The following is a 113303-nucleotide window of genomic DNA, read 5'->3' on the forward strand; positions in this document are numbered from 1 at the left end:
AGTGAAGGACGGCAGGGACTGATCCGCCCCGAGGTGCTCCACGATGGCCTGCAGCGTCACCGGCTGGGCCGGGCACTCGGGCGTGGTGTAGGCGGCGATGGAGGAGATTTCATACCAGGACAAGGGGGTGGACCCCACGTTCCACGCCGCGCGCGCGGGCTCCAGGGACGAGGCGTCGGCGGCGGTGAGCGAGAACGGCAGGGGCGACACCTCGCAGGCGCTCGCGTACGTGCAGCGCAGGACCTGGCGGTAGGTGCCGCACTGGCCGAAGTCCGTCGTGCCCGCGGGCTGTGAGTGGTAGCAGTTGTAGACGGCGGGGTCGCAGCCCGGGCTGGGCCAGACGTCGTAGGCGTCGCCATCGGTGACCGCGAGCTCCGTCACGCGCGCGACGAGGCGCGCCGTCTTCTGCATGGCCACGCCGTCATCGGCGCCCGCGCTGAAGGTGAGCGGGACGGTGTGCGGGTCGATGGCCTGGTGCAGCGTCGGGTACGACCAGTCGAGGCGGTAGCTGGGCCGGCCGTAGACCTGAGGGATGCCGTCGGGCGCCGTGACGGAGAGCCAGTCCACGTACCCGGACACCGAGGCGCGGCCGCGATAGAGGAGGTTGGTGTTGCCCTGGACGACGTAGATGGGGTTCACCGCCTCGTCGATCCAGATGCCGCTGTCACCGCGGAAGTCAAAGAACCGCGGGGCAATCACGATGCGCGCGGTGTACGAGCTCGGCGTGCCCGTGAAGGTGTCGACGCGGACGAAGAGCGGCAGGCCGGAGAGCACGGTGTTGAGCTCGTGGCCCTCGTGGAGGACGATCTCGAACCGGCGCTCGCTGATGATGCTCGCGTCCCCGAAGGCGTCGTCGGGGACGAAGCTCAGGACGTTCGAGAGGTAGCGGTTCGCGGTGGCGCGGATGATGAGGGCGCGGACGCCATCACGCTCCTCGAAGGTGCCGAGCGTCTCGAAGCTGAGCTCGTTGTCGCCCACCGAAGCGTAGAGGCGGGCGGCCGTCGCCGCGGCGGTGCTGACACCGGTCTCCTCCGCGGTCTCGGGAGTGGCATTGGTACAGGCCGCGAGCGCGGCGAGGCTGGCGAGGGCGAGGGTGCGTAGTTGCATGGGGGTCTCCAGGTGAGCCCCCCGAGTACCACACGCCGGTGACACGCCGCAGGCGGGGACTGTGTCAGTCCCGTGACATGCGTATAGGACGGATAGGGGCCGTGTTGGCACGCCGGTAGGCGCGAGGTGGCGTGACCAGCTGGGGCCACTCAGGGGTCGTGCAGCAGGCGGATATCCACCGCATTCGCCATGGCCTCGGCGCCCTTGTCACTCGGGTGCAGGCGGTCGCCGCTATCATAGGCTGGCAGCAGGGCCAGGGGGTCGACTGGATCGCGCAAGGCCTGCTCAAAATCAATCACCCCGTCGACTGTCTTGTTGGCGCGTACCCAGGAATTGTAGGCCTGACGCTTGGCTTCGCCAGCCTCCGAATAGTAGGGCACACCGCCTGCATTCGCCCCTTTCCAGGGCAGCAGCGTGCCCAGCAGCACCTTGATCCCCCTGGCCTTGGCCTTGTCGATCAGCGACTGCGTGCCCGCGGTCATCTGCTCGACCGACACCTCCTGCTCCGGCACGAATGCCGACAGGCCGATGTCATTGATGCCCAGCAGGAAGATCACATGGGTGACCCCGGTCTGGCTCAGCACGTCCCGCTCGAAGCGGTTGACGCCACTGGGGCCTATCACGTCCGTGAGTATCCGGCCGCCTGAAATGCCCGCATTCAATACGCTGACGGTGCCCGCACTCCCATCCGCTCGCAGGCGGCGCGACAGGTAGTCGGGCCACCGGCGGGAGGTGTCCGGGGTGGTGCCCACCCCATCCGTGATGGAATCGCCGAAGGCCACCACCACGTTGGCCTTGGCGCTGCTCCGCACATCAACACCCGAGATGAAATAGTACGAGCCGCGTGTTTCAGCACCCGAGAGGGTTTCGGTGGACAGGGCATTGCCGGTGACCACGTAGTGGGTCCGCAGGGCAATCGCGTGCACAGTGGACACGGCGGTTTCAGTCGCGAGGAACAGGCTCACCGCCAGGTCTTCCTCGGCCCCCACTTCGAGCTCCACGGCATCGCTCCACAGCTCGCCGCCAGCCGGAATCGTAGCGGAAGCGTTCCCATTGAAACGCAGCTCCTTGTCAGAAGCCGGTTTGACACTGGAGCCGCCCGCGCTGAGCGCAATGCGTGCCCCAGCGATCTCGAGCGGGCTCGTACCGAACAGGTTGGAGAAGCGCACGCGTACCTGATCGCCACCAACCGAGGTTCGCAGAACCTGCCGGATCGTCTGGTTGTTGAAGAAGCTGGGAGGTGGAGCGACGGGGAACGGCTCGTTGTAGTCCTGCGGTGAAGCGCTCCAGCTTCCGTACCAGTGGGTGACCTTGTCATCATTGTCGCATGCGGTGAGCACGCTTGCCGCCAAGGTTGCCGCGAGAGCGCCTCTCAGGAGATTGCGGCGCGTGATGGCGAACCAGGTTGGACGTGGATCCACCAAGGCATGTTTCATGGTCGTCTCCCAGGGGTTGTCGTGAGGGCAGGATGTTTAGCGCGCCACTCGAGAAAACGCCTCAACGGCCGTCGGCGTCATGCCGGGGCTCTCGACGCGGCGGGGGCGGATGTCCAGGTCAGCCGCACCCGCGTGCCACGGGGCTCCAGGGTGGCGATGGAGATTCCCCACGAGAACCGCCGGGCCAGCCGCTCCACCAGCGACAGCCCGATGCCGAAGCCCTCCCTGCCGGGCTCGACACGGCCGAAGCCGACGCCGGTGTCCGAGAGGGTCCACGCCGTGGGCTCGATGTCGATGACGATGCGCCCCTCGCTCGTGTAGGCCAGGGCGTTCTTGAGGAGGTTTCCCAGCATCACCAGGGCCACCGGAGCGGGAATGGGGGCAAGGACCTTCCCGGAGGACTGGATGGTGACTTCCACGGCGGCGTCCTGCCGCAGGTGCGCGTACCGCGCGACCAGTTGATGCGAGATGTGGAGCAGGTCGCAGCGCTCCTCCGCGCCGCCCTCCCGTGCCAACCAGAGGATGCCCTCCGTCAGCAGGCCCATCTGGTCCACCGCCTGGCGCAGCCGGCCGAAGGTCTCTGCGTCTCGCGGCGGGTCGAGCTCCAGGATTTCCACCGCCCCCAGAGCCACGGCCAGAGGCGTGCGCAGCTCGTGGCTGGCGTCGCGGTTGAACCGCCGCTCACGCTCCAGGAGTTCCTGGATGCGCGCGTCCCGGGCGCGCAGCGCGTCGAGCAGCGCGCGCACCTCCGCCACGCCTCCATCGTCGTCGGGAAGCGCCGCGCCTTCAAGCCGCAGCCGCGCCACCAGCTGCTCCAGCGGCCGGCCCAGGCGGCGGGCCACGAGGAGGCCGAGCAGCGCGGCGGCCAGCAGCGCCAGCAGCGCGCTGGTGAGCATCAGGCCGGAGGTCCGCCGCAGCTGGGCGGTGGTGCTCGTCAGCGCGGTCACGTCGAGCACGACGTACCGGGAGCCCCCGTCCGCCGCGCCGGGGCGGACCGCGACGTGGAAGTGTCCATGGCCGTCGGTGGCCACCTCGTATTCGCCGCGGGGAAGCGTCTCCGCCAGCCGCGCCCCCAACCAGGGCGGCAACGAGGCATGGCCCACATGCGCGGTGAGGCCGGGGAGGGGCCCCGGCGCGGGCCGGTCCGCCTCGGCGGCGACGAGCCGGTTGAAGAGGGTGTCCTCGAGGTCGTAGCTGAAGAGCGTGAAGAACGCCCCCATCAGTGCCAGCGCGAACGCCGCGGACACCGTCATGGCGCGCAGCAGGATGTCACGGACCGGTCTGGCACCTGCTCGCATCCAGGCTGTACCCCTCGTTGCGTCGCGTGGTGATGGCATGGTCGAGTCCCAGTGTGGCGAGCGCCTTGCGCAGGGCGTAGATGTGGGTCCGCAGCGCGCTCGACTCCGGTGCGTCCTCCCCCCAGAGCCGCAGCGCCAGTGTCTCCGCCGAGAGCGCGGCGGGCGCGGCCTCCATCAGGAGCCGGAGGAGGAGGACCTCGGTGCGGTGAAGCCGGACGGTGCGCTCGCCGCAGCGCACCTGGCCGCTCTCCGGCGCCAGCGTGAGGCCGCCCACCTGGAGCCGCCGTCCGCTCGGAGGCACGGGCCGGCGCGCGAGGGCTTCCAGCCGCCAGCGCAGCTCCCGCAGTGAGAAGGGCTTGACGAGGTAGTCATCCGCGCCCGCCTGGAAGCCCTCCTGCTTGTCCTCCAGCGTGTCCCGGGCGGTCAGCATGAGGATGGGGACGAGCCGTGGCGCGAGCTGCCGGATGCGCTCGCACACCTCGATGCCGCTCATGCCAGGCAGCATCAGGTCCAGCACGATGACGTCGTAGGTGTGGGCCAGCGCGAGCGCGAGCCCCTGCGGGCCGGTGGACGCGAAGTCGAGGACGAAGTCCGGCTCCAGGAACCTCGCGATGTTGGCCTGGAGGTCACGATGGTCCTCGACGACGAGCACGCGCATGGCGGGAAGGATAACCGCGGCCGCGTCAGCTGAACGTCAACCGGGAATTGACGCGTGGCTGACCCGCGCGCCGGCAGTGTCGGTGCCCCTTCTTCCGCAAGGAGTATCACGATGATGCGCTCGCTGTTGCTGGGACTCTGGCTGCTGTCCACCTCCGCGGCCCACGCCGCCCGCCCCGCCATGCCCATGGAGGTCCAGGCAGGGGATGGGGAACGGATTCCCGTGCAGGTGCTGGAGCCGGAAGGGGACGCGGCGAATCCGCCCGTGGCCGTCCTGCTGCACGGCCTCACCCGGAGCAAGGAGGACTGGCTGGCGGATGCGCCTCCCACCCATGGCGGGGCCTTGACGGAGCACCTGCTGAAGTCCGGCTACCGGGTCTACATCCTGGACGCGAGGCGGCATGGGGAACGGGCGACACCCGAGGCGCGTCCCGGCCAGCTCGCGAAGCGCGCGCATGCGGGCGATACCGCGCCGTACCAGGCGATGATCGTGGACACCGTGCGGGATGCGCAGGCGCTCCTCGCGAAGGTGCTCGCCGGGAGCAAGCCGCCGCGGGTGCTCGTCGCCGGCTACAGCATGGGCGCCCAGGTGGGGCTGCTGCTGGCCTCACGCGAGCCGCGCGTCACGCACCTGGTGACCATGGTGCCACCGCACGTGGACCCCGTGCTGGGAGACGCCGCGCCCGTGAATCGGATGGGCGGCATCCACCAATCCTGGCTGCTGTTGACGGCGGCGCGCGACACGTTCTCCACGGCGGAGAACAACCAGGCGCTGTTCGACGCCGCACCCAGCAAGCACAAGGCCCGCAAGGCCTTCGACAGCGGGCACGCGCTGCCACGCGAGTACGTCGACGAGGTCCGCCGCTGGCTGGCCGAGGCGCGGTAGCGCTCCTGCTCGGCTGGCCGCACGAGAACAGTGCCCCCATCCCTCTCATGCGCTATGCCCATGGCCATGGCACGCTGGAACACCCTCGCCCTGCTCTGCGCCCTCGCGGGCTGCGCTCCGACCGTCCGTATGCCGCCGTCCGCGCCGCCGACCCCGTCATCATCCCCGACACCGGACATCGAGGCGGCCGATGCCCGCGTGCGGGCCGCCGTCGCCTCGGGCGAGCTCGAGGGGCTGGCGCTGGCCTTCATCGAGGACGGCCAGGTGAAGACGGTCCGCAGCTACGGCCAGCGCAACGCCGCCGGCCAGCCGCTGCAGACCGAGACCGTGATGTACGGCGCCTCGCTGACCAAGGCGGTCTTCGCCTACACCGTGATGCAGCTCGTGGACGAGGGCCGCATCGACCTGGACACCTCCATCGCGCGATACCTGGACCGCCCGCTGCCGGACCATCCACGCGACCCGCGCTCCGGCCCCTGGCCCGACCTGCGGGATGATCCGCGCTGGAAGGACCTGACGCCGCGCATCCTGCTGACCCACCGGTCCGGCTTCGCCAACTTCGCCTTCCTGGAGCCGGACGGCAAGCTGCGCTTCCACTTCGATCCGGGCAGCCGCTACGCCTATTCCGGCGAGGGCCTCATCCTGCTGCAGTTCGTGCTGGAGAAGGGCCTCGGCCTGGACCTTGGCAGCGAGATGCAGCGACGCGTGTTCGACCGCTTCGACATGCGCAACACCAGCATGATGTGGCGGCCGGATTTCGCGGCCAATCTCGCCGACGGCATCACCGAGGACCGCCAGTGGCTGCCGCACGACGAGCGCAGCAAGGTGCGCGCCGCCGGCTCGATGGACACCACCATCGAGGACTTCGCCCGCTTCGCCGCCGGCTTCATGCGCGGGGAGGGCCTGTCGGCGCGCAGCCGCGCGGAGATGGTTCGCGCCCAATGGCCCATCACCACCGCGACCCAGTTCCCCACCCTCCAGCCGGAACTGGCGCCGGCACAACGGCGCCCGGACCTCGCCGCCGGCCTGGGCGTGATCGTCTTCGACGGCCCGCAGGGCCGCGGCTTCTTCAAGGGCGGCCATGACGACGCCACCGGCAACACCTGGGTCTGCGTCGAGCGCCGCCGCGCCTGCGTCGTGCTGCTGGCCAACGATGTGAAGGCCGAGGCACTGTTTCCAGGGCTGGTGAGGCAGTTGCTCGGCGAGACCGGCGTGCCGTGGTCCTGGGAGTATGGTGAGATGTCGATGCGCTGAGCCGATACGACGTCACAGCCTGCCACCGCTCGCGGTGTTATCTCCAGTCACCCGGATGACCACCGGAGACGGAGCAGGGTATGCAAAAGCTGGAACAGCAAGAGACATCACCGCAGGGCGCGATGCTGCAGATGATCACAGCCTTCTGGTTGCCCCAGGCCATCCACACGGCGGCGAAATGGCGCGTCCCTGATTTCTTGAAGGACGGGCCCAAGACGGCGGCCGAGCTGGCCCGTGACACGCAGACGCATGAGGACGCCCTTCGCCGGTTGCTGCGGACGCTCTCGAGTGTTGGCGTCTTCGCTGAAACGGAGGACGGACGCTTCGAGCTGACGCCGCTGTCCCAGACGCTGCGCTCGGATGTGCCAGACTCGCTACGGGGCTACCTGATGCTGGTGGACTCCGAGTGGTTCTGGCGGGGTTGGGCGCAGCTCCCTCATGCCGTCAAGACGGGTCAGCCCGGGTTCGAGCAAGCCCACGGACAGCCCTTCTTCGAGTACCTGTCCAGGCACGCGGAACACGGGGCGGTCTTCAACACGGCGATGACGTCGTTCTCCGCGATGAGCGGCACCGAGGTCGTACCGGAGCGGTATGACTTCTCGAAGGTGAAGACAGTCGTCGACGTCGCGGGTGGTCAGGGCTCATTCCTCGTTCACGTGTTGAACGCACACCCGCATCTGCGCGGCGTGCTGTTCGAGCTGCCGCCCGTCATCGAGGAGGCCAGGGCGACGCTCGAGAAGAGTGGCGTGGCCGACCGCTGCACGTGGCTCGGCGGCAGCTTCTTCGAGTCGGTGCCCACAGGTCATGACCTGTACATGATGAAGATGATCATCCACGACTGGGCGGACGATCAGGCCGTGCGCATCCTGAAGAGCTGTCGCCAGGCGATGCGGGACGACTCCAAGCTGCTGCTGATCGAACAGCTCCTTCCGGAGCGGAGGTTGTCGGGTCTGCAGATGTTCATCGACCTGACGATGATGACGATGTTCGGCAGCAAGGAGCGCACCGCGAAGGAGTTCCAGGCCTTGTTCGCACAGGCCGGGCTCGAGCTGACGCGAACCATCGAGCTGGTCAATGGCTTCGCGATCATCGAGGCGCGGCCGAGCGTCTGACCCTCTTCCAGGTCTTCGCCGCGGCGAGCGCCTCGTCGAAATCCAGGCTGGCGGCCGCGGAGGTGCGCTGGTCAAGGAACCCGGGGAAATCGTAATCTCCGGGTGTGAGCTCCCCCAGCGCCTCCGCCCCCCGCTTCCAGACCCTCTCGCGCCAGGACTTCGAGAGGGACTTCCTCGCGCGAACCCCCGTCGTCCTCACCGAGGCCCTGACGCACTGGGCCGCCTTCCGCTCCTGGACCTGGGACTCGCTGCGGGAGCGCTGTGGCCAGCGCGAGGTCGAGGTCGAGGTCTACCCGGACGGTAACCGCGCCGCGATGTGGGCCTTCACTCCGATGACGCTCGGACAGTACCTGGAGCGGATGAACGGCGAGGAGCACCGCAAGTACTACCTCGCCGAGTCCCCCGTGCGGACGGTCTTCCCCGAGCTGCTCGGGGACCTGGGCGAGCTCGGGCTGGTGGCGCCCGAGCGCATCATCAAGCAGGTGGCCTTCGTGGGGCGGGACTCCTTCTCCACGCTGCACTACCACCCCCGCAACGAGGCGGTGGCCGTGCAGGTGCTGGGCACCAAGAGGTTGCTCCTCTACCCACCGTCTCAGACGGAGCGCATCTACCCGCATCCCTGGTACTCGCCCCGGTTCAACTTCAGCACCCTCCCATTGGATGGGGCGTCCCGGGAGGAGCTGTACCCGAGGTACCCGAAGTTCAAGGAGGCCACCCCCCTCGAAGTCGTCCTGCGTCCGGGGGAGCTGCTCTACATCCCGGTCGGCTGGTGGCACTCGGCGGAAGGGGAAGGGCGAAACCTGACGATCACCTCGTTCTGGAGCTCGGAGCCGCGGCACTGGCTCGCCGCACCCACCGGGTGGCGGGATGCCTGCAACTACCCCATCTTCCAGACGCTGCGCTGGATGGACCGGAGCGCCCGGCGGCTGGGTCTCCAGGAGTCCGCCTGGCGCCTCGCCGAGAAGCTGGGGTTGATCGACGACGCCTCGAAGATGTCGACCTACGCGTCCTGGTGAGCTCGCTTCCAGGGCCTCCCGGGTCCCAGCCTGGCTCGTGATTCAGGCTCACGGAGAGTCCTGAGACAGTGATACAACGCGAGAAGCCGTCCATGCCCCAGACAGGAGGCCCGATGAGGCTGCTGTGCATCGACATGAGAACGGCCCTGGCTGCTGTTGTCCTCATGGGGGGGCCGGTGTGGGCGGCGGAGCCCATCGACGTCAGCGATAAGACCCAGGAGACGGCTCCGCGCAACTACGGAAACGTGCGCATCGGTGCCTCCACCTCGAGCCGGCGCCCCTCCCTGTGCTTGGAGCTCTCTCCCCTGGAGATGCTCTCCTTCGAGGGGTGCGGGACGGGCTCGGGCTTCCTGCATCACGACCCGGAGCCGGAGATTGCCCACTTCCGCTCGTGGCTGAAGCTCACGTCCTGGAAGACGGCCATCGGTTGGCTGCAGCCGCGTCTAGGCCTCGGCTTCGCGGAGCTGCAGGTGGGTGAAGACGGCAGCGGCTTCCAATTCTCCGGGGTGGGCGCCACGGGCGTGGAGACGGCCGGACCCGAGGTGGGAGCCTCGCTGCGCTTGCTCTTCCCCACCGCGAGCGGTGTCGAATTCGTGAGCGAAATCGGGGTGAGCGGGGCGTATTTCCACTACGCACCGCGGCTCACCGTGCCGCAGTTCCGCTTCCAGCCAAGCGCGAGCCTCTCGCTGGGTGTTGGTTTCTGAAGGGGAGAACGGTGGTGCACGAGGACACGACTCGCGCTTCCCACGGAACTCCCCGGAGCGCGGTCAAGGGGTGGGTGATGTTCTGCGGCCTGTTGCTGGCCGCCATCCTGGTGCCCTTCGCCTTGCTGGGTGACGGACTGGAAGCGGCCACCCGCGGGCTGCTGGGAAGTCCCTGGCCCGCGTGGCAGTGGTCGCTCCTGCTGGGAGGACTGCTCGCGAGCGATATCCTGCTCCCGGTGCCCTCCAGCCTCGTCAGCACCGCCGCGGGTGCCGGGCTGGGCTTCTGGTGGGGCCTGCTCACCTCATGGGCCGGGACGATGGTGGGCTGCGGACTGGGCTATCTGCTCGGGGCACGGGCCGGCACGGCGATGCTGCGGCGGTTGGCGGGCGAGACCGAGCTGGCGCGCGTGGCGCGGGCCTCCGAGCGCTATGGCCACTGGTACCTGCTGCTCTTTCGTGGGGTCCCCGTGCTGGCGGAGGCGTCGGTGGTCTTCGCGGGAGTGAGCCGGATGCCGTTGCGCCGCTTCCTCGCACTCGCGGCCCTCTCCAACCTGGGCGTCTGCGCCAGCTATGCGGCGGTGGGGGCCGCGGCGATGAAAGCAGCAGCGTTCCTGTTGCTCTTCGCGGGGATGGTGCTGCTTCCCGCCCTCGCGCTATGGCTCGCGCGCGGGCTGAAGGTTTGACTCGATGAGCACGGCTCCTGGCTCATGGCGTCCCCCTCCGCGAGGGACCAGCCGTGCAGCTCACGCCCCGGTCTTCGAGGGCGCTCGCAGGAGCGCATCCAGGAGACCGGGGAATCGCCGGTCCAGCTCCGCCCGGCGCAGGGCGTTCATGTGTACGACGCCTTCGGTGCGCGTCCACACCAGGCCGGCTTCGCGGAGCACCTTGAAGTGATGCGACATGGTGGACTTCGGCCGACCGCCATCCAAGGCGCCACAGCTGGCCTCCCCCTCTGCCGCGAGCTGGCGCACGATCCCGAGCCGCACGGGGTCGCTCAGGGCGTGAAGGAGCTGCTCAACCGTGACCTCCTCGATGGCCGGGTGCTTGTAGGCTTTCACCGTGCGCTTTTCGCACGATTCGCGACCGGACGCATAGTTCGATGGATTTCGAACCAATGCGGTGTTAGGGAAGACTCCTCATCTAGGGATGGAGTCGCCAATGCCAGCGTTGTTCGAGCCGTTCACCCTCAAAGGCGTCACCCTGCGTAATCGCATCGCGGTCTCGCCCATGTGCCAGTACTCCGCGGAGGACGGGCTCGTCACCCAGTGGCACGGGCCGCACTACACCTCGCTCGCCCGCGGCGGCGCGGGGCTCGTGGTGGTGGAGGCCACCAGCGTCTCGCCCGAGGGGCGCATCACCCCGGCCGATCTCGGCATCTGGACCGACGCGCACGCCGAGGCGCTGCGCCCCATCGTCCGGTCGATCAAGGCCGCCGGCGCCGTCCCCGGCATCCAGATCGCCCACGCCGGCCGCAAGGCCAGCGCCAACCGCCCCTGGGAAGGCGATGACCACATGGCGCCTGGCGACCCGCGGGGCTGGGAAACCATCGCCCCCTCGCCCATCGCCTTCGGCGGCAACCTGCCCCAGGCTCCCCGTGAGATGACGCGCGAGGACATCGCGCGGGTGCGCGCCGACTTCGTCCGGGCCGCCGAGCGGGCCCGGGACGCCGGGTTCGAGTGGCTGATGCTCCACTTCGCCCACGGCTACCTGGCCCAGAGCTTCTTCTCCATTCATTCCAACCAGCGCACGGACGAGTACGGCGGCAGCGCCGAAAACCGTGGCCGATTCCTGGTGGAGACACTGGCCGCCGTGCGCGAGGTCTGGCCAGAGGACCGTCCGCTCTCGGCCCGCTTCGGAGTGCTCGAGTTCGACGGCCGGGACGAAGAGACGCTGGCGGAGTCCATCGACCTGGTCTCGAGGTTCAAGGCCGCCGGCCTGGACTTCATCGACGTGAGCATGGGCTTCTCCACGCCCGCGGCGAAGATCCCCTGGGCCCCGAGCTTCATGGCCGACATCGCCCGGCGCGTGCGCGCCGAGACCGGCCTGCCCAACGCCACCAGCTGGTACATCAGCGACCCGGAGGCCGCGAACGCATTGGTGGCGGAGGGAAAGATCGACCTCGTGATGCTCGGCCGACCCCTGCTCGCCGATCCGCACTGGCCCTATGCCGCGGCGAAGAAGCTTGGGGTGGATAAGCCCTCCTGGGCGCTGCCAGCGCCCTACGCCCACTGGCTGGAGCGCTATCGCGCCGGCTAGTGCGCTTGCATGGCCTCTCCACCGGCCTGGCGCACAGCCCGGGTGGGTTCCGTTCGCGTCCCTCCTCCGCCCCTCTTCACCAGCTCTCCACCCTCCACAGGGCCCCCATCCGTCTTGTGCTCGACCGGCTTGCCCTCGTAGATGGCCTTGAGCCTCGCCGGAACGAGCCGGGCCGACACGACATGAATCAACCCGTCCGCCAGCTTGACGGCTCCGAAACCGAAAGCCATACCGGCCAGCACATCCACGACCCAGTGAATCTGTAGATACAACGTGGAGAAGATGATGGAGACGCAGTAGGCGACCATCGTCGTCTTGAAGACCCCATCCTTCTCCCGTCGGGCCAGCAGCAGCATCGCGAACGCGATGGACGTATGCATGCTCGGGAAGCAGTTCATCACGTTGACGAGCAGCGCGTTTTCATCCGTGAACTGGCGCTGAAGCAGATCCGGCTGATTGTTCACATACCAGACCTCGCGCAGGAGAATCAGATTGTAGAAAGGCAATATCAGAGGGAACTGCAGCAGGTGACCGGACAGCGCGTAGGACAGCATCTTCTTGACGCTCTTCGTCCAGAAGCTCCGCACGATGCAGATCCACAGGGACACCACGAAGCTGTAGCTGTAGACCCACACCATGAACTCATCCAGAGCCTTGCTGCTGAGCGTCCTGGCCCAGGCGCCGGTATTCAGCGGAATCGCCTGCATGAGCTCATCCCAATGCAAGGGATGTTTGTTGTTCTGGAACATCCAGTTCGCCAACTCCCACCACAAGGCGTTTCCGGCTCCGTAGAAGTAGTAGAACACGCCCAGGAGCGGAATCCCGAAGGCGAAGAACCGCGTCCAGTCGATGTCGCTCTGGTCCTTGCGCACTCCCACCAGACAGACGGCCAGCAGGATCCAACACCCCTTGCTCCAGCCCCCAATCGCGCCGATTCGCCATATGAGAAATACGGAAAAGACCATGCCGTACATGGTCCAATCCTGCGATCCGACCCATTTTTCCAATTTCATCCTGAGCAAGGCAGCCCCCCACACCTCCATCCCTAAATGCCCCAACACTTCCACCGAGGCCACCCCCCCATCCCCCATACGGCAAATACTTAAAACGAATTCCATCAAGATGATGCCAATTTTGAATCAGCCAACAGACCTACCTCCCCGCCGGCCATTCCCATCCGAGGCATGAGGGCCTCGAGCCAGTCCGCTCAGCCCATCCTGTGTTCGTGCCTCACGTCTCGAAGGCTCGGGTCAACCGGGCCATCGCCCCTGGGAGCGCTCGGAGCTTGAGCCGCCGGCCGCTCTCGTCGAAGGACTCGGAGAGGACCCGGGCATTCTCGTATACCTCGCCGATGCGCGCCTGGCGGGCGTAGGGAATCACCAGGTCCGCCTCGACCATGGAGCGCTCGAAGAACTCGATCACGGTCTGGCGGAGCGCCGCGACGTCATCCGGCGAGTGTGCCGAGAGGACAATCGCCTCGGGATGCCGCTGGAGCAGGGCCTCCCGAGCCTCGGGGGAGAGCCGGTCCGCCTTGTTGAACAACAGCCTGCTCGGGACGCCCTGCGCTCCGATCTCTCGGAGCACTCCGCGGGTGACCTCGAGCTGGGCCTCCCAGGTCGGGTCGGAGGCATCCACCACGTAGAGCAACAGAGAGGCTTCCAGTGCCTCATCCAGTGTCGAACGGAAGGAGGCCACGAGGTCATGTGGCAGCTTCTGGATGAAGCCCACGGTGTCCGAGACCAGCACCCTTGGACGGGTCTCCGGTTGCAGTGCCCGCACCGTGGTGTCGAGGGTGGCGAAGAGCTGATCGGCGACCAGCACCTCGCTGCCCGTCAGGGCGCGCATGAGCGAGGACTTGCCCGCGTTGGTGTACCCGACCAGCGCCACCCGCAGCTGCTCCCTCCGGGCGTAGCGCCGGTGCTCCTGGTCCTGCTGGATGGCCGCGAGCCCCTCGCGCAGTTCGGCGAGCCGGTCGCGAATCTTGCGACGATCGAGCTCCACCGCCGAATCACCGGAACCCCGACCTTGTTGGCGCTCACGGCTCCCCGTCGACTCGCGCAGGCGCGGGGCGAGGTAGTTGAGCCGTGCGAGCTCGACCTGCATCTTCGCTTCACGGCTCCGCGCGTGGCGGTGGAAGATGTCCACGATGACACCGGTGCGGTCGAGCACCTGTGCGCCGGTGGCCCGCTCGAGGTTGCGCAGCTGGCTGGGCGAGAGCTCATGGTCGACCACCACCACCGTGGGCAGTGCCGCGGCTTGCGCTTCGTCGGCCTCGGCTGCCGGTTCCTCCACGGAGCCCTCCTCTCCCGTCTCCTCCTCTCCCGCCTCCCCTTCCCCCGTCTCCTCTTCTCCCGCCTCCCAGCGCTCGCGAGCCTTCGACTTTCGCTCCTGCGCCCCCGAAGGCACGGTGCCACGCCCCCCGGTGAGACTGGCCAGCTCCTTGAGCTTTCCGGTACCGAGGACCGTCCCCGACGCAACGCTTTCGCGACGCTGGGTCACGGTCCCGGCGACCTCGTAGCCGAGGGTGTGCACCAACCGCCCGAGCTCGGCGAGGTCGGCGGCGTGTTCGGTATCCGAGACGCCGGGCAGCTGGACACCCACCAGCACGGCGAGAGGGCGCATGGAAGAGGATTTCGACATGACCCCTTCGTAACATACCCCCCCAGGACCTGCCGTCCTGACCCTCTATTTGACGGCGGCTTTCTTCCTGACGATGAGCGAGGCCGCCTTGTCGTTCCAGCCCGCGCCTACCAGACAACTGTTGGTGCCGGTCGTGTAGGAGGCCTGGTCGAAATAACCGCCGTCGTACAGAACGGCTTCGTACCCGTCCGCCACTTGCAGCGATGAAATGACATCAGGGCTCAGACCCAGGGAACGCATGGCTTCTTCGTTGTAGCTACCCACTGGGAGATTGATCCCCGGGCTGGTGAAGTTGCAATCGAGGTCGCTCAGCTTGTAGCGACCCATCCAGAAGCCCGCGCCCCAGACCCCGGAGTAATTACAATCCTTGAAGACAGCAACAGGATCCCTTGGCTTGGCGGTGCCCCCGCGGGTACCCAGGACAAGACCGTGTTGCCCGGTTGCGCATCAGCGCTGACAACGGCGGCTTGGACCGCGGTGGCCTCGGCTCCATGGACCTTGGAGCGCATGGCGCTGTTGCTCGCCGTGTCCACATTAGATGGAGCCGGGTGAGGACTTGATGGCCATCAACCCGAAGGTGGGCAGCGTGTGTGACTCCGGCCTGCTGCTGCTGGGCCGCGGGAACTACACCCCCGCGAGCTGTATGGTGGATGGGATGACAACGGTACGGACAGGACGCTGGCCTCGCGGGTTCGCTCTTGGCGTCATGCTGCTCGTGCTGGGCGGGGTTCCTTCCGCTCGGGCGCAGACGTGGAGCGAGTGGAGGATGGACTCGGCGGGCCCCGAGGGACCCGTCCTGTTTCCCGTCAATGTCTCCTTGTGGCCGGCTCTCTCCACCAACCAGCGATTCGTGGGCCCCTACGTCCACAACCTCCTGTCGCTCGGACTGGTCATCGACCATCCCTACCTGCTCTCGGGCGTGCAGGCCGCCCTGGGCGGAGCCCTGGTGGAAACCTCCATGAGGGGGGGGCAGGTCGCGCTCGGACTCGCGGCGGCGGGCAGTGACGTCACGGGTCTCCAGGTGGGCGGTTTTGGCGCAATGGCGCAGCACTCGCTCTTCGGGCTGCAGGTGTCTCCGGGGCTCGCGATCCTCGGGGAGTCGGACACGAGTCTCTTCTCCCGGGTGAAGGACTTCCGGTATCGGAGGAGGTCACCCGGAAGCGTGGGCCTCCAGCTGGGCGGACTTGGAGCGCTCATGACGAATGACGGCACGCTCGAGGGAATCCAGCTCGCGGGGGGCGCCGCCTACATCCGGAATCTCCAGGGAATGCAGGCCGCGGGTCTCCTCGCCTGGTCGGAGACGGAGCACACCGGCCTGCAAGTGGCTTCCTTCACGAAGGCCCGGAAGATGCGAGGCCTCCAGTTGGGGCTCGTCAACGTCGTGGACGAGTTGGCCGGAGTGCAACTGGGCCTCGTCAATGTGTCGAGAACACCGCGGGGTCTCCGCCTGGGACTGGTGAACTGGGTGGCGGGCTTCCCCTCCTCCTGGGAGATAGGGGCGAACGACACCGTGCCGCTCCAGGTCGCCTGGCGCACGGGGACTCCCGGGCTGTACTCCCTGGTGGGTGTGGGCTTGATGGGGCTGGAGGGGCCACGTCCCTCGGCCCTGGCGGGGTTGGGCACGAGCGTGGCCGTGGGAGCGCGCGTCTCCTTCTCGCCCGAGCTCGTCTACACCCACGCCTGGCGGCTGGCTCCGGCCAGCACGGTGGCGCGGGTGCTTCAGGTGCGGCTCCCCGTGCGCTGGGAGGTGCGGGAGGGGCTGTGGTTGCACGTGGGCCCCACCTTGAACGCGGGCAGGTTCGACAGCTCGGCCCCCGGCTACCTGCCGCTCCTGAAACGCCTGGACGTGGGAGGGCGCCCCGTGCATCTCTGGCCCGGGCTCTTCGCGGGTGTGGGCTTCCGGCTGCCCTGGCCACGCGTGGAGCAGCCGAGCTTCCAGGCGCGGTCTTCCTGTCCTCCCTGGCCGTGCTTAGCGTGAGCGCATGCTCGGCAATCGCACGTCGGCGGAGTGGGTGGCTGAGTACTCGAAGAGCCACACCCATACGGTCAACCGCTTCTGCCACACCCTCGGCATCCCGATGATTGCCGCCTCGGTGCCGTTCGCGGTCGCCTCGCCCTTCGTCCCGGGACTGTGGAAGCTCCCCGTCGGTCTCTTCGTGGTGGGCTGGACCTTCCAGTTCGTGGGCCACGCCTTCGAGCGCAAGCCTCCCGAGTTCCTGAAGGACTGGCGCTTCCTCTTCGTGGGGCTGCGGTGGTGGGTGGCCAAGGTGGCCGGCCCAGGCCCCTGACTCTCCAGGGTGAGTCTACCCGCCGGTCACCTGGATGTTGTAGGCGACGTCCTTCGACTCGGCCTCGCGGATCCACGCGATCAACCCCTCCGCCAGCGCTCCGGGGTGGAGGATGAGCTTGCCCAGGTCGGCCACGACCTGGTCATGCGTTTCGATGAGGGGCCCCCATTTCTCCTGGGGCAGCGGCGCGAGGATCTCGGCCAGCAACCAGGCTCCCTCGCGCGCGGCATCCATCGCGAAGTTGAACACCGCGTTCTCCCCATCGGGGCTGATGGCCTCGAGGCGCTTCAAGCGGGGAGAGACCTCGCCGAGCTCCACTTCAATCACGGCGACGAGCCGCGACAGGAGGGCGTTGATCCGGTGGAAGTCCTCCTTCAACGCGGCCAGCTGCGGACCAGGCGCCACGGTCGCCGCGGCGATGCCGAGGTCCAGATTGATGTGGGCGTTCATCCCCAGCAGCAGGTGCTGAAGGACCAACGGGGAGTCCTGATCCAGGGCGTCGAAGGCCATCTTCCACGACTTCGTCGGAGTGCCACCGGAGGACCAGGTATTCCAGGCGGCCAGGAAGCGGCTGGCGAAGACCACGTCCAGCCGCGCCATGCGGGCGTTGTCCTGGAAGACATTGCCCGCGATGAGCGCTCGCCTCACGTTGACGGTGACCCGCTCGTAGAGCGCGGTGAAGTAACCGATGCGCGAAGGATTCCGCAGCGACTGGTCGATGATGTCATTGGCCTGCTGGATGACCTCGTCGATGGTCGTGGGCGGAGCGGGAGACGGAGATGGGGCGGGAGCAAGGGACGGAGAGGAGGACGGAGCCATGGGTCCCGATAGCACGGAATCGAAGAAGAGCACTTCAGCCGGCGGAGCCTGGAGGACGCCCGGCGAGTGGCTATTCGAGCTCCGCGGCCAAAGCGACGAGCCGAGCGGGCGCTCGTCTGTCTCGGCAGCCGCTCCATCCATCCGGAGCCGAGTGGGTTCGACTCAAGGCGGCGGGCAACCTCTATTGGAGGCGGCGGGAATCGAACCCGCCGCCGGATGCCACCGGCGAGAGCGCTCCAGCCGCGGAGTCGTCTGGTCCGCGACCCGGCCCCATCCACTCGCGGCGTGCGCTCCTGCCAGTGGATCCTGCATGTCCTCTGATGAGGGACGCATGAAGGACACCCTCCTCTCCGGACCCATCACGCCGTGAGCCCTATGCCTCTCGGCGTAGTGGGGGGAAGACGATGGGCTCCAACTGGTACGTCGTGTACCGGTCGAGCATGGGGGGAGGCTCCCCGGGCTGGAGTGGGGGCAGCTCGAGGGCGTGTTGTCCGGGGTTCTCCGGGTCGTACCACACGCGCACGTCCTCGGCCCCCGCGAGCGCCTGGAGGGCCTGGTCCTGCCGTCGCACCCCCGACAGGTGGGCCCGGCGCTCCGCTCGCGATCTACCGGGCTCATGGCCACTCGGGTCATCCGCGAGAACGAATGCATGAGCTTCACCGCGAACACGAACCGGGTCGAGTCCACCTCGAACCCATAGGAGATGTACGAGGCGTCTCCTGTCCCCACGATATGACCGAACCGGGCCAGGGCGGGGAGCCAGCCCGACGCCTCCTGTCGGGCCGCGGTGGTGAGGTACCGGCGGCGCCGCAGGAAGGGGAGCCGCTCATCCCAGCGGTCGATGTGGGCGAGGACCTCCTCCGCGCTCGCGGTGAACGGGCGCACGACGGCGGGGCGTGTCCCGAGCCGGTGCAGTGGCCGCTTCATCATCTCTCCGAGGAGCGGATCGAGGATCTCGTGCTGGTGGGGCTGGGCGACGCTGTAGCGCACCCGGAAAGGGCGGGGCATGGCGAGCCCGTCGTACCACTCGGAGGGGTGTCCTTTGCCCAGGACCCGGCCCCGCTCGTCCCAGGGCGTGTCGTAGAAGAAGCAGTGCTCGAGCGCTCCCACGGTGTAGCCGTAGAGGAACAGCGTCTCGTCGTAGTACTCCAGCCAGCCATGGAGGATCGCGTCGGCCTCCCGCGTGGGCCCGGTGAGTGGCCTGGCGTGCTGGTCGGGCAGCTTGCTGTACCAGGTGTTGATGTCCGCCAGAATCGTCCGCGTCTCGGGCAGGGAAGGAGGGTTCATGGGCAAGGTCCGTTCACGCAGTCTAGCGTCGGGCGGTTTCCTGGCACGTCCTCGCGCCTCGCCCCGTGTTGAGTTGCCGCAGCAGGCAGTCCGCCGAGCGATATCCAACCCCGCCCTGGACGGCGTGGCATGCCCCCAGTACGCGCGCGCGGCTTCTGCCACGGTCTCCAGCACCTCTGCGGCTGCCGCAATGGCCTCTGGCGTCAAAGGCAGCCTTCCATGCACTTCAAGCTGGCGGAGGACGTCCAGCAACTGCTCGACGCATGTACACTCCGAGGTTGTCGCCACCATTCGCAACCGTCACGCCCGCGACGGCCAGCACCTGGGAGTGAGTCCGACGCTCCATTTGCTGCTCCACAGTCTTTGCCTGCCCTTCCTCCGTTGGGCCAGCCCCTCGGGCCCGCATCTGCGCGCTGAGCTTGCTCACGCCAAGAATGAGCGGCACGACGCCCAAGAGCGCGATGTACCCCTCTGGGCAGGTGCATGCTGCCAGCCCGCGCGATCTCACACCAGACTGCCCTGCATGCGGGTCCGCTCCTGGATGGGGAGAGGCAAGCCCAGTGAGAGGTCTGGACAGGAGGGCGGCAGGGGCGTGGGCTTCTGGGGCACCCCTGAAGCCAACCTCGCACACTGAGCGGGTCGTCCCAGAACCGCGCGCCGGGCTTCTCGGCCCGCACGGAATAGTGGAAGGGTCGGCCGGGCTCCGGCCGATGCTTCAGGAGGAGACCGGGATGCCGCCGCTTCATCTCCTCGAAGAGCGGCTCCGCCACCGTCCCGTCCGGAACCGAGAAAAAGAAGATGTAGGTCGAGTCATCCATCGCGCGAGCATGGGACCCCCGCTGAAACTCCGGAGCGTGGAGGGGCGGCCACGAGATTCATGAACCCAGAGTATGAATGGGTTCACAGCTGTTCCAAGTAGGACTAGAAGGGAGCCGCCACCCGCCATCCCACCAGGGAGCTGTCCATGAGCCTGTTCACCCCTCCCACCCTGCCGCAGAACGATACCCCGGAAAACCGCGCGAGCCGGGCGCGGACGCTGGCCCAGAAGCAGACCCAGTACGTGTACGACTACCCGGCCATCGTCGCCGGGCTGCCCATGGCGGCGGCGCCCATCCCCGTGGACATCTCGCTCGACTGGGCCCTCCAGCTCGCCGAGACCGTCATCCTGCTGGGAGAGAACTTCGTGGATGCGCTGTTGCCCAACCTCTTCAGCTTCGACGTGCAGATCCCCGTCAAGCTCGGCCAGGCGAACTCGGGCGCGACCACGACCGCCGTCTACACCCAGACCGCGCCCCCGGAGGCGAGCGTGTTCGACGCCTCGCTGAAGAACCAGGAAGTCGACAAGCGCGACGTCCTGGCCTTCCAGTCCCTGCTGAGCGATGCGCGCAAGGACCTGGCGGGGCTCGCCCAGAACGCGCATGCGCGCAAGGTCACGCGTCCGCCGCCGGGCTCGCCGGGCGGCCACGGGGTGCTCGACACGCTCGCGAACCAGGGGCAGTCGCTGCTCGACAAGGCCATCGGGCAGGACGCCAAGAGCATCGAGTCCTGGCTGTCCCAGCTGGTCAGGACCGTGCTCGACTTCGTGCTGACGAAGGCGGGCCTCTACGGGCGCGCCACGGATCTTCAGGACTACGACGCGCAGTTCCGCAAGGTGGTGCTGCCGTGGACCGCGGGCGTGTACCTCACGGACGAGGCGTTCGCCGCGCTGCGTGTCGCCGGCCCCAACGCGGGCATCCTTCAGCGGGCGACCCTCGAGGAGGTCTCGCGCCTGCTGCCCTCGGATGAGCAGTTCCAGCGCATCACGGGCGAGACGGGGTTGACGCGCCAGCAGGCCGTGGAAGCCGGGCACTTCTACCTCGTGGACTACAAGGCGCTCGCGCAGCTGGTGCCGGGCACGACGCCCCAGCAGAAGTACGTGTTCGCCCCCAAGGCCCTCTTCTACGTGCCGCGCCTGGGCGAGGGCCGGGGTTCGCTGAGCCCCGTGTCCATCCAGATCGGGCAGGACGCGAGCAGCTCCATCTTCTACCCGGACGGGGGGCTCGCGTGGATGCTCGCCAAGACGTGCGTCAACATCGCGGATGGCAACTACCACGAGCTCATCAGCCACCTGGGGCTCACGCACCTGCTCACCGAGCCGTTCGTGCTCGCCACCGAGCGGCAGCTCGACCCGCAGCATCCGCTCTACGTGCTGCTCACCCCGCACTTCGCGGGCACGCTGTTCATCAACTACAGCGCGCAGACCTCGCTCATCACCCAGGGGGGACCGGTGGACATGCTCCTGTCGGGCACCATCGATTCGTCCAACCAGGTGGCGGCCACCGCCGTGAAGGCGGTGCGCTACAACGAGTCGTTCTTCCCCGAGAAGCTCGCCCGCCAGGGCATCGACTCGCCGGAGCAACTGCCCGACTACCCCTACCGCGATGACGCGCTGACCCTCTGGAAGGCCATCCACGGTTGGGTGTCCGATTACACCGCGCTCTACTACTCCGGGGACGCGGACGTGGTGGGCGACTACGAGCTGCAGGCCTGGGTACAGGAGCTGGTGAGCGCCGGGCACCTGCAGCACATCGGCGAGGCGGCTCCCGGCAAGACGCCGTGCATCTCCACGCTCGACTACCTGTGCAAGCTGCTCACCCAGGTCATCTTCACCGCGAGCGTGGAGCACGCGGCGGTGAACTTCCCGCAGCGCACCGCGATGAGCTATACGCCGGCCATCCCGCTCGCCGGCTTCGCGGCCTTCCCGGGCCCGGTCACCTCGGGGGCCGAGGCGACGCAGTTGTTGGATCTGCTGCCCCCGCTCAACCAGTCCATCCTCCAGCAGGCGGTGTTGGCGGGCCTGGGCAACGTCTACTACACGGTGCTGGGCCAGTACGGGGGCCAGCTGTCCGACCCCCGGGCGCTCCTGGTGCTGGGCAAGTTCCAGCGCACGCTGCAGTCCATCGAGAAGCACATCCAGGCGGCCAACTCCGTGGGGGGGCGCACGCTCTACACGACGCTCCTGCCCTCGGCCATCCCCCAGAGCATCAACATCTGAGCCCACGGGGAGCCCTACGGGCCAGGCTCGTTGCCGGGCAGGCGAGCTAATGGAGTGGGGCGAGAAGAGCGCCGTGATTAGCCATCGGGTGGAACCACTGGAGGGGACACCCGATGACCGATGCCGTGAAGAAGACCGTGTTGCTGGTGGGAGCCTCGGGAGCACTCGGGGGGATGATTGCCCGGGCCCTGCTGGAGAAGCCCGGGGTCATCCCGCGCTGTCTGGTGCGGCCCGGGAGCCGCGCGAAGCTCGCGGACCTGGAGGCCGCGGGGGTTCGGCTCGTCGAAGGGGACCTGGGCGCCGATTCCGAGGCGGCCCTGGCGGCGGCCTGCTCGGGTGTGTGGAGTGTGGTCTCCGCCGTCCAGGGCGGCCCGGACGTCATCATCGATGGCCAACTCCGCCTGCTGCGCGCCGCCATCGCCGCCCGCGCCCGTCGCTTCATTCCCTCGGACTACGCCCTCGACTACTTCAACCTCGCCGAGGGCGAGAACATCAGCACCGACTGGCGGCGGCAATTCGCCCGGGCCGCGGACGAGCAAACCGCCGGCACGGGCCTCGAGGTGGTCCATGTGCTCAACGGCTGCTTCCTCGATCGGAGGGTGCTGTTCGGATTCCTCGGGATGATCGACCTCGACAAGGGGACGGCGCGCTACTGGGGTGACGGCGACAGGCCCATGGACTTCACCACGTACGCGGACACGGCCCGCTACACCGCCGAGGCAGCCGTGGACCCCGAACCGCTGCCCTCCCGCTTCAACGTCGCGGGCGAGACACTCGACTTCCACCAACTGGTGCGCGCCTACCAGGAGGCCTCTGGCAGGACACTGAAGCTCGAGCGGCTCGGCTCGCTGGAGGAGCTGGACAAGGAGCTCGCCCGGCGCTGGCAGGCCGAGCCGGGCAACATGTCCTCCTGGCTGCCCCTCATGTTTTCGCGCGCCATGCTCAACGGAAAGGGACGACTCGGGAAGCTCGTCAACGCGCGCTATCCGCACATCCACCCGGCCACCGTGCGTGAGTACGTCCGGCGGGAGAAGCTGTAGCAGGCCATGAGCGCTTCGGGTCCCCGACGCGCTTCTTCGCCTACCGGCCCCACTTCCCTTCCTCCAGACACTCCCGGAGTACCCAACTCATGTGCTCGTCGAAGTCGAAGGTGCAGCCAGAGACGTCAGGGGCCTCGGCCAGCAGCCACGGCGCAAGGTCGTAGTCGTCGTGGTAGGCCTGCATGATGAGCGGCCCGGTGGCCCGGCGCAGCCCCGTGTCGAAGCTGTAGAAGTCGCTCACGTTCGAGTTGGAGATGTACTGAAATGGAACCAGCCGCCTCCTCACCTCGGCCTCGCGGCGGGCGGCTTCCATCTCCTCCTCCTCATCACCGAATGAGTCCTCCTCCACGAATTCCTTGTACCATTCGTGCCGCTCCAGCACCTCGGAAGGGCTCAGCATCCGGGCCCTCTCATGGCCATACCCATCCGTCGCACGGAACAAACCGTGCTGGGTGATGAACTGGAGGTACGTCTCGGGAAGCACCTTGCCCAGCGTACGCTCCAGCTGGCTCAGCTCCTTCCCACCAACCGGCGTCACATGCACCGCTTTGAGGGGAAGCTCCTTCTCGCGCTCCAAGCGTTCCTTCAGGGCTGCAATGAGGTCAAAGGCACGAGGCACGCTTCAGGCTCCTCTGTTTCCGATAGTTGAAAGTACTCCCACTGCTACGCCAGGCCAACTTCGGCTCCGCCGTCAAGAGGGGAGTTGACGCCTGGGGTTACCTCCTGGCAGACCACCTCCCAAGAAACATCGGGAAGGCGAGGAGCACGCATGCACGAGGAGAAGAAGTCCGAGACGAGCGGGGAGGCGGTGAAGCAGGTGGGGCCGTATCAACTCCACGAGCAGGTGCCTCAGGACAACTACAGCCGGGGGGAGCTCTACCGGGACACGCACGAGACGAGCGGGGAGACGACCCTGGTGTTCAAGCCCGCTGCCACGGACGAGAAGGGCTCGGGGCCGCTGACCGACTGGCAGGTACGCCTCACTTCCTCGGCCTCGGATGGCTACGTATCCATGAAGGCAGAGAATCCCCCGAGGTCCGTGGCCACCGACGAGCACTCGGTGGAGTCCCTGGTGTGCACCTTCGAGGAGGTGCGCGAGGCAGTGGGGCGCATGGACCACGCCCTCCACGCGGCCAACAAGCCTCGCCCGTGGTGGCGCCTGGGATTGGCGCTGTCGGGTGGTGCCGCCGTGCTCGTGGTGGCGCTGTTGTCGGCGACGTTGGCACCTGTTGACGAGATGCGGGTGCAACAGCAGGTCACGGTGAAGGCCTGGACCACGGACGTTCATGTGGACCCTGTACCTGTCCGCTCGGGAGAGGCACCGCGTCCGGTGCCAAACCAGAAGCATGCGCCGTGCGCCGCGGGTCTGGAGCGCGAAGTCTCGGGCGTGTGCTGGATAGCCACCGAGCACGCGCCGCCGAACTGCCCACCCCAGACCGTCTCCTACGACGGGAAGTGTCTGCTGCCGGTGGCGAAGCCCCGCCCGGTTCCGACGAGCGTGGATGGAGGAGGAGAGGCTCGCTGAGGGCTCGCGTGCCGCGCCGAACCAGGGTGTCACTACGCCGGCCAGTTGAATGTTCCGGTCAAAATTGCTCTATCAGGGCTGGAGGAGGAAGCATGCCACGGCCCTATTCGATGGACCTACGTGAGCGAGCCGTTGCAGCATACAAGCGTGGTGGCAGAACACTGGAGGAGGTGGCCGCCGAGTTCAGTGTCAGCGAAAAGACACACTCTCTCATTGGCTGAAACTCGAGGCGGAGACGGGAAGCCTCAAGCCTCGACCGAGGGGCGGGGGCCACTTCTCGCCCATCCAAGGAGAAGTCCTGGAGACGCTCCAGCACCAGGTACGCATGCGGCCCGATGCTACGGTGCAGGAGCACTTCGAGGCGCTGGTAGCTCGCAAGCATGACGCGCACTCACGCACGAGCCCCTCCGGGGGTGCGAGTGGTGGAACATGTCCCCAGAAACCGGGGTGTCGTCACCACCGTGCTGGGCGCCATGGCCCTGGACGGCATCCGGGCGCTGATGACCATCGAAGGAGCCACCACAGCCGATGTCTTCGAGGCGTTTGTCGAGTCCATGCTCGTGCCCAGGCTCAACCCGGGCGATATCGTCGTGATGGACAATGTGGGCGCGCACAAGCCCGCACGCATCCTGGAACGTATTCGCGCCGCCGGCGCCCACGTTCTCTTCCTTCCCCCGTATTCGCCGGACCTCAACCCCATTGAACTGTTTTGGAACAAGTTCAAAGAACTGCTCAGGAGCATGGCCGCGCGTACCCCGCAGGAACTTGATCATGCCATCGCTGAGGCCATGACTCTCACCACCCTCGAGAACATCGCTGGCTGGTTCAAGCATTGTGGATATAAAATATAGGAACATTCAACTGGCCGACGTAGTCAGTCCTTCTCCCGTGAAGGGATTTTCCGTCCACGAACAGGTCCGCCCACCAGAGATGAAGGCGCACAGCCGAACTCCTCCTGGAAGGCCTGCGTGAAATGACTGTGGGATGAAAAACCCATGGAAAGGGCAAGCTCGGTCAAACGTCCGGCAGAGCCCTGGAGCTCGAAGAGGGCAGCGCGAAGCCTCACTCGGGTGAGGTGTCGGTGTAAGGTCTCACCCGTCACGGCCCGGAAGACACGGCTCGCATGAAAGGGAGATGTGCTGCACGCTGAGGCCATGACCTCCAAGGACAAACGTTCCTTGAAGCGAGTGGCCACCACGTGTTGCAGCTCCTCGCTCAAGCGGCGCCATGCGCGGGAGACGCTCCGCGCCCGCTCCGGCTGAGCCCGCGCATTCGACAGCACACAATGTACCAGTGACAACGCCGTCTCTTCCCGGGCCAGTGGATCCACGGCGTGCAAGAGCTGGGCATGAAGGCGCGCGGCTTGCGGTGAAATGGAACAACTTCGAGTGGGCAGACGAGGAATCAGCTCCTCGGCCAGTGCGCCCCGGAGCAGGAGCAGCGTGCCCCGCTGAGGGCGTTCCGTGGGAGAGGCCATCCAATACTCATCCGATGGCGCATGGAGCGCGGCCGTCGTCGGATCCACCACGTTGCGTTGATGCCCCAGGTCACGCACGTGCGTTCCCGTCTGGAGGAGATCCACCTCGTAATAGAGGGCTCGCTCCCGCCAGCAGGGAGGACGTGGCGAGCCGCCGGCGCAATGCCATTCACCCACGAAGAGCTCACGCCCATGGAGCAGCGTGCGCATTGGAAAAGCGAGTTCCCAGTTCATTCGAGCAAGATTCTGACAGCGGCCGTGTCGGCCAGGTTCCATATTGGCGGCCATGCGAACCGTTCTTGTCAACGTACTTCTGCTCGTGGCCGCATGCGCCCATGCCCCAGAGACAACCACTCCTTCCGTCCATGTCGAGACGGTGCCCGCCAATCCGGAAGATGTCAGCACCATTGACGGGGTGATGCGCGCCTTCTACGAGGTCGTGAATGTAGCCCCGGACGCACCGCGGCAGTGGGCCAGGGACAGGACGCTCTACGCTCCGTGGATCCACTTCGTCGCCATTGGGAGCAAGCTGACGGTGTTCGATCATCCGTCCTTCGTGGCACAAGCGGAGCCGCTGATGCGCGAGGGGTTCCGTGAGCCGGAGCTCCGCCGCGTCGTGTACCGCTATGGCAACATTGCCCATGTGGCTTCCAGCTATGAGCTGCTCAGGCGCTCGGATGGCAGCCGGTACGCCCGAGGCGTCAATTACATCCAGCTCTATTTCGACGGTCAGCGCTGGTGGATCGCAAGCGTGGTCTGGCAGGACGAGGATGCGGAGCACCCCATCCCACCGGAGCTCCTGCCACCCTCGTCGTAAGCCCGAGGGTCGAATGACCTGGCGGAGCCCTCGAGACATCCAGGGCTCCGGTCATGCATGGGGAGGGCGAGAATCTGGGCGCGCGCGGAGCTGTCCCCTCTGTATGGTTGTCCGTCCCGCATCCTATCCTTCGCGGCAAGGGGCGCGAGACGCTCCAGTCCTCCGTGACCGTGTCTCCGCGGCGGCGGCCCCGGGCGAGGAGGAGGCACCAGCTTCAGATGCGGCAGCTCGGGCCATGTGCCGGAAGCGTCAGCGCGCCCGGAGGCTGGATTGGGCGGGGTTGCTGCGCAAGACGTTCGCAGTGGACGTCTTCTCCTGGCGCAGCATGCTGAAGAGGAGCGGCTGGGCGAACGGGAAGCGCAACTGGAGGCCTTTGCCGCGGCTGTGCGTGAGGGGCTCGACGCGCTCGACTTCGAGGGCAGGCAGCGGCTGGTGCGCCTGCTCATCAAGCGCGTCGTGGTGACGGGTGAGCACGTCACCATCGAGCACGCCGTTCCCCTCTCCGGCCGGTTTTGTCGTTTGCGGAAAAACGACGCTGGATGTCTTCGCCTGCTCTCGGTGTGGAGGCCGCAGGAGGGTGCTGGCATACCTGACGGCCCCCGGTGGTGACGGCGTGATGTACTGGCTGGGATACAGCCCCGAGGCCATCTTCGACGTGTCCTTCCGGTTGTACGGCCCGTAATCGCGGGCCATGCCCGCGGCATGACAGGCGGACCGGCACGCGCTCCCCTTGGACGACGTGCCGGGCCGCGCATGAGCCCGCGAGGCTAACGGAGCGGAGAAACGAGCGTCCCCTCCTCCGCGGAGGCATACAGCGCCTCCACATCGAGCACCTCGTCCAGCGGAATGAGCACATCCTCGTCCTCTTCCTCCAGGTCGATGTCGTGGAATACCGCTGCCGGGAGCAATGCCCTCAACTTCAAGACTTGTGACGGCGTGACTTCCTCCTCCACCACGAGTCCGTCCGCGGACCTCACGTCGAGAGAGCGCCCGAGCTGAAGGAGCGTCAACGGCGCGCGCAGACCTTCCCTCGCCATGAGGGGCTCCGGGTCATTGTTCGCGAAGACGAGCTGGGCCGCATCGAGCACACCGCCCACCCGGAGCACGCCCTGGACATTGGCGAGCCGGCAACGGAGCGACCCGGCGACGACCGCCGCGCTGCCGACGTCTCCGTCACCAAACTCGCCACCCACGTCCACGTCCCCCGCCACGACGAGGATGCCGCGGTTCAACACGCCATTCGCCACCTGGAGCCCGCCCGGGAACAGGCGCACCTCGCCCTCCGCCACGTCGAGCATGTCGACCCGCGCCGCTGAGGCAGGCGCACGGAGCGTCCTCGCCCACAGCCAGGCCAGCGCCTCCAGCAACGCGCCCTCGGTTCGGTTCGCGCGAGAGAAGAGCGCCTCCAATGAAGCCCCCTCTGATTCAGCGAGGAGGTCTTGGAGGTGCGGCGCCATGTCCGTGAGGAACATCGGCATGGCGTTGATATCGCGGCGCAAGGCGGACCGCAGTTCGTCCAGAGTCGACATGGTGAAGGGCAGACTACCACAGTCGCTCCGCATGGGTCCGCATGCGCGCATACGAACCCGCGAGGCGGGGCGCATCACCGGACCGGGTGACGAAACTGCGCCTCGCGATAGGTTAAGGGAAGGTGACGTTTCCTAGCGTGACGGTGCGGCGCCCATCCGAATCCCAGAGCTTGAGCGTGAAGGGGCCATGAGGGGACTCCGATGTGAACTCGGCCTCCACCACCACTCGCCGAGAGGGTGTCCGCCGAGAGGGTGTCTCCGAGAGGGTGTCAAAGAATTTGCCGAGAGGGTGTCAAAGAATTTGAGCCGCACGACCCGGCCGAGAGGGCGAGAGGGTGTCAAAGAATTTGAGCCGCACGACCCGGCACGACACGCGGTGGGAAGGAGAAGAGAGGAAAGCGCGCCGAGAAATCCCCCCGCCTCCACCGCTCCGCCGCCTCTCGGAACACCGCGACAAAGGCCCGGTACTGCTCGCGTAGCTCCTTCAACGCCTGACGCGTGGAGGCATGCCCCACTGGCCGCGGGCTGCGCTTGAGGTGCTCGGGCCGGGTATGCGGGTGCTGTGCTCGCACAGCCCGTTCCCCCAACGCAGGCGTACCCCGTCCTCGGGCCTCGGCTTCCACCTCCTCCAGAAGATTTCGCACCGCCCGCTGCCTCTCCTCCTCTCCCAGTCCTTTCCAACACGGCAGGGGCGCCACCTCCAACTCCACTGGCTCGGCCCACTCCTCGGCGAAGCGCCCCTCCCCCGCCGTCATGTCCTCGCTGCCCCGTTTGCTCCAGCGCTTCGTCCAGTTGAACCACCGGAACAGCCGCCGCGCCGGTCCCAACAACTGCGGCAGACACGTGAGGCCCGGCCACTCGGTGCACTTCTCCACCAACCCCTCCTTCACCCCATGGGCCAACACGTAGCGCAGCCGTCCCACCAGTGCCTCGTCGTCCAGCACCGGCTCCGCCGAGTAGCGCCTCTCCCAGAAGCCTCCATTCCAGTCCACCAGCTGCCCCACCTTCCTGGAGAGGTTGGCGCGCAGGTACTGCATGAAGCTGGCGAGCGCCGCTCCCCGAGCCCACACCAACAGGTGGAAGTGGTTGGAGGCGAAGGTGAAGGCGTGCAGCCTCACGCAGCCGGCGCTCTGCCGCACGGCTCTCGCCAGCACGCCCCCCACCACCTCGTTCATCTCCGCGCCAGGTCGCAGCAGCAGCCTCCCCTGGAAGCACCTGGACGTGACGAAGTAGTAGCCCTCCTCCTGGAACATCCTCAGCGGCCAGCCCATCCCTCTCCCTCCATACCGTACCGGCCGCGAGGTCGATGCACTCCGCAGGCCATCCGCAAGTCCTTGGAAAGACTTGGAGACCGCGAGATTCACCCGTCCACGCCGAGTCGCGTTCGCGTCCCGCTTATCGAGTTCTTTGACACCACCTCGGGCTGTACGCCCATCGTATCCTCGACATATCAGCCGGCCCCCCTGATTCGTTCGTCCGGCGCCCGGGCTGTCGTGTTAAAATGAAACCAGGGCCGGCGATGCAGTGGAGTCTGTATGCGCAAGGCAGTGCTGACGTGAAGACGTACAACGTCTCCGGGAGCATCTGGAAGAAGGGGAGCCGCGTCTTCGGCTCTTGCGCGGGCCACAGACTACGTCGTTGGCCCATGTAACCGATGGAAGGGTCTGGCCGGAGGCCCTCGTGGGGAGAATCCAAGATGAAGCTGCTTCGCGGAAGCCTCGTGGGGTTCCTGGCGCTGCTGTTCCCGCTGCCGAGCCCCGGTGACACTGCATCGCCGTACCAGGGGCGGAGGCTCGCGGACATCAACTCCGATCCGTTGTCCTCGACCCCGACCGCGACCGCGGTGGTCGATGGGACGCTCTACTTCTCGTCACCGAGCCAGCGGGTCATCACGTCGGCGTACGGAGGCGACTACACCTCCGAGGCCCTGACGCCTCAGCTCTGGAAGAGTGATGGCACCCTGGAGGGCACCGCGCTCGTCAGGGACAATACCCAGACATCGCTCATGATCGGGCTCGATGGGTACCTCTACTTCCATGCATCAGGCGGGTGGAAGAAACTCCTCGGCTCCGCGGCCTTGGACCTCTTCCCTCCCGGCGGGGAGATGCCACCCTCGAGCGTTGCGAGCCAGGATGTCGAGACATTGAATGGGGCGTTGTTCTTCACCTACACGTGGGGCCTCTCATACGGGCCCGCCATCAGCGACCTGGAGCCGTACAAGCTCGTCCCGGACAAGCTCGTCCCGACGGCGGATAGAATCTTGAAGGTCAAGGACATCATGCCGGGAGACAGCTCGTCGGAGCCCTCCGGATTCAAGAACGTGGGCGGTACCCTCTTCTTCGCCGCCTATGCTCAAAACCTCGGCCGTTCCGGCAGAGAGCTCTGGAAGAGCGACGGGACGGAGGCCGGCACCGTCCTGGTGCGGGACATCCGCCCAGGAACAGGCAGCTCGCTTCCCTCGATGCCGACGCGCGTGGGGACGACGCTCTTCTTCCTGGCCAATGATGGAACCCATGGCGAGGAGTTGTGGAAGAGCGATGGGACGGAGGCCGGCACCGTCCTCGTCAAGGACCTCACTCCCGGCGGTTTCGGCGGGAGCGTCAAGGCGATGGAGGCCGTGGGGACGAGTCTCTTCCTGGTGCGCTCTGGCGAGAGCGGCCTGGAGCTGTGGAAGAGTGATGGGACGGAGAGCGGCACCGTTCTCCTCGGGAACTTCCACCCCGGAACTGGAAGTGCGAGCACCGGTTCACTGACCGCGGTGGGGACGACGCTCTTCTTCGTGGCCGATGATGGCACGCATGGCGCGGAGCTGTGGAAGAGCGACGGCACGATAGGCGGCACCGTCCTGGTGCGGGACATCCGCCCAGGTCCGGACGGAGCCGGGCTCCGGGACTCGAGGAATGTGAATGGGATGCTCTTCTTCGTGGCCGATGATGGCGCGCATGGCGCGGAGCTGTGGAAGAGCGACGGCACGGTAGGCGGCACCGTCCTGGTGCGGGACATCCGCCCGGGGCAGCCCGCATCGGCTCCCGTCAAACTGGTGGCCTCGGGCGACACGCTCCTCTTCTGGGCCGATGATGGCGTACATGGCTCGGAGCCGTGGAAGAGCGACGGCACGGAGGCCGGTACCACCCTCGTCCGCGACGTGGAGGCGCGGCCCGCGAGCTCGGTGCCCGGTGGCCTGGCCCGGGTGGGCCAGACGGTCTTCTTCCGGGCCAGGACGGAGACGCACGGCGAGGAGCTCTGGAAGACCGACGGAACGGAGTCCGGCACCGCCCTGGTGAAGGACATCTGCCCGGGCAGTGGGGCCTCCATTCCCAGGAATCTGGAGAACGTCGGTGGAACGCTCTTCTTCCTGGCCAGTGACTGCAGGAGTGGCTCGCGGCTGTGGAAGAGCGACGGAACGGAGGCGGGCACCGTCCCGCTCCTGGACATCCCCGGGAACATCGGACCCATGCGCGCCCTCAATGGGGTGCTCTATCTGGTCGCTGGTGGTTACTTGTGTAAGAGCGATGTGACGAGGGAGGAAACCATCCTCGTCAAGGACATCTCCCCTGGTGGGCCGAGCGACTCGACGTCCACGTTCCTGGGAGAGCTGGACGGGAAGCTCTTCTTCCCCGTCCGCAGATCCACCGGGGCCGGATTCTCGCTGGAGCTGTGGAAGACCGATGGGACGACGCTGGGCACCACCTCCGTCAAGACACTGGGGGCCGCTCTGGGCACTGTCACGGAGGGGTCGACCCTGAATGGGCTCCTGGTGTTCCCGGGCCCCGAGGGCCAACTCTGGAAGAGTGATGGGACAGAGGCCGGGACGCTCCTGCTCAAGGATCTCTCCCCGGGAATGGGGGTCCGGGAGATGGTGAAGGTGGGCGACAGGATTTTCTTCAGCGCCAAGGGGACCTATTTCGACGCGCAGCTCTGGGTCACGGATGGGACGGAATCCGGGACGGTGCTGCTGAAGGCCATGTCTGAGATCAGCGACCTGATGGAGCTGGGTGGGGAGGCTTACTTCCACGTGGGCTCGGAGCTCTGGGTCTCGGACGGCACGGTCGCGGGAACGGTCCCCGTGGTGAAGGGCGGTTTCGCGGGCCAGGTCATCCTGTCGATGTCGCGTGCCGGTGGCCGGCTCCTCATCGCGACGCGGAGCGTCGGAGGCAGCTGGCAGAGCAGCGGCCACTGCTGGATGAGTGATGGGACGGCCGCGGGGACGTTTCCCGTCGAGGGCCATTCCTCGTCCTTCGGGTACGACTGCGGCGTCCGGCTTGGCAACCAGCTCCTTCTTTCCGGCTGGGACCCGGCCCAGGGGCAGGAGCTCTGGACGGTGCCCCTGCCCGACTTCATTCGCTGCCCCGGCCCCTACATCGTGGAGGCGACATCCGCGATGGGGGCGAGCGTGGCCTTCAGCCCCGCGCGGGTGGACGAGGAGCGTGAGCCACGTCCCTCGGTGCAGTACAGCGCTGCTCCAGGCTCCATCTTCCCGCTGGGAGTCACGGATGTCTCCGCTACCGCGGGTCCGGGCTTGAGTTGCACGTTCCCCATCACGGTGCGGGATACCACGGCGCCCACGGTGACCTGCCCGGCGGAGCAGACGGTGCTGGCGGCGCAGGCCCAGGGCGTGGCGGTGGAGTATCCCGCGGCGACGGTGTGGGACGCGGTCTCCACCCCGGAGGTGTCCTATAGCCAGCCTTCGGGCAGCACCTTCCCGGTGGGGAGGACCCTGGTCACGGTCTCGGCCAGGGACGCGGCGGGCAATACTTCCTCCTGTGAGTTCCACGTCCAGGTGACGGCTTCGGGAAGCTCCCAGCAGCCCTCTACCTCCATGAGCTGTGGAGGCTGCGGGTCGACCGGGCCTGGTGCGCTCGCCTGGCAGGTGCTGACCCTCGTAGCGCTCCTGGGTCGGGGTATGGGGATGGGACGGAGGAGAGGGTGAGCGCGTTTTCGATGGAGCACGCTCAACCTCGCCGAGGGCGAGAACATCAGCACCGACACCCGGCCACCGTGCGTGAGTACGTCCGGAGCCTGGGCTATCGTGTAAAATGAAACCAGGGCCGGCGATGCAGTGGAGTCTGTATGCGCAAGGCAGTGCTTCTGGCGATGGCCGTGCTGTTGGCGACGTTGGGTTGCAAACCGCATGACTCATGCCCGAGCAGTCAGGTCTGCGATGGCGATGGCGATGGCGATGGCGATGGCGGAGTAGGCGATCCCGTCTGGGTGGATGAGCACATCTGGTTGAACGTGCAGCTGTACAACCTCACCGGGACCCTCCGGGGGGAGCTCCCCGTCACCCAACCCCTGGAGTGCTGGGAGGCAGGCCTGCGGGTCATCAACAAGACGACCGGATACGTTTTTGAACTCCCCATCACGTGTCAGACGTCCGGCAGTCACGAGTACAGGTGGGCGTTCCAGGCGAAGCTCCCCCCAGGAACCTACCGGGTGGAGCTGGAGCTCGACCACGTACCGTTTCTGCCCACTGGGCGCATCGAGCTCATCCCCTCCCTGGAGGTGAGCGCCGATCTCGCTCTCCAGTGGGTCGTCCCGACGAGCCATACGGTCTCCACGAACCTCCTGCACAACGGGGCGCCCCTGGTGGATGGGGCGTACAGGCTGCGCTTCTTCGACGTCTCGAGTGGAAGGCTGGTGCATGACGGCTCATCCTCGAAGCCCCCGGTCATCGCGTACGTCTTCCCGGGTACCTACCAGGTGACGCTCTCCTCGGACTGCACGTCCTCGCTGCCCTGTGGGGATCGGGTCGTCTTCCCCTCGCTCCTGGTGGACAAGGGCCTCGCTCTCACGGTGGAGCTCCAGAGCCACGCCGTATCCGGGCTCGTCCTGCACAATGGCGCGCCCTTCTCCGGCTCCACCTGCGATGCCCCACGCTCGACCGTCATCTTCCGGGACACCTCGACTCGCAAGGAGCTCTCCATCCCCGTCACGTGCACACCCACCGGCGGGTGGCTCTTCAACGGGCGGGTGTACCCGGGCACGTACGAGGTCTGGCTCGACACGCGGGGAGGCTCCCGCCTGCCCGAGGGCCGGACTCTCCTCCTGCCGTCGTTCCAGGTGACGTCGGACCTCTCCGACCTCACCCTGGACGTCAAGACCCATGCCCTCTCCGCCCGCTTCCACCCCAGCGGCTCCACCACCGATACGAGCTGCACCGAGGTCAGACCGCACCCATCCCCTGATCAGAGCCCCATCTACACCTTCTCCTATCTGGACCTCGAGGAGACGACGACGGGCGGGAAGGTGCGGCTGCCTTTTACCTGCCCGTCAGGCGTCGGCTGGTTCGTCTCCGGGCGGGTCTACCCGGGGACGTATCGCGCGGTGATGAACGCGCGGTGGGGCTCGAACCTGCCCTCCACGCCCTACACGGTGATTCCTTCGGTCCAGATCGGCTCGGATACCTCGCTCCCACCCCAGGACGTCAGGGCCTTCTTCGTGGGGGGCAGCATCCTGAAGCATGGCGCACGTATTGCCGACACGACCTGCGACACCTCGGGGGGCTCCTCGGCGCTCTCCTCCTACGTCGATTTCGTCGATGAGGCCCGAGGCACCACCGAGTCCATCAAGATCCAATGCGCTGCGGGCTGGAATTTCGGCGGCAGGCTCTACCCGGGGACCTACAAGGTCCGCATCCGCGCCCACAGGCAGACCCGCCTTCACGACGGGACCCTGACCGTCCTCCCCTCGCTCGAGGTGGCCGCGGACAACCCAAGCATGGTGTTCGACCTGCGGCCTTCCACCCGCCTTGGGAACATCCGTTACCAGGGCGCTCCCTACAGCTGTGCCAGTACCTTGACCCTGCGAGAGCTCTCGACCGGCGATGAGCTGAACCTGGACATCCAGTGCTTGGGCAACAATCCCTCACAATTCTACGGCACGGTGTACCCAGGGACCTACGAGATGACCTTGTGGAGCCTGAGCATGGGTCCGAACGTCGTGTTCCCACGGATACGGATCGAGTAGGCCCACCGGCAGCCGCCTGGTGCTGGCCGCACCCGAGGCCGGTGCTGAATTCCTCACATCTCTTCCGCGCACTCGCTCGGGCTGGAGCCGGCCGCCTGGGCTGTCGTGTCAAAATGAAACCAGGGCCGGCGATGCAGTGGAGTCCCTATGAGCAAGGCAGTGCTTCTGGCGATGGCCGTGCTGTTGACGACGTTGGGTTGCAAACCGCATGACTCGTGCCCGAACGGTCAGGTCTGCGATGGCAATGGCAATGACGATGGCGATGGCGGAGTGAGCGATCCCGTCTGGGAGGGTGGGCACACCTGGTTGGACGTGAAGCTGTACAACCTCACCGGGACCTTCTGGAACGATGGGAAGCACTTCTCCGGGTTTTGCGCGGGCTCCGAATTGTGGTTCATCGACCAGACGACCGGACACGAGTTGCCCGGCTCCATCAGCTGCAAGAGCGATACGGGTGGTCGTCCCCTCGGGTCGTGGTACTTCTCGACGAGGCTCCCCCCGGGAGCCTACCGGGTGGAGCTGTATGTACGATCTCCGCTGACTCTGCCCGCTGGGCGCATCGTACTCATACCGTCCCTGGAGGTGAGCTCCGACATGGAGTTCCGGCTGGACATCCCGCTCCATACGGTCTCCACGAACCTCCTGTACAACGGGGCGCCCCTGGTGGATGGGGCGTACAGGCTGCGCTTCTTCGACGTCTCGAGTGGAAGGCTGGTGCATGACGGCTCATCCTCGAAGTCCCCGGTCACCTCGAGCATCCTCCCGGGCACCTACCAGGTGGCGCTCTCCTCGGACTGCACGCCCTCGCTGCCCTGTGGGGATCGGGTCGTCTTCCCCTCGCTCCTGGTGGACAAGGGCCTCGCTCTCACGGTGGAGCTCCAGAGCCACGCCGTGTCCGGGCTCGTCCTGCACAATGGCGCGCCCTTCTCCGGCTCCACCTGCGATGCCCCACGCTCGACCGTCATCTTCCGGGACACCTCGACTCGCAAGGAGCTCTCCATCCCCGTCACGTGCACACCCACCGGCGGGTGGCTCTTCAACGGGCGGGTGTACCCGGGCACGTACGAGGTCTGGCTCGACACGCGGGGAGGCTCCCGCCTGCCCGAGGGCCGGACTCTCCTCCTGCCGTCGTTCCAGGTGACGTCGGACCTCTCCGACCTCACCCTGGACGTCAAGACCCATGCCCTCTCCGCCCGCTTCCACCCCAGCGGCTCCACCACCGATACGAGCTGCACCGAGGTCAGACCGCACCCATCCCCTGATCAGAGCCCCATCTACACCTTCTCCTATCTGGACCTCGAGGAGACGACGACGGGCGGGAAGGTGCGGCTGCCTTTTACCTGCCCGTCAGGCCTCGGCTGGTTCGTCTCCGGGCGGGTCTACCCGGGGACGTATCGCGCGGTGATGAACGCGCGGCGGGGCTCGAACCTGCCCCCCACGCCCTACACGGTGATTCCTTCGGTCCAGATCGGCTCGGATACCTCGCTCCCACCGCAGGACGTCACGACCTTCTTCGTGGGGGGCAGCATCCTGAGCCATGGCGAGCAACTGGGAAAGACCTGCGACAACCGATGGGGCGGCACCGACGTGCCTCACTCCTACATCGATTTCGTCGACGAGGCCCGGGGCACCACCGAGACCACCATCATCCAATGTGACACGAGTTGGGAGTTCGGCAGCCGGCTCTACCCGGGGACCTACAAGGTCCGCCTCCGCCCTCAGGAGTCCCTCCACTACGGGACCCTGACCCTCATCCCCTCGCTCGAGGTGACGGCGGACCATCCAGACATGGTCACCGATCTGCGGCCTGCCATCCGCTATGGGAACATCCGTTACAACGGCGAGCCCCTCATCGGCAACAACTGCGCCAGTACCGTGAACCTGCGAGAGCTCTCGACCGGCAGCGAGCTCAAACTGCGCATCACCTGTTCGAGCACCCAGCCCGCGCAATTCAGTGGCGTGGTGTACCCAGGGACCTACGAGGTGACCGTGACGGAGGGAGTATTCCGGCCGAGTCAGTACGTCGTGTTCCCTCGGATACGGATTGAAGAGGGGAGTTGACGCCTGGAGTCACCTCCTGGCAGACCACTTCCCAAGAAACATCGGGAAGGCGAGGAGCACGCATGCGCGAGGAGAAGAAGTCCGAGTCGAGCGGGGAGGCGGTGAAGCAGGTGGGGCCGTATCAACTCCACGAGCAGGTGCCGCAGGACAACTACAGCCGGGGGGAGCTCTACCGGGCCACGCACGAGACGAGCGGGGAGACGACCCTGGTGTTCAAGCCCGCCGCCACGGACGAGAAGGGCGCGGGGCCGCTGACCGACTGGCAGATACGCCTTACGTCCTCGGCCTCGGATGGCTACGTCTCAATGAAGGCAGAGGAGCCCCCGAGGTCCGTGGCCACCGACGAGCACTCGGTGGAGTCACTGGTGTGCACCTTCGAGGAGGTGCGTGAGGCAGTGGGGCGCATGGACCACGCCCTCCACGCGGCCAACAAGCCTCGCCCGTGGTGGCGCCTGGGACTGGCGCTGTCGGGTGCCACCGTGCTCTTGGTGGCGCGTTCGATTCCCGCCGCCTCCAATCGAGGTTGCCCGCCGCCTTGAGTCGAACCCACTCCTAAAAAGGAGGCACGGCTCGCATCAGGGGAGCAAATCGGTTCTTGTCGGTCCAAATTTGGACCAAATCCGGAGGCGTATAGGCGGGATGGGGCCGTGTTGAGGGAGAGAGCTGGAGCCGAGGGGGCGATGAGGGCTGCTGACGGGTGCCACGAGGGCTGAGCGCCGGGCCGGTGGAGACGAGGTGCAGCCCCATTGGGCACACGCCGGCCCAGGAGGCCCCCCAGGGGGAGGCAGCAGGGGCGTGGGCGTCTGGGCACCGTGACTGCTCGAGGCGCAACACCACGCCTGCTGGGGTGGCCCCTGCGCTACAGCAAGCTGAGCAGGCCGCGTAGGCAGTGCCAGGTGCCGCGGAATGGCGCGCACGGCGTTGGGGCCGTCAGGTACGCCAACACCCGGCGCCCGCCTCCACACCAACGACGGCCGCCTCAGTCACTGCGACGACGCTCTGTTCGCCGTGTTTTGGCAGAGGTGGCCACTCCTGCCGAAAGGACACAACCAGCCAGCAGGCAGACCTACCCGCTGTAGGCGTTCTCGATCGAACGCGGAGTCGCACCATTGTGGGATGGCTCAGTGGCGCTGCGCCTCCGGAAGCAAACCCGCTTCAGCCGTCTCCAGCTCCAGAAGGAGCAACATGGCGCGCTGGGAGATCTTCACCGAGGCATCTGGCAACGTCCGCGTCCAGTACGTGGTCCTCCGGTCCAGGCAGCAGGTGTTCGTGTGCGGGGTCGTCCGGCCTGACACCCCAGTCGAGCTGCTCATCGACTTCGTTGGTCCTGCATGGCAATGCCCAGCCCCTGGACCTAATCTGCTTTGCTAACACCGGCGTTGTGGTGCCGGTGCTGCCGCCGGCGTCGGCAACTGCCAGACCGGAACCTACGCTTCACGTATGGCACACTTCTGATCAGACTTCGTCGAATCGCCCACCCACCATGCCAGTTCGCTCCAGCGCTTCCTTGATCTCGCCTTCGACAATGATCGGTGGATGCCAGCCCCAAAGCCGGAAGACGCGGGCATCGCCAACCTTCGACTTGTCGATACGTAATCCGGAAACGGAACGGTACTCACCAGCTCGATGAGCCTGCACCCCCTCTGCGGTGTAAAACTGAACTTCTTCACACGCCGCGTCGTTGATGCAACGGATCTGCCGCGCCACGTTGAGCAGATAATAGGTCTCGGCCTCTCCTTCTACCTCGACAGGAAAGAGCTGAGCATCAGTCGGCGCCAGCGCACGAAACACGGATGCGGCCCGTGCGCTGAGAATCGGAGTTAGCGCTGCTCCCGCAGTAGTGAAGTCCAGCGGCTTCCCAAGACGATATATTGGGATGCGCAGCCTCTCGCGAAGCTCTACTGGCCGACCGTTGGAAAACTGCCAGATATCGTCGATCTCGATTCCAGCGAGGTTGGTCGGATCCGCGAGATACCAACGCCCCGGAACGTAGACGTCGATACTTAGATCAAAGAATCGTCGTTCCATGGCATTACCCCTATGGACTCATCGTGATGAGCCTACGCAGCTTGGTACCCTCTGTCATGAGATCTTGAGCAATCTTTCCCAGTTCTTCAACCAACGCAGCTCGGCACTGCGCAGGGCCTCGACATCCCTGCGTGGCTTGTTCGATACGTCGGTGCCCCGTGTCCCGTGTCCAGGTTCACAACTCGCGTCGTCGCACATCCTGACGCGAGCAGCAGCAGCGCGACGATTCCGCAGATCTTCATGGCGCTCCCCGAAGTCAACGTCACTGCGCATCCGATACACCGTACCTTCTTAGCAGGATGGGGTGTTACCGAGCACACTGGATGAGGGAGAAGTGGGCCAGAATGAGCGAGCTGGTTGATGGGCATGCTCCCAGCGAGTAGGGGTAGCCCATCACCGAGACTGGAAAGGCGAGGCACGTCGACTGATGGGATGGCCACACGCCCGTGGGTTGGGCGAGCCGCTCCCGTCCTGGCCGGTCCGTGTCAACGCGCAGGAGCAGGAGTAGAGCGGTTGCACGAGGAGAGCGGAGCTGCATGGCAATGACGCGCCTGGACTCGCCCGGACAGAAGGGCGCCCCATCTTCTGACCGCCGAGGATCGGGCCCGCGTGGAGGCCCACCTGCGTGAGGCGTTCTCCGCCCTGCCCCCCTGCCCTCCGGGCGCCCGGCTCTTGGGCATGTCCGGCACGCGTCCAATCGGTGCGCGCTCGAACGTCGGCAACGGCCCCGTGGGCCACTCAAGGCGGGACAGGGAAGACAGGTTCAAAAATCCTGTCGCCCTGTCCGGTGATGTTCTTCGAGTCAACACCCCCCACCTCGTGGGGAGTCGACGCGGGCATGCCGGAGCCCCAGCTTGTTGGGCCTTGAGAATCATCCCTCCCACAAGGGCTGGCGCACCTGCGCGGACATGCATCGCCTGCACATCCACTCCAAGCTGCTGGTCGCGTTCATCATCGTCCTCCTGCCGGTGATGGGACTGCTGCTCGTGGACTTCCTCTCGGACCTGCGGAGGACCCGGCGGAGCATCCTCGACGCCCAGTTCCTGACGGCCCAGGCAGTCGCCCTGCAAGCATCCGAAACGTTCGATACCGCCATCGGTTTCGGCTGGGCCGTGTCCAGGGATCCGCTGCTCCAGACCCTGGAACCCCGCCGGTTGGATCCGCACCTCCAAGAGCTGGTCGCGCGCAGCCCCCTCTATGACTCCATCGGGGTCTTCGACGCCACCGGCCTCAACCGCGGCTGGAGCAACCCCACCCACCCGGACGAGCCCCGCGTCTGGATTGGCGACCGCCCGTATTTCAAGAAGGTGCTGGCCACCAACGCCCCGGTCATCTCCGAGGTGCTGGAGTTGCGGCGCCCCATCCGCACGGGGCTGCTCGTCAGTGTGCCGCTCCACGGCCCCGAGGCGCGTCTGCTCGGCGTCCTCAACGTGGTGATGCGGACCGACCTGCTGGAGCAGCGGTACGCGGGCGCCCGGCTCCAACCCGGGCAGGCCCTCTTGCTGGCCGACATGAACGGACGGCTGGCCTTCCATACCGGCGAGCCCGAGCTCTCATTCGAGCGGAGCAACGCCTTCGCCCACTTCGAGCCCCTCCAGGCGGCGCTGACCGGGACGCCCTCCCGGGTCGCCCGGTTCACCCACCCCCTCCAAGGCGATGAGCGGCTGGGTGCCTTCGTCCCCGTCCCCCATCATCCGTGGGCCGTGGGGGTGACCGTCCCGCTCGACGTCGCCATGGCGCCTCTCTACAAGCGGATGCGCACGATGCTCGTGGCCTTCACGGGGATCCTGCTGCTGAACATCCTCCTGGCGGCCCTGCTGGCCCGCTTCTACGCCCGCCCTGTGCGACAGCTTCAAAAGGCCACCCAGGCGCTGGGACGTGGAGAGATGGAATGGCGCGTCCACATCGCCACGGGGGATGAGTTGGAGGAGCTCGGCACCGCCTTCAACGAGATGGCGGCCCAGATCGCGCGGCGACAGGTGGAGGTGGATGCCCTGCGCGAACACGCCGAGCAGCAGGCCCAGCAGCTCGCCGCGGCGCTGCGGCTGCGCGAGGAGTTCATGTCGGCGGCGGCCCACGAGCTGAAAACCCCGGTGACCACCATCCAGACATGGGCGGAGCTGTTGCTCAGCCTGGAGACGGGGACTCCCCGCCAGCGCAAGGGGCTCGCCACCATCACCCGGAACACGCGGCGGATCGCCCGGCTGGTGGAACACCTCTTCGCGGCCATGCGGATGGCGCCCAGCCCCACGCAGCTGGAACGCCAACGCTTCGATCTCCACATGGTGGTGAGGGAGCAGGGGCAGAAGCTCGCACGGAGTACGGAGAGGCCCATCCACATCGACGCCACCGGTCCGCTCTTCATCCACGCCGATCGCCAGCTGCTGGGAGAGGCGGTGGCCCACCTCCTGGACAATGCGCTGCTGTACTCACCTCCCGGCGAGCCCATCGAGCTCCGGGCATGGCGCACGGACCACGAGGCCAGGGTCTCGGTGCATGACCAGGGGCCAGGGATTCCGCCGGAGCGCCAGCCCCACGTCTTCGAGCCCTTCTATGAACCCCTGCCACCGGGAGCGCCGGGGTACACGGGCGTGGTGAGGCTGGGACTGCACCTGAGCCGGCAGATCATCGAGGCGCATGGAGGCCGTATCTGGGTGGAGAGCCTCCCGGGCCAGGGCTCGACGTTCTGTTTCAGTCTCCCGCTGAGCGAGGCTCGGACCGAGCTGGATTCCCACGCGTACGGCCAGGACGGAAGCTCCACTCCCCACCACTGAGGGGGGCTCGGCCGCCCCGCGCGAGCAGCACAACGGGCGGAGGCGCCCTCAGAAACCGCACTCGAGGTCGTCGTAGCTGTTGAGCGGGGTGTTGGCCGGCACCAGGTCGCCTCGCTCGGCGCCACAGGTCCCCGAGACGCGGACATCCTCGGTGGCGATGTACCAGGTGTCCACGTCTTGCAGATCCTCGTCGAGCTGACTGACCGCGAAGGCGCTGATGTTGCAGCCCGGGCAGGGGCCCGAGATGCCCGGATCGTCAGAGGCATCCCCCGGGCCCAGGTGGGTGACCCTGAAGCGCATCGGGACAGGCAGGTCCGGCTGATCCATGCCGTGCGCGTAGCGATCCACGGCGATGCAATCCACCGGTTGCGTGTTGGGCGGGAGGGTGGCCGTATCCCGGTGCTCGCAGAAGAACGGCCCGGAGCTGAAGTAGTAGGCGTAGCGGTTTCCGCGCTCGACCGTGAAGCCGATGGCGCGGATGTTCTCTTCATAGCTACGGGTCTCCTTGTAGTAGGCATGCTGGGCCTGGGCCCACGACTTGAGGGTGTGCCGAGCCTCGGCCTGGAGGGCGCGGGACCGGGCCGCCAGGAACCGGGGCACGGCGATGGTGGCCAGCAGTCCGAGCATCACCAGGACGATCGCCACCTCGATGAGGGTCGAGCCCCGGCTGCGGCGGGGCGGATGGGGGGAAGGTACATGGGGTCCTCTCCTACGATTGGGGAATGGGAAAACGGCATCTGCCTGTCAGGGCAGCGAGCCCTCAGCAGGGTCCAGCCAGCCAGTCCCTGGCCCAACACTTTGAACTTCCGTCGGTCCCCTGGACCCGCGGTGCATATGGGCTGACCATTTTGGGCAAGCCCGTGACCAGATTCGTCAGATCGCGCTTCCTCTGCCCGTGCAGGGAAGGACGCGGAGGATCTTGATTCTGGTCGCGCTGCTGCCCGGTGCGGCGAAGGCCACGCTCCCATCCGGGAAGGCCACGAAGTCCTGATAGCGGTTGCCCTTCACATCCACCTGCAGGGCCGGACCGTTCGCGGCACCGGTCGCGCGATCCAGCGCCTGGACGTAGAGCTTGCGGCTGGTGTCGCTCCGGAGCAGCTCTCCCGTCCGCGTCGAGGTCTCCCAGGCCGCCAGGAGCTGGTTCTGCCGTCGGTGACGGACACCTCGAAGGTGATTTGCGCGGGCGGACACCTTGGGCATTGAGGCGCCTGGCTATCTGGCGCGCACTGAGTCCTCAAGAAAGAATCAACATCCGAGAAGACTTTCACCTGGAGTAGATACCCTGTAGAAACCTTCTCAGCCCGTCGATCATACCCTTGCGAACATTCGCGTGGTAAAAAGAATCCTTCTCAAAGTGAGGAGACAAACGTCTTCTCGCTTCCGGAAGATGATGAAAAGGAATCGAGGGGAACATGTGATGGGTCATATGGTACTGAGTTCCCACCGGACAAAAAAGAAAAGTGCTCAGACCTCTTTTTTCAATCTCGATACATTCTTCAATGTGCTCACTCCAAGGAATGGGAGCGTCCCCCATGCTAAAATACTTGTGGGTCACCGCGAGGGCCCTGATACCGTTAATCACGCCCACGAATGTAATGATCGATGCCCAGACGACGATTGCGCTCCAGTGAAGCTTGCCCGATAGAACGAAGATCACCAAGGCCCAGAGATAAGCAAAAGTGACCATCTCTTGGATCGACCAGGACTTCAGCACAGACGCATCTTCGCTGATCCGACGAGCAAACCGAGACTTCATCCCCATAAAGGAAGCCTCTCTCAGCACCAGCTGCCGGAGTTTGGAGTGAAGATGGCTTACGGGAGTCAGGATACAGAAACGGAGAATTCCTAGATAAGGGAGGAATAGATTCATACCCAAGAATTCAATGAGACCTGATGTCGGGGCCTTTTTGAAATTGATGTACTCCGGGTCAAGGATCGTTCCGTACTTCTTCGTGTGATGGTCAAGGTGGTTATCACCGTAAATAAAAGCTGGAATAGCAAACAGGCATCCTACGAGGATGTTCCAGGCCCAGAAAAACGAACCAAACTTCCCTTGATCAAGGTGAGCAAGCTCATGGGTGAACGTTACGGCATGGTAGACACAAATGACGGAAACAAAAAAAACGCAGAAGAACACGAGGTCGAACTGAAGATTGTTTGCTTTGTAGATTAGAAAACCCAGAGAAGCCCAGGCCGAAAGGGTTGCCAAGAGGAAATAGCTCCAGAACACCTTCATGTCAGGTTCCATGAGATCGCTCAAAAGTGGTCTTAATTCCTTGCGTCTGAGCTCGATTCTCTCTTCTTCCATGATCATCTCACTTCCTGATGCTATTTCAACGCAAACCACAGGTTCGTCCAACAACCATTTTCCAGTCAGGATCGTCACTGCCATCCATGTACTTCAATAAAAACAAATCATATTTCACGAGCTCTCGATGTTGGCACTTTCAGTCAGATGTTAGAGTACTTCACCCCTGGCCCTGGGCACCCGCGCCACCCCGCGCACCCACTGGTAGGACGCGTCCACGGACTCACCCAGGCTGTCGTCGCCGTCAGGAAGGTGTCGAGCGCCTCCAGCTTGCGCAGCTCCGCCGGCTCGAGGAAGCGCTCGGGCTCCGCGGCGCGTATCGACACGATGAGCTGCGTGGTGCCTCCGAGGTGGTTCTCCACGAAGGTGGTGTGCTGGCGCAGGGGCGTCTCCTCCCCGAACTGCTCCAGATTGTTCTCGTCCACCTCCAGGCGCGTCAGGCCCGCCCCCGCGACCAGGATCATGGCCACCGCCGCGGCCGCGAGCCAGCGCGGATGCCGAAACATCCAGCGGACGTACGCCGCCATCCACGTGTCGAGCCGGCCCGGGCCCCGGGCGGGCTCGCGCCGGATGTACCAGGACGGCCGGCCGCAGCCGCGCCGCCAGCGGCAGCAGCAGGAAGGAGACCCTCATGGACAGATGGATTTCGGGGGAACCGACATCAGGAGTAGGCCAGGGCAGGCACGGAACGGGACGGCCTGGAGGGGGCCATCGGGTGCGGGAGCGCGAAGGGCAGCACCGAGCTCAGGTGTGCCCGCTCCTCCGGACTGAGGGCGGCAATGACATCCGGGCGCAGCCGGGCCAGGTGCGCCACCGCACGTGCCCGAGGGCCCTGGAATCGCTCCAGGAAGTCCGGCTCCGCCGGGAACTGGAAGCCGGGTTCCTCCCGGACGCAATAGAATTGATAGGGATTGGCGTTGGAGGGACGGGAGCCAAAGCGTTGCAGAAGCTCGCGCGGGGCGTCCTTGACGCGCAACCGCAGGCAGATGGCCAGGGCCTTCTCCGACAGCCCCTGGTACCTGCGCCGCTCCCCCACGCGCTCGAGCGGGAGAAAGCTGCGATACAGCACCTCCACGTCCGGGTGAACGGTCATCACCATGTCGTCCACGCCCAGCAGGGCCGCGGTCCGGTACACCATCTTGTTGAGCAGGTGCACCACGCCCACGCTCCGGTGGCGGCGGGCAATGCACAGCGCCCCCACCTCCGCCAGCCGCCGCCCCTGGGCCCGCAGTTCCCCCAGCACGTCCGCGAATGTCTTGTCCGAGGGGATACCCAGCGGGGAGTCCACATGCAGCGACACCGTCCCCACCACCTCGTCGGCGACCTTGGCCACGAGGATCACCGTCGAGGGGAGCAGCAGGTGCGGCGTCACCTGCACGCCCTCGGGGCGCGGGGAGATCAGCCCGCGGTGCACGTAGCCTTCGTGGAGTACCCGCGCGGCAGCCTCCAGCTCCGCGGGGCTCTCCGCCACCTTGATGCTCACGCATGCCAGGCTTGCGGAGTCGATGCGAGAAATCGAGCGGACCAGCCGCTCCTGCATTTCCTGGGGAAGCCACCGCAGACAGTGTCGGACGAGATGTCTCATGCCGACCAGCAGAGCAATTCCTGGACCAACCCCGGGGCACGCGCGCATTCCCTGTGGAGACTCACATCGCGTGTCGGGCGCGACAGCCCTCGAGCCGTAGACAGTTCCCCACAGTCTGTTGGGTGATGCCCACGAAAAGCCGGCTCCGAGAGGCGGCGCGGCCGCCGGCCCTGGGGATGACGTCACATTTTCTCATTGCACCCGGCGCGCTTTAATGCATCTCTAGACAGACACATCCACAGCGTGCCTCCGCAAGTGATTGCGACCCTGCCGCGTCCCTCCCTCTCTGCCAGATCACGGGTCCACTGCCATGTCTCTCCCTTCTTCCACCGAGTTGTCCACGCAGACCCTGGAAGCTCTGGCCGGAATTGTCGGCCCGCAGTGGCTCCGCACCGGAGAGGAGGCTTGGAAGCGGGGCACGAGCACCACGTCCGTGAGCAGGCGTGTCCCGGCGGTGGTCTTCCCCGCGTCGACGCGTGAGATCGTGGCCCTGGTGGAGCTGGCCAACGCGCAAGGGCTAGCCCTGTACCCGGTGAGCACCGGCCGTAACTGGGGCTACGGCTGCGGGGCGCCCGTGCGGGATGACTGCGTGGTGGTGGACCTGTCGCGGATGGACCGCATCGTGTCGCTCGACGCGGAACTGGGCCTCGTCACCGTCCAACCAGGGGTGACGCAGAGGATGCTGAGTCAGTACCTCCGAGAGCACCAGCTTCCCTTCCTGGTGCCCGTCACGGGGGCCGGCCCGGATTGCAGCCTGCTGGGCAACGCCCTGGAGCGCGGCTACGGCATCACCCCGCATGCGGACCACTTCGGCGCCATCACCCGGCTGGAGGCGGTGCTACCGGACGGCTCGCTGTACCGGTCCGCGCACGGGGACCTTGGGGGACAGCGGGTGGACCAGGCCTTCAAGTGGGGCGTCGGCCCGTACCTGGACGGGCTCTTCTCCCAGAGCAACCTGGGCATCGTCACCGAGCTCACCTTCGTGCTCGCCCGGAGGCCCGAGCACCTGGAGGCCTTCTTCTTCTGGGTGCCCGAGGACACGGGGCTGGAGGACGCGGTGGGTGCCATCCGCGAGACGCTGCGGGAGCTGGGCGGGGTGGTGGGCGCCATCAACCTCCTCAACCCCCAGCGCGTGCTGTCCATGGTCGCGCCCTACCCGCGCAACCGGGTGCCGCGCGGTGAGGTGCTCTCCGCGGAGCTTCTGGCCGAGCTGTCCTCCCGGCATGGCGTGGCGGCGTGGACGGGCACCGGAGGCCTGTACGGCACGCGCGAGGTGGTGCGCGCCGCGCGGAGCACCATCCGGCGGAGGCTGGGGCGGGTGGCGCGGCGCCTCGTGTTCCTGGGTGCGGATCAGGCCCGCATGCTGGGCCAGTGGCTCCCCCGGCTGCCACTGGGACTAGGCGCGAAGCTGTCCCCGCAGGCGCGCATCCTGTCCAACGTGGTGAGCGTCCTGGAGGGGGTCCCCACACAGATGGCCTTGCCACTGGCCTACTGGAAGTCAGGCCGACGCCCGCCGGAAGGGGCTCCCCTGAACCCACACGCGGATGGCTGCGGTCTGCTGTGGACCTCTCCGCTCGTACCCATGGTGCCGGAGTTGGTGCGCACCTACGTGCGGACCGTGCGGGAGGTCACCGCGCGGCACCGCATGGAGCCGCTCATCACCCTCACCTCGCTGTCCGACCGCTGCTTCGACAGCTCCATCCCGCTGCTGTTCGACCGGGAGGATCCGGACGAGGCCGCCCGCGCGCTCGCCTGCCAGCAGGCATTGCTGGACACCTGCCGCCGCGAGGGATTCCTGCCCTACCGCGTGGGGACCCACACCATGCGCTGGCTCGCCGAGCAGGCTCCCCAGGCCTGGCGGCTCACCGAGCACCTCAAGCGCGCCCTGGACCCGCGCCAGGTGCTCGCGCCTGACCGGTATTCCGGCCTGTGATGAACCGATACACTGGAACCTGCACTTCCTTGAGGGGGTGTACTGGCAGCGTGATGGTCACGCGCTCACTTAAGGGTGGCGGACCTGTGGCAGTATGTGGGTGCCGTCCTGACGGCCGCAGGTGCTCACAGGCCCAGCCCCTCTGCCATCCCCTCCTGCGAGGACAGCCTGGCCAGGGGGGTGCCCCAAGGGGGCTGCACCGCCTCTGCACCGGCCTGGCGCACTGCCCAGCAGCCACCCCACCAACAAGCCCGAGGCGATGACGAGGGGTCGTGGGAGTGCGGCCCCTCCCATTCCAGAGGAAGGCCGGAGGGGCCCCACCGCTCACCACGGTCCACCGTGGGCGAGTTCCAGGCCATGGGGCCGCAGCAGACGGCCAGACCTCCGAGCAGGGCGAAGCTCAACAAGCGCGTGCGCCTGCTCTCGGTCCCGTGAGCCGCGCTGAGGACTCATTCACGGCCAGAGGTGGGCTCCGGGCACGTCATCCTCTGACGCGGCGTCATGAACGGACACAGTTCGGCTGGCGCTCTACCGGATGTGAGTGTTCACCTGAATCAAGAACCCACACCCCTCTTTCCTCATCCCGTGCAGGGAAGGATGCGGAGGATCTTGATTCTGGTCGCGCCGCTGCCCGGTGCGGCGAAGGCCACGCTCCCATCCGGGAAGGCCACGAAGTCCTGATAGCGGTTGCCCTTCACATCCACCTGCAGGGCCGGGCCGTTCGCGGCACCGGTCGCGCGATCCAGTGCCTGGACGTAGAGCTTGCGGCTGGTGTCGCTCCGGAGCAGCTCTCCCGTCCGCGTCGAGGTCTCCCAGGCCGCCAGGAGCTGGTTCTGGCCATAGGCGGCCAGGTGGGGCGCCCGGTCGTTGAGGCCCGCATCACTCGCCAGGACGATGTCCTTGTCGGCGGCACCGTCCACGAAGTGCAGGAGGTGCACGTCCGCGAGCCCGTTGGCGTTGGGGGTCTGCCCCGAGCGGATGTTGCTCGTCGTGAGCCAGTCCCCCCCACCCGTGGCCGTCACCAGGTTGCCCAGGTTCGAGTAGGAGAGGTCAACGGGCTGGATGGTCTTGTAGGTGGGGGCGAAGGCGATCCGGTTGTTGTTGTCGGTCTTGCAGATGGAGACGAACTTGCGGGCCGTCGGATCCCAGATGAGCCGCTCATAACCGCTGTGGCTGCAACCCCAATCGAAGCCGCCGGCCTGGAGCTTTCCGTCGGTGCCGACGACCTTCATCCGGTCGCCCTGGTGGATGTTGATGCAGCCGTTCTGCGAGACACTGATGGCGGCGCCGAAGTAGCCCGCGTAGCGCGTGCCGTCGAACGCGATGCGCCCGTGGTGGGCGTACCACCAGATCATGTAGACGCTGGGGCCCGTGGGTCCGGTGGAATAGGGCGGCAGGGTCTCGCTGGAGCTCGTCAGGACGGTGGCCCACGTCTCGGTGCCGCCGTCGAAGCGCACCATGTACATGTCGTAACAGGGCACGGGCGGGTTGGGAGGGCTCCCGCAGAGGTTGGTCGGTGCACCGCAATTGAGCGTGCCCCCGCCCTTCGCATTCCGTGTCAACAACAGCGTGCCCCCTGTGTTGTCGGCGTACAGGTCGGCGAAATCATTCGCTGGCAAGCCGAAGGACGTCCCCACCGGCAGATCGCTCGCATCGAGCTGGGTGATGTGCACCTTGCCGTCATTGCCCATCCAGGCCAGGCGCGAGCCTCCGGACGGAATGGGGGAGATGACGAGGGGCTTGAGCGCCACTTCGTCCTCGTTGGTCACGACCGTCGCGCCGACATCGATTTCGGTGATGCGCACGCGCTCCCGGGTGATGTCGCAGCTGGCGTCGGCGGCGGGAGCGTTTGGAGCCGGAGCCTCCGATGGTGGGGCGTCGCCGCCGGTGGCGGCCGGAGCAGGCGCGTCGCCAGTACAGGCCATGGATACGAACCAACCGCAAACCAGGACCAACGAACCCATGAGTTTATTCTTCATGTCTATCATCCGGGGGGTACGTGTTGCCGACACGTTGATAGCATCATCTTGGATGGAGGGTCTGATTCCTGTCTTCTTGGAAGTCGGAACGCTGGAGATTCAGCGCAACCCTTTCCGATCATCGTTTCCATTGAATTACTGTTTTGGCATGTTACACAGAAACGATTTGTCGAGCAGGCAAGAGAGTGTGAGACCATGAGAATCCATAAGACACTGCGAATTCCAGCCCTTCTGCTCTTGATGGGCGCCTTCGGAACCGGGTGTGCCCAGGACGAAGGGATGACGCAAGGAGAGGACTTCTCCAGCGAATGCACCGGTGACGAATGCACCGGCGGCAGCGGTGAGTCCGCGACATTGGCCGCGTGCGATCCCGGAACCACGACGACGGCCTGGGCGACGAGCTGCCCGACCTCACCACCAGCCTGCACCGCGGGCACCTGGACCGCGGGCGGACCGGATCCGGATCACACCAACTTCAAACTGATCCGGGAGTCCGCGCACTTCGCAATCTATTCGGACGAGGCCATCTCCAGCACCACGGCTCAAGCCGCGCTCGACACGCTCGAGAACACGATCTGGAAGACCTACTTCGGAGCGCCGATCTTCTTCAAGGAACCGCTCTGCAACCTGTCGAACAAGACCAAGGTCAGCATCCACGTCCACTCCAACTGGGGTCTCACCGGTGGCGCCTGGAGCTCGACACGGATGGGAATGTGGATCGGAACCGGCGCGCTCAATGATCACTGGGGGCTCGCGCACGAGTTCATGCACGCCGTGCAGAGCGTGAGCGGCGGCATGACCTGCAACCAGTCGAACACCTGCGGCTGGATCTACGAGAGCCACGCCAACTTCATGCCGCACCAGCTCCCCGAGTACCGCAATGAGGTGCACTGCTCGGAGATGTCCGTGAACGCGCCGCACGTCTATCTGGGCTCGACGCGTGATCGCTACTGCAACTGGCAGTTCATGGAGTTCTTGAAGGACAAGCACTGCTACAGCGCGGTCAATGAAATCTGGACGAGCAGCCCGAGCAATGACCCGTTCTCGCAAATCATGAAGACGCGCGGCTGGAACATCAGCCAGATGAACGACTTCTTCGGCGAGTGGGCGATGCACAACGTGACCTGGGATTACAAGGATCCGCCCCCGACCAGCGGCGCCAACCAGGGTCCGACCTATCGCGCGAGGTACGGCTCGATCATGAGCAAGTCGAGGCCGGAGCAGCGCCTCCGGCTGACCCAGCTCGAGCCGCTGGATGGGAACTACGCGACGAACCGGCGCTTCGTGACGCCGACCGGCTGGGCTCCGCAGCGCTGGGGCTACAACATCGTGCGGCTCTACCCGGAGGCGGGCGCCACGAGCGTGACCGTGACCTTCCGCGGCGTGACGCAGAGCGGGGCGGACTCCGATTGGCGCTGGGGCCTGGTCGCCACGGACAGCGCCATCACCACGCCACGCTATAGCGCTCTGCAGCGCGGCGCGAATGGGGAGATCAACTTCTGCGTCAATTCCGGCGAAGCGCTCTTCCTGGTCGTGGTTGGAACGCCCTCGGTGCAGAAGCAGATCGTCTGGGATCAGCAGTACAACACCATCCATCGCTACCCGTGGATGGTGCAGCTCACGAATGCCTGGCCCGAGGGGTTCAAGACCGGCACGCGGGACGCCTGTCCTTCGGGAACGCAGCGTCACTCGAACGGCGGCGGCTGTGTCATCAGCAGCGTTCCGGCGAGCGTGTATGTCGGGCCCTATGCTCAGGTGCTCGGCGGGAGCGTGAGCGGCTCGGCGCGCATCGAGGATCACGCCGTCGTCCTGTCGGGCAACGTCTCCGGGGGCACCGTCACCGGCCTGTCCGTGCTGACGAACGGCTTCAGCGTGAGCGGCTCGGCCAGGGTCGCCTCCACCTTCTACCCACTCGGCTTCTACGAGGGCCAGCAAGCGGTGTCCGGAACGGCGCAACTCATCGGCGACCTCGAATACCGGGGCGTGGGCCTGAACAAGTCGAGCGGCACGTACTTCGGTTTCGTCGATTCGAGCACTCCGGCCGCCTCGAACACGACGGACGTCACGATCGCACCGCCCTACGCCTGGCGGCCGTAGTGTAGAGGTGGAGGCCGCTCGTCTTGACGGAGAAGGGTATGCGAACGCTGGAACAGCAAGAGACATCAATGTTGGCGTCTTCGCTGAAACGGAGGACGGACGCTTCGAGCTGACTCCGCTGTCCCAGACGCTGGGTGCCGACGAGCATGGATGGAGGAGGAAAAGCTCGCTGAGGGCTCGCGTGCCGCGCCGGACCTCCCGCGGTGGCCAGAAGCCGTCGAAAGATGGCCTTCTGGCCACTCGCCAGATGGGGCGCGTTCTTCATAATGGCAGACATCGAACACGGGCCCCGATGCACGGGATGGCTCCGTTCGTTCGCTGAAAGCCATGGTCCCCAGATGTCTCAACAGTCGAAGAAGCTTCAGGTGGGAATCCTCGTGTGTCCGGGCTTCGCCATCGTGGATACCATTGGAATCCACTCGGTGTTTGGCTTCATCCCCGATACCGAGGTGCACCTGCTGTGGAAGGACAAGGAATTGATCGAGGCCATTCCACGCTTCCCCGTGCACGCCACCACCACTTTCAGGGAGAGCCCCAAGGACTTCGACGTCCTGTGCGTCGGGGCCTGCCCCAACGAGATCCTGCGCGATGAAGAGACGCTCGCGTTCTTGAAGGATCGGGGCAGCCGCGCGGGCTACCTCGTCGGTGTCTGCAGTGGCTCGCTCGTCCTGGGTGCCGCGGGCCTGCTCGAGGGATACCGGGCCACGAGCAATTTCCACGTCATGGATCTCCTGCCTCACTTCGGGGCGATTCCCACGAGGGAGAACGTGGTGATCGACAGGAACCGCTACACCTCGGGACCGGCCACTGGCGGATTCGATTGTGGCCTGCGAGTGCTGGAGAAGCTACGTGGGGAGGAGGTCGCGAAGCTCAGCGAGCTGAGCATGGAGTACACCGCCCAGCCTCCTTTCGGCACCGGAAGCCCGGAGCTCGCCGGACCCGAATTGACGAGGAAGGCGCTCCAGCTCTTCGCTCACTTCACCGAGGAGACCCGCCGGACGGTGCGGGATTTGCCCTTGCGCCGGGCTGGTGCAGGGGGGAGCGAGAAGGGCCGCTGACAAGGGCTCCTGCTTCACCCTGCATCTGCCTCGCGTCCCGCCCCCACCTGAGAGCGCCCGCTCCTCGCCGGCGGCTCCCATGCAGCCCCCTCGGCCGTCGCCCTGAACGCTGGTGCCGGACGGCGTTCAGGAGCGGGTGGCTTGCCTGGCTTCGAACGCCGATGGGTTGAAGCCTTTTGCCAACAGCCATATCGGCATCAGGATGATCTCGAAAACCATGACCGGAATGGCGAGAATCGCTCCTCGACCGCTCGGCGAGGTATCGATAACACCCAACAAAGGAAGTATGGCCATTGGCAACAACATGGCGTACCCAACGACACCGACCGCGGAAACGGGCCGTGGAACGAGCCGGGACTTCCACAGCAAGCTGGCAAGAATGACGCCACCAAGACCCAGGAAAAGCAACATCATGGGCGTCAAACACAGATATTTGGCCTGTTTGAGCAACAAGCCCGCCGTTTGATAATGGGCGGCATCCGCCGCGCCCGAGCTGATGTACTCCTGGCTCAGCGGGATGAGCAACAAGGCGCAGACGACGCCAATGACCAGGAAGACGCACTCCAACATCCGCATGCCCACGTACCCGAGGGCCATGCTCTCATCGTGCTTCCTGAGGAGTGGAAACATGAGAAGCCCGATGAAGACAATGCCAATGTCATTGAGCAGCCAGAGGAGCACTCCGCTGACCACGGAGGCGCTCCTGGAAGAAACCGTGGTCAGATAATCAGGCGTATCGACGACGGAGTCCAAGAGCGTGCTGCCGGCGACGCTGCCAAAGGCCGTGATCAAAAACAGGGAAGCGACCAATATTTCTGTTCTTCGGTGGGTTGCTTCGAGCGTCATGCATTGCTCCTGGTGGGCGAACATCACCCTACCCGTGCGAAAACAGGCGCCCAACGGATGTTTTCGGGACACCTGCGTGCAAAAATGTGCGCATGGACTGGGACGACCTTCGCTACGTGCTGGCGATCCACCGCGAGAAGACGCTGTCCGGCACCGCCGCCGTCCTCGGGGTGTCTCGGACTACCGTCGGGCGGCGCCTGAAGGAGGCCGAGGAGCGGCTGGGCGTCCGGCTCTTCGACCGCACCGAAGAGGGCTTCGCAGCCACGGCTGCCGGCGACGAGCTGGCCGAGACCGCGGTGCGCCTGGAGGCGGAGATCCACCTTGCCGAGGGGCGGCTTCTGGGCCGCGACGCCGAGCTCCGCGGGCGGCTGCGGGTCTCGACGGTGGACTTCGTGTTCGCGGGTTTTCCCGAGGTGTTTTCCAGCTTCATCCAGCGCTATCCGGGAGTGGAGGTGACCCTCGGCGTGACCCATGAGCAGGTCTCGCTCATTCGCCGCGAGGCCGATGTGGCGCTGCGTCTGGACAACAATCCGGCGGATGGCCTGGTGGGCCGCCGCATCGGTCGATTGCAGTTCGAGGCCTACGCCGCGCGTTCACTCGTCGAGCGGGTGGGTCCCGGTGCCACCCTCGCGGACTTCCCGTGGCTCCATTCGGACGAGCGCTCCGATGGGCGTTGGCTCGATGACTGGCTGGCCCGGAACGCACCGGGGGCCAAGGTGTCGCTGCGTTCCGACGACTTCGCGGTCCGCCGGCGCGCGCTCTCCGCCGGCATGGGCGTCACCTTCCTGGCGTGCTTCGACGGCGACGCCGATCCAGGGCTGGTGCGCGTGGGGGCCCGCCTTTCCGACGAGGCGCGCGATCTCTGGGTGCTGACGCTGCCCGAGCTTCGCAACAACAGCCGCATTCGCGCCTTCATGGACCACGTCTACGACGCCCTCCAACCCCAGCTGCTTACGGGAGCGGCTTGTTCCGGAGAGTCACGTTGTTGATATAGGCACTCTTGTAGGCGTCGTGGCACGCTTTGCAGTCGGCCTTCACGTCGTCCGTCTTGTTGGCCTTGGCGTCGTCGGCCGTCTTCTTGGCATACCTGGCCCACATCGTCATGTTGGGACCGCCGGCCTTTTCTATCTTCTCCATCGACTTCACAATCGCGGCGAGGTCGCCTTGTGCCATGGGCGTCCCTGCGTTGTCGCGCATGAACTGCTGGAGCGGACAGGGCTTCGCCTTGCCATCGCACTTCCCCGCGGCGAGTGCTGCGCTCGGGAGCGCTGCGGCACCGATGCCCCCGGCCACGGCCGCCACCAGGACGGCCAGCCACACTTTCTGCATCCTTACCATCGAAGCATCCTCCAGGTTGAACCTGGCCAGGGCGCCGTGTTCGTCGGGAATGCGGCGCCCTTGCGAGAATCAGATTCGGAGAGGGGCCGAGCAAGGCATGTGCCATGTTCGTCGCATCTGTTGAGTCAGCGGCAGTGCGCGCGCCGACACCGCGTAAATGAGTGCGACTTCCGCGCGTGGCTCAGTCGAGGACGGGTCGGAAAATAGGCCGAGGGTTACGGAGTGCCACTGTGGAGCGCGGTCAGTTGACACGTCAGCTCCTCTGGTTGACGTGTCAGCCCTTCCCTGCCGCGCACCTCCTGGGAGGGCGGCCAGGGCCGGCGTGTACCCCAAGCGGCTGCGCGGCTTCTCCACCCGCCTGGCGCACTGCTCGACTGGCCCCCGTCAGCGGCCCTCCTCAGCCCCTCCTCTCCAGTCCGCCACCTCTCACCAGGCCTTCAATCCTTCCGATGCTCCATAAAGGATACGGGCGAATCCTACGATGGGATTCAGCGGGATGACGTTGACGTGGGGAGCCTGGAGAAGACCGTGCCCGCGGCTCGGGGCGTGATGCGCTGATAGCGGGCATAGGCGTCCACCAGCGCGGTGCGAAGGAGTCCCGCCTCGGTGGGCCCATGCCTCGCGACCGTTGCCGCCAGCGCCTCGAGGAGGTAGGCCTCCGGTGCCATCATGGTCCGGGTGAGCACGACCGGCCGAGCCCCGAGGGACTGCAGCACCGGCCCGAAGTACTGCTCGCTCATGCAGGCCAGCACCGCGACGGGCTTCGGTGTGGCACCCGAGAGGGCTCGAATTTCGGGTGGAGCTCGGTCCATGAGCCGGTCGTGCCCGGCCCAGACCACGAGGTCCGCCGAGCTCCCGCCAGCGGCCGCGCGCAGGAAGTCTTCCAGGGCGTCATCGATCCGATCTCCGGCGTAGGCCCGGAGCGAAAGCCGGACAAGCCGCTCTCCCTTCGCGGCCGCCCGCTCGATGACGAGCTCGCGCAGTACCCCGGAGACAGGAGGGCCGTCGCGCCGGCTTCGAACCCGGAAGCCTGGAGCGCGGGACAGGAACCGCTCCGCACCAAAGGCGGCTCCCCAATAGAGATTTGCCTCCAGGGAACGCGGGTCCCCGGCTTTCCCCCGACCGCAGTCGAGCTGAGCACCGTCGCACAACGGAACGAAGACCTCGATCTCGACAGGCTCAGCGGGAGTGGCCGCGAGCAGGGCGATCAATCCAAGGGTGAACACCATGGGCTTCCTCCGGGAGATGACCCTCTTGAACGACCGTGGGCACTCGAGAGTTCCATGAGCGAGGTCCAGCAGGCCGTGCTCCCCGCTCCACCGGCCCGGACCAGTTCCTGGCGGCGGTCGCCCCAGGGCTGCAGCCACTCGCTGCTCCCTTGGGAGCCGTCACCGCACCCGCGCCCGCCCCCACGAGTGGGGCCAGGGGCGAGGCGGCCGCGGCGACGAGGGGCCGAAGGACACGTGGCGGGAACCTCGGCGCACCGTCCGGTCCGAGGAACACCTCGAACGGGAAGAAGCCGCCCCCGCGAGCCAGATGCGCGCGGCTCTCCTCCCGCCAGCCCTGGAGTCCAATCAGCACATGTCCGTCCGCGAAAGCCGCCTGGCTCGTGGATTCCCCCGTTGTGGTGTCATGGGTCATGACCTGCATGCGAGCCAGGCCCACGAAGCGACTGCTAATCTCCCGGCGATGAAGATCGCTGCCATCTCCGACATCCATGGCAACCTGGAGGCCCTCAAGGCGGTGCTGGCCGATATCGACCGGCGCGGCGCCGATGTGATCGTCAATCTCGGGGACATCGTGTCGGGCCCGCTCCAACCGAGCGAAACCGCGGACCTGCTGATGCGCCTGGAGCTGCCGACGATCCGCGGCAACCATGAACGGCAACTCCTCGAGCCCGACCTCGGGCGCATGGGTCCATCGGATCGCCACGCCGCGCAGTCGCTCCGGCCCGACCAGCTCGACTGGGTGGTCAGTCTGCCGCCGACGCTGTGGCTCTCCGATGCGGTGTTCCTCTGTCACGGCACGCCCGGCGACGATGTGACCTATTTCCTGGAGCAGCTCACTCCGTCGGGCTGCGAGCCAGCACCGGCGGCGCTCGTCGAGGAGCGGGCTGGTGATTGCACGGCTTCGCTCATCCTCTGTGGACACACACACATGCCCCGCGTCGTGCGTCTGCGAGACGGTCGCACCATCGTCAATCCGGGCAGCGTCGGTCTCCAGGCCTACGAAGACGAGCTTCCCCACCCGCACAAGATTGAAGTCGGCTCCCCGCACGCCCGCTACGCCCTCATCGAGCGCACACCCGCGGGTTGGGCAACCGAATTGCTCAGCGTGGTCTATGACTGGGAACGCGCGGCACGCCTGGCCGAGGCGAGGGACCGGCGCGACTGGTCGACGGCCTTGAGGACCGGCTTGATGGAGATCGCTCGCTAAACGAGCCGCTGAAACAGCGGGCCCTGGTGCTGATCGACACCGAAGAAGACCCGAAGTATCCGCCCACCTTCAGGGTGACGACCTGGTCGAGGAGCGCGCCGGGCTCCACCGAGGAGAGGTCGATGTCGAGAGCGATCGACTGGCTCTCATGCGGGGTGACCCAGCCCTCCTACTGCCGGGCCGTCACTCCCTTCAGCCCCTCCAGCTCGAGCGACCAGTACACGGAGTCCGACGTCTGGTTGGAGAGGCTCTGGCTTCCTCATACTCCGAAACCAGAGGATGCGTGGCTCTTTGGATCCTCGCTCCACACGTTCGAGGCAGTTCCAGATTTGCTCAGAACCGATCAACCGCTTAATCTGCGAATTACGGTGGTTGTACCACCTGTGCCCTGGGGAACCTGCTCGACCCGATCGGCGTTCAGGTCTATGCGCGCGGCTACCTCGGCGAGGCTTTCAACCTGGTCACCGCCACGGACTGGGGCGATCTGACCACCGACTCGTACCGTTGCGGCGTCACCATCCAGTAGCTCGAGTCTGCCCCCGGCCCGGCGGGCGCCGCGCGGCCGGGCCTGAAGGCACGGGTTCATGTGGGCTTGCCCCGGTTGCGTGGCTCTCCCGCACGCAGTGCTCCGCGGTGATGAGCCACATGTCCGCCGCCGACCAGCCACTCCGGGCGATGGAGGGGCGCGAGAGCACCGAGACATGCTGGCCCAGTGCGTCCAGCGCGCGCTGGGCTCGCTCCATCGCCTCGGTCTTCACGGCACTCCAAGCCTCGGAGGAGTGAAGCGCGTGCCAGTCCCAGGGAGGCGGCGGTCGGAAGTGCCGGAACAGGAAGCCCCCGCTGCCATGGGCACCTGGACCGAGGACGGACCGGATCCGGCCTGTCCGTGCTGACGAACGGCTTCTGCGTGAGCGGCTCGGCCAGGGTCGCCTCCACCTTCTACCCACTCGGCTTCTACGAAGGCGCGCGCCACCTCAAATCTGCACCATGCCTCCGTCGACGAAGAGCTCGATGCCGTTGACGAAGCTGCTGTCGTCCGCGGCGAGGAACACGGCGGCCCTGGCGACCTCGTCGGGATCGCCCAGCCGGTTCATCGGAACGGAGCGCGCCAGGAAGTCCAGGATCTGCCGCGCCTCCTCCTCGGTCTTACCGAGGCCATGCAGGCCGGGAGTCTTGATGGGACCAGGGCTGAGGGTATTGACGCGGATGCGGCGGTCCTTCAGCTCGAGCATCCAGTTGCGGGCGAAGCTCCGGATGGCGGCCTTGGTCGCGCCGTAGACGCTGAACGCCGAGGAGGCCTTGGTCGCCGCCGTCGAGCCGGTGAGGATGACCGATGCGCCGTCGCGCAGCAGCGGCAACGCCTTCTGCACGGTGAACAGGGTGCCCTTCACGTTGATGGTGAAGGTCTTGTCGAAATGCTCCTCGGTGATGGCGCCGAGGGGCGAGAACTCGCCGCCGCCGGCGTTGGCGAAGAGGATGTCGATCCGGTCCTGCTTCTGCCGCACCGCTTCGTAGAGGCGGTCGATGTCCGCGAGGTTCGACACGTCACCCTGGACCCCCGTGGCGTTGGCGCCGATCTCCTTCACCGCGGCGTCGAGCTCGGCCTGCCGGCGGCCCGTGATGAAGACCCATGCGCCCTCCGCCGCGAACCGCTTCGCCGTCGCCAGGCCGATTCCCGAGGTCCCACCGGTCACGACCGCCACCTTGCCCTGAAGTCTGTTGCTCATCGCGCTGCTCCATGTCGTGCGGCGAATCAGTTCGTCGCTGAGAGGAGACTTAAAATTGGAACGATGTCGCCGGTAGAGGACGAATCTGGCACCCTGCGTTCTGGAAATGGAACGATGAGGCCACGATGCAGGACCTGAACGACTTGTTCTTCTTCACGGAGGTCGTGGCGAACGGCGGTTTCGCACCGGCTGGCCGGGCACTGCGGCAACCCAAATCGAAGCTCAGCCGCCGGGTGGCACGGCTGGAGGAGCAGTTGGGAGTACGGCTGATCGAACGGTCCTCGCGTCGCTTCCGCGTCACCGACGTCGGACAGGCGTTCTACGAGCACTGCCGGAATGTGATGACGGAGGTGAAGCGGGCCGAGGCGGTCGCGGCCGCGACCCAGGGCGAGCCCCACGGTCCGGTCAGGTTCAGCTGTCCCCTCGGCCTGATGGAGCCCCTGGCGCGCGTGCTGGCCGACTTCCTGGAGCGCCATCCCCGGGTGAACCTGCAGGTGGTGGCCACCAACCGGCGGGTGGATCTCATCAACGAGCGGATCGACGTGGCGCTCCGGGTGCGCACCACGCTCGACACCGACGCGGAGCTCACCCTGCGCACGCTCACGAGGAGCCGGCGCATCCTCGTCGCGAGCCCCGCCCTGGCGAAACGCCTGGGCGACACGACCGAGGTCGCGACGCTCACCTCGCACCCGACGCTGAGCGCGACCGAACAAGCGGGCCAGGACGTCTGGGAGCTCGTCGGACCCGAGCAGCGGACGATCTCCCTCCACCATGAGCCACGGATGGCCTGCGGAGATTTCGGCGCGCTGAGGGAAGCGGCGCTCTCGGGGCTGGGCATAGCCCTGCTGCCCGACCACTCCTGCGGGCCCGAATTGAAGTCCGGCCAGCTCGTCAGGGTGTTCCCGGACTGGCATGCACCGGATGGGACGGTCCATCTCGTCTTCACCGCCCGCCGGGGCCTGCCCCCGCCCGTCAGCGCGTTGATCGACCACGTGACCAGGTGCTTCCGCGATGAGGCGCTGCTGCCGGCTGTCGATTGAATCGACCTCCCGCGCCTGGACCTACCGCGGCCCGGCGCGCCGGGACAGGGCCGGGACAGCGAGCCCGAACGGGCCTTCAACTGCATTGGAGGTTTACGTCGAAGACCCGCCCACGTTCATCACCTCTACCCTGCCCGTCAGGAGAGGCAGCGACCAGTCGCGCCAGCGTAGAGGAGCTCGCGCCACTCGCGGAGGCGCCCCATCGGAGCCGGAGCCCCTCCCGGAGTATCCTGGCCCTCATGCCGTCGGGCACAGCCAGAGACGAGGTCGAGGCGACTCCCGTCGCCACCGAAGCGGGTACACCCCCAGCCGGAGCCGTTTCCTCGGCCCTGTCGTTGCGTGCTCTGGCACTCGGCAGCCTCATCGGCGCGCTCATGTGCCTGTCCAACCTCTACGTGGGATTGAAGACCGGCCTCGCCTTCCCGGCCGCCCTCATCGCCTGCGTCGTCGGACTCGGGGCGCAGGGCGCTCTCATGAAGCTGAGCTCCTCCCTCTTCGGGCCCAGGCTCAGCCTCCAGGAGACGAGCGCCATGCAGTCCGCCGCCTCCTCCGCCGGCTACTCCACCGGTGGCACCATCGTCACCGCGAGCGTCGGCTACCTGCTGCTCTCCGGCCACCACCCTCCCCTCTGGGCCCTCCTGCTGTGGACCCTGCTCGGCTCCGCGCTCGGCGTCGTCCTCGCCCTGCCCCTGCAGCGCGCCTTCATCCGCCGCGAGCCCCTGCCCTTCCCCTCCGGTCTCGCCGCCGCCTCCGTGGCGCGCTCGCTCCACGCCGGAGATGAGTCGGGCCGGCGCGGCGCACGGGCACTCGGCGCCGGGGCGCTCGGGGCGGGACTCCTGGCGTTCGCTCGTGATGGGCTCCAGTGGCTCCCCGCAGCGCTCGCGTTGCCGGGCGCCCTGCTCGGTGTGCCGCTGGAGAGTCTGTCCTTCGCCCTCGACCTCACGCTCGTTCCGCTGGGCACCGGTGCGCTCGTGGGGCTGCGGGTCGGGACTTCTCTGCTGCTCGGCTCGCTCGTGTGCTTCGGCGCTCTCGCGCCCTGGCTGCTCGGGCGCGGGATGATCGCCCAGCCGGGGTTCTTCGGGGTGCTCGAGTGGAGCATGTGGCCGGGCGCCGCCCTGGTGACGAGCGCCTCCTTCACGCACCTGGCGCTCCAGCGCGGGCTCTTGCGCCGCACGCTCGGAGCATTGTTCGGCTCGCGCCCGTCCGGGGACTCACAGCCCGATGCGGCGGAGGTTCCCCGCTCGTGGTTCCTCGCCGCGACCGCGGTGCTCTCGCTGGGGCTCGTGGCCGTGGGCACGGTGACCTTCGAGATTCCCTGGCCTCTCGGCGTGCTGGGCGTGCTGCTCTCCTTCGCGCTCGCCGCCGTGGCGTGCCGCGCCACGGGTGAGACGGACATCACCCCCACCGGTCCGCTCGGTCAGCTGGCCCAGCTCGTCTTCGGGGTGCTCCTGCCGGGCAACACCGTGGCCAACGCCATGGCCTCCAGCCTCTCCGGCAACATCGCGTCCTCCAGCGCGGATCTGCTCACCGATGTGAAGGCAGGGTACCTGCTCGGAGTCCCTCCCCGGCAGACCTTCCTCGCCCAGCTCTGGGGCTGCCTCGTCGGCTCGGCCCTCATCGTCCCCGTCTTCTTCCTGCTGGTGCCGGACACCTCGGCCATCTCCGAGACGCGCTTCCCCGCTCCCGCCGGCTTCTTCGTGGCCGGCGTGGCGCGCGTGCTCTCCACCGGGCTCGGAAGTCTCTCCGAGGCGGCGCGCTGGGGTGCGCTCATCGGAGGACTCGCCGGCGTGGTGCTCGTCCTCCTGGAGCGCTTCGCTCCCGAGCCGGTGCGGCGCTTCGTCCCCTCCCCCATCGCCCTGGGGCTCGCCTTCGCGCTGCCCGCCTCGGTGTCCCTGTCCATCTTCCTGGGCTCGTTGGCCGCAGCGCTCCTGGCCCGCTGGAGGCCCGTCCTCGCGGACGCGGCCACGGTGCCGCTGGCCTCGGGGCTCATCGCCGGAGAAAGTCTGGTGAGCCTGCTCGCTTTGCTGTTCTCCGCTTCCTCCTGAGCCCCGTGCGCCCGCGTCAGTGGATCTCCACGTTGAAGGCCATGCCCGCGATGGCCTTGAAGTCATCGAAGTACACGCGCCACTTCGAGCCGTCGTAGTAAACGCTGGCGGGGCTGTTGTTGTAGATGGACGCCGCCGACCAGTTCTTGGTCAGGGTGATGATGGCGTTGGGGTTGCCGTTGAGCAGCACGTGGTCGATGACCGCGGTGTGACCCACGGTGGTGCTCGGAACCACCAGGGTGAACGCGAAGCGGCTGGCCGTCTGCACGTTCACGCTGAAGGCCATGCCCGTGGCCATCGCGACCGTGGTGTCCTCGTTGAAGATGGCCCACTTGCCCTGGAAGCTGTCGTACCAGACGCCGATGTCGCTCTTGTTGTAGGTGCCCTTCCACAGGTGCGTCGCGGTCACCAGGGCCGAGGGGTTGCCGTTGGTCAGCGGGTGGTTGAGGTACGTGATGTGGCCGCTGGTGTTGGCCGTCGTCACGTCGTGCACGAAGCCCTGGCCCACCGCCACGTTGAAGGACGCGTCCAGGGGCATCTGGCACGAGGTGTCCTGGTTGAAGATGCCCCAGGAGCCACCCGCGTAATACACGCCGACGATGCAGTTGAGGTAGGTGGCCGGAATCCCCGGCGGGTTCCAGTTGTGCGTCACCCGGATGATGGCGTTCGGGTCGCTCAGGACGCTCGGGTGGCTGACGAACGTGATGTGGCCGCTCTTGTTCGCCGTCGTGGTCCGGTGGACGAACGTGCGCTGGCTCGTCTGGGCCTGGGCCGAGGTGGACAGGACGAGGGCCAGGACAACGGCGCTCAGCAGCGACGGCAGGGTCTTCGTGATCTTCATCGTGAGGCTCCTGGGACAGTGGGAATCCGAAAGGACCCAGAGCACCCGCCGTGCCAGCGCCTCGCGGCGGGGTTCCACGAGGAAGTCCCGAGGGAAGTGTCTCGGAGGCCAGGGGCCGCGAGTGGACAGGCAGGACACAGCCGTAGCCGGGGCGGATACGGCGGGCGCATCGAGCGGTAGAATGCGCTCCCCGCCCTCCCCATGCGCTGTCCCACCTGTCACCGCCGGCTCGTTCCCGGCGCGGCCTGCCCCATCGATGGACCGTGCGAGCCGCGCCCCTCGCTCGCGCCGGACGAGGCCTCCCCACCGTGCCCGGAAGGCCATGTGCTCGTCTCGCTGCTGGGAGCGGGCGGCGCGAGCCGGGTGTACGCCGCCCATCGTGAGGATGGCCGGATGGTGGCGCTCAAGCTCGGCGGCCCCGGCACCCGGGAGCGATTCGCGCGCGAAGCCGAGGCCCTGCGGCGCCTGGGCCCCCCGGACGTCCCCTCGCTCCTCGGGTCCGGAGAGGTGGAGGGCCGCCCCTTCCTCGTCATGGAGCGGCTGGAAGGAGAGACGCTGGCGGAGTGGATGGCGCGCCAGCCCGGGAACGGAGCCGCGCGCCCCGAGGAGGCGCTCGCGCTGACGCGGCAGGTGGGCGAGGTGCTCGGACGCGTCCATGCCGCGGGGCTCGTGCACCGGGACCTCAAGCCGGAGAACGTCTTCCTGCGCACCGGCGGCACGGTGGCCCTCCTGGACTTCGGCCTCGCCCGGATGGACGAGGCAGGGCCGTCCCCGGACCTCACGCGGGCGGGACAGCGGCTCGGCACCGTGCACTACATGGCCCCCGAGCAGTGCCAGGACGCACGCCACGTGGATGCCCGCGCGGACGTCTACGCTCTGGGCGTCCTCCTCTTCGAACTGCTCACCGGCCGGCCTCCCTTCATCGGCGAGGCCCCGGAGGTGGTGCGGGGACACCTCACGCTGCGGCCTCCCCGTCCCTCCTCGCTCGCCCCCGTGCCCGCGGAGGTGGAGGCGCTCCTGCTGCGCTGTCTCGCCAAGGAGCCCCAGGCCCGCTTCGAGAACGGAGCCGCGCTGGCCCGGGCCCTGCGCGCGGTGGAGGAGGTGCTCGCCCGAGGCGGAACGGAGCCCCGCGCGCCCGCACCCACGGTGTCCCCGCCGGCCGCGCCGTCCACCTCCAGCCTCCGCCGCGTCGCGCTCCTCGGTGTCGGGCTGCGTGCCACGGCCCGCGCGGTGCTCGACCGGGTCGCCCCCGAGGGAGGAGCCCTGGGCAGGCTCCAGGGAGAGACGTGCCTCGTCACCTTCCATGAGCACCCGTCTCCCGGGGTGGGCCTGCGTGCCGCCGCCCGGGCCGCTCGCGCGCTGCTGAACGCGGGGCTGGTCCACGCTGCGGTGCTGCACGTGGCCGAGCTGCGGGTACGTCCCGGACGCTCGGGGACGCGGCTGGCGGGCGTGGCGCTCGAGAAGCCCGAGTCGTGGTGGACGGCCAGCTCCGGGCCCGCCGTTCAACTGACGGCGGAGGCCGCCGCGCTCCTCGCGCCCCACGAGGTGCTCGCCTCGACTCCCGGCCGTTTCATGCTCGCGGAGCACGGTGCCCTCGATTCGACCGAGGCCTCGTGGGAGACACCGCCGCCCCTGGTGGGCCGTGAGGAGCTCCTGGCCGAGCTGTCCACCACCGCCCGCCAGGCACTCTCCGAACGGGTGCCCTGCCTCACCCTCCTGGAGGGCGATCCGGGCCAGGGCAAGAGCCGGCTCCTGGCCGCCCTGACCGAGGCCCTCGCGGCGGAGCCGGTGCGCCTCCTCTCGCTGCGGGCCCCCGCTCCCGACACCACCCAGGAGCCGCTCTCCGTCCAGCTCGAGCGCACGCTGGATGGGCTCGGGGCACCTCCGGCTCCCCTCCCGGAGAGCGCGGAGGCGGCGGCGAGGCTCGCCACGCGGCTCCGAACACTGGCCCGGGAGAGGCCCCTCGCGCTGCTCATCGACGATGCACACCAGACGGATGCCGTCTGTCTGGACGCCCTGGAGCGAGCCACCCTCGGCGGAGAGGCCCTGCCGCTCTGGGTGTGCCTCGCCGCGCCGCCGGAGCTCCGCGCCCCGCGGCCCCACCTGGGCGACCGTGCCGCGCGCACCACCCTGCACCCGGTGACACCGCTTCCCTCCTCCGCCGCCCGTGCCCTGTTGCGCGAGCTGCTGCGGCCCGTGGAGTTCATCGCCGAGCCGGTGCTCGCCCACCTCGAGTCCCTCACCCAGGGCAACCCGCTAGCGCTCGTCGAGCTGGTGCGCGCCCTGCGCGAGACGGGCGCGGTGCGGCCCGGGGCCCGGAGTGGCACCTGGGTGCTCGCCCCGGACGAGCTGCCGCGCGAGGCCATCACCACCCCCTTCGAGCGGGTGGTGCACCGCGCCCGCTCCGCGCTGCCGCACACCTCGCGTCTGCTGGCCTCGCTGTGCGCCGTGCTGGGCGAGTCCCTCCATATAAAGGATGTGGAGGCGGCCCAGCATGCGCTGGACGTGGCGGAGGAGCCGCAACGGGAGCTGGCGGCGCTCGACGCGGGCGCGGGCCTGGAGCGGCTCGCGCGCGCGGGGGTGCTCGAGGCCCGGGGAGACGGGCGCTACACCTTCCGCCACCGCATGCTGCGAGACGCGCTGAAGGCGGACACCCCGGCGCCCCTCCGCCGAGCCCTGCACCGGGCCGCGCTCCACGCCCTCCTGGCCGGAGGAGACGTGACACCCGAGTCCCCCGACATCCCCGCCCCCCGGCTGCTGCGACTGGCCGAGCACGCCGCCGCCTGCGGAGAGCATGGCACCGCGAGCCGGGCCTTCCTCTCCCTCGGAGAGCGCGCTCGGGCCGCCCACCGGGACGTGGAGGCGGAGCGGGCCTACAGCGCCGCGCTCGCGCACCTCCCGGAGTCCCACCCGCTGCGCGAGCGGGCCCTCGGAGGACGAGGCCGCGTGCGCAGCCGCACCCAGCGCTTCAGCGAGGCCATCGAGGACCTCGCCGCGGCGCGAGCGCTCGCGGATGCGCGGGGAGACGACGCGGCGGTGGTGGACCTGCTGCTCGTGGAGGCGACGCTGCACGACTGGCTGGAACGGCCGGAGGACTCCCAGCGCGCCGCCGAGCAGGCCTTCCTGCGGGAGGAGCGGCTCGCGGATGCGCGGCTTCGGCTGCGGTGCGCGCTGGCCCGGGGCCGGCACCATGCGCGCGAGGGCCGGTGGCGGGAGGCCGTGGACGTGCTCGCCCCCGCCGTCGCCGAGGCGGAGCGGCTGGACGACTTCGAGTCGGAGGCCATCGGCCGGCTGGTGCTCGGCGTGGCTCTCGCGTTCCTGCTGCGGGTGGACGAGTCGGCCGCGTGCTTCGAGGAGACCCTCACCCGGAGCCGGGCGCGGGGAGACCTGCTGCACCTGGGCACGGCACACCTCAACCGCCTGCAGCTGTGGCTGAGACTCCAGTCCGTGGAGCCGGCGCTGGTGGACCTGCGGGAGGCCGTGCGGGTGGCGCGCGAGCTGGGCCACGTGCAGCTGGAGCGGTGGGCCTCCTACAACCTCGCGGAGGTGTACCACTGGAGTGGCCGGAGCCCGGAGGCACTGCCCTACGCACGGCGAGCGCTGGCGCTCGGGGAGCGCTTCTTCGGAGACGCGCGGGTGGCACTGGACGCGGTGCTCGTCGCCCGTGTCGCCGCCGTGCTGGGCGAGTCCACCCTGGCGCACGAGAGCCTCGCCTGGGTGGAGCACCGCGTCCCCGCCGGGCAGCTGGGTCCCATGATGCGCGTGCACATGGAGCTCACCCGGAAGCTCCTGGCCCGAGCCGATCATCCCCCCGTCCCGGAAGAGGAACTCGCCGCCTGGCAGGAGCTCATCGACGCGTCCGCGCCAGTCGCCACGGACGACGAGGCGCTGGAGGTCCTGCATCACGCCATCGAAGCGGCCCTGGCGTCCGGCCAGTCCACCCGGGCGAGGGCGTGGTGGGACGAGGCGTGGAAGCGGTCCGCCGGTGCCCTCCACTGGAAGCCCCGGCTGTCCACGCTGGAGTCCCGGCTCGGCTGAGCCCGGCGTGTGCCCTGGCCGTCCACACCGGGGAGGGCCTGTAACCTGGCGGTCCACACCCCGGACGCGCGCCGGAGACACTCCCGGGAGAGGGCGCGGGAAACTCCTGGAAGGCCCGGAAGTTGCTGAGGGCCTCGGGTATGAGGAGAGCATCGATGCACGACCTGATGACGACCCGGTTCCTCCACCGCCTGCTGCTGGCGATGGCCCTGATGGGGCTCACCTGGGCGGGCGAGGCGGGAGCCACGCGCTGGGGCAACGGCCTGAACACCTGGGATTTGCGCTTCAACGCGCTCTCGGCCAACCCGGAGGCCAACGCCAGGATGGTGCAGGCACCGCTGCGCGCCGACATCTATGCGCTGTGGACGGGAGACAGCGTGCTGAGGGATCAGCTCGAGGACTCCAGCGCCCGCGCGTTCATGCAGTACGTGGTGGCGTGCGCGCTCGAGCCGTCACAGACCCTGTCGTGGACCGACCGGGCGGGCAGATACTACAAGTGGAAGGGCGAGCTCGGGCTGTGTCCCGCCTGGGCCTCGGGCGCGGCCTCCGAGCAGTGCCAGCGCTGGGTGTCTGCCTGCGTCCTGGCGCGCAACAACGCGTGGGGCTACCGGGTGCTGTTCTCGGCGCGAGGGGACCTCGGGTATGCCCCCGCCGTCTTCACGCCCCAACCCACGGTGAACACCGATGCCTACCAGCGCCTCACCCACCAGCCCGTCGCGAGCACCCTCGGCTGCGGCACGCAGCAGTACGGGGTGAACCGCGCCTGCGGCTTCCAGCTCGCCAAGGTGGGCCGCTGCACCGTGGGACAGCGCGTGCACCTGGGCGGTGGCGGCACTCCGTGGGACTACGCCTGCCCCGGCCCGACGCTCGGCAAGATGGTCTCCGGGGACATGGTGTTCCGGGTGTGCGAGGGGCTCGGCGCGTGTGATGGGAGCGCGGCGCTGGCCCAGTCGGAGGGGAGCTGCGGTGGCATCCTGCCCGCGGTGAGCTTCACCTGCCCCGCGAGCGCGACCTTCAGCGTGCTCACGGCGCCCTACTCCAGCACGGCCTGGGGCGAGGTGGACATCCAGGCCTGGTACGCGACCTATGCCGCGCCCGAGACGAGCGTGTTCCCCGTCCGGGAGGGCGCCTTCTGGGGCACCATCTTTGGCCCGGGCGCGGTGGCCTCCGGGGTCAAGGTCTACGTGGATGGGAGCGGAATCACCCACGGCAAGCAGCCGCCTCCGGTGCCGGGCTCCATCTACCCGAGGATGTATGCCTGCCAGGGACCTGGCTGGAGCGACACCCAGGCCTACGCCACCGCCCGGCTCTGCACGCTGCCGGGGCAGAACTGCGTGGCCCAACCCCTCGGCCGCTGCGACGCCACGCTGCCGAAGAACCCCGAGGTGCTCCGCTGCCAGACGAACAACGCCACCGGCTACGGCGACTACGGCCAGTGCGTGGGCGCCGATGGGATGGTGGGCTCGGAGGTCATCACGCCCTGGCTCAACCAGCCCTGCGACGTGGTGGGAGAGGGCTCCGCCTGCAAGACCCTGAGTGGCGTCCCCCAGTAGAGTCGCCGCATGACGCACGACCCACCCGCCCCCGGAGGCAGCACGCCGCGCCCGCTCTATGGCGAGGAGCTCGCGCCGGGTGCGCGCGTGGGGGGATTCCTCGTCGAGGAGGTGCGGCACCGGGGCGTGGTGGCGGTGCTCTACCGGGCGCGAGACGAGCGGAGCGGCGCGTCCGTGGCGCTCAAGGTGATGAGGCCGCAGTACGCCTCGTCCGAGAACGCGCTGCGCCGCTTCGAGCAGGAGTGCCGGACGCTGGAGCAGCTCGCCCATCCGCACATCGTCCGGGTGCTGGAGTCGGGCGAGCTGCGCGATGGCCGGCCCTGGCTGGCGATGGAGTGGTTGGAGGGCAGGGACCTGGAGGCGGAGCTGGCCGCGCGAGGCCCCTTCCCACCCCGCGAGGCGCTCCGGGTGCTGGAGCCGGTGGCCGCCGCGCTGGGCGCCGCGCACGCGCTCGGCATCGTCCACCGGGACATCAAGGCGCAGAACGTGATGGTGCGTCCGGGGGCGGGAGGAGCGCCGCACGTGACGCTGGTGGACTTCGGCATCGCCAAGCTGTTGGACCCGGGCCACCGGAGCCTCGCGCTGACGAGCACCGGGGTGACGGTGGGCACGCCGGTGGCGATGGCGCCCGAGCAGATTCTCGGAGCCCCGGTGGACGCGCGCACGGACCTGTACGGGCTCGGGGTGCTGCTCCACCAGCTGCTCACCGGCCGGCTCCCCTTCAGCGCTGGCAGTCAGGCCGAGCTGGAGGAGCTGCACCTGCACGCGCCACCGCCCTCGCCCTCGCACCTCGCCCCGGTGCCCACGGCGCTGGACGCGGTGGTGAAGCGCTGCCTCGCCAAGCGCCCCGAGGACCGCTACCCGGACACGGCGGCGCTGATGGAGGACCTGCGCCGCGCGCTCGAACCCTCGGCGGGGCCGGGGGGCCGGACACGGGGCCTGGGCCTCTACCTGTGCGCCCGTCCCGAGGCCGGCGAGGACGCGGACGACGACGCGCTCGATGCGCTGGACCGGGTGCTGGACGCCGCGCGGGAGGGACTGTCCCGGTGCGGGCTGGCCCTCATGGTGGAGGGAGCGGACTTCCTGCTGGCCGCCACGCCCCTGCCCCCGGACGCGAGTGCCTCGCGGGCACGGCGGCGCGAGGTGCTGGAGGCGCTCGACGCGCTCTGGCCGGAGTTGGAGCGGCACGTGGCCGGCGCGGGCATCCACCTCGAGGCCACGCTGCACCTGGCCGAGGCGGTGGTGGAACCGGACGCGTCCGGCGCGCCGCGCGTGGTGGACGGGCCGCTGCTGCGCGAGAGCGGCTGGACGCGGGGCGCCGGACGGCCCGGCGTCTTCGTCCCCCCCGAGGTGCTGGAGGGACTCACCACTCGATGAGGTACTCGGCCTCGTCGAGGCCGAGCTTCTTGACCTCCACACGTCCGGGGCAGCCCACGGCCCGGAGCGCCTCCTCCAACAAGCCCTGGTGGAACTCCACGGGCTGCATGTCGCCGCGGAAGTGCAGGCGCACGCGGCGCTCGCCCAGCGCGGTGTACTCCCGCTGGCCGTAGCTCACCGCGGTGCCGTAGGCGGTGGGCGAGCTGGACAGGAGCCGCTTGGGGTCTCCCTTTCCGATGATGTTGGTGAGCGTCTTGCCCACGCTGGACTGGAAGAATCCGCCGATCGCCGCCGCGCCACAGGCTCGGATGGCGTCATCGATGGACCCGTAGCGCGGAGAGAGCAGCTCGCCCGCGCCGTAGAGCACCTTGAGGAAGTCGCGGACCGGATAGGAGAAGAAGTCCACCAGGGGCTTCTTCGCGATGGTGGCGCGCAGCTCCGTCGACGTCTTTTCTCCGAGATGCTGGGCCACCAGCTTGAAGACGGCGTTGAAGATGAGACCGCGGACGGTGGCGCCCTCGGGGGCGGCCCCCATCCGCTGCTCGAGTTCCTGGACGACGGCGGGAGAAGGCATGGGGGAGGAATTTTGACACAACCTGGGAATCAAGGGTCCCCCCCTTGGGGCCGCTCCTGCATCCACGGTAGGGTGGAGGTGAAGGACTCGACCGGGTACATCCTCTTGAATCCGCTCCCCCTCCGCCGTTCTCCCTCCGAGTCTCCCCCCTCCTTCGAGGCCGCGCTCTCCCACCTGGTGTCCTGGTTGGAGGCGCTGGAAAATTCCGAGCGCATCAGACTCGCCCCCCACGAGTCGGACACGCTCCAGCTCGAGGAGCTCCTGCATGCCGTGTGGTGGGCGGGGGGGAAGCCCGGGGCACCGGGCCTGGCGCGCGCCTCGCCGGAGCAGGCCCGCTTCCGCGCCGAGGCCGGGCCGCGCTTCTGGAAGAGCGCGGTGCTGCGGCGCTGCTGGGAGAAGCCTCGCGGCTACGCGGGAGACTTCCTGATGATGGAGTCGCTCTACCGGCACACGCCCGCCGGGGAGACGCCCTTCGAGCGGTGGATGGATGCCTGGGCGCTGGAGCTGCCGGGCTTCCAGGCGGTGCGCAACCGCCGGGACATCCTGAGCGCGCTGCTGCGAGAGGAGCACGCGCGAGGGGCGCGCCGGGTGATGAACGTGGCCTCGGGCTCGGCGCCGGAGCTGTCCGCGGTGGCGCGAGAGGTCTCCTTCGAGCGGGTGACGTTGCTGGACCAGGACCAGGGCGCGCTGGACGCGGCGCTGGCCAGCTTCACGCGGGCGGGCGCGCTGCCGGCCACGCGGCACGAGGCGCTGCGGCTGTGGTGCGGCTCGGTGCTGGAGCTGCTGCGCAACCGCAGCGAGCTGGCGCCGGGCACGCAGGACTTCATCTACTCCATCGGGCTCTACGACTACCTCACGGAGCGCTTCGCCCGGGGCCTCACCACGAAGCTGTGGAACGGGATTGCGCCGGGCGGGCTGCTGGTGCTGGGCAACTTCAACGGGCACAACCCGATGCACCACTTCACCGAGAGCGCGCTGGACTGGTACCTCATCTACCGCGACCCCGAGGACATGCTGCGGTTGGTGGAGGGGCTGCCCGGGGTGGAGCGCGCGGAGGTGCGGACCGAGGACACCGGCTGCCTGCACCTGCTGGTGGCGCGCAAGGCCGGGTAGCGGCGCTCAGAAGAGCTGCTCGGGGTCCTCATGGGGCCCCGGGTCCTGGCCGGCGAGCTCCACCAGGGGCGCGTCGTCGATGAGGTAGGGCTCGAAGTCGGCGGCGACGGCGAACCACGGGCCCACCGGGCGGGTGCGCACCACGCTGAAGGTCTGCGGGGAGCGTCCGAGCCAGGGCAGGTGGACCTCGACGCGCTCGCCGGGCCGCATCGCCACGGGCGTGACGAAGAGACAGCCGGAGCGGGAGATGTTGAAGATCTCCGCCGCCACCTCCGCGTCTCCGCGGAGGAACTGGATGCGCAGACGCACGCGGTGACGGGGGTAACGACGGCGCTCGGGACCGCTCAGGATGCTCACGACGACTCCCCTGGCTGCGAACTTCCCCCAGCAGCCTAGCCAACCTCGGGGCGGGTGTCGCCCCCTGCCCGGCTCAGGGCTTGAGGTTGTGCCGGCGCATGAGGCGGTAGAAATAGACGCGGTCCATCTGCGCCTCGGCGGCGGCCTGGGCCACCTTGCCCTGGTGGCGCTCGAGGAGCGACTGGAGGTAGCGCCGCTCGAACTCGTCGATGGCGCGCCGCCGGGCCTCCGGGTAGGGGAGCGCCGAGAGCGTGGAGGGCACGTTCCACGCGGGGCCGTCCTCCTCGCTCAGGGGCATGGCCTCCTCGAAGACGAGGCAGCGCTCGAGGTAGTTGCGCAGCTCGCGCACGTTGCCGGGCCAGGCGAACTGTTGAAGGCGGGAGAGGAACTCGGGGGTGCGCAGGGGCGCGAGCCGCTCCGGGTCCGCGCCCGCGCCGGCGAGGAGCTGCTCGGCGATGACGGGGATGTCCTCGGGGCGCTCGCGCAGGGCGGGCAGGGAGATGCGCACCACGGCGAGCCGGAAGAAGAGATCCGAACGGAAGCGGCCCGCGTTCACCTCGGCGCGCAGGTCGCGGTGGGTGGCGGCGATGATGCGCACGTCCACCGGCACGTGGACGTTGGAGCCCAAACGGCGGATCTGCCGCTCCTCCAGCACGCGCAGCAGCTTGGCCTGGAGCTCGAGGGGGATTTCACCAATCTCGTCGAGGAAGATGGTGCCGCCCTGGGCCTCCTCGAAGGCGCCGACGCGGCGGGAGGCGGCGCCGGTGAAGGCGCCCTTCTCGTGGCCGAAGAGCTCGCTCTCCAGGAGGTTGGCGGGGATGGCGCCGCAGTCGACGATGAGGAAGGGCCTGTCGCGGCGGGAGCTGGACTGGTGGATGGCCTGGGCGGCCTGGCTCTTGCCGGTGCCCGTCTCGCCCTCGAGGAGCACGGTGACATCGGTGCCGGCGGCGCGCTCCATGCGGGCGAAGCAGGCGCGCATGACGGCCGAGGTGCCCACGAGGCTGCCGAGCCGGGTGGTGTCGGAGAGGGGGAGCTTGTTGCGCTCGGAGCTGAAGTCGAAGCGCACGGTGGCGCGCCCGAGGCGCAGGAGGCTGCCGCCGCGCAGGAAGGACTCGAGCACCTGCACGCCGTCCACGACGACGCCGTTGAGGCTGTCGAGGTCCTTCACGCGGGCGCCGTCGGTGCCGATGCGCACCTCGCAGTGGAAGCGCGACACCGTCTCGTCGTCGAGCACCAGGTCGTTGAGCGGGTGCGAGCCGATGGAGCAGCGGTCCGCGCCGGACTCCCAGACGGTGCCGGGCGAGGGGCCCTCGAGGACGGTGAGGCGGAAGCGGCGCACCGAGGAGGGCTCCATCCCCCGGCGTGTCCCATGAGGACGGGTGACCTGAAGCCCCTCGTCCGCCGGGTCCCTCGAGTCGCTCGAAGCGCCCCCCTTCCGGTCCATCTCGCTCATCGCCGGAAAGGTAGCACGGGCCCTCGCGTGCGAGCGGCCGGGCCCTCGGGTTCCATGCTGGCCCTTCTGCCCGAGGTGCAAGCCGACAGCGGGATGGGACGTGGCGGCGCGTGACTAGCTTTGGGTGCGAGGAGGAGTGGCATGGAACGTTCGACCCGACGCATCCTCACGGGGGTGGGAGTGGGGCTTCCACTCATGGCCCTGGGCGCCCGGCTGTGGAGCAGCCAGGGCACCACGCCGCCCATCCAGGAGGGACGGGGCGGAGGCCTGTCCGACGGCATCGCGTCGCTGGAGCCGGTGCGACTTGGGGGAGTGGACCAGTGGCTGTTGATGCGCGGGCGGAGCATCCACAACCCGCTGCTGCTCTTCCTGTCGGGAGGCCCTGGGGGCTCGGAGATGGCCTGGGTGCGCCACTTCAACGCGGAGCTGGAGGAGCACTTCGTGGTGGTGCAGTGGGACCAGCGCGGCGCGGCCAAATCATACGCCGCGTTGAAGGACCGGGACGCGCTCACGCTGGACCAGTTCGTCTCGGACGCGAGCGAGCTGCTCGAGCTGCTGACCACCCGCTTCTCGCAGGACAAGGTGTTCCTCGTGGGCCACTCGTGGGGGAGCATCCTGGGGGTGCTGCTGGCCCAGCGCCGTCCCGAGCGAATCCACGCCTACGTGGGTACGGGCCAGCAGGTGAACTTCCTGGAGAACGACACCGTCAGCCACCTGCGCGCATACGAGCTGGCGATGAGGTACGACGACAACCAGGCGCTCGCGAAGCTGGCGAGCATCGGTCCGCCGCCCTACACGGGCCCGGACATGGCGAAGCGGTACATGACGCTCATGTCGCTCGCGAGTCGGCATGCGGGCCGCCGGAGCATCGTACCCGAGCTGCTCTCCTCCATCCTGAAGGCGCCCGAGTACTCACTGAGGGACAAGGTGCACCTGTTCCTGGGGCTGAGGGACACATTCCCACTGGTGTACCCGCAGCTGGCGGGGCTGGACCTGGCGGCGCAAGTGCCGAGACTGGAGGTGCCGGTCTGGTTCCTGCTTGGGCGAGAGGACTACGTGACGCCGTCGGAGATCGCCGCGCGCTACCTGGAGCAGATGGAGGCACCGAGCAAGACGCTCATCTGGTTCGAGCACTCGGGACACACGCCGCAGTTCGAGGAGCCTGAGAAGTTCAACCGGGTGCTCATCCAGCAGGTGCAAGCGATGGCCGAGACGAGGTCCGAGGTCCTACTCCACTAAGTCATACACCCGGAGAGCTTGAACCCAACTCCGAGGTCCCGTGGATGTCCCCTCTCCCTCTGGGAGAGGGCTAGGGTGAGGGTATAGGGTCCCCCAAGCGTCGCACCTCGTTCACCAACCTGTGAGCGAACCGTGTGGTCTCCGGCTCGCGATAGCGCGGAGACACGCGCAGCACGAGCTCGACGGCGGTGGGCAGGTCCATCAGGTGGCCGGGAGACACGTAAACAGGCAGCACGCCCTTGCGAGTACGAACCGCCATGCCCACCACCTCGCCCTGGTGGACGATCTCCGCCAGGGAACCGCGCTCCTGGCCGAGCGGCCCATGCTGGCCCACCAGCAGGGACTTGGCACATCCAATGGAGGGCACACCGAACAACATGCCTCCGTGACACGCGAGGCCGAGACGCCGGGGGTGGGCCGTGCCCTGCCCGTCGAAGATGAGCACATCCGGCCGCACCTCCAACTGGCGCCAGACCTCCACGAGCACGGGCAGCTCGCGGAAGGACAGCAGCCCGGGCACATAGGGAAAACCCAGCTTCACCGAGGCACTGGCCTGGGCCACGGGCTTCAACGTGCCCGCGTCCAGCACCACGATGCCGCCATAGGCCATCTTGGCGCCGCGGCTCATGGAGATGTCCGCGCCGGCCACGCGCTCCACCTTCAGTCCTCTGGGCGGACGCAACACCAGACGCTCACGCAGCTCGCGCTGGAGCGCCACGGCCTGCTTGGGTGTCAGGTCCCATCCATGCAGGGGCACGTACTCCATGGGCGCTCCTAGGGAATGGTGACTCCGGGGATGGTGAGCTGGCGGGGACCCGCCTCCTTCAACCAGAGCGAGTAGTTGCCGGAGGGCGCGTCATCGGCGTTCTCGACCTCCACGACGATCTGCTGTTTGCCATTGCCGGCGATGGCCTCGCCCTGCCAGAAGCGCAGGCCCTTCACCTTCTCGCCCCGAGCGTTCATCAAGGAGGCCTCGACGGCCATCCAGGGCTCCGGGCCCGAGTTGGCCACCCAGACCTCCAGGGCGACACTGGTATCGGAGCGATAGCCAGCGCCCTTGACCAGGGAGAGCCCGTCCACGGAGCGACCATCGACCTCGGGCCGGAACATGCGCGCCTGGACACCGGTCATCGAGATGGTTCCGTTGACGATGGCGCCTCGCAGGCCCTTGAGGACCTGGCGCTCGGCGCGCAGCCGCTCGAGCTCCTCCAGGAGCTGCCGGGACCGGGCGCGCTCCTGGGCCACCTCCTGCTGGTAGGACTCGCGGGTGCGCGTGTCACGGTACACCTCCACCTGCCGGGTCGCCCGCGCCTGATGGGCCACCAGGACGAAGGGGATGACGTCCGGGGCGGCTCCGTTCGCGAAACGCACCGTCAGCCGCAGGCGCTCCCCGGGAGCCATGTCACGCGGAGGAACGAAGCCGATACCGTTGCGGCCCCGCATCACCTCGAGGAAGCGCGTCTCGTCCTCCAGCTCCACGACGATGGGAGCATCGAAGAGCAACCCGGTCATGAGCCCCGGGCTGACACACACCTCGCGCGCCGCCTCGGGAGTCGCGGCCAGCTCGATGCGCCGCACGTCCTCGCAGAGGGCGTTCTCGGAGGGACCCCGGGTGGGAGAGGCGCCCAGGAAGACCAGGCTCACGAGGGCCACGGTGGAGGATGGGAGCATGGATGACGGTCTCCAGGGCGAGCCAGTCAGTACTTGTACATGGAGTTGGGGAGGGGAATCAGATCGAAGACGGTGGCGATGAGCACCCGGTCGCGCGTGCTCTTGGAATCCATCGGGACCCCGCGCTCGCCATAGCGGCTGAGCTCCAGACAGATGGGGAGGGTCTCTCCACTGGGGAGCCGCATCTCGGTGAAGCGGCCATACACCTGGTTCTTGCCGAAGACGAGCCGCCCGGACATGGCCGTCCCGCTGGGGATGTCGCCCCAACCGGGGAGCGGAATGATGGAGAAGTCGCCCTCGCGCACGGGCATGACCGAGTGGACGTCGTTGGAGAGGAGGATGGGGGGCTGAGGCCCCTTCTTCATCTTGAAGCGCTCATAGGTCTCCCGGACGCCGGGTGGACAGTCCGCCTGGGTCGGCAGCTGGGGAGTGGTCGCGCACGCCGAGCAGGCAACGGCGGTGGCCGCGACCAGACCGCGCAGGGGCTTCGACTTCGTCATCTCGGGTTCCTCGCTGGACGTCGCACGGGCGACGGGCGCGGGGATGGATGACTCGGGAGGTGCCGCGCCGGCGCCAACGTCTCCCGTCACCTGGGGAGGCGCCAATTCCTGGCGGGAGCCAGCCTTTTGAGACGGGAGGGGGTCAGCCGACTCTACACGTTGGGTGGTGGACGATGCCCGCGAGGGTCGCCACCCCTTCACGGCGAGGAGGGAGAGCGCTCCGGCCGCCACGAGCGCCGCGAGCAGCGCGAGTCCGGCCCCCCACCTCCGAGGGGTACGCCAGGGGCGCTCGCGAACCGGCGGAGCCTGTTTCACGGGCCGCGAGTCACCGGGGAACAGCGGGGTGCGCCAGGAGTCGTCGGCCCGGGACAGCTCCGCCTCCAGGGCGGTGGCGAGCGCCCCGGCATCCGGGAACCGAGCCTCGGGCGCCTTCTCCAGCATGCGCAGACACAGGTCGCTCAGGGCGCGAGGGACTCGCGAGTTGAGCGCGTGGGGCGCCGCCGGAGTCTCCTGGAGGATGGCGCGGATCATCCCCGGTTCGAGCCGCTCGCCGAAGGGCAGCCTGCGCGTCAGGAGCGCGTAGGTGGCGACCCCGAGCGCCCACAGGTCGTCCGAGGGCCCGGCGGGATAGGGCTCGGAGCTGTCGCTCTCGCGGACGAAGCGCCAGGCCTCGGGGCTGCGGTACTCGGGAGTCCCGGGGGGGAGCACGGCGGTGAGACGAGGGGCGCCCGCGTAGCCGGCCGCGCCGAAGTCCACCAGCACGGGTTGCCCATCCGCCTCGCGCACGAGGACGTTGGCCTCCTTGATATCCCGGTGCACCACACCCGAGGCATGCACGGCGGCCAGGGCGCTCGCGAGGGGCAACAGCACCTGGCGCACCAGACCGAGGGCGGAGGGGTTCTCCTCGAGGGCCCAGACGTCCAGGGGACGGCCCTCGACGAGCTCCAGGACGAGCACCAGGAAGCGCGGGGCGTCGTCCGGCCAGAGGCTGTAGCCGTGGAGGCCCACCACATGGGGGTGGCGGACCTTGCGCAGGGAGTCCACCTCGCGCTCGCCGCGGACATCCAGGGGAAGCAGCTTGAGGGCGAAGGCCCGTCCGCCCCGGCTGGCGCGGAGGACGGCACCGAAGCTGCCGGAGGCGAGCCGCGCCTCGACGGTGAAGCCCGCCACCTGGGCACCGGGAGTACAGTCCAACCCGGGTGGCCCCCAGGCCCCTCCGGCGCTCTCGTTCTCGCGCATCCCACCGACCTCCGAAGACATCGGAGGCTACCAGACCCACTCCGCGAGTAGCCCCGGCTTCTCCAGGTTCCGGTCCGGAAGCGGAAGGAGTCCTCAATGGGCCTGTGCGCGCGCGAGTCGCTGAGCCACGCGGAAGAGCTGGGTGCAGGAGTAGTCGAGGGGAGCGCCGCGCTCCTGGAAGGCATGGCGGGCGCGCAGGAAGGGAAGCCAGGCCCTGTCCCCCACCACCACCGCCGATTCCTCCAGCTTTCGACGAGGCACCCAGCGGCCCCCCAGGGAGTGCACCAGATGCATGCCCAGCAAAGCCCCTAGCGGGGGGATGAGCAGTTCCTCATCCCCATACGTCGGCCCCTCTTCAGGCGTGGGCCGCCCACCCCGGCCAGAGCGCCACAGGTAGTAATCCAACCGCGGTAGCGCATCCACCGAGCCCTCCTCCAGAGCCGGAACCTGCTTGTGGAGCATCAAGATGAGCCGCTTGAGGAAGACGCCCTCGTAGATGTCGACCTCCCGCTGCACGTCATCGACATCGGACGCTGGAACATCAGCGGCGGGCAGCCACTCGGTGACGGGAGGTGGGCGGTAGCTGTTGAAGCGCTCGACGTTCCGTCGCTGCTCGGGCAAGCCCAGTGCCTCCACCTTCAACCAGAGGATGTCGGCCACATCCTCGTCGAACTCGACGGGGATGGGAGTGAAGACGAGCGAGCGCTGACGCAGGGTAGCGAGCGTCTCCTCCAGCTTCAGCTCGGGGCGCAGGTGCACCAGGGCACGGGCCTGGGCGACACGGGCCTCCTCGGAATCGAAGTCCGCGGGAGTGTGACGGGAGAGCCACATCACGGCACCACCGGGCAACTGCTCCACGTGAACGGAGGGCACGGACATCAGGCGCTCACGGCCGAGCTCCTCCACCATGCGTGGGCCGTACACGTTGAGCCAGTAGGCCTCGTACACCCGCTTCGGTTGGCGCGTACTCGTCCGGTGCGGGTCGCTCCCCAGGAAGAAGTCGGTGTAGCTGTGGGCCAGTCCGTAGGAGATGGGGAAGCGCTGGGCGAAGGAACGCACCAGGGACACGAAGCGGTGGGCGTACTCTTCGCGCTGTCCCTCTTCACGAACGATGGAGAAGGGTTTGAGCGTCAACTCGAGGGAGAAGCGGGTGTCCTCGGAGCCCTGGTCGGGAAAGCTGAGTCCAAGGTGTATGTCCGGTGGCAGGTAGCGAGAAAAACCGATCCTCGTGCTGGCACCGTACCTGAACTCGTTGAGCCGCTTGTGCAGCATCTGGCGCGAATACTTCAGGTACCGCGACAGATACACGCGACCCGGCCGCAGAGCCGCATCAAGGGACTCGACGAAGTCCAACACCTCGTCCAGCCCATCATGCTCCCGTTCCAGGGGATTGATGGGGGAGTACAGCTGCAAGGTGAAGTCATCCGCTTTGTTCCAGTCATTGTGGTGCATGGAAGTGGAGCTCGACGTTGAGATCCTCTGCTTTGCGAATGAGTTTGACCTTGAGCCCAGGCGCCATTTCCGCCCCATCGTAAACGAGGTGGACACGTGAGACGTTAACCTTGCGCCCAAAGAGAGGGTGCCCGGGTCTTCGCACCTCCACCGTGCCACCATACTTCGTCAACGCTTCCCGTGCGTCAGCCGCGAGGTGCGCGTCGATCACATCTTCGCTCATGGACTTGAAGTCGCGCTTCTTGTTGCTGAAGGAGTGGACGGAGGGCGTCTGGCCAGGGCGCAGGGAGGCCTCGTCCACGACGAACTGGTCCACATAGGTGAGCGAGACACGGCCCTCGTGCGCCAATCCCACGTTCTCCATCACCAGGGGCTGCTCGAGACCTCGCAGCCAGTGTCTCTGTCCCCTCGCGAGTCCCGCATCCTGTCTGAGAACCCGCGCCACGCTCCCCTGAAACGCCAGCGCCTCCTGGAACCGGCCACGAAAGGCGTTGTAGCCATCCCACTTCAGCGGCGGCTTCACCGGGGGGGCGTCGGGAGGCCATTGCCGGGCCCCCGAGAGTTCCTCGTAGCGCCGCTCCCAATACGCCACATAGTCCACCCACCTGCTCTCGGTAACGGACACTCCAGATGGAGGCTGGTGCACCGAGGGCCGGTAACGGGCAAGTGCCTCCAATTGCGCCGGGAGACGCGCGCCGGATTCCAGCGCCTCGGCCTCGGTGAAGCGAGCCTCCAGTGCCGCCGCATCCTCCAGCGACAACCCGCGCCCTACCCCACCCGCCAGCGTCCGCACCTCCGCCCCGGCCGCCTTCGCCTCCGCCACCTCCAACACACTCCCCACGAGCAGCACGCTCAGGGCGGCGTTGAGCACGGCGTTCTCCACGCCCTTGCGCCGGGCCTCCCGCTCGAAGCTGCGCGCCAGCACGTGCCGGAGCCGCGTGCCCCCCGCCTCATGCGAGGGAATCAGCTCCTCGAGGAACGCCCATCGCACCGTGCACGTGGGCAGCGAGGGACACACCAGACCCAGCGCCTGCTCCGCCAGCTTCTCGCCGCCAGCGGCGACCTGCGCCTCCAGCTGGCCGAAGAGCACCCGGGCCCGCGCGTCGCCCCGCTGCGCGTCCGCATACACCCGCTCCAGGTGCTCGGAGCGGTGCACCAGCAACACGTCGGAGTATCTGCCCGTCAACCGTCCCGCGGCGTCGCAATACAGGGCGTAGTCGAACGCAGGCGCCACGTCCTCCCGCCACACCTCGGGCGGCGCGGCGCCATCCTCACCGCAACTGCTGCCACCCAGGACGAGGCTCAGCACCACCCATGCGACAACCCGCGGCCAATGACCCATGGTCCGAGAGTCTTCCCGGGACGAACGGACCGGGCAATGTCCCCCTGCTCGGGCTCCAGACGGGGCATGGCCCCGAGCCCGAGAGCCACGAAGAGAGCCTGATGGTCACATACCGGAAGAGGTAGACTCTGGAGGCCCGGCAGCCGCGGCCCCCTCTCCGCGCCCGGGTCAGGAGGAAGCCATGGCGGAAGCGATGCGACAGGAGCAGGCGGCGGAGTCCAAGAAGGACGCCCTCGCCCGGACGGAGCTGCTCCCGAGCGCCCAGCCGCCCACCACGCCCGAGCCCCTCCAGGTCGGCGCCCCGGCGACCTCCGCGGGTGGCATCCCGGCGGTGGTGTCCGCGATGAAGCACGCCTGGGGCGAGATGGGACCAGTCCGTGGCACCCAGACGCTCCTGAAGGTGAACCAGACGCACGGCTTCGACTGCCCCGGCTGCGCCTGGCCGGATCCGAAGCACCGCACGTCCTTCGAGTTCTGCGAGAACGGCGCCAAGGCCGTCGCCGAGGAGGCCACCACGGCCCGGGTGACGCCCGAGTTCTTCCGCCAGTGGAGCCTCGTCGACCTGGCCGCACAGACGGACCACTGGCTCGGCAAGCAGGGCCGGCTCACCCACCCCATGGTGCTGCGCGAGGGCGCCACGCACTACGAGCCCCTGTCCTGGGACGAGTCCTTCACGCTCATCGCCAACGAGCTCAACGCGCTCGGCTCGCCGGACGAGGCGTGCTTCTACACCTCGGGGCGCACGAGCAACGAGGCGGCCTTCCTCTACCAGCTCTTCGTACGCCAGTTCGGCACCAACAACCTGCCGGACTGCTCGAACATGTGCCACGAGTCGAGCGGCACGGGGCTGCTGGAGACCATCGGCATCGGCAAGGGCACGGTGACGCTGGAGGACTTCGAGAAGGCCCAGCTCATCGTCGTCATCGGGCAGAACCCGGGCACCAACCACCCGCGCATGCTGACGGCGCTCGAGGCGGCGAAGCGCGAGGGCTGCCGCATCGTCAGCATCAACCCGCTGCCGGAGCCGGGCCTGCAGCGCTTCAAACACCCGCAGGCGGTGCGAGGCGTCCTCGGTTCGGGCACGCCGCTGGCGGACCTCTTCCTCCAGGTGCGCATCAACGGAGACGTGGCGCTGCTCCAAGGACTGGGCAAGGCGCTGCTGGCGCGCGAGGCGAAGCAGCCGGGCACGGTGGTGGCCCGGGACTTCGTGGAGAACGGGACGCTCGGCTTCGAGGCGTACGCGACGCACCTGGACACCGTGTCCTGGGAGGACGTGGTGGAGCAGAGCGGCGTGCCGCGCGAGCGGATCGAAACGGCCGCGGAGTGGCTGGCGGGCACGGACCGCATCATCTGGTGCTGGGCCATGGGGCTGACGCAGCACCGCAACGCGGTGGGCAACATCCAGGAGATCGTCAACCTGACGCTGCTGCGCGGGAGCATCGGCAAGCCGGGAGCGGGCGTGTGCCCGGTGCGCGGCCACAGCAACGTGCAGGGAGACCGGACGATGGGCATCTGGGAGAAGCCCCGTCCCGCGTTCCTGGACGCGCTGTCCCGGGAGCTCGGCTTCGAGCCGCCGCGCCACCACGGCCTCGATACGGTGAGCACCATCCAGGCGATGCACGAGGGCCGGGTGAAGGTCTTCTTCGCCATGGGGGGCAACTTCCTGTCGGCGACGCCGGACACCGAGCGCACCGCCGAGGCCCTGCGCCGCACGCGGCTCACGGTGCACGTGTCCACCAAGCTGAACCGGGCGCACCTCGTCACCGGGAAGCGGGCGCTCATCCTGCCGTGCCTCGGCCGCACCGAGCGCGACGCGCAGGCGGGTGGGCCGCAGTTCGTCACGGTGGAGAACTCGATGGGCGTGGTGCACGCCTCACGGGGGACACTGGCACCGGCCTCGGAGCACCTGCTCAGCGAGCCCGTCATCGTGGCGAGGCTGGCCAGGGCGGTCCTCGGCTCGCGTAGCAAGGTGGAGTGGACCTCACTGGTGGAGGACTACGACCGCGTCCGGGAGCTCATCGCGCGGGTGATTCCGGGCTTCGAGGACTTCAACCGGCGGGTGCGCGAACCGGGAGGCTTCTCCCTGCCGAACGGACCGCGCGAGGGGCGCTTCACCACCCAGAGCGGCAAGGCCCACTTCACCGTGCACGAGATGGCGCGGCTGAAGCTGGAGCCGGGGCAGCTCCTGATGATGACGATCCGCACGCACGACCAGTACAACACGACGGTGTACGGGCTGGACGACCGCTACCGGGGCATCCGCAACGGGCGGCGCGTGGTGATGCTCAACGCCGAGGACATGAAGGCGCTGGGCGTGGAGGCCGGACAGGTGGTGGACCTCACCAGCCACTTCGAGGGCCAGCGGCGCGTGGCCCACCGGTTCGTGGTGGTGCCGTACGACATTCCGCGCCGGTGCGCGGCCACCTACTTCCCCGAGGCCAACGTGCTGGTGCCGCTCGACAGCTTCGCGGAGAAGAGCCGCACGCCGACCTCCAAGTCCGTCGTCATCAGCCTGTCGCCCTCCGTGGAGGCGTAGCACCCGGGACTCAGGCGGCCTCCCGCTCCGGCTCCGGAGACGGGAGCGCGCGCGAGCGGCTCGCGAGGAAATGCGCGACCCAGGCCAGCGCGGCGACAGTGGCCAGCACGGCGCCCATGGGGGTCGCGGTGCCATTGTAGAGGGCGCTCACGGCCCAGGAGGCGGAAGCGGCGATCGCGTACTGGAGCGCGCCGAGCACCGCGGAGGCGAGCCCCGCGCGGCTGGCGTGCTTCTCGAGCGCGAGCGCCGTGGCGTTGGGCATGACGAGCCCCAGCGTCGAGACGAAGAAGAACAGCGCGGCGGCCATGCCCCACAGGCCGAAGGCACCGCTCCACGCGACCAGCAGCACGCACGAGGCCGCGACAACGGACAGGACCAGGGCCCAGCGCAGGATGCGCTGGGGCGGGTGGGTCACCAGCAGCCTGCGGTTGAGCTGTGACAGGGAGACCAGGCCCAACGCGTTGGTGCCGAAGAACCAGCCGAAGTGCTGCGGCGAGACGCCATGCAGCGTGATGAAGACGAACGACGCGCCCGAGATGTAGGCGAACATGCCGGCCTGGATGAAGGCGCAGGCGAGCGCCGGGCCCAGGAAGTCGGCCGCTCCGAGCAGCGCGGCCATCTCCGAGGCCATCGTCCGGGGACCCGAGCGGGGTGGCGCCGTCTCGGGCAGCACCTTCACCACGGCGGCGAGCGCCAGCGTCCCCACGATGGCCAGCGCGGCGAAGATGGCGCGCCACCCCAGCAACCGCAGAACAAAACCGCCGAAGAGGGGCGCGAGGATGGGCGCCACGCCCATCACGAGCACGAGCCGCGACATCGTCCGCGCGGCCTCGACACCGGACCACAGGTCCCTCACCACCGCGCGAGACACCACGATGGCCACCGCGCCCCCGAGCGCCTGCACGAAGCGCATCGCCACGAGCACCGCCGTCCCGGGAGCGATGGCGCAGCCCAGCGAGCCCAGCACGTACAGGGCGATTCCCACCCGGAGGGGACGCGTGCGGCCGAACCGGTCGATGAGCGGGCCGGTGGTGAACTGGCCGATCGCGAGTCCGGCGAAGAACGAGGCGAGCGTGAGTTGGACGGCCGCCGGGGTCGACTGGAACTCCGTCCCGATGCTCGGAAGCGCGGGCAGGTACATGTCGATGGACAGCGGAGCGAACGCCGTCAGGGCTCCCAGCAGCAGCTCGAGCGCGAGCGTGCCGGAAGGCTTCCGGGTGGGAGCGGTCATGGGCCCCATTCCTACAATATCCGGACCACGATGCCCGTGATGTTGTCGGTGCCCCCACGGTTGTAGGCCTCCGCGACGAGCCGCTCGGCCATCTCCTGGGCCGAGCCCCCCTGCTCCAGCAAGGGCACCATGACGGCTGGCGGCACCGGCTCGTACAGCCCATCACTGCAGAGGACCAGCACGTCCCCGGCCTGCAAGGAGACGTGCTTGCACTCGATCTCGACGCTGGCCTCCATGCCCACCGCGCCCGTCAGGGAGTTGCGGTGCATGGCGGCGAAGGGGTTCTTCGTGTCCAGCCCCGCCTCCTCCATCTCCGCGAGCACCGTGTGGTCCCGCGTCAACCGCCGCAGCACCCCGCCCCGCACCAGGAAGGTCCGGCTGTCGCCGAGGTTGCAGACGACGGCCTCCCCGTCCCTGAGCAGCACCGCGGTGATGGTCGAGGCCATCATCGACAGCTTGCCACTCTGCTGCGCGCGCACCTCCTGGTGGGCCTGGCGCACGGCCTGGACGATGAGGCTCTCGGGTCCATTGGCCGGCTCGCCCTCCGACGGCGTGCCGGGCACCTGCTGGCCCTGCTGGGCGGACAGGAAATCGGCCACCGTGCGTAGCACCAGCTGGCTGGCCACCTCTCCGCCCTCATGCCCGCCCAGACCATCCGCGACCGCGAAGAGTCCCAGGTCGGACCGCTGGCAGTAGGAGTCCTCGTTGTTCGGCCTGCGGCCCACGTGTGTGGCCGCGCCGCTGTCGGTTCGAGACATGGCGGACCCCGGAGGTGTCGAGGCAAACATGCGCATCGCGCCGCCAGTCTCGATCCGCGACATCACCGAGCCAAGGAGATAACGCCTCCCCGGCCTCCCGCTCCCCGGGCACGGAAGCATTGCCGCGCCCGGGTGCCCTCACGCCATCACGGCGCCGGCGCGACCGAGGGCTTCTGCGCGGGCTTCTGCTCCGGCTTGGGCTCTGGCTTCGCCTCGGGCTTCTTCTCGGCGGGGATCATCAGGCGCGTGCCCGTGTCCTGGACGATGTGCCGGTACCACGACTCCGGGTACTTGGGATGGGTCACCTTGCCCGTCTCCTCCCGGACGTTGCCGTCGATGTACTTCACGAGCAGCTGCTCTCCCAGCTGGCGCCAGCGGGCGTGGACCTTGTCTCCCTGCTGCGTCGAGTACTCGGTGAGGTAGGTGCGCGCCTGCTCGGGCGTGCTCTTGTACAGCTCCATCGCGTTCTTCTCGATGTCGGCCTGGTCCGCGAGGAACTGGCCCTCCAGCTCGCCCTGCGCCTTCTGGACGTCGACGATCATGTCGCTCCAGCGCGAGTAGGCCTGGTTGGACACCCAGTTGAACACCCAGAAGGACGAGTCCCAGGAGAACTGGCCGCGGTTGGCCACGCCCGTGGCCAGGTTCTTCGGGGTGCGGCGGATGCCCGCGTACATGGGCGTGTACACGGTGGTGAAGGTGTCATCCACGCCGAACCAGAGCAGGCCGCCGATGGGGTCCGGCATCCACGCGCGCATCTGCGCCACGAAGGAGAAGCCCGTCTGCTGCGTGGAGATGGCGCGCTCGTGGAGGTACTTCTTGCCGTCCACCTCCCACGACATCGGGCGCCAGCGGTAGGGCACGGCATAGGGCCCCGCGCCCACGTCCTTCGTCATGTCCAGCGGGGTGCCCTCGAAGTGGTCGCGCATGAGCGTCATCACGTCCTGCACGGCCAGCTTGCGGTCCGGCTTCACCCAGAGCGGCATGCGCTTGTCCAGCGACGAGCCGTCCACGTACTCCACGCCCAGCCCGAGCGACGGCGCCGCGCGGCGGAAGATGCTCCACACGCGCGCCTCGCACGCGCGCGCGGAGTCGAAGTCGAGCGGGTGGTAGGTGTCCGCGAAGCTGAAGTCCTTGTCCGCGCCGGTGAACCAGCCCTTCTCGCGCGCGAAGGAGATGACGTCGGGCGAGTAGAGGGCGTTCTCCGGGTCCTTGAGCGGGAACTGACGGATGCGCGCTTGGTTGGCGTGCGCGGAGATGTACCCGTCCGGCAGCCGGCGGGCCACCCACACCGCGCCCTTCTTCCCCTCGCCCTTGCCGATCATCTCGAGGATCCACGCCTCCTTGGGGTCACCGATGGAGAACGACTCGCCGGTGGAGGCATAGCCGTACTCGGCGACCAGGTCGGTCATGACCTTGATGGCCTCGCGGGCCGTCTTGGCGCGCTCCAGGGCGATGTAGATGAGCGAGCCGTAGTCGATGATGCCGGCGGGGGCGGACAGCTCCTTGCGGCCGGTGAAGGTGGACTCGCTGATGGAGAGCTGGTGCTCGTTCATGTTCCCCACCACCGAGTAGGTGACGGGGGCCTCCTTGATGCGGCCCAGGAACTTGCCCGTGTCCCACTCGATGATGTCGCGCATGGCGCCAGCGGCGTGGCGGCGCGCGGGGGTGAAGTACAGCTCCCCGTACAGCTCGTGCGAGTCCGCCGAGTAGGTGATGAGCGTGGAGCCGTCCGACGAGGCGCCCTTGGTGACCAGCATGCTGGTGCAGGCGAGCGCGGCGGGGGCGGCCAGGCCCGCCGAGACGGCCAGGGCCGGGAGGAACTTCGAGAGGGGTCGGATCATGGCGGCGGATGCTACCAAGGGCCCTCGCGGATGCACCCTTCCCGAACACGTGTCTCACGCCCAGCGGGCAGGGGAGCGGGCGTCAGGTGCCAGAAGGCGGCCCCGGCCTAGCTTGTAGGGAAGGTCGGGTAGGGACATGCAACCTGAGCTTCCAACGGGAACACGCCCCCTGCGCGGGGACGAGCGGCGGCGCGAGGTGGGCCAGCGCCGGGTCGAGGAGCTGCGCGACCTCATCAACACCCATGACTACCGGTACTACGTGCTCGACAGCCCGGAGATCACCGACGCCGAGTATGACGCACTGGTCCGTGAGCTGCGTCAGCTGGAGGCGGAGTTCCCCGAGCTCATCACCCCGGACAGTCCCACCCAGCGGGTGGGAGGCAGGCCCACGGCGCTGTTCGCCCCGGTGGAGCACCGGGCGCCGATGCGCTCGCTCGACAATGCGTTCTCCGCCGAGGAGCTCACCGCCTGGGCCGCGCGCGTGGAGAAGCGCCTCGGCGCCCAGCCGGACTACGTGTGCGAGTTGAAGATCGACGGACTGGCCGTCTCCATCCTCTATGAGGGCGGAGTGCTCGTGCGGGCGGCGACCCGGGGGGACGGCCTGGTGGGCGAGGACATCACCGCCAACGTGCGCACGCTGCGCACGGTGCCGATGCGCCTGCACGGGGACAAGCTCCCGCGCGTCCTGGAGGTGCGGGGAGAAATCTACCTGCCCGTGAAGGCGTTCGAGCGTCTCAACCAGGAGCTGACCGGGCGCGGCGAGCGGCCCTTCGCCAACCCTCGCAACGCCGCGGCGGGCAGCATCCGGCAGAAGGATCCGGCGGTGACGGCCTCGCGGCCGCTGCGGCTGTGGTGCTACTCGCTGGGATTCGTCGAGGGCGTCGGGTTCTCCCGGCACTCCGAGTCGCTCGACTACCTGAAGCGCCTGGGGCTGCCCGTGAACCCGGCCACGAAGACGGGCCACACGCTGAAGCAGATGCAGGAGTTCTGCGCGCACTGGGCGGAGCACCGCCACGACGTGGACTATGAGATCGACGGCGCGGTGGTGAAGGTGGATGCGTTGGAGCTGCAGCGGGAGCTCGGGGAGACGAGCAAGGCGCCACGCTGGGCCATCGCCTTCAAGTTCCCACCGGAGGAGCGGACCACGCTCGTGAGGAGCATCTCGGTGAACACGGGCCGGACGGGCAAGGTGACGCCCTTCGCCGTGCTGGAGCCGGTGCGCGTCAGCGGGGCCACGGTGACGTACGCCACGCTCCACAACGAAGAGGAAGTGAGCCGCCGCGACGTGCGCGAGGGAGACACCGTCATCGTGCGGCGCGCGGGCGAGGTCATCCCCGAGGTCGTCGGCCCGGTGCTCTCCAAGCGCCCACCGGATGCGCGCCCCTGGCGCTTTCCGAAGAAGTGCCCCTCGTGCGGCACCCGGCTGGTGCGCGAGGAGGGCGAGGCCGACTGGCGCTGCCCCAATCGCGCGGGCTGCCCCTCCCAGGCCGTCGAATGGCTCTTCCACTTCGCCTCGCGCGGGGCCATGGACATCGAGCACCTCGGGTACGTCACCGGCATGCAGCTGCTGGAGCGGGGCTGGGTGAAGGACCCCGCGGACGTCTTCTTCCTCACCGCCGAGCAGCTCGGGCAGCTCCCCAACTTCGGAGAGAAGTCCGTCCACAACCTGCTGTCCGCCATCGAGGCCGCGCGGCACCGGCCCCTCTGGCGGCTGCTCGTGGGCCTCAACATCCGGCACGTGGGGCCGTTCGCCGCCCGGCTGCTGACCCAGACATTCCCCTCGATGGAGGCGCTGCGCGCGGCCTCGCTCGAGGAGCTGGTGGCGGTGCGGGGTGTCGGGCCGAGGATCGCCCAGAGCCTCCACACCTGGCTCCATGAAGAGGGCAACGCGCAACTGCTGGAGAAGCTGCGCCGCGCGGGCGTGCGATTGAGTGGAGAGGCACCCGCGCGTCCGGCCGCGGGCCCGCTGGCTGGAAAGACCGTGGTCATCACCGGCGAGCTGGAGACGATGAGCCGCGAGGAGGCCACGCACGCGGCCGAGGCCGCCGGAGCCCGCGTCACGAACAGCGTGTCGAAGAGCACCTCCTTCGTGGTCGTCGGAGCCAACCCGGGCGCCACCAAGTACGACAAGGCGCGGGCGCTCGGCATCGAGACGGTGGACGAGCGGGAGCTGCTCCGCCGCCTGGGCGAACACCGCACCGTGCACTGAGCACCGGCCCCTCGATTCGGGACCGGCTCAGCCCATGCTTCGCTGGGGGTTCAACCCGAAGTGCTCCCGGACGCGCTGAGCGGCATCGAGGAGCCCCGCCTCGGCGAAGCGCGCCGACGACCAGGCCGCGGCGTCCTGCACCGAGCGCGCCGCGTAGTACGGCATGCCACCCTGGACGAAGTGTTGGATGACGCTCAGCGTCAACCGCACGAGGGGAGAGGTGATGACCAGAGCACTGCCGAGCTTGTACTGCCGCATGAGCGGCGTGCGCGCCTTGAACCAGTCGATCTGCCGCTGGCGCTGCTCGTTCGTGAGCACGTGGAGGCGCACCGCGTCGTAGATGATGACGTGCTTCTCCTGCCGGTCCAGCTGGGACTGCCGGACGGCGAGGTAGTCCTCGAACTGCCGGTCCGACGGCGTACCCGACATCCGCACGACGATCAGCGGCCACAAGGACTCGTCGATGGTGATGTGGCTGGCCGACTTCATCCCCTGAAGCCTGACCGCGAAACCAGGAACGAGCAAGGCACCCCCCTCGCCCGCCCTCAGCCCCGCCGGGTGCGAAGTATGTCCTCCAACCGCATGGAGCCACAGGCGGCCGGGTGGATCTCCGACACTCCCCAGTCCTCCAGGCCCTGGCTGTCGATGAGCACCTGGGGCTTGGGCAGGAAGGCCCGGAAGCAGTCCTCCAGGCCCAGCTCCGCCGCCACCTTCCGGGCGTGCTCGGCGCCGTGGTGGCTCCACAGGTACAGGCCCGCCCCCCGCTGCGCGAGCTCACGCACCCGGAGCACCATCCGCTCGTGGGAGACGCGCTTGTCGAGGGTGCCCGGCACCAACGTATCCTCGGCATCGAGGTAGATGGCCGTGGAGGGAACGACGGGAGAGGTCATGGCGGCCAGAGGATGGCACCCCCGGAGAGGCTGTCCAGCGCATCGCCCCCGGCCGCTCCCCGGGCATCCGGGCGGCTCCCCCTCCCACCGCTCTCCGGTCGCATGAGGGCAGGTTGTCGGCGTGTTTCCGGGAAGTTTCCCCGGCCGGGCGGCTCACGGCTGACAACCGGGGCCAAATGGGGACAGGCTCCCCGGTCCAGGTCCAGAAAAACGTTGGAGAAGGCCACGATGAACGACTTCCAGTTCCAGGACATGCTGCCGCTCGGCAAGGACGAGACGCCCTACCGGCTGCTCACCAAGGACTACGTCTCCACCTTCGAGGCTGGCGGGAAGACCTTCGTCCAGGTCGCCCCCGAGGCCCTCACGCTCCTCACCCGCGAGGCCATGCGTGACATCTCCCACCTGCTGCGGCCCGGCCACCTGAACCAGCTGGCCCACATCCTCAAGGACCCCGAGGCCTCGTCCAACGACCGCTTCGTGGCGCTCGAGCTGCTCAAGAACGCCAACATCGCCGCCGGTGGCGTGCTGCCCTCCTGCCAGGACACCGGCACCGCCATCGTGATGGGCAAGAAGGGCCAGTACGTGATGACCGGCGGCGGCGACGAGGAGGCCATCTCGCGCGGTGTCTTCGACACGTACCGCACCGCCAACCTGCGCTACTCGCAGATGGCGCCGCTCGACATGTACAAGGAGGTCAACACCAACAACAACCTCCCGGCGCAGATCGAGCTCTACGCGACCGACGGCGACGCCTACAAGTTCCTCTTCATGGCCAAGGGTGGCGGCTCGGCCAACAAGAGCTACCTCTTCCAGGAGACGAAGGCCGTCCTCAATCCGCAGAGCCTGCTGACCTTCCTGGAGTCGAAGATCCGCTCGCTGGGCACCGCGGCCTGCCCGCCGTACCACCTGGCCATCGTGGTGGGCGGCACCTCGGCCGAGTTCGCGCTGAAGACGGCCAAGTACGCCTCGGCCCGCTACCTGGACTCGCTGCCCACCGAGGGCAACGCGCTCGGCCGCGGCTTCCGCGACGTGGCCCTGGAGCAGGAGGTGCTCAAGCTCACCCAGCGCACCGGCATCGGCGCCCAGTTCGGCGGCAAGTACTTCTGCCATGACGTGCGCGTCATCCGCCTGCCCCGCCACGGCGCCTCGTGCCCGGTGGCCATCGCCGTGTCCTGCTCGGCGGACCGTCAGGCGCTCGGCAAGATTACGAAGGACGGCGTCTTCCTGGAGCAGCTGGAGACCGACCCGGCGAAGTACCTGCCGGAGACGAAGGACACGGACCTGTCGGGCGACGTGGTGAAGATCGACCTGAACCGCCCCATGGCCGACATCCGCGCCGAGCTGTCGCGCTACCCCATCAAGACGCGCCTGTCGCTGTCGGGCCCGATGGTGGTGGCGCGCGACATCGCGCACGCGAAGCTCAAGGAGCGGCTGGACCGTGGCGAGGGCATGCCGCAGTACCTGAAGGACTACATGGTCTACTACGCCGGCCCGGCGAAGACGCCCGAGGGGTACGCCTCGGGCTCGTTCGGCCCGACGACGGCGGGCCGCATGGACGCCTACGTGGACCAGTTCCAGGCGCAGGGTGGCAGCTTCGTGATGCTGGCCAAGGGCAACCGCTCGCCCGCGGTCACCGAGGCCTGCAAGAAGCACGGCGGCTTCTACCTCGGCTCCATCGGCGGCCCGGCGGCGCGGCTCGCCAAGGACTGCATCAAGAAGGTGGAGGTGCTCGAGTACCCCGAGCTGGGCATGGAGGCCGTCTGGAAGATCGACGTGGTGGACTTCCCCGCCTTCATCGTCGTGGACGACAAGGGCAACGACTTCTTCGCGGACATCAACAAGCCCTCGAAGAAGTCGTGAGCGCCCCGGTGGTGGGGCTCAGTGCTTGAGCCCCGCCACGTGCGTGGTGGTGGGCAGGTTCTCCAGCCCGTGGGCGAGCTGGAAGGTGTAGCGCACGCGGGGCGCCGACTTGAGGCCCCCCATCACCTTGAAGAGGAAGTAGCCGCGCTCCACGTTGTCCGGGTCCGGCGTCACCTGCACCTGGAGCAGGTCCGTGGTGTCGAGCACCATCTCCCCCACCAGCCGCTTGCCCAGGATGAGTTGCACCACGGGCGTGCCGTTCTCCTCCGAGAAGAGCACCCAGTGGAGCGCCTCGGCGTCGTAGAGCCAGGAATCCTCGGTCCCGATGCTGAGGATGCAGTTGGTGTGGTCCAGGATCCAGTCCCAGAAGCGCTCGAAGGGGAGTGTTGCCCCCGTCTCTGTCTCAATCGCCATGCCCCCCACATAGCGCAGGTCGGGGGTCCATGGGGATGACGGATGGGCGGCTACCCGGGCAGTCGCTCCAGCAGCTGCTCCAGCTCGTCCGGCTTCACGGGCTTCACCATGTGCAGATTGAAGCCCGCCTCCGTCGCCTGCGTCCGGTGCTCGCCGCTGTAGCCCGTCAGCGCCACCAGGAAGACGTCGCCGCCACCCTCGCTCTCGCGGATCTTCCGCGCCACCTGGAAGCCATCCATCCCCGGCAGCCCCAGGTCCACCAGCGCGACATGCGGCCTCAGCGAGGGGAAGAGCGCCACGCCCTTGAAGCCGTCCTCCGCCACCTGCACCTCGTGCCCCCACATCTCCAGCAACTCCCGGAGCACCTCGCGCGTGTCCTCGTTGTCCTCCACCAGCAACACCCGCCGCGACGAGGGCTCCTCGGGGTTCGCCGTCCTCACCTCGGGCTCGGGCGCGGCCACCACCTGCTCCGCTCCCAGCGGCAGGCGCACCACGAACTCACTGCCCCGGCCCTCGCCCTCGCTGTGCACCGACACCTCGCCGCCGTGCAGCTGCACCAGCCGCCGCACCAGCGTCAGTCCGATGCCCAGTCCACCCCGGGACCTGTCCAGCTGCTGCTGCGCCTGGACGAAGAGCTCGAAGACGCGCGCCATCAGCTCCGGGCTCATGCCGATGCCCGTGTCGCGCACGCGCAGCACCGCCTCGCGCCCCTGAGCGCCCCGCTCCACCGTCACCCCGATGAAGACGTGGCCTCCGGGCTCGGTGTACTTCCTCGCGTTGTCCAGCAGGTTGGAGACCACCTGCTCCAGCCGCGTGGCATCCCCGTTCAGCCACAGGCTCTCCGAGGCGGTGGGCAGCGCCACCTCCAGCCCCAGCTCCTTCTCCTCGAAGGCCCGCCGGCGCGCCTCCACGCTGTGATGCACCACCTGCCGCAGGTCCACCGGCGCCCGCCGCAGCTCGATGTGGCCCCGGTTGAAGCGCGACACGTCCAGCAGGTCGTCCACCATCCGCGCCATGTGCTGGCTCTGCCGCACCATCACCCGCATCGCCTTGGACTCGGCGCCCTCCAGCTGCGTGGCCTCCGCCAGGTGCAGTGCGTTGACGATGGCCGCCAGGGGGTTGCGCAGCTCGTGCGCCAGCATCGCCAGGAACTCGTCCTTGCGCCGATCCGCCTCCGCCAGGTCCGCCGCCCGCTGCCGCAGCGCGTCCTCCAGCTCGCGGCGGGGAGTGATGTCCGTGAGGACGCGCACCGCCCCCACCACCGTGCCCTCCTCTCCCTCCACCGGGTTGGCCGCCACGCGGAACCAGCGCGTCCCCAGACACGCCTCCGTCTCCTCGCGGCATGTGAGCAGCCCCCCACAGCTCGGGGGCAGCTCCGCCTCGGAGTCAGCCGCGGCCCGCATCAGCGCGTCGAAGGGATGCCCCAGCACCTGTCCCTCGGGCAGTCCCAGCAGTGCCACGAAGGCCCGATTGGCGCGCATCACCCGCCCCCTGGGGTCCAACAGGCACACCCCGTCCCCCAGCGAGTCGAAGGTCGTCTTCCACTGCAGCGCCGCCGCGCGCGCGTCCTCCTCCGCCCGGCGCATGCGCAGCAGCGAGCGCACCGTGGCCAGCAGCTCCGCCGAGTCCACCGGCTGCGTCAGGTAGCCGTCCGCGCCGCTCTCCAACCCCTCCACCTTGTTCTCGGTGCGGATGTAGTTGGCCGACAGGTGCAGCACCGCCATGCCCGCCGTGCGCGGGTCCGCCTTCAGCCGCCGGCACACCTCGATGCCGTTGAGGTCCGGCAGCTTCACGTCGAGGATGACCAGGTCCGGCCGCGACTCGAGCGACAGCCGCAGCGCCTCCGCGCCGGTGCCTCCCTCCAATACCTGGAAGCCCGCCGCCCGCAGCATGCGCGTGACGGCATAGCGGTTGGCCTCGTTGTCGTTGATGTTGAGGAGGATGGATTCCCTATGAGACACGCGGCGGTCCCCTCAAAGGCTCGGTCAGCTGGGATGGAAGAACCTCAGGGTTGGCGTCCCGAGCTGGACAGCGCCCGTTGGATGAGCTCGAGCGCCACCTCCCGGGTGAGCCCACTCTTGGAGAGGATGCCCACGACATGGGGAAGGAGACGCCCGCGCTCCTGCTCGGTCAACGAGCGGCTGGTATGGATGATGACGGGAATCTGCCGGGTGGCGGGCTCGCGCCGGAGCGCCTCGAGCACCTCGAAACCGTCCATCCCTGGGAGCGACATGTCCAGGAGGATGGCGGCGGGCCGCACCTCATTGGCCAGACGCAGCCCCTCCGGACCCGTCGCGGCCTCGTGGAACTGGAGCGAGGCCTCCACCAGCAGTCGCTGGAGCAGGTAGCGGGCGACCTCGTCGTCGTCGATGATGAGAACCGTACGGGCATGCGTGGAATCACGCTCCAACGTCTGGGAGGAGCCCTCCTCTTCCCCCGTGGTCTTCTGACGCTGGGTGTAGTCGCGAGACACCGCCGCGTGGAAGGTGCTGCCCTGGCCCGGCTGGCTGTCGACGGTGAGCGAGCCGCCCAGCAGCTCCGCCAGCCGCCGTGACAGCGGCAGGCCCAGGCCCGTGCCCTTGACCCCCTGCTGGTGGGGGCCCTCCACCTGCACGAACTCCTCGAAGATGCGCTCCTGGTCCTCTGGGGCGATGCCCACCCCCGTGTCCCGCACGGAGAACACCACCGTGTCGTTGGGGCCGGAAGCCACCGAGACCCGCACCTCGCCCCGCGGGGTGAACTTGAGCGCGTTGGAGACGAGGTTGCGCAATATCTGCGACAGCTTGCGCTCGTCGGTGTGCAGCTCCGGCAGGCCCTGCGGCTCCTCGAAGAGGAGCGAGACGCCCTCGTGCACGCGCAGCGGCCGGAGCATCCCGCGCAGCGCGCCGAACAGCTCCGCCACGGAGAAGCGCGTGGGCAGCACCTCCACCCGGCCGGACTCTATCTTCGCCAGGTCGAGCAGGTCGTCGATGAGCTCCTGCAGCGCCTCGCCGGACTTGCGGATGAAGAGGACCTGCTTCTCCTGCTCCATGTTGAGCGGCCCATCGATGCGGTCCAGCATCAGCCGCGACAGGTTGAGCACGGAGCTGATGGGCGTGCGCAGCTCGTGGCTGACGTTGGAGATGAAACGCGTCTTCATGTCCGAGGCCCGGCGCAGCGCCTCGGCCTTCTCCTCCAGCTCGGCGTAGAGGGCCACCACGCCGCGGTTGGTCTCCTCCAGCTCGCGGTTGAGCCGGTCCACCTCGGCCTTGCGCGCCTGCAACTCCTCCAGGATGCGCAGCAGGTCCGCGTTCTGTTTCTGCAGCTCGTCCGTGGCGCTGGAGCGCCGCTGTCGCTCCAGCTCGGCCCGGAGCGCCAGCACGGCCTGGGGAGCCGGCGTGGTGCGCGGAAGGTTCTGGGCCATCTCCAGTACGAACTGGCCCTCCCCATCCGGCCGCAGGGCCATCCGGTCCATCAGCCGCTGCGCGGGAGCGAGCGCGGGCCCCGGCCGGAGCGTGTCCGGCGTCCTGCCCATGACGAGTCCCTCGTTCAACGCCGAGGCCCTCACCCGCACGAGGAGGGAGGGCACCGGCACCTCCTCCAGGAGGAACTCGATGTGTCCGTTGGAGTGGGAGGCGGCGAGCCGTGCCACCTCGGAGATGGCGGTGGCGATGCGCACCTGGTCCTGGCCGTCGAAGCCCAGGGCCTGGGCGATGTGCCGCCCACGCTGCCGGGTGTTCACCACGTCCTGTCCGGTGCGCAGCTCGGCCTGGAAGAGAGAGGAGCTCAACGCGAGCCTCCCCCGGAAGCCTCGCGCGCCACCAGCACGGTCGCGTCATCGCGACCCCGGGCGAAGTCCCGGTAGAGCACCCCGGCCACCAGACTGGGGTGACGGGAGAGCAGCCCGGGGTAGCCGTCCAACCGCCACTGGGTGGCCAGTCCGTCCGAGCACATCACCAGGGAAGCCCCTGGGCTCCAGGTGTAGCTGAACTGCTGCATGCGGTGCGACTGGTGGCCCAGCGTCCCATTCATGGAAACCATCCTCTGGATGCCGCCCGGCGACACCACGGCCGCGGAGATGTTGCCCACCCCGGTGAAGTCGAGCCGTGCCCCGTCCAGCGCGGCGATGGCCACCGCCGCGCCCCGGGTGCTGTGCAGCTCCTGGTGCATGCCCCGCAGCAGCTCCACCAGCTCGTTGGGACCCTGCTCCAGGAAGGACACCACCGCCGCGCGCGAGGCCCGTGCCGCCTCGGGCCCATGGCCCAGACCATCCGACACGAGGAAGAGGAAACGGCCGTCCTTGCGGTCCACCGCCCAGGAGTCCCCGCACACCTCCTCGCCCACCTTCGGCACGCACACCACGCCCACCTCCATGCCGGAGGCCGGAGGAGGCTTGCCCGCCCACAGCTGGGCCAGCACCGCCGTGCCCACGCCGGGCACGGAGTGGATGTCGAAGACGGAGGCCATCCGCCGCATGGCGCCCAGTCCCGCGCCTCCGGTCCCGGCGGTGGAGTAGCCATCCCGCAGGCAGCGATCCACGTCCGCCATGCCCGGCCCCTTGTCCAGCGCGAGCATCTCCACGCCCACATGGGGGCCCGAGTGGAGCGTACGCAAGAGGATCAGCCCCTCGCGCGCGTGGGCGACCAGGTTCTTGGCGGCCTCGCTCACCACGATGGCGACCTTGCCCTGGGTCTCCTCGTCGAAGCCCAGGCGAGCGGCCAGCGCGGAGGCCGTCCGGCGCGCGTGGCCCGCCTGACTGCTCTCCGTGACTGCGATCGCCGTGGAGCTCACTTCCATCTCGTCACCGTGACCCGGGTTCCCTCCCCTACTTTGGAGACGATGTCGAACTCGTTCACCAGACGCCGAGCGCCCCCCAGCCCGAGCCCCATGCCACCGCCCGAGGTGTACCCGTCGCGCAGCGCCAGCTCGATATCGGGAATGCCAGGGCCCCGGTCCTCGAAGGACAGGCGCAGCCCCTTGCGGAGTCCCTCCTGGACGACCTGAAGGGTCACCTCTCCGCCATTGCCATAGTCGAGGGTATTGCGCGCCAGCTCGCTGGCGGCGGTCACCATCTTCGTCTGCTCCACGAGACTGAACTTGAGCTCGGCCGACCACGTGCGCACCGCCTGGCGCACGAGCACCAGGTCCTGCGACGAGCGGATGGGCATCACCTCAGTCCTCAAGACTTGCATCCGGGACCTCGGGCACGGCGTCGTCGGCTTCGATGGAAGCCTGTAGCAAGGCCATGCCCTTCTCGACGTTGAGCGCGGTGCGGATGCCCGGCAGGGACATGCCCAGCTCCACCAGGGTGATGGCCACCGCTGGCTGCATGCCCACCACCACCGTCTGCGCGTCCAGCACGCGCGACATGGTGGCGATGTTGCCCAGGATGCGGCCGATGAAGGAGTCCACGACCTCCAATGAGGAGATGTCGATGAGCACCCCGCGGGCGCCGGAATCGACGATTCTCGCGGTCAGGTCATCCTGCAGCGTCACCGCGAGCTGGTCATGCATGTCCACCTGGATGGTGACCAGCAGGACCTTGCCCATGCGGAGGATGGGAATGCGCTCCATGCGGGCACCCTAGACCTTGCCCGGCGCGCGCGGACCCTGGCTGCCGAGGCTCTGATTGAGACGCTTGAGGGCCCAGCTGAAGGCCCCGGCCAGGCTGGACTTGGTCACCACGCCGGCGAGGTCCACGCCCAGGTGGACGATGGTCTGGGCGATTTGAGGCCGGATGCCGCTGATGACACACTCGGCGCCCATGAGGCGGGTGGCGGTCACCGTCTTGATGAGGTGCTGGGCGGTGAGGGTGTCCACCGTGGGCACGCCGGTGATGTCGATGATGGCGATCTCCGCGCCCGTCTCCACGATGCGCTGCAGCAGCGTCTCCATCACCGTCTGGGTGCGCCCGCTGTCCAGCGTGCCGATGAGCGGCAGGGCGACGATGCGGTCCCACATCTGCACCACGGGGGTGGACAGCTCCAGCATCTCCTGCTGCTGGCGGACGATGACCTCCTCGCGCGTGCGCTGGTGCACCTCGGTGGTGAACAGGCCCAGCTTGTCCAGCAGGACGGTGGCGCTCCACATCGCGTCGGCCACCGCCTCCGGCTGGCTGGCGAGCTCGCGGCGCAGCCGGTCGAACAGGGGCTGCTTGAGGCTGAAGATGAAGGTGGCCGTCTCGGACGGGGAGAAGCCCTGGAGGCTGCGCGAGCGTGACAGCCGCTCCAGCATGTCCCGCACGGACGCGAACCCGGAGCTGTTGATGTCGGTGAGATTGCCCTGCTCGGTCGCCTGAGTCAGCAGCCGGAGGAACTCGGCGCACTGCTCCCGCAGCTCGCCCTCCTTCAGCAGCGCGTCACGGCGTATCCCACTGGACGTCATGGCCGCGAACCACTCGGCGATCAGCTCGGACGGGTATTTCTTGAGAATCTCGTGGATACGAGTGGTCAACGAATGCCTCCTGGAGACCGCGTGTAACACACGAGAGCCGGTGGTGACTGGAGCGAAAAATGCCACCCAGCCGGGGCCTCACTTCAGTGTTCAATCGGAGATAGCCACTGGGACGACGGCGAAATTCCCCGAGGGTGTAGCCCCCTCGGAAACAGCCCTCGCTAACGGACCGGAGAAGCGCAGCTGAACCGCGAGGAAGGGGGGCCGTTGGATACGACCCCCGCTCACATCACCTCAGCAGCCACATGGCCAGGAAGCCCGCGGCGAGCGCGACGAGGAACAGACCGGCGGCGAGGCCCCATGTCCGGGGCGTACCGCCAACGCTGGTCGGCGCGGGCGCCTCGTCCTCGCCGCCCTCCTCGATGGCGTGCATCAGCCCGGACTTCCCATCCCGCCCCGCCACCACGACCTCACCGGTGACATCCACGTCGAAGGCCACCCGCACCTCGCGTGAGGTCGCCGGCGTCTGGGTCCGAGCCTCGGCGGAAGCCGGTGTGCGCGGCCGGGAATCCTCCACCAGCTCCACCTCGGCGGAGGGCACGAAGTCCGCGGGCGCGTCGAGCGCCCGGTGTTCGAAGGCCAGCGCGGTGGGGGGCGCGAAGGTCGGCAGCTCCTTCTCGGAGAGCGGATGCTGGAGCGAGGGATTGGCGCGCAACAGCTCCGCGAGCACCTCGTCCTCCACCGCTTTCTCCTTGGTGAAGGCCTCGCCCATCAGCCGCGCCAGGTCCGCGTCGTCCACACCGGGCGCGTACTTCTCCCGCAGGGCGCGCAGCGCCTCGGCGAACGCCGCCGCATCCGGGAAGCGGGCATCGGGCTCGGCGGACAGGGCCTTCAACACCACCGCATCCACCTCCGGGGGCAGCCCCTGGCTGTACTGTCCCGGCGGCTCCCACTTGGGGTAGGCCGCGCGCTTCCAGCGCTCGACGACATCGCCCTTCTGCGGCAGCGGGCGCCAGGCGAGCAGTTCCCAGAGCACCACGCCCGTGGCGTACACGTCGGCCCGCCGGTCCACGAGCTTCTTGCGCGCCTGCTCCGGCGCCATGTACGCGATGCTGCCCATCACCACGCTGGGCGCCGTCTGCGCCTCCTTGAGCGTGGACTGGGCGGCGCCGAAGTCGATGATTTTGACCTCGCCCGCGTAGGAGATGCACACGTTGGCGGGCGACAGGTCGCGGTGCACCAGGTGCAACGGCTGCCCGTGCTCGTCCGTCACGTCATGCGCGTGGGCCAGGCCCTGACACATCCGCTCGCCAATGAGCAGCACCAGGCCCAGGGGCAGCACCCGGCCCTGCTTGCGCAGCCGCCACGCGAGCCGGTTGAGCGTCTTGCCCTGCACGTATTCCATGGCGAGGTAGAGCTCTCCAGCCACCTCGCCCATGGCCCACACGCGGGCGATGTTGGGATGGGACAGGCGCACCACCACGCGCGCCTCGTCCCGGAAGCGGGCGAGGAACTGGGGGTTGCCCGCCAGGGCGCGCAGCACCTTCTTCACCACGCAGGCGCGCCCCTGCCCCTCCTCGCGCGCCAGGAACACCTCTCCCATTCCCCCGTACCCGATGCGCCGCACCAGGGTGTAGGGGCCGAAGGGAATGGACTCCGGGCGCGCGAGCGCCTCTTGTTCAGGCGCCTTGTCCAAGCGCGCGGAACGCCTTGCGGGCCGCCCGGAGGATGTGTGCCACCTCGGGCTCGTTGATGGACAGCGACAGGAAGGCCGCCTCGAACTGGCTGGGCGGCAGGTACACGCCCTCCTCCAGCATCTGGTGGAAGAAGCGGCTGTAGCGCGCCGTGTCGGCCTTCTTGGCGCTCGCGTAGTCGTACACCGGCCCTTCGGTGAAGAAGACGGTGAACATGCTGCCCACGCGGTTGATGGTGACGGGGATCTTCGCCTCCTCCGCCTCCGCGCGCAGACCGGCCTCGATTTCGCGGCCGACGAAGTCCAGGCGCTCGTACACGCCCGGCGCGCGCAGCGCCTGGAGGCTCGCGATGCCCGCGGCCACCGCCACCGGATTCCCCGACAGGGTGCCCGACTGGTACACGGGGCCCTCGGGAGCGATCTTGGACATGATGTCGCGGCGCCCGCCGTAGGCCGCCAGCGGCATGCCACCACCAATCACCTTGCCGAAGGTGCTCAGGTCCGGACGCAGGCCGTAGACCTCCTGTGCACCGCCGCGCGCCAGCCGGAAGCCCGTCATCACCTCGTCGAGCACGAAGAGCACCCCGTGCGCGCGGCACAGCGCCTGGAGGCCCTGGAGGTAGCCCTCCTCGGGGATGAGCACGCCCATGTTGCCCACCACGGGCTCGATGATGGCGCAGGCGATGTCCTTGGCGCGCTGGGCGAAGAGCCGCTCCACGGCGCCGAGGTCGTTGTACGGGGCGGTCAGCGTGAGGCTGGCCACCTCCTTGGGCACGCCCGGCGAGTCCGGCAGACCCAGCGTCTCCACGCCGCTGCCCGCCTTCACCAGGAAGGGGTCACCCGCGCCGTGGAAGCAGCCCTCGAACTTGAGGATGTAGTCGCGGCCGGTGAAGCCGCGCGCCAGCCGGATGGCGGCCACGGTGGCCTCGGTGCCGCTGGAGACCAGGCGCACCTTCTCCACGCTGGGCACGGTGGCGCAGATGAGCTCGGCGAACTGCACCTCGAGGTCCGTGGGCGCGCCGAAGGTGGTGCCGCGCCGCGCCGCCTCGGTGACGGCCGCGACGATGGGCGGGTAGGCATGGCCGAGGATGAGCGGACCCCAGCTCCCCACCAGGTCCACGTACCGGTTGTCGTCCACGTCCGTCAGCCACGCGCCCGCGCCCTCCTTGAAGAAGACGGGTTCACCGCCGACACCACGGAAGGCACGCACCGGGGAGTTCACTCCACCCGGGATGCGCTCCTGCGCGCGGGAGAAGAGGGCCTTGCTCTGCGAGTGGTTCATGAGGGCTCCATAGCACGCGGCGTGTGCGCCCAGCGGCGACACTCTTGCGTCATCGGCTGGCCGCTTGTTTCCCGCCATGCATTCGTCTACACCGCGCCGCCAGTTACAGGTTTTACCGTTTATCTGCGGGTGGGAGAACTTTCCACGGCGTCTGGTTTATACCGCTCCCGTGCCCGGATGCCTATACGGGGGAGCGGAGAGAGATGTCGAACGCCTCGCGAGGAGCTTGGTCTCCCAATCGAGTCCGGCACGGGCGCCTCGCCGCCGCGCTACTGGCCACGCTCGGAGCCACCGCCGCCTTCGCGGTGGATGAGCGGCCCATCGCCGAGCCACGCCTCGCGAGGCTCACGTGCCACCCGGGTTATTTGAAGCGGGAGGCGCCGTACGGGCTCGAGGGAGTGCACGCCGCCATCCGCCAGGCGCTGGAGAGCGGAGACCTGGCCGCGCAGCGCTTCCTGGAGGAGCGGCTCGCCGAGGTCATCGGAGAGGACGTCCGCGCCGCGCTCCAGGGAATCGAATGGGCCCAGAGCGCGCGGGAGCCCGAGCTGTCGCTCTACCTGCGCGCGGTGCGCGAGACAGAAGCGGTGAGAGCCCCCGCGGTGGTGGACCGGCTCGCCCGCATGGCGGAGACGCATCCGGATCCCGACCACCAGGCCAGCGCGCTGATGGCGCTGGAGACGCAGCACCGCTTCGAGCCGGCCCTGTTGGAGCGCCTGACCACGCTGGCCAGGAGGGACACGCTCGCCAGGGGAGTGGTCATGAACGCGGTGCGCGCCATCGGCCGGGTGATGGACAACGACTTCCAGCGCACCGGCGAGCTCGAGCCGTACCTGGGCAGGCTGCTGGAGGTGGCGCTCGACTCCAGAGAGCCGGATGTGCGGAGCCTCGCCCTGGAGATGGGCACCTACCCGGGCGCTCGAATCGAGGGGAAGTCGCTCCAAGGGATGGCGAGGTTCCTGACCGAGGACCCCGCCCCCGGCGTGCGCGAGATGGCCGCGCTGGTGATGTCCTCGGGGCGTGACACCCAGGCGGTGCTGGACGCCTTCCGCGAGAGCTTCCCCCGTGAGAAGAACGAGTGCGTGCGCTGGGCCCTGGTGCGCTTCGCGATGCGCGCCGGAGGTGCCCAGGCCCTGCCGCTGTTGAAGGACTTCGCGCGGCAGGACGCGCGCTTCCAGCGGGACTACGTCGACTTCAAGGGCCTGTACGACGCGGGCCAGGTCGACTTCGACCGGGTCTTCCCGCTCAAGGCCATCCGCCACAGGTGCGAGGGCTAGGCGATGAGCACGGGAGCGAGGAAGACGTGGCTGAGTGCCGGAGCGGTGCTGCTCGCCGCGCTCGTGGGCCTGTGGCTGTGGCGCTCGGGCACGAGGAGCGAGACCCCGGCCGGGACACCGGACACCACGGCCTCGCGAGATACCGCGAGCGCGGGCGAGGGGCGGACACCGACGGCACCGGCGCCGGTCTCCGAGGAAAAGAGCCTCCCGCCCGAGGGCCTCCTGCAACCAGGGCCGTGCGCACTGGACTCCCTGGTGGAGGAGTACCGGCAGGGCAAGGCGTCACCGGCGTACCGCCGCTATGTGGTGGAGCAGCTGCGCGGCATCCTGGAGAAACAGCCACCGGAGCAGCTGTGGGCGAAGGTGGAGGTGGAACAGGACCCCGAGGTGCTGGAGGCACTGTCGGCCCTCTGGGTGACGCGTTTCAACCTGACGGGTGAGCGGGGGGTGCTGGAGCGGGTGGTGGACAAGGCCGCGCGCGAGTCGGACCCGAGGCGCCGGGCGGTGATGGTGCGCTCGCTGAGGGCCACTGGGGAGCCGGCCAGCGAGGTGCTGGCCAGGGGAGAGTCCACGCGCCATGCCTATCGCGATTGGGTGAAGGACGCGGCGCCCGAGGTGCGCGAGGCGGTGGTGGGGAACCTGAGGGACGAGGCCGGGCGCAACTTCGGACGATTCCAGGGAGTGGCGGAGGAGGCGGTAGCGCTCGCGAGGGAGGCGAGCGACCCCGGGACGGCGGCGGGGCTGTTGGGGGCCTCGTCCATCGAGGCGGCGCGAACGCCCGCGGTGGACTCCGTGCGAGAGCTGTTCCAGAGCGCCGAGCACGCGGAGGTACGCGCGGCGGCGGCGAAGGCACTGGGAACGGTATCGGCGGAAGAAGCCGAGCGGACGATGCGAGCACTGACCGGGCGCTTCGCCACGGAGCCCGCGCGCGAGGTGCGAAGCGCCATCCTGGAGAGCATCGCGCGACTGGGCCTCTCGAATGCCGAGCCGGTGCTGCGGAAGCTGAAGGGCGTGAACGGGGAGATGGACGAAGAGATCGACACCTGGCTCACGCTGTTGTCCTCACGACCGCAGACATGGAACCTGCTGCTGCGCGACAAGGAGACACGGGAGCACCAGCGGAGGCTTCACCCTCTCAGCCAATAGCCTGGAGCACGGGCTCGTAGCGCCCCCTCCAGGAACTCCGAGAAGGAGCCAGCGAACTGTCGGCAATACTCCAGGTTCGGCCACGTCTCGTGGTCACCGTCGATGATGGGGTAACGCCCATGCGCCTGCCGGCTCACGTCGATCAAGACGTAGTTGCCATCCTGCACATCGCAGATGGCATACAGGGAGGCCGGCCCGCGTGAATCCTCGTCTCTGCCGCGAATGGCCACGCGCGCCCGGATGATCTCGGACAAGGGCAGCATCCGGTAGGGGCAGTCTGGCAGTGGCTTGATCAACTCCGCGCCGTTGCAATGCAGGTAGAAGGCACGCAGGTCCGGGTCCAGAGTCCACCCCATGCGCCGCTCGAACGCCTCGAGCTGCTCGAGGGTGGCAGGCGGATACGGAAAGTGGTCACGGGAGACCTCATCGAGGAGGTCGCGCATGGGCGTTGGCATCGTCATCAGTCGCTGTAGGGCAGATCGACTCCCACCGAATTCCAGGGCGCGCTCCCCTCGTAACACCTGGGGTACTCCTCGTTGTAGACCCCATGGATGTCGGGCTGCGCGGGCATGACGTTTCCGAGATCCGTCGGATTGCCTCCATGCCAGAGGTCTCGCATGTGATGTCCCGGCCAGTGGGTGTTTCCGCTCTTGGGCCACTCTCCATAGATATCGGCGAACTTCCGGCGAAGGCCCTCCCGCGCGTTCTCCCACTGCTTGCGCAAGGGCTCCTTGTCCGCCGGTTTCAACGTGGGGAAGTCGCAACAGCAGTGGAAGAGGGCATAGCGACTTCCGGCTTCGAGCGGCATGACGGCCCCCCGCCAGTCGTACTTGATATCGGCCAGCCACATGCAGCCCATGAGCCTACGGCCCTGCTCAGCGCATTCCTCCCGACAAGACGCCATCCACCGCCTGTTGCACTGCCAGGGGCCATAGTAGAAGGTCGCCTTCAACGCACTCGCGGAGGAATACTCCTTCCATGGTCCCTCCCATTTTCCAGGCGCTGCTCTGGCCCCAGGGGACGGGGTCACATTGTTCGGGTGGGTGATGTCGCGCGTCTCGGACAGGTAATTCGTCACACACCCGCTCGAGGCCCCCCACAACACCACCGGCACGATGACCTGCCGGAAGACATGAGAAGTCATCGGCTCACCCCAGGAAGAGAGTTGGGGTGAGGATATCGCCACTCCACGGTCCGCCCCGAGGTCCCAACCATGCTCCGTCTCACCCAGCGCCGGAAACTCACCCTGCGGTCCCCCGAGACGCCGGGCGGTGCGGCCCACGTATCCGCCGCGAGTGGCCTCGTGCGCGTTGGCAACTGGCTCCACGTCGTCGCGGACGACTCGCTCTTCCTGGCCACCTTTCCCCGGGAGGGGGAAGAGCCGGGACAGCTCTCGCGCCTCTTCCCGGGCGAGTTGCCGCTGGAGCCCAGGACCCGCAAGGCGCTCAAGCCGGACCTGGAGGCGCTCTGCCTGCTGGGGAGCCTCGATGGCGCGCCGCACGGGGCGCTGCTGGCGGTGCCCTCGGGGAGCACGTCGGTGCGGATGAAGGGCGCGCTGGTGCCGCTGGCGGCGGACGGGAGCATCGGCGGTCCGGCGCGCGAGGTGGACTTCACCAGCGTCTACGCCCAGCTCACCCGCGAGCTGGGCCCGCTCAACGTGGAGGGCGCGGCGGTGGCGGGCGCGCGCCTGCGCCTGCTCAACCGTGGCAACGGAGACCAGGGCACGGACGCGGTGGTTGACTTGGACGCGGGCCGGGTGCTGCGCACGCTCGGGGCCGGCGAGCCCCTACAACCCGACGTGGTACGCACCGTGCGCCGCTGGGAGCTGGGCCGCGCGGGCACCGTGCGCCTGTCCTTCACGGACGCCTCGCCACTGCCGGACGGCCGCCTCGTCTTCACCGCCGCCGCCGAGGACACCCGCGATGCCTACGCGGATGGCACGGTGATGGGCTCGGCGGTGGGCGTGCTGGCGCCCGATGGCACGCCGCAGTTCCTCGATGGCGTGGATGCGAAGGTGAAGCTGGAGGGCGTGGACGCGCGGGTGGAGCAGGGCCGCATCCACCTGCTGCTCGTGGCGGACGCGGACGATCCCCACGTGGCCGCGCCCCTCTTCGAGACCGTACTGGAAGGCGTTCCGGGCTGAACGCCGGGGCGTCTCAGTCGCCGTGGTCGCGAGCGGCTTCCTCGGCCGAGCCGCCGACGGCCTCCACCGAGGAGCGGGGCGTTCCCGCGGGAGCCCGGCTCTTGTGGTCGAAGGCCGACGTGTGGCTGACCTCGGTCGCCGTCGCGGCGATGCGGCGGCGGGCCCGGGCGATGGAGTCCTGCACCATGGCCGGCTCCGGGTGGTTCTTGAGGGCCTGGACCCAGGTCTCGATGGCCTTCTCGTTGTCGCCCGCCTCGGCCTTCAGCTTGCCCATCTCGAAGGTGGCGTGCGGGGAGAGCTCCGAGTCCGGGAAGCGGGCGATGAGGTCCGCGTACGTGCGCGAGGCCTCCTGGCGGTAGCGCTGCACCTCGGGGGTGCCGGGCTGGGACTGCACCGCCTGCATGTGCAACGCCTGGGCCTGCAGGAAGAGCGAGTCGTCCACGAAGGCGCTGGTGGCGAAGCGCTCGGCCAGCTTGCGCGACTCCAGCGCGCACTGCTGGTAGTCCTGCAGCTCGAAGTACAGCTTGGCCACCTGGTAGTGCAGCTCGGCGCCCTGGGGCGGGTTGCGCGCCAGCGCCGCGGTGAGCTGGTCGATGGCGCCGCGCAAATCCCGGAAGTACACGCGCAGCAGCTCGGCGAGCACCACGCGGGCCTCCAGCGCCTCGGGAGACTCGGGGCACTGGACGATGAGCTCCTTGTAGACGCTCACCGCCTCCTTCACCTTGCGCATCTCGAGCCAGTAGACGTCCGCGGCGCCCTTGAGGGCACGGGCCTTGATGACCTGGGCCTGGGCGGAGTCGTCGATGCGCAGGGCATCTAGCGCCTTGCGGTACTCCACGAGGGCCTCGTCGGGGCGCTTCTCGAAGATGGCATCGCGAGCGCGCTGCATGTGGTCGGTGGCGCTCGGCCGGGAGCAGCCGGTGGCGAGCGAGAGGGCCAGGAGCAGCGTCAGGCGTCGCACTAGCAGGTCTCCGGGATGATGCGGACACATTGGGTGTCCTGGCAGCGGATGCACTCCTCGAAGGAGGAGGTGTCGGTGACGCACAGCGACACGCGAGAGGAGCGAGGACAGTCCTCGGAGGCGGTGCAGCGGTAGACGTCGCCCTGGGCGTCCATCACGCGCACCACCTGCGGCGAGGCGCAGGCCTCGTCGGAGGGAGTATCGCAGCCGAAGAGCCCGGCCGCGGCGGCAAGGACGAGTGCTCCAATCCGGGTTCTCACGGGGCGAAAGTTGTAGCCGGATTTGGTGGCGGCGTCACGGAAGCACGAGGCCGCCCGCCCGCTCTCCCGGGTTTCGAGCACCCTCTCCCTCTGGGAGAGGGCCGGGGTGAGGGTATCTCCGCGACTAGTTGCTCAACCGCTCCTGCTTGGCCGAGGTGAGCACGGCGGACTCCACGGAGGCCATGCGCCGGCGCTTGTATTGCTCGCGAGCCTTGCGCTCCTGGTGCTCCAGATTGCGCGCGATGCCCATCAGGTGCTCATCCGCCACGCGGCACTGGATGGCCGACACCTGCTGGTGCCGCTCACCCAATTCCTGCCACAGGTGCATCTTGGACTGATTGCCCAGCAGACGCGTCTCCACCTCGTCGAGCGCCGCGTCCATGCGCTTCTCCTCGGCCAGGTCCTCCGCGAGACGCGCCTCCGCGTCCTCCGGGGGAGCCGCGCACCCGCTCGCCAGCCACAGCGCCACCGCCGCCAGCCCGAGCCACCTGCGCCGCGTCCCACCTGCCATCGCCCACCTCGAGGTCCAGTGCGTTTGCCTGCCTACATCCGCGAGCCCCGGTCGGGTCCTCGCGCGTGGCGCAAACTAGGGAGCACCTCCCCACCGGACAACCTCCCCCCCGCGGGACTTCGACGTCACCTCCCGGGGCGGATTCCAGGACCGGACATCCGGCCCGCCCTCCGGGACGCTCAGGGCGCCTGCCGATGACGCAGAATGAACTCACACACCTCGCGCGCCGCGCCGAAACCCGCCGGCCGCTGCGCCACATAGTGCACTTGCGAACGCACCTCGTCCGGGGACTCGGGGGGCGCGGCCGAGAACCCCACCGCCTTGAGCAGCGGCAGGTCTACCAGTTCATCCCCCATGTACCCACACCGGTCCGCCGTCACCTTCAAGAGCTCCAGCAGCTTCTCGAAGTGGGCCACCTTGTCCTGGCTGCCGAAGTGCACGTGCTTGAGGCCCAGCGACTGCATGCGCATCTGCGCCGAGAGGCTGTCGCCGCCGGAGATGGCCGCCACCTCCAGCCCCGCCTCCTGCAGCCGCTTGATGCCCATGCCGTCGCGCACGCTGTACATCTGCGTCCAGCCGGAGTTGGGCACCCAGAAGATGCGCCCGTCGGTGAGGGTGCCGTCGATGTCGAAAATCATCACCGACAGGCGGCTCACCCTCGACTTGAGCGACTCCAGGTCCTGGTTCATCCGCGCACGCCCTACTTGGGAACGGCCTTGAGCACGGCCTTGCCGTCCTTGATGACGACCTTGAACTCCACCGACTTGGCGCCGTGCTGCTTCATCAGCTCCGGCACCTGCTTGCGCAGCGAGGCGGCGATGGAGTCGTAGCTCATCTTCGAGGTGTCCTCCTTGTTGTTGCGCTTGGCGGCGACATAGGCGTTGTAGACGGACTTCAGCTTGTCGTCGGACAGGTCGCTCGAGGCACTGGCGGAGGGAGGACGGAGCGCGGCGGCGGGGCGCGCCGCCTGGGGCGTCCCCGGACGCGCGGCGGGAGGACGGGCCCCCACGGGCGCCACGGGCGGAATCACCGGCGCCACGGGCGGAATCACCGGCGCCACCGACGGCACCAGCGGCGCCACCGAGGGAATCGACGGCAGGGGCGAGCCCCGGGCCGGCGTCCCCATCACGGGCGCCACGGGCGGGACCAGCGGCGCCACCGACGGCACCAGCGGCGCCACCGACGGCACACCGCCCCGGAAGGGCACGGGCTCCACCGATGGCACGGACGACGGCTTCTCCTCGTCCACGTCGAAGTCGGAGTCGGGCAGCTGCGTCGCCCCGGTGCCGCGAGCGGTCGGCTTCTTCTCGACGCGGCGCTTCGCCTTGGCGACGTCCCGCTTGTACGTGCCGTTCTCGATCTCCTGCAGCGTGCGCGTCCAGAGCCGCTCGTAGCTCATGAACTTGCTGTGGATGGCCTGCACGCGGAACTTCGCGCCCGTGTTACGCACGAAGCTGCTCTTGAGCCTCTCCACGCGCTTCTTCAGGTCCTCGTGCACCCGTGTGGGCGGGGTGCGATCGATTCCCATGAAGTAGTGCTCGTAGGTCACCTTCAGGGCCGCCAGCTCGGCCTCGATGGCGTCACACTCCTGGAGGGCCACCTCGCTGCCCGATTTGGTGGGCATACCGGACTTCGTATCCCCATCGTTCGCGGCCAGCCTGGCGGACGACTTCGTCGAAGCTCCGGGCTTCGCGACCTGGTTCTTCGTGGACGACTTGGGCTCGTACGGCATGGGCGTCCCAGAGTGTCCCCAAGACGGGCCCGCTTATCAACCTCAGGCGGGGCTCGGTGTCGGCCCGACGCCAGCCGCCTCGCCTGCCCGGCGAATCCGTCGGTACAGCAAAGTCGCACCAAAGGTGAACATGCACAGGGAGATGAACTGGCTGGTGGAGATGTTGTACCAGGCCTCCAGGGGCACCGCGTCCGCCAGCGACCGGGCCCCCAGGGACTCGAGCAGGCCGTGCAGGGTGCCGCGCTCGGTGTCGCCGCGGAACAGCTCCACCGTGGTGCGCAGCACCGCGTAGCACATGAGCCACAGGGCGAAAATCTGGCCGTGGAAGCGGCGGAAGCGGCGCGCGTACAGCAGCGCCAGGAAGAGCACCATCTGGCCGAGCGACTCGTAGATTTGCGTGGGGTGCACCGGCAGGGTGGTGCCGTGCTGGGCCACCCACTCGGAGATGCGCACGGCGCCGGGGGCCGCCTGGTGGAGGATCTGCCCGGTGGCCTCCACCACGTAGCGCGAGTCCTGCGCCTGCGACTGGAAGGCCAGGCTGGAGGTGCCGGTGAGCTGCCCGAAGAGATCCCTGGCCACCCCGGAACCCGGGAAGTGGGCCGCCAGGCGGGTCCCCGCCGCGGTGACGTCACCCCAGCAGCACCCGGCGGAGAAGCACCCCAGGCGCCCCAGGCACTGGCCCAGCGACACGGTGGGGATGGCCAGGTCCGCCAGCCGCAGGAAGTCCATGCCGTTCTTGCGCGCGAAGTAGAAGGCCGCCAGCCCCGCGCCGATGAGGCCGCCGTAGAACACCAGCCCGCCGCCCAGCGAGAACACCTGCGACCAGTCGCGCGAGTAGTCCTTCCAGTTGACGAGCACGAAGAGGACGCGGCTGCCCACCAGGCCCCCCACCAGCACGTAGAAGGCCAGGTCCATCAACGCCTCGCGCTTGCGAGGGCCCTCGACGTCCACCCACTGGCCACCGCCCTGGCCGTCCGACACCCACTCCAGCTTGCGCCACTCGTCCTGAGCCAGCCGCGCGGCCACGGCCGCCGCGGTCATGAAGCCGGTGGCCAGCAGGACGCCGTAGGTGTGCACGGGCAGCCCCTCGCCCTGGCCCCCCGGGATGGCGTCCGCGGGCAGCGCGTACTTCAGGCCGAACCACGCCAGGGCCCCGCCGATGGCGCCATAGACGAGCGCGCGCAGCAGCCGCTCCTGCGGCGTGGGAGGAGGAGGCTTCTCGCCCTTGGCCCTGGGAGTGCCCTCGGCACCGCTCCAGCCGTTGTAGGCGATGTACGCCACCACGCCGAGCGCCAGGGCGTACAGGAACAGCTGGGACCAGAAGGAGGTGAAGGTGAAGTGGACGAGGACGGGGAGCATGAACAGGAGACCTTACGGGCGCGAGGCCGTGCAGGTTACCTGTTCACGGCGAACTCTTGGAGTAGGGAGTGGCGACCCGGGGCCGGATCGCCAGCACGGGGAGCGGCCCGCCCGTCAGGAACGGACCTGGGCGGACTTCTCCTCCGCCGGCTTGTCCTTGCGCACGAAGGCATCCACCAGGAGCAGCCCCACGCCCACGACGATGGCCGAGTCGGCCACGTTGAAGGAGGGCCAGGCCGCCTTGTCGTACCAGTGGGCCTCGAGAAAATCGATGACGAAGGCCCGGGCGATCCGGTCGATGTAGTTGCCGATGGCTCCGCCCAGCACCAGGGGCAGGCCCCACAGGGCCCAGCGCTCCTGGGGATTCGTCCCGCTCAGCTGGCTGAAGTACCAGGAGATGAGCACCACCGCGCCGATGCTCACCACGTGGAAGAGGGGCCCGCGCACGTTGGGCGGCAGAGTCCGGAAGAGGCCCCAGGCCGCGCCCGGGTTCTCCGCGTAGCGCAGACGGAAGAAGGACGGGGAGACCTCGATGTGGCGCTTGGACCGGTAGTGCAGTCCGTCGAAGCCCTGGGGCGGGGGCTCGCCATACATCGCCGACAGGCGCTCACCGAGCGTGGGCCTGTCATCGAAGCGGGTGGTGAGCTCGCGGACGACGAGGTACTTCGTCCACTGGTCGAGGACGATGACGCCGAGCGCCACCGTCAGCAGGAGGAGGTATTTGCGGGGCACGGGTGCGGCTTATACCACCTGCCCCCCCGGCGTCACGGATTCCACGGGCCCGCGTGCCCGGAAGGAGTCCAGGAGCAACAGGCCCACGCCCACGCAGATGGCCGCGTCGGCCACGTTGAAGGTGGGCCAGCGCATGCCGGGCTGGTTGCGCCAGTGCCAGTCGATGAAGTCGATGACGTAGCCGCGCAGCAACCGGTCCACGAAGTTGCCCAGCGCCCCTCCGGTGACGAGCGCCAGCGCCCAGCGCACCGACTTCTGCTCCGGGGTGAGCCGCACGTACATGAAGAGGATGAAGCCGAGCGCCACCAGGCTCACCACGTGGAAGAAGGGCCGGCGCACGGACTCGGGCAGGTTGGCGAACATGCCCCAGGCGGCGCCCGGGTTCTCCACGTAGCGGAAGTGCCAGTAGTCCTCGATGAAGCGGTAGGGGCGGGTGGACCGCCGGTACGCGCCCTCCACGGGCGGGTCGTTGTCCAGGTTCTGCTCGGTGAAGAAGCCCTCCACCCGAGCCAGGCCCATCCGTCCATCCAGCGCCTCCGTCAGGTGGGCGACGGCCAGATATTTGGTCACCTGGTCGGCGGCGAGGGTGGCGAGGCCCACGAGGATCAGGACGCGGAAGCGATGCACCATGAGACCCGCAGGTCTACCTTGCTGACTGGGAGGCTGACAACACGGCCCGGAATACGACCGGGCTGCCAAGCGGTTGACTCGCGGCACACCTCGAAGTGGGGCATGGTGGGGATGATGGGGACTGTTGAGCCACCTGTGACGCCGACGCCGAATCCGAACGAGACTCCCGCCACCACCGCCGTGACGAAGACCAAGCCGACCCTGATGGAGCGGCTCCAGGACTTCATCACCCGCTACGGCATGCTGGCCATCGTGGTGCACTACGCCATCTTCGGCCTGTGCCTGGCGGGCTTCGCGCTGCTCATCCGCGCGGGCTT

At 68.2% G+C, this 113303-nt stretch carries 99 protein-coding genes and 4 pseudogenes (2 of these 103 cut by a window edge); 39 read left to right on the plus strand and 64 right to left on the minus strand.

The window, feature by feature from the left end; translation table 11 throughout:
- The 4 genes from JRI60_RS47880 to JRI60_RS47895 form a co-directional block, all read right to left on the minus strand.
- On the minus strand, window positions 1–1107 hold the 5' portion of the coding sequence (locus JRI60_RS47880) for a hypothetical protein (protein WP_204222766.1). It extends 240 nt beyond the left edge of the window; only the first 1107 of its 1347 coding nucleotides appear in the window; it begins with the start codon at window positions 1105–1107; the stop codon falls past the left edge of the window.
- 149 nt (window positions 1108–1256) lie between these two features.
- A complete protein-coding gene (locus JRI60_RS47885) occupies window positions 1257–2543 on the minus strand; it encodes an SGNH/GDSL hydrolase family protein (protein ID WP_239470156.1) in 1287 nt (428 codons plus the stop codon).
- A 77-nt stretch (window positions 2544–2620) separates the two neighbouring features.
- Complete coding sequence (locus JRI60_RS47890; protein WP_239470157.1) at window positions 2621–3841, minus strand: sensor histidine kinase; 1221 nt, start codon at window positions 3839–3841, stop codon at window positions 2621–2623.
- A complete protein-coding gene (locus tag JRI60_RS47895; RefSeq protein ID WP_204222767.1) occupies window positions 3813–4499 on the minus strand; it encodes a response regulator transcription factor in 687 nt (228 codons plus the stop codon). Before JRI60_RS47895 ends, JRI60_RS47890 begins: the two co-directional genes overlap by 29 nt.
- Before the next feature lie 111 nt (window positions 4500–4610).
- Between JRI60_RS47895 and JRI60_RS47900 the strand changes: the two genes are divergently transcribed.
- From JRI60_RS47900 to JRI60_RS47925, 6 genes are all read left to right on the plus strand, one after another.
- On the plus strand, window positions 4611–5384 hold the full coding sequence (locus JRI60_RS47900; RefSeq protein ID WP_204222768.1) for an alpha/beta hydrolase: 774 nt from the start codon (window positions 4611–4613) through the stop codon (window positions 5382–5384).
- Window positions 5385–5450: 66 nt separating this feature from the next.
- Window positions 5451–6638, plus strand: a complete 1188-nt coding sequence (locus JRI60_RS47905; RefSeq protein WP_239470158.1) for a serine hydrolase domain-containing protein — start codon at window positions 5451–5453, stop codon at window positions 6636–6638.
- 80 nt (window positions 6639–6718) lie between these two features.
- Window positions 6719–7750, plus strand: coding sequence for a methyltransferase (locus JRI60_RS47910; RefSeq protein ID WP_204222769.1), 1032 nt, complete (start codon window positions 6719–6721; stop codon window positions 7748–7750).
- 104 nt (window positions 7751–7854) lie between these two features.
- The gene (locus JRI60_RS47915; protein ID WP_204222770.1) at window positions 7855–8766 is read left to right on the plus strand and encodes a cupin-like domain-containing protein; all 912 of its coding nucleotides are present in this window, start codon (window positions 7855–7857) and stop codon (window positions 8764–8766) included.
- Between the two features lie 113 nt (window positions 8767–8879).
- The gene (locus JRI60_RS47920; protein WP_239470159.1) at window positions 8880–9470 is read left to right on the plus strand and encodes a hypothetical protein; all 591 of its coding nucleotides are present in this window, start codon (window positions 8880–8882) and stop codon (window positions 9468–9470) included.
- Window positions 9471–9484: 14 nt separating this feature from the next.
- Window positions 9485–10153, plus strand: a complete 669-nt coding sequence (locus tag JRI60_RS47925) for a TVP38/TMEM64 family protein (RefSeq protein ID WP_239470160.1) — start codon at window positions 9485–9487, stop codon at window positions 10151–10153.
- Between the two features lie 60 nt (window positions 10154–10213).
- On the opposite strand, the gene JRI60_RS47930 is transcribed toward JRI60_RS47925, so the two are convergent.
- A complete protein-coding gene (locus tag JRI60_RS47930) occupies window positions 10214–10528 on the minus strand; it encodes an ArsR/SmtB family transcription factor (RefSeq protein WP_204222771.1) in 315 nt (104 codons plus the stop codon).
- A gap of 100 nt (window positions 10529–10628) precedes the next feature.
- Here JRI60_RS47930 and JRI60_RS47935 point away from each other — a divergent pair, with 100 nt between their 5' ends.
- Window positions 10629–11726 (plus strand): NADH:flavin oxidoreductase/NADH oxidase, encoded by a 1098-nt coding sequence (locus JRI60_RS47935; protein WP_204222772.1) that lies wholly within the window; start codon window positions 10629–10631, stop codon window positions 11724–11726.
- On the opposite strand, the gene JRI60_RS47940 is transcribed toward JRI60_RS47935, so the two are convergent.
- From JRI60_RS47940 to JRI60_RS47950, 3 genes are all read right to left on the minus strand, one after another.
- A complete protein-coding gene (locus JRI60_RS47940) occupies window positions 11723–12844 on the minus strand; it encodes a phosphatase PAP2 family protein (RefSeq protein WP_239470920.1) in 1122 nt (373 codons plus the stop codon). The two genes, JRI60_RS47935 and JRI60_RS47940, sit on opposite strands and share 4 nt — an antisense overlap.
- 112 nt (window positions 12845–12956) lie before the next feature.
- Window positions 12957–14366, minus strand: a complete 1410-nt coding sequence (gene hflX / locus JRI60_RS47945) for a GTPase HflX (protein ID WP_204222774.1) — start codon at window positions 14364–14366, stop codon at window positions 12957–12959.
- A 45-nt stretch (window positions 14367–14411) separates the two neighbouring features.
- Complete coding sequence (locus tag JRI60_RS47950; protein WP_239470161.1) at window positions 14412–14693, minus strand: hypothetical protein; 282 nt, start codon at window positions 14691–14693, stop codon at window positions 14412–14414.
- A 379-nt stretch (window positions 14694–15072) separates the two neighbouring features.
- On the opposite strand from JRI60_RS47950, the gene JRI60_RS47955 reads away from it, so the two are divergent.
- Entirely contained in the window at window positions 15073–16344 is a 1272-nt protein-coding gene (locus JRI60_RS47955; protein WP_204222775.1) for an LA_2272 family surface repeat-containing protein, read from the plus strand.
- Between the two features lie 4 nt (window positions 16345–16348).
- Window positions 16349–16654 (plus strand): Mpo1-like protein, encoded by a 306-nt coding sequence (locus JRI60_RS47960; protein WP_204222776.1) that lies wholly within the window; start codon window positions 16349–16351, stop codon window positions 16652–16654.
- A gap of 15 nt (window positions 16655–16669) precedes the next feature.
- On the opposite strand, the gene JRI60_RS47965 is transcribed toward JRI60_RS47960, so the two are convergent.
- The 3 genes and pseudogenes from JRI60_RS47965 to JRI60_RS54090 form a co-directional block, all read right to left on the minus strand.
- A complete protein-coding gene (locus JRI60_RS47965; protein WP_204222777.1) occupies window positions 16670–17473 on the minus strand; it encodes a DUF5995 family protein in 804 nt (267 codons plus the stop codon).
- Between the two features lie 162 nt (window positions 17474–17635).
- Window positions 17636–18760, minus strand: coding sequence for a hypothetical protein (locus JRI60_RS47970; protein WP_204222778.1), 1125 nt, complete (start codon window positions 18758–18760; stop codon window positions 17636–17638).
- 108 nt (window positions 18761–18868) lie between these two features.
- Window positions 18869–19051, minus strand: a pseudogene (locus JRI60_RS54090) (DUF5953 family protein); the annotation flags it as partial.
- A gap of 673 nt (window positions 19052–19724) precedes the next feature.
- On the opposite strand from JRI60_RS54090, the gene JRI60_RS47975 reads away from it, so the two are divergent.
- Together JRI60_RS47975 and JRI60_RS47980 are read left to right on the plus strand one after the other, a co-directional pair.
- Complete coding sequence (locus tag JRI60_RS47975) at window positions 19725–21794, plus strand: lipoxygenase family protein (protein ID WP_204222779.1); 2070 nt, start codon at window positions 19725–19727, stop codon at window positions 21792–21794.
- A 113-nt stretch (window positions 21795–21907) separates the two neighbouring features.
- Window positions 21908–22834, plus strand: a complete 927-nt coding sequence (locus JRI60_RS47980) for an NmrA family NAD(P)-binding protein (protein ID WP_204222780.1) — start codon at window positions 21908–21910, stop codon at window positions 22832–22834.
- Window positions 22835–22874: 40 nt separating this feature from the next.
- Here JRI60_RS47980 and JRI60_RS47985 read toward each other — a convergent pair whose 3' ends face one another.
- Window positions 22875–23411 carry an SMI1/KNR4 family protein gene (locus tag JRI60_RS47985; protein ID WP_239470162.1) on the minus strand — a complete coding sequence of 179 codons (537 nt, stop codon included), beginning with the start codon at window positions 23409–23411 and terminating at the stop codon, window positions 22875–22877.
- A gap of 192 nt (window positions 23412–23603) precedes the next feature.
- Here JRI60_RS47985 and JRI60_RS47990 point away from each other — a divergent pair, with 192 nt between their 5' ends.
- Window positions 23604–24359 (plus strand): hypothetical protein, encoded by a 756-nt coding sequence (locus JRI60_RS47990; RefSeq protein WP_204222782.1) that lies wholly within the window; start codon window positions 23604–23606, stop codon window positions 24357–24359.
- Window positions 24360–24739: 380 nt separating this feature from the next.
- Entirely contained in the window at window positions 24740–25210 is a 471-nt protein-coding gene (locus tag JRI60_RS47995; RefSeq protein WP_204222783.1) for an IS630 family transposase, read from the plus strand.
- A gap of 23 nt (window positions 25211–25233) precedes the next feature.
- Here JRI60_RS47995 and JRI60_RS48000 read toward each other — a convergent pair whose 3' ends face one another.
- The gene (locus JRI60_RS48000; protein ID WP_204222784.1) at window positions 25234–26070 is read right to left on the minus strand and encodes a helix-turn-helix transcriptional regulator; all 837 of its coding nucleotides are present in this window, start codon (window positions 26068–26070) and stop codon (window positions 25234–25236) included.
- Between the two features lie 52 nt (window positions 26071–26122).
- On the opposite strand from JRI60_RS48000, the gene JRI60_RS48005 reads away from it, so the two are divergent.
- Window positions 26123–26653, plus strand: coding sequence for a hypothetical protein (locus JRI60_RS48005; RefSeq protein WP_204222785.1), 531 nt, complete (start codon window positions 26123–26125; stop codon window positions 26651–26653).
- Window positions 26654–26902: 249 nt separating this feature from the next.
- On the opposite strand, the gene JRI60_RS48010 is transcribed toward JRI60_RS48005, so the two are convergent.
- The 4 genes and pseudogenes from JRI60_RS48010 to JRI60_RS48025 form a co-directional block, all read right to left on the minus strand.
- Entirely contained in the window at window positions 26903–27346 is a 444-nt protein-coding gene (locus JRI60_RS48010; RefSeq protein WP_204222786.1) for a hypothetical protein, read from the minus strand.
- A 74-nt stretch (window positions 27347–27420) separates the two neighbouring features.
- A complete protein-coding gene (locus JRI60_RS48015) occupies window positions 27421–28182 on the minus strand; it encodes a hypothetical protein (RefSeq protein WP_204222787.1) in 762 nt (253 codons plus the stop codon).
- 112 nt (window positions 28183–28294) lie between these two features.
- A pseudogene (locus JRI60_RS55260) lies at window positions 28295–28414 on the minus strand (DUF2381 family protein); the annotation flags it as partial.
- A gap of 106 nt (window positions 28415–28520) precedes the next feature.
- Window positions 28521–29453 carry a transposase gene (locus JRI60_RS48025; RefSeq protein WP_204222788.1) on the minus strand — a complete coding sequence of 311 codons (933 nt, stop codon included), beginning with the start codon at window positions 29451–29453 and terminating at the stop codon, window positions 28521–28523.
- 989 nt (window positions 29454–30442) lie between these two features.
- On the opposite strand from JRI60_RS48025, the gene JRI60_RS48030 reads away from it, so the two are divergent.
- The 4 genes from JRI60_RS48030 to JRI60_RS48045 all read left to right on the plus strand — a co-directional run bounded on the left by JRI60_RS48030 (window position 30443) and on the right by JRI60_RS48045 (window position 37748).
- Window positions 30443–33112, plus strand: coding sequence for an ELWxxDGT repeat protein (locus tag JRI60_RS48030; protein WP_204222789.1), 2670 nt, complete (start codon window positions 30443–30445; stop codon window positions 33110–33112).
- Between the two features lie 140 nt (window positions 33113–33252).
- Window positions 33253–35148, plus strand: coding sequence for a hypothetical protein (locus JRI60_RS48035; RefSeq protein WP_204222790.1), 1896 nt, complete (start codon window positions 33253–33255; stop codon window positions 35146–35148).
- A gap of 147 nt (window positions 35149–35295) precedes the next feature.
- Complete coding sequence (locus JRI60_RS48040; protein WP_204222791.1) at window positions 35296–37209, plus strand: hypothetical protein; 1914 nt, start codon at window positions 35296–35298, stop codon at window positions 37207–37209.
- 62 nt (window positions 37210–37271) lie between these two features.
- Window positions 37272–37748: a hypothetical protein gene (locus tag JRI60_RS48045; RefSeq protein ID WP_204222792.1), complete on the plus strand. Its 477-nt coding sequence runs from the start codon at window positions 37272–37274 to the stop codon at window positions 37746–37748.
- A 582-nt stretch (window positions 37749–38330) separates the two neighbouring features.
- On the opposite strand, the gene JRI60_RS48050 is transcribed toward JRI60_RS48045, so the two are convergent.
- The 3 genes and pseudogenes from JRI60_RS48050 to JRI60_RS55265 form a co-directional block, all read right to left on the minus strand.
- The gene (locus JRI60_RS48050) at window positions 38331–38522 is read right to left on the minus strand and encodes a hypothetical protein (protein ID WP_204222793.1); all 192 of its coding nucleotides are present in this window, start codon (window positions 38520–38522) and stop codon (window positions 38331–38333) included.
- Between the two features lie 142 nt (window positions 38523–38664).
- The gene (locus tag JRI60_RS48055; protein WP_204222794.1) at window positions 38665–39237 is read right to left on the minus strand and encodes an imm11 family protein; all 573 of its coding nucleotides are present in this window, start codon (window positions 39235–39237) and stop codon (window positions 38665–38667) included.
- A 10-nt stretch (window positions 39238–39247) separates the two neighbouring features.
- Window positions 39248–39388: pseudogene (locus JRI60_RS55265) on the minus strand (AHH domain-containing protein); the annotation flags it as partial.
- Between the two features lie 757 nt (window positions 39389–40145).
- On the opposite strand from JRI60_RS55265, the gene JRI60_RS48060 reads away from it, so the two are divergent.
- Window positions 40146–42011 (plus strand): sensor histidine kinase, encoded by a 1866-nt coding sequence (locus JRI60_RS48060; RefSeq protein ID WP_204222795.1) that lies wholly within the window; start codon window positions 40146–40148, stop codon window positions 42009–42011.
- A gap of 48 nt (window positions 42012–42059) precedes the next feature.
- Here JRI60_RS48060 and JRI60_RS48065 read toward each other — a convergent pair whose 3' ends face one another.
- The 5 genes from JRI60_RS48065 to JRI60_RS48085 form a co-directional block, all read right to left on the minus strand.
- The gene (locus JRI60_RS48065) at window positions 42060–42656 is read right to left on the minus strand and encodes a type IV pilin protein (protein ID WP_204222796.1); all 597 of its coding nucleotides are present in this window, start codon (window positions 42654–42656) and stop codon (window positions 42060–42062) included.
- Between the two features lie 228 nt (window positions 42657–42884).
- Window positions 42885–43211 carry a hypothetical protein gene (locus JRI60_RS48070; RefSeq protein ID WP_204222797.1) on the minus strand — a complete coding sequence of 109 codons (327 nt, stop codon included), beginning with the start codon at window positions 43209–43211 and terminating at the stop codon, window positions 42885–42887.
- A 64-nt stretch (window positions 43212–43275) separates the two neighbouring features.
- A complete protein-coding gene (locus JRI60_RS48075) occupies window positions 43276–44403 on the minus strand; it encodes a fatty acid desaturase (protein ID WP_204222798.1) in 1128 nt (375 codons plus the stop codon).
- A gap of 59 nt (window positions 44404–44462) precedes the next feature.
- The gene (locus JRI60_RS48080) at window positions 44463–44825 is read right to left on the minus strand and encodes a hypothetical protein (protein WP_204222799.1); all 363 of its coding nucleotides are present in this window, start codon (window positions 44823–44825) and stop codon (window positions 44463–44465) included.
- Window positions 44826–44980: 155 nt separating this feature from the next.
- Complete coding sequence (locus JRI60_RS48085; RefSeq protein WP_204222800.1) at window positions 44981–45802, minus strand: N-acyl amino acid synthase FeeM domain-containing protein; 822 nt, start codon at window positions 45800–45802, stop codon at window positions 44981–44983.
- Between the two features lie 535 nt (window positions 45803–46337).
- Between JRI60_RS48085 and JRI60_RS48090 the strand changes: the two genes are divergently transcribed.
- Window positions 46338–47837 carry an FAD-binding oxidoreductase gene (locus JRI60_RS48090; protein ID WP_204222801.1) on the plus strand — a complete coding sequence of 500 codons (1500 nt, stop codon included), beginning with the start codon at window positions 46338–46340 and terminating at the stop codon, window positions 47835–47837.
- 578 nt (window positions 47838–48415) lie between these two features.
- Here the strand turns inward: JRI60_RS48090 and JRI60_RS48095 are convergent.
- Window positions 48416–49801: a hypothetical protein gene (locus tag JRI60_RS48095; RefSeq protein WP_239470163.1), complete on the minus strand. Its 1386-nt coding sequence runs from the start codon at window positions 49799–49801 to the stop codon at window positions 48416–48418.
- 294 nt (window positions 49802–50095) lie between these two features.
- Here JRI60_RS48095 and JRI60_RS48100 point away from each other — a divergent pair, with 294 nt between their 5' ends.
- A complete protein-coding gene (locus JRI60_RS48100; protein ID WP_239470164.1) occupies window positions 50096–51913 on the plus strand; it encodes a DUF6055 domain-containing protein in 1818 nt (605 codons plus the stop codon).
- Between the two features lie 338 nt (window positions 51914–52251).
- On the plus strand, window positions 52252–52971 hold the full coding sequence (locus JRI60_RS48105) for a DJ-1/PfpI family protein (RefSeq protein ID WP_239470165.1): 720 nt from the start codon (window positions 52252–52254) through the stop codon (window positions 52969–52971).
- Window positions 52972–53097: 126 nt separating this feature from the next.
- Here JRI60_RS48105 and JRI60_RS48110 read toward each other — a convergent pair whose 3' ends face one another.
- Complete coding sequence (locus tag JRI60_RS48110; RefSeq protein ID WP_204222805.1) at window positions 53098–53817, minus strand: DUF4386 domain-containing protein; 720 nt, start codon at window positions 53815–53817, stop codon at window positions 53098–53100.
- Window positions 53818–53909: 92 nt separating this feature from the next.
- Between JRI60_RS48110 and JRI60_RS48115 the strand changes: the two genes are divergently transcribed.
- Window positions 53910–54806 (plus strand): LysR family transcriptional regulator, encoded by an 897-nt coding sequence (locus JRI60_RS48115; protein WP_204222806.1) that lies wholly within the window; start codon window positions 53910–53912, stop codon window positions 54804–54806.
- Here JRI60_RS48115 and JRI60_RS48120 read toward each other — a convergent pair.
- The gene (locus JRI60_RS48120) at window positions 54769–55155 is read right to left on the minus strand and encodes a hypothetical protein (RefSeq protein WP_204222807.1); all 387 of its coding nucleotides are present in this window, start codon (window positions 55153–55155) and stop codon (window positions 54769–54771) included. The genes JRI60_RS48115 and JRI60_RS48120 overlap by 38 nt on opposite strands.
- A 488-nt stretch (window positions 55156–55643) precedes the next feature.
- Window positions 55644–56384, minus strand: a complete 741-nt coding sequence (locus tag JRI60_RS48125; protein ID WP_239470166.1) for a hypothetical protein — start codon at window positions 56382–56384, stop codon at window positions 55644–55646.
- Between the two features lie 460 nt (window positions 56385–56844).
- Here JRI60_RS48125 and JRI60_RS48130 point away from each other — a divergent pair, with 460 nt between their 5' ends.
- The gene (locus JRI60_RS48130; RefSeq protein WP_204222808.1) at window positions 56845–57591 is read left to right on the plus strand and encodes a metallophosphoesterase family protein; all 747 of its coding nucleotides are present in this window, start codon (window positions 56845–56847) and stop codon (window positions 57589–57591) included.
- A 974-nt stretch (window positions 57592–58565) separates the two neighbouring features.
- Here JRI60_RS48130 and JRI60_RS48135 read toward each other — a convergent pair.
- The gene (locus JRI60_RS48135; RefSeq protein ID WP_204222809.1) at window positions 58566–59318 is read right to left on the minus strand and encodes an SDR family NAD(P)-dependent oxidoreductase; all 753 of its coding nucleotides are present in this window, start codon (window positions 59316–59318) and stop codon (window positions 58566–58568) included.
- A 125-nt stretch (window positions 59319–59443) separates the two neighbouring features.
- Here JRI60_RS48135 and JRI60_RS48140 point away from each other — a divergent pair, with 125 nt between their 5' ends.
- Together JRI60_RS48140 and JRI60_RS48145 are read left to right on the plus strand one after the other, a co-directional pair.
- Window positions 59444–60358, plus strand: a complete 915-nt coding sequence (locus tag JRI60_RS48140; RefSeq protein WP_204222810.1) for a LysR substrate-binding domain-containing protein — start codon at window positions 59444–59446, stop codon at window positions 60356–60358.
- 335 nt (window positions 60359–60693) lie between these two features.
- Complete coding sequence (locus JRI60_RS48145; RefSeq protein ID WP_204222811.1) at window positions 60694–62403, plus strand: OPT family oligopeptide transporter; 1710 nt, start codon at window positions 60694–60696, stop codon at window positions 62401–62403.
- Window positions 62404–62419: 16 nt separating this feature from the next.
- On the opposite strand, the gene JRI60_RS55270 is transcribed toward JRI60_RS48145, so the two are convergent.
- On the minus strand, window positions 62420–63244 hold the full coding sequence (locus JRI60_RS55270; protein ID WP_204222812.1) for a DUF7452 domain-containing protein: 825 nt from the start codon (window positions 63242–63244) through the stop codon (window positions 62420–62422).
- 201 nt (window positions 63245–63445) lie between these two features.
- On the opposite strand from JRI60_RS55270, the pseudogene JRI60_RS55275 reads away from it, so the two are divergent.
- Window positions 63446–65272: pseudogene (locus JRI60_RS55275) on the plus strand (protein kinase domain-containing protein); the annotation flags it as partial.
- A gap of 228 nt (window positions 65273–65500) precedes the next feature.
- On the opposite strand, the gene JRI60_RS54100 reads toward JRI60_RS55275, so the two are convergent.
- On the minus strand, window positions 65501–65740 hold the full coding sequence (locus JRI60_RS54100; RefSeq protein ID WP_239470168.1) for a hypothetical protein: 240 nt from the start codon (window positions 65738–65740) through the stop codon (window positions 65501–65503).
- Between the two features lie 9 nt (window positions 65741–65749).
- Here JRI60_RS54100 and JRI60_RS54105 point away from each other — a divergent pair, with 9 nt between their 5' ends.
- The 3 genes from JRI60_RS54105 to JRI60_RS48165 all read left to right on the plus strand — a co-directional run bounded on the left by JRI60_RS54105 (window position 65750) and on the right by JRI60_RS48165 (window position 70212).
- Window positions 65750–67282, plus strand: a complete 1533-nt coding sequence (locus tag JRI60_RS54105) for a hypothetical protein (protein ID WP_239470169.1) — start codon at window positions 65750–65752, stop codon at window positions 67280–67282.
- A gap of 155 nt (window positions 67283–67437) precedes the next feature.
- Window positions 67438–68835 carry a hypothetical protein gene (locus JRI60_RS48160; protein WP_204222814.1) on the plus strand — a complete coding sequence of 466 codons (1398 nt, stop codon included), beginning with the start codon at window positions 67438–67440 and terminating at the stop codon, window positions 68833–68835.
- Between the two features lie 9 nt (window positions 68836–68844).
- Window positions 68845–70212, plus strand: coding sequence for a serine/threonine-protein kinase (locus JRI60_RS48165; RefSeq protein ID WP_204222815.1), 1368 nt, complete (start codon window positions 68845–68847; stop codon window positions 70210–70212).
- On the opposite strand, the gene JRI60_RS48170 is transcribed toward JRI60_RS48165, so the two are convergent.
- Window positions 70199–70786, minus strand: coding sequence for a DUF2378 family protein (locus JRI60_RS48170; RefSeq protein ID WP_239470170.1), 588 nt, complete (start codon window positions 70784–70786; stop codon window positions 70199–70201). The two genes, JRI60_RS48165 and JRI60_RS48170, sit on opposite strands and share 14 nt — an antisense overlap.
- A gap of 78 nt (window positions 70787–70864) precedes the next feature.
- Between JRI60_RS48170 and JRI60_RS48175 the strand changes: the two genes are divergently transcribed.
- On the plus strand, window positions 70865–71899 hold the full coding sequence (locus JRI60_RS48175; RefSeq protein WP_239470171.1) for a class I SAM-dependent methyltransferase: 1035 nt from the start codon (window positions 70865–70867) through the stop codon (window positions 71897–71899).
- A gap of 6 nt (window positions 71900–71905) precedes the next feature.
- On the opposite strand, the gene JRI60_RS48180 is transcribed toward JRI60_RS48175, so the two are convergent.
- Together JRI60_RS48180 and JRI60_RS48185 are read right to left on the minus strand one after the other, a co-directional pair.
- The gene (locus tag JRI60_RS48180) at window positions 71906–72256 is read right to left on the minus strand and encodes a PilZ domain-containing protein (RefSeq protein ID WP_239470172.1); all 351 of its coding nucleotides are present in this window, start codon (window positions 72254–72256) and stop codon (window positions 71906–71908) included.
- A gap of 73 nt (window positions 72257–72329) precedes the next feature.
- On the minus strand, window positions 72330–73709 hold the full coding sequence (locus tag JRI60_RS48185; protein ID WP_204222816.1) for a sigma 54-interacting transcriptional regulator: 1380 nt from the start codon (window positions 73707–73709) through the stop codon (window positions 72330–72332).
- Window positions 73710–73850: 141 nt separating this feature from the next.
- Here JRI60_RS48185 and JRI60_RS48190 point away from each other — a divergent pair, with 141 nt between their 5' ends.
- Window positions 73851–74948, plus strand: coding sequence for an alpha/beta fold hydrolase (locus JRI60_RS48190; RefSeq protein WP_204222817.1), 1098 nt, complete (start codon window positions 73851–73853; stop codon window positions 74946–74948).
- Between the two features lie 70 nt (window positions 74949–75018).
- Here the strand turns inward: JRI60_RS48190 and JRI60_RS48195 are convergent, their stop codons facing one another.
- The 5 genes from JRI60_RS48195 to JRI60_RS54110 all read right to left on the minus strand — a co-directional run bounded on the left by JRI60_RS48195 (window position 75019) and on the right by JRI60_RS54110 (window position 81152).
- A complete protein-coding gene (locus JRI60_RS48195) occupies window positions 75019–75714 on the minus strand; it encodes an endonuclease V (protein ID WP_204222818.1) in 696 nt (231 codons plus the stop codon).
- Between the two features lie 8 nt (window positions 75715–75722).
- Window positions 75723–76619 carry a DUF2381 family protein gene (locus tag JRI60_RS48200; RefSeq protein WP_204222819.1) on the minus strand — a complete coding sequence of 299 codons (897 nt, stop codon included), beginning with the start codon at window positions 76617–76619 and terminating at the stop codon, window positions 75723–75725.
- Window positions 76620–76645: 26 nt separating this feature from the next.
- Entirely contained in the window at window positions 76646–78358 is a 1713-nt protein-coding gene (locus JRI60_RS48205) for a serine/threonine protein kinase (RefSeq protein ID WP_204222820.1), read from the minus strand.
- A 93-nt stretch (window positions 78359–78451) separates the two neighbouring features.
- Window positions 78452–79810: a hypothetical protein gene (locus JRI60_RS48210; RefSeq protein WP_204222821.1), complete on the minus strand. Its 1359-nt coding sequence runs from the start codon at window positions 79808–79810 to the stop codon at window positions 78452–78454.
- Window positions 79797–81152 carry a hypothetical protein gene (locus JRI60_RS54110; protein ID WP_239470173.1) on the minus strand — a complete coding sequence of 452 codons (1356 nt, stop codon included), beginning with the start codon at window positions 81150–81152 and terminating at the stop codon, window positions 79797–79799. The genes JRI60_RS48210 and JRI60_RS54110 overlap by 14 nt, the downstream gene beginning before the upstream one ends.
- A 181-nt stretch (window positions 81153–81333) precedes the next feature.
- Between JRI60_RS54110 and JRI60_RS48220 the strand changes: the two genes are divergently transcribed.
- Window positions 81334–83688, plus strand: a complete 2355-nt coding sequence (locus tag JRI60_RS48220; protein ID WP_204222822.1) for an FdhF/YdeP family oxidoreductase — start codon at window positions 81334–81336, stop codon at window positions 83686–83688.
- 10 nt (window positions 83689–83698) lie between these two features.
- On the opposite strand, the gene JRI60_RS48225 is transcribed toward JRI60_RS48220, so the two are convergent.
- The 3 genes from JRI60_RS48225 to JRI60_RS48235 form a co-directional block, all read right to left on the minus strand.
- Window positions 83699–84919, minus strand: a complete 1221-nt coding sequence (locus tag JRI60_RS48225; RefSeq protein ID WP_204222823.1) for a multidrug effflux MFS transporter — start codon at window positions 84917–84919, stop codon at window positions 83699–83701.
- 11 nt (window positions 84920–84930) lie between these two features.
- The gene (locus JRI60_RS48230) at window positions 84931–85677 is read right to left on the minus strand and encodes a PP2C family protein-serine/threonine phosphatase (protein ID WP_204222824.1); all 747 of its coding nucleotides are present in this window, start codon (window positions 85675–85677) and stop codon (window positions 84931–84933) included.
- A gap of 146 nt (window positions 85678–85823) precedes the next feature.
- On the minus strand, window positions 85824–87518 hold the full coding sequence (locus tag JRI60_RS48235; RefSeq protein WP_204222825.1) for a dipeptidase: 1695 nt from the start codon (window positions 87516–87518) through the stop codon (window positions 85824–85826).
- 136 nt (window positions 87519–87654) lie between these two features.
- On the opposite strand from JRI60_RS48235, the gene ligA reads away from it, so the two are divergent.
- Window positions 87655–89727 carry an NAD-dependent DNA ligase LigA gene (gene ligA, locus JRI60_RS48240; protein ID WP_204222826.1) on the plus strand — a complete coding sequence of 691 codons (2073 nt, stop codon included), beginning with the start codon at window positions 87655–87657 and terminating at the stop codon, window positions 89725–89727.
- A 27-nt stretch (window positions 89728–89754) separates the two neighbouring features.
- Here ligA and JRI60_RS48245 read toward each other — a convergent pair whose 3' ends face one another.
- A complete protein-coding gene (locus JRI60_RS48245) occupies window positions 89755–90252 on the minus strand; it encodes an STAS/SEC14 domain-containing protein (RefSeq protein WP_204222827.1) in 498 nt (165 codons plus the stop codon).
- A gap of 20 nt (window positions 90253–90272) precedes the next feature.
- Window positions 90273–90617, minus strand: coding sequence for a hypothetical protein (locus JRI60_RS48250; protein ID WP_204222828.1), 345 nt, complete (start codon window positions 90615–90617; stop codon window positions 90273–90275).
- 228 nt (window positions 90618–90845) lie between these two features.
- On the opposite strand from JRI60_RS48250, the gene JRI60_RS48255 reads away from it, so the two are divergent.
- Window positions 90846–92477, plus strand: coding sequence for a fumarate hydratase (locus JRI60_RS48255; RefSeq protein WP_204222829.1), 1632 nt, complete (start codon window positions 90846–90848; stop codon window positions 92475–92477).
- 18 nt (window positions 92478–92495) lie between these two features.
- Here the strand turns inward: JRI60_RS48255 and JRI60_RS48260 are convergent, their stop codons facing one another.
- From JRI60_RS48260 to hemL, 9 genes are all read right to left on the minus strand, one after another.
- A complete protein-coding gene (locus JRI60_RS48260) occupies window positions 92496–92891 on the minus strand; it encodes a hypothetical protein (RefSeq protein ID WP_204222830.1) in 396 nt (131 codons plus the stop codon).
- A gap of 50 nt (window positions 92892–92941) precedes the next feature.
- The gene (locus JRI60_RS48265) at window positions 92942–94852 is read right to left on the minus strand and encodes a response regulator (RefSeq protein WP_204222831.1); all 1911 of its coding nucleotides are present in this window, start codon (window positions 94850–94852) and stop codon (window positions 92942–92944) included.
- A 44-nt stretch (window positions 94853–94896) separates the two neighbouring features.
- On the minus strand, window positions 94897–96660 hold the full coding sequence (locus tag JRI60_RS48270) for an ATP-binding response regulator (protein WP_204222832.1): 1764 nt from the start codon (window positions 96658–96660) through the stop codon (window positions 94897–94899).
- Entirely contained in the window at window positions 96657–97661 is a 1005-nt protein-coding gene (locus JRI60_RS48275) for an ATP-binding SpoIIE family protein phosphatase (protein ID WP_204222833.1), read from the minus strand. Before JRI60_RS48275 ends, JRI60_RS48270 begins: the two co-directional genes overlap by 4 nt.
- Window positions 97658–98038, minus strand: a complete 381-nt coding sequence (locus JRI60_RS48280; protein WP_204222834.1) for an anti-sigma regulatory factor — start codon at window positions 98036–98038, stop codon at window positions 97658–97660. Before JRI60_RS48280 ends, JRI60_RS48275 begins: the two co-directional genes overlap by 4 nt.
- A gap of 4 nt (window positions 98039–98042) precedes the next feature.
- Complete coding sequence (locus tag JRI60_RS48285; protein WP_204222835.1) at window positions 98043–98444, minus strand: STAS domain-containing protein; 402 nt, start codon at window positions 98442–98444, stop codon at window positions 98043–98045.
- A gap of 9 nt (window positions 98445–98453) precedes the next feature.
- Window positions 98454–99323 (minus strand): STAS domain-containing protein, encoded by an 870-nt coding sequence (locus tag JRI60_RS48290; RefSeq protein ID WP_204222836.1) that lies wholly within the window; start codon window positions 99321–99323, stop codon window positions 98454–98456.
- A 229-nt stretch (window positions 99324–99552) separates the two neighbouring features.
- On the minus strand, window positions 99553–100959 hold the full coding sequence (locus tag JRI60_RS48295; protein WP_239470174.1) for a serine/threonine-protein kinase: 1407 nt from the start codon (window positions 100957–100959) through the stop codon (window positions 99553–99555).
- The gene (hemL, locus tag JRI60_RS48300; RefSeq protein WP_204222837.1) at window positions 100943–102238 is read right to left on the minus strand and encodes a glutamate-1-semialdehyde 2,1-aminomutase; all 1296 of its coding nucleotides are present in this window, start codon (window positions 102236–102238) and stop codon (window positions 100943–100945) included. Before hemL ends, JRI60_RS48295 begins: the two co-directional genes overlap by 17 nt.
- Before the next feature lie 203 nt (window positions 102239–102441).
- Here hemL and JRI60_RS48305 point away from each other — a divergent pair, with 203 nt between their 5' ends.
- Both JRI60_RS48305 and JRI60_RS48310 read left to right on the plus strand, forming a co-directional pair.
- Window positions 102442–103512, plus strand: coding sequence for a hypothetical protein (locus JRI60_RS48305; protein WP_239470175.1), 1071 nt, complete (start codon window positions 102442–102444; stop codon window positions 103510–103512).
- 3 nt (window positions 103513–103515) lie between these two features.
- A complete protein-coding gene (locus JRI60_RS48310; RefSeq protein WP_239470946.1) occupies window positions 103516–104658 on the plus strand; it encodes a hypothetical protein in 1143 nt (380 codons plus the stop codon).
- On the opposite strand, the gene JRI60_RS48315 is transcribed toward JRI60_RS48310, so the two are convergent.
- Together JRI60_RS48315 and JRI60_RS48320 are read right to left on the minus strand one after the other, a co-directional pair.
- Entirely contained in the window at window positions 104640–105101 is a 462-nt protein-coding gene (locus JRI60_RS48315) for an SMI1/KNR4 family protein (RefSeq protein ID WP_239470176.1), read from the minus strand. The genes JRI60_RS48310 and JRI60_RS48315 overlap by 19 nt on opposite strands.
- A gap of 17 nt (window positions 105102–105118) precedes the next feature.
- Window positions 105119–105508 carry a hypothetical protein gene (locus JRI60_RS48320; RefSeq protein ID WP_239470177.1) on the minus strand — a complete coding sequence of 130 codons (390 nt, stop codon included), beginning with the start codon at window positions 105506–105508 and terminating at the stop codon, window positions 105119–105121.
- Between the two features lie 363 nt (window positions 105509–105871).
- Here JRI60_RS48320 and JRI60_RS48325 point away from each other — a divergent pair, with 363 nt between their 5' ends.
- The gene (locus tag JRI60_RS48325) at window positions 105872–106801 is read left to right on the plus strand and encodes a DUF6929 family protein (protein WP_204222839.1); all 930 of its coding nucleotides are present in this window, start codon (window positions 105872–105874) and stop codon (window positions 106799–106801) included.
- 13 nt (window positions 106802–106814) lie between these two features.
- On the opposite strand, the gene JRI60_RS48330 is transcribed toward JRI60_RS48325, so the two are convergent.
- The 8 genes from JRI60_RS48330 to lspA (JRI60_RS48365) form a co-directional block, all read right to left on the minus strand.
- Complete coding sequence (locus tag JRI60_RS48330) at window positions 106815–107762, minus strand: tetratricopeptide repeat protein (RefSeq protein WP_204222840.1); 948 nt, start codon at window positions 107760–107762, stop codon at window positions 106815–106817.
- Window positions 107762–108022 carry a hypothetical protein gene (locus tag JRI60_RS48335; RefSeq protein ID WP_204222841.1) on the minus strand — a complete coding sequence of 87 codons (261 nt, stop codon included), beginning with the start codon at window positions 108020–108022 and terminating at the stop codon, window positions 107762–107764. Before JRI60_RS48335 ends, JRI60_RS48330 begins: the two co-directional genes overlap by 1 nt.
- A gap of 124 nt (window positions 108023–108146) precedes the next feature.
- Window positions 108147–108533, minus strand: coding sequence for a hypothetical protein (locus JRI60_RS48340; protein WP_204222842.1), 387 nt, complete (start codon window positions 108531–108533; stop codon window positions 108147–108149).
- A 179-nt stretch (window positions 108534–108712) separates the two neighbouring features.
- Window positions 108713–109222 (minus strand): KdsC family phosphatase, encoded by a 510-nt coding sequence (locus JRI60_RS48345; protein WP_204222843.1) that lies wholly within the window; start codon window positions 109220–109222, stop codon window positions 108713–108715.
- Between the two features lie 11 nt (window positions 109223–109233).
- On the minus strand, window positions 109234–110265 hold the full coding sequence (locus tag JRI60_RS48350) for an MXAN_5187 C-terminal domain-containing protein (protein WP_204222844.1): 1032 nt from the start codon (window positions 110263–110265) through the stop codon (window positions 109234–109236).
- Window positions 110266–110307: 42 nt separating this feature from the next.
- The gene (locus JRI60_RS48355; RefSeq protein ID WP_204222845.1) at window positions 110308–111624 is read right to left on the minus strand and encodes a prolipoprotein diacylglyceryl transferase; all 1317 of its coding nucleotides are present in this window, start codon (window positions 111622–111624) and stop codon (window positions 110308–110310) included.
- A 114-nt stretch (window positions 111625–111738) separates the two neighbouring features.
- Entirely contained in the window at window positions 111739–112356 is a 618-nt protein-coding gene (gene lspA / locus JRI60_RS48360) for a signal peptidase II (protein WP_204222846.1), read from the minus strand.
- Between the two features lie 9 nt (window positions 112357–112365).
- A complete protein-coding gene (gene lspA / locus JRI60_RS48365; RefSeq protein ID WP_204222847.1) occupies window positions 112366–112986 on the minus strand; it encodes a signal peptidase II in 621 nt (206 codons plus the stop codon).
- 180 nt (window positions 112987–113166) lie between these two features.
- On the opposite strand from lspA (JRI60_RS48365), the gene JRI60_RS48370 reads away from it, so the two are divergent.
- A protein-coding gene (locus JRI60_RS48370; RefSeq protein WP_239470178.1) for a hypothetical protein crosses the window boundary here: on the plus strand, window positions 113167–113303 show its beginning. It continues 169 nt past the right edge of the window; the window shows 137 of its 306 coding nt (coding positions 1–137); its start codon is at window positions 113167–113169; its stop codon lies off the right edge, out of view.

The sequence above is a fragment of the Archangium violaceum genome, from assembly GCF_016887565.1.
GTDB classification, from domain to species: Bacteria; Myxococcota; Myxococcia; order Myxococcales; family Myxococcaceae; genus Archangium; species Archangium violaceum_B.

Bases quoted from the DNA above. Each gene is read 5' to 3' on its own strand.
- JRI60_RS48235 (WP_204222825.1), bottom strand. From the start codon at position 87,518: ATGATCCGACCCCTCTCGAAGTTCCTCCCGGCCCTGGCCGTCTCGGCG.
- JRI60_RS48230 (WP_204222824.1), bottom strand. From the start codon at position 85,677: ATGTCTCGAACCGACAGCGGCGCGGCCACACACGTGGGCCGCAGGCCG.
- JRI60_RS48075 (WP_204222798.1), bottom strand. From the start codon at position 44,403: ATGGCAGTGACGATCCTGACTGGAAAATGGTTGTTGGACGAACCTGTG.
- JRI60_RS48060 (WP_204222795.1), top strand. From the start codon at position 40,146: ATGCATCGCCTGCACATCCACTCCAAGCTGCTGGTCGCGTTCATCATC.
- hflX (WP_204222774.1), bottom strand. From the start codon at position 14,366: ATGTCGAAATCCTCTTCCATGCGCCCTCTCGCCGTGCTGGTGGGTGTC.
- JRI60_RS48310 (WP_239470946.1), top strand. From the start codon at position 103,516: ATGAGCACGGGAGCGAGGAAGACGTGGCTGAGTGCCGGAGCGGTGCTG.
- JRI60_RS48140 (WP_204222810.1), top strand. From the start codon at position 59,444: ATGCAGGACCTGAACGACTTGTTCTTCTTCACGGAGGTCGTGGCGAAC.
- JRI60_RS48010 (WP_204222786.1), bottom strand. From the start codon at position 27,346: ATGGCCCGCGATTACGGGCCGTACAACCGGAAGGACACGTCGAAGATG.
- JRI60_RS48135 (WP_204222809.1), bottom strand. From the start codon at position 59,318: ATGAGCAACAGACTTCAGGGCAAGGTGGCGGTCGTGACCGGTGGGACC.
- JRI60_RS54100 (WP_239470168.1), bottom strand. From the start codon at position 65,740: ATGCTGGGCCGCCTCCACATCCTTTATATGGAGGGACTCGCCCAGCAC.
- JRI60_RS48195 (WP_204222818.1), bottom strand. From the start codon at position 75,714: ATGGAGTACGTGCCCCTGCATGGATGGGACCTGACACCCAAGCAGGCC.
- JRI60_RS47890 (WP_239470157.1), bottom strand. From the start codon at position 3,841: ATGCGAGCAGGTGCCAGACCGGTCCGTGACATCCTGCTGCGCGCCATG.
- JRI60_RS48170 (WP_239470170.1), bottom strand. From the start codon at position 70,786: ATGCCTTCTCCCGCCGTCGTCCAGGAACTCGAGCAGCGGATGGGGGCC.
- JRI60_RS47975 (WP_204222779.1), top strand. From the start codon at position 19,725: ATGAGCCTGTTCACCCCTCCCACCCTGCCGCAGAACGATACCCCGGAA.
- JRI60_RS48070 (WP_204222797.1), bottom strand. From the start codon at position 43,211: ATGCCCAAGGTGTCCGCCCGCGCAAATCACCTTCGAGGTGTCCGTCAC.
- JRI60_RS48285 (WP_204222835.1), bottom strand. From the start codon at position 98,444: ATGGAGCGCATTCCCATCCTCCGCATGGGCAAGGTCCTGCTGGTCACC.
- JRI60_RS48105 (WP_239470165.1), top strand. From the start codon at position 52,252: ATGTCTCAACAGTCGAAGAAGCTTCAGGTGGGAATCCTCGTGTGTCCG.
- JRI60_RS48125 (WP_239470166.1), bottom strand. From the start codon at position 56,384: ATGGTGTTCACCCTTGGATTGATCGCCCTGCTCGCGGCCACTCCCGCT.
- JRI60_RS47995 (WP_204222783.1), top strand. From the start codon at position 24,740: ATGACGCGCACTCACGCACGAGCCCCTCCGGGGGTGCGAGTGGTGGAA.
- JRI60_RS48015 (WP_204222787.1), bottom strand. From the start codon at position 28,182: ATGTCGACTCTGGACGAACTGCGGTCCGCCTTGCGCCGCGATATCAAC.
- JRI60_RS48205 (WP_204222820.1), bottom strand. From the start codon at position 78,358: ATGCGCGAGAACGAGAGCGCCGGAGGGGCCTGGGGGCCACCCGGGTTG.
- JRI60_RS48100 (WP_239470164.1), top strand. From the start codon at position 50,096: ATGACGCAAGGAGAGGACTTCTCCAGCGAATGCACCGGTGACGAATGC.
- JRI60_RS47990 (WP_204222782.1), top strand. From the start codon at position 23,604: ATGCACGAGGAGAAGAAGTCCGAGACGAGCGGGGAGGCGGTGAAGCAG.
- JRI60_RS48045 (WP_204222792.1), top strand. From the start codon at position 37,272: ATGCGCGAGGAGAAGAAGTCCGAGTCGAGCGGGGAGGCGGTGAAGCAG.
- JRI60_RS47910 (WP_204222769.1), top strand. From the start codon at position 6,719: ATGCAAAAGCTGGAACAGCAAGAGACATCACCGCAGGGCGCGATGCTG.
- JRI60_RS48080 (WP_204222799.1), bottom strand. From the start codon at position 44,825: ATGTTTCGGCATCCGCGCTGGCTCGCGGCCGCGGCGGTGGCCATGATC.
- JRI60_RS48200 (WP_204222819.1), bottom strand. From the start codon at position 76,619: ATGCTCCCATCCTCCACCGTGGCCCTCGTGAGCCTGGTCTTCCTGGGC.
- JRI60_RS48220 (WP_204222822.1), top strand. From the start codon at position 81,334: ATGGCGGAAGCGATGCGACAGGAGCAGGCGGCGGAGTCCAAGAAGGAC.
- JRI60_RS48005 (WP_204222785.1), top strand. From the start codon at position 26,123: ATGCGAACCGTTCTTGTCAACGTACTTCTGCTCGTGGCCGCATGCGCC.
- JRI60_RS48035 (WP_204222790.1), top strand. From the start codon at position 33,253: ATGCGCAAGGCAGTGCTTCTGGCGATGGCCGTGCTGTTGGCGACGTTG.
- JRI60_RS47935 (WP_204222772.1), top strand. From the start codon at position 10,629: ATGCCAGCGTTGTTCGAGCCGTTCACCCTCAAAGGCGTCACCCTGCGT.
- JRI60_RS48110 (WP_204222805.1), bottom strand. From the start codon at position 53,817: ATGACGCTCGAAGCAACCCACCGAAGAACAGAAATATTGGTCGCTTCC.
- lspA (WP_204222847.1), bottom strand. From the start codon at position 112,986: ATGGTGCATCGCTTCCGCGTCCTGATCCTCGTGGGCCTCGCCACCCTC.
- JRI60_RS48210 (WP_204222821.1), bottom strand. From the start codon at position 79,810: ATGCACCACAATGACTGGAACAAAGCGGATGACTTCACCTTGCAGCTG.
- JRI60_RS47940 (WP_239470920.1), bottom strand. From the start codon at position 12,844: ATGGAATTCGTTTTAAGTATTTGCCGTATGGGGGATGGGGGGGTGGCC.
- hemL (WP_204222837.1), bottom strand. From the start codon at position 102,238: ATGAACCACTCGCAGAGCAAGGCCCTCTTCTCCCGCGCGCAGGAGCGC.
- JRI60_RS48165 (WP_204222815.1), top strand. From the start codon at position 68,845: ATGACGCACGACCCACCCGCCCCCGGAGGCAGCACGCCGCGCCCGCTC.
- JRI60_RS48130 (WP_204222808.1), top strand. From the start codon at position 56,845: ATGAAGATCGCTGCCATCTCCGACATCCATGGCAACCTGGAGGCCCTC.
- JRI60_RS48040 (WP_204222791.1), top strand. From the start codon at position 35,296: ATGAGCAAGGCAGTGCTTCTGGCGATGGCCGTGCTGTTGACGACGTTG.
- JRI60_RS48190 (WP_204222817.1), top strand. From the start codon at position 73,851: ATGGAACGTTCGACCCGACGCATCCTCACGGGGGTGGGAGTGGGGCTT.
- JRI60_RS47980 (WP_204222780.1), top strand. From the start codon at position 21,908: ATGACCGATGCCGTGAAGAAGACCGTGTTGCTGGTGGGAGCCTCGGGA.
- JRI60_RS48260 (WP_204222830.1), bottom strand. From the start codon at position 92,891: ATGGCGATTGAGACAGAGACGGGGGCAACACTCCCCTTCGAGCGCTTC.
- JRI60_RS47885 (WP_239470156.1), bottom strand. From the start codon at position 2,543: ATGAAACATGCCTTGGTGGATCCACGTCCAACCTGGTTCGCCATCACG.
- JRI60_RS48250 (WP_204222828.1), bottom strand. From the start codon at position 90,617: ATGACCTCTCCCGTCGTTCCCTCCACGGCCATCTACCTCGATGCCGAG.
- JRI60_RS48160 (WP_204222814.1), top strand. From the start codon at position 67,438: ATGCACGACCTGATGACGACCCGGTTCCTCCACCGCCTGCTGCTGGCG.
- JRI60_RS54110 (WP_239470173.1), bottom strand. From the start codon at position 81,152: ATGGGTCATTGGCCGCGGGTTGTCGCATGGGTGGTGCTGAGCCTCGTC.
- JRI60_RS47905 (WP_239470158.1), top strand. From the start codon at position 5,451: ATGGCACGCTGGAACACCCTCGCCCTGCTCTGCGCCCTCGCGGGCTGC.
- JRI60_RS48255 (WP_204222829.1), top strand. From the start codon at position 90,846: ATGAACGACTTCCAGTTCCAGGACATGCTGCCGCTCGGCAAGGACGAG.
- JRI60_RS47960 (WP_204222776.1), top strand. From the start codon at position 16,349: ATGCTCGGCAATCGCACGTCGGCGGAGTGGGTGGCTGAGTACTCGAAG.
- JRI60_RS48355 (WP_204222845.1), bottom strand. From the start codon at position 111,624: ATGCTCCCCGTCCTCGTCCACTTCACCTTCACCTCCTTCTGGTCCCAG.
- JRI60_RS48350 (WP_204222844.1), bottom strand. From the start codon at position 110,265: ATGCCGTACGAGCCCAAGTCGTCCACGAAGAACCAGGTCGCGAAGCCC.
- JRI60_RS48320 (WP_239470177.1), bottom strand. From the start codon at position 105,508: ATGTGGCTGGCCGATATCAAGTACGACTGGCGGGGGGCCGTCATGCCG.
- JRI60_RS48050 (WP_204222793.1), bottom strand. From the start codon at position 38,522: ATGAGCAGCTCGACTGGGGTGTCAGGCCGGACGACCCCGCACACGAAC.
- JRI60_RS48280 (WP_204222834.1), bottom strand. From the start codon at position 98,038: ATGCCCATCCGCTCGTCGCAGGACCTGGTGCTCGTGCGCCAGGCGGTG.
- JRI60_RS47900 (WP_204222768.1), top strand. From the start codon at position 4,611: ATGATGCGCTCGCTGTTGCTGGGACTCTGGCTGCTGTCCACCTCCGCG.
- ligA (WP_204222826.1), top strand. From the start codon at position 87,655: ATGCAACCTGAGCTTCCAACGGGAACACGCCCCCTGCGCGGGGACGAG.
- JRI60_RS47920 (WP_239470159.1), top strand. From the start codon at position 8,880: ATGAGGCTGCTGTGCATCGACATGAGAACGGCCCTGGCTGCTGTTGTC.
- JRI60_RS48095 (WP_239470163.1), bottom strand. From the start codon at position 49,801: ATGGGTTCGTTGGTCCTGGTTTGCGGTTGGTTCGTATCCATGGCCTGT.
- JRI60_RS48225 (WP_204222823.1), bottom strand. From the start codon at position 84,919: ATGACCGCTCCCACCCGGAAGCCTTCCGGCACGCTCGCGCTCGAGCTG.
- JRI60_RS48345 (WP_204222843.1), bottom strand. From the start codon at position 109,222: ATGAACCAGGACCTGGAGTCGCTCAAGTCGAGGGTGAGCCGCCTGTCG.
- JRI60_RS47950 (WP_239470161.1), bottom strand. From the start codon at position 14,693: ATGGGTCGCTACAAGCTGAGCGACCTCGATTGCAACTTCACCAGCCCG.
- JRI60_RS48305 (WP_239470175.1), top strand. From the start codon at position 102,442: ATGTCGAACGCCTCGCGAGGAGCTTGGTCTCCCAATCGAGTCCGGCAC.
- JRI60_RS48115 (WP_204222806.1), top strand. From the start codon at position 53,910: ATGGACTGGGACGACCTTCGCTACGTGCTGGCGATCCACCGCGAGAAG.
- JRI60_RS48340 (WP_204222842.1), bottom strand. From the start codon at position 108,533: ATGGCAGGTGGGACGCGGCGCAGGTGGCTCGGGCTGGCGGCGGTGGCG.
- JRI60_RS47965 (WP_204222777.1), bottom strand. From the start codon at position 17,473: ATGGCTCCGTCCTCCTCTCCGTCCCTTGCTCCCGCCCCATCTCCGTCT.
- JRI60_RS48315 (WP_239470176.1), bottom strand. From the start codon at position 105,101: ATGCGCGACCTCCTCGATGAGGTCTCCCGTGACCACTTTCCGTATCCG.
- JRI60_RS47895 (WP_204222767.1), bottom strand. From the start codon at position 4,499: ATGCGCGTGCTCGTCGTCGAGGACCATCGTGACCTCCAGGCCAACATC.
- JRI60_RS48055 (WP_204222794.1), bottom strand. From the start codon at position 39,237: ATGGAACGACGATTCTTTGATCTAAGTATCGACGTCTACGTTCCGGGG.
- JRI60_RS55270 (WP_204222812.1), bottom strand. From the start codon at position 63,244: ATGAAGATCACGAAGACCCTGCCGTCGCTGCTGAGCGCCGTTGTCCTG.
- JRI60_RS48325 (WP_204222839.1), top strand. From the start codon at position 105,872: ATGCTCCGTCTCACCCAGCGCCGGAAACTCACCCTGCGGTCCCCCGAG.
- JRI60_RS48120 (WP_204222807.1), bottom strand. From the start codon at position 55,155: ATGGTAAGGATGCAGAAAGTGTGGCTGGCCGTCCTGGTGGCGGCCGTG.
- JRI60_RS47955 (WP_204222775.1), top strand. From the start codon at position 15,073: ATGCTGCTCGTGCTGGGCGGGGTTCCTTCCGCTCGGGCGCAGACGTGG.
- JRI60_RS47970 (WP_204222778.1), bottom strand. From the start codon at position 18,760: ATGAACCCTCCTTCCCTGCCCGAGACGCGGACGATTCTGGCGGACATC.
- JRI60_RS48185 (WP_204222816.1), bottom strand. From the start codon at position 73,709: ATGAGCGAGATGGACCGGAAGGGGGGCGCTTCGAGCGACTCGAGGGAC.
- JRI60_RS48000 (WP_204222784.1), bottom strand. From the start codon at position 26,070: ATGAACTGGGAACTCGCTTTTCCAATGCGCACGCTGCTCCATGGGCGT.
- JRI60_RS48025 (WP_204222788.1), bottom strand. From the start codon at position 29,453: ATGGGCTGGCCGCTGAGGATGTTCCAGGAGGAGGGCTACTACTTCGTC.